At 60.0% G+C, this 107,875-nt stretch carries 129 protein-coding genes and 2 tRNA genes (1 of these 131 cut by a window edge); 67 read left to right on the top strand and 64 right to left on the bottom strand.

Features of this window, described 5'->3' with window-relative positions; translation table 11 throughout:
- From AC19YY_RS19045 to AC19YY_RS19010, 8 genes are all read left to right on the top strand, one after another.
- On the top strand, positions 1-394 hold the final stretch of the coding sequence (locus AC19YY_RS19045) for an LLM class flavin-dependent oxidoreductase (protein WP_172314832.1). It extends 758 nt beyond the left edge of the window; the window shows 394 of its 1,152 coding nt (coding positions 759-1,152); its start codon lies beyond the left edge, outside the window; its stop codon occupies positions 392-394.
- A 19-nt stretch (positions 395-413) separates the two neighbouring features.
- Positions 414-1,445, top strand: a complete 1,032-nt coding sequence (locus tag AC19YY_RS19040) for an ABC transporter substrate-binding protein (RefSeq protein ID WP_172314834.1) — start codon at positions 414-416, stop codon at positions 1,443-1,445.
- A 53-nt stretch (positions 1,446-1,498) separates the two neighbouring features.
- On the top strand, positions 1,499-2,557 hold the full coding sequence (locus AC19YY_RS19035) for an ABC transporter substrate-binding protein (protein ID WP_169955294.1): 1,059 nt from the start codon (positions 1,499-1,501) through the stop codon (positions 2,555-2,557).
- 250 nt (positions 2,558-2,807) lie between these two features.
- A complete protein-coding gene (locus AC19YY_RS19030) occupies positions 2,808-5,045 on the top strand; it encodes a TonB-dependent receptor (protein ID WP_492634561.1) in 2,238 nt (745 codons plus the stop codon).
- A gap of 152 nt (positions 5,046-5,197) precedes the next feature.
- Positions 5,198-7,660: a TonB-dependent receptor plug domain-containing protein gene (locus AC19YY_RS19025; RefSeq protein ID WP_172314838.1), complete on the top strand. Its 2,463-nt coding sequence runs from the start codon at positions 5,198-5,200 to the stop codon at positions 7,658-7,660.
- Positions 7,661-7,865: 205 nt separating this feature from the next.
- Positions 7,866-8,627: an ABC transporter permease gene (locus tag AC19YY_RS19020; RefSeq protein ID WP_169955297.1), complete on the top strand. Its 762-nt coding sequence runs from the start codon at positions 7,866-7,868 to the stop codon at positions 8,625-8,627.
- Positions 8,628-8,636: 9 nt separating this feature from the next.
- A complete protein-coding gene (locus tag AC19YY_RS19015) occupies positions 8,637-9,398 on the top strand; it encodes an ABC transporter permease (protein ID WP_170041590.1) in 762 nt (253 codons plus the stop codon).
- An 11-nt stretch (positions 9,399-9,409) separates the two neighbouring features.
- Positions 9,410-10,198 (top strand): ABC transporter ATP-binding protein, encoded by a 789-nt coding sequence (locus AC19YY_RS19010; RefSeq protein WP_170058031.1) that lies wholly within the window; start codon positions 9,410-9,412, stop codon positions 10,196-10,198.
- A gap of 2 nt (positions 10,199-10,200) precedes the next feature.
- Here the strand turns inward: AC19YY_RS19010 and AC19YY_RS19005 are convergent, their stop codons facing one another.
- On the bottom strand, positions 10,201-13,959 hold the full coding sequence (locus tag AC19YY_RS19005) for an Mcf1 protease effector domain-containing protein (RefSeq protein ID WP_500604658.1): 3,759 nt from the start codon (positions 13,957-13,959) through the stop codon (positions 10,201-10,203).
- Between the two features lie 151 nt (positions 13,960-14,110).
- Complete coding sequence (locus AC19YY_RS19000) at positions 14,111-14,578, bottom strand: GNAT family N-acetyltransferase (RefSeq protein ID WP_169955301.1); 468 nt, start codon at positions 14,576-14,578, stop codon at positions 14,111-14,113.
- Positions 14,579-14,802: 224 nt separating this feature from the next.
- Between AC19YY_RS19000 and AC19YY_RS18995 the strand changes: the two genes are divergently transcribed.
- Positions 14,803-16,053 (top strand): ribonucleotide-diphosphate reductase subunit beta, encoded by a 1,251-nt coding sequence (locus AC19YY_RS18995; protein WP_169955302.1) that lies wholly within the window; start codon positions 14,803-14,805, stop codon positions 16,051-16,053.
- A 39-nt stretch (positions 16,054-16,092) separates the two neighbouring features.
- Here AC19YY_RS18995 and AC19YY_RS18990 read toward each other — a convergent pair whose 3' ends face one another.
- Together AC19YY_RS18990 and AC19YY_RS18985 are read right to left on the bottom strand one after the other, a co-directional pair.
- A complete protein-coding gene (locus AC19YY_RS18990) occupies positions 16,093-16,392 on the bottom strand; it encodes a putative quinol monooxygenase (protein WP_169957065.1) in 300 nt (99 codons plus the stop codon).
- 83 nt (positions 16,393-16,475) lie between these two features.
- Positions 16,476-17,486 carry a zinc-binding alcohol dehydrogenase family protein gene (locus AC19YY_RS18985; protein WP_432755633.1) on the bottom strand — a complete coding sequence of 337 codons (1,011 nt, stop codon included), beginning with the start codon at positions 17,484-17,486 and terminating at the stop codon, positions 16,476-16,478.
- Between the two features lie 112 nt (positions 17,487-17,598).
- Between AC19YY_RS18985 and AC19YY_RS18980 the strand changes: the two genes are divergently transcribed.
- On the top strand, positions 17,599-18,489 hold the full coding sequence (locus tag AC19YY_RS18980; protein ID WP_170043230.1) for a LysR family transcriptional regulator: 891 nt from the start codon (positions 17,599-17,601) through the stop codon (positions 18,487-18,489).
- A 36-nt stretch (positions 18,490-18,525) separates the two neighbouring features.
- On the top strand, positions 18,526-19,014 hold the full coding sequence (locus AC19YY_RS18975; protein ID WP_500604657.1) for a DUF1289 domain-containing protein: 489 nt from the start codon (positions 18,526-18,528) through the stop codon (positions 19,012-19,014).
- Between the two features lie 144 nt (positions 19,015-19,158).
- Here the strand turns inward: AC19YY_RS18975 and mdeB are convergent, their stop codons facing one another.
- The gene (gene mdeB / locus AC19YY_RS18970) at positions 19,159-21,837 is read right to left on the bottom strand and encodes an alpha-ketoglutarate dehydrogenase (RefSeq protein WP_169957061.1); all 2,679 of its coding nucleotides are present in this window, start codon (positions 21,835-21,837) and stop codon (positions 19,159-19,161) included.
- A 192-nt stretch (positions 21,838-22,029) separates the two neighbouring features.
- Between mdeB and AC19YY_RS18965 the strand changes: the two genes are divergently transcribed.
- Both AC19YY_RS18965 and pcsA read left to right on the top strand, forming a co-directional pair.
- Positions 22,030-22,968: a class I SAM-dependent methyltransferase gene (locus AC19YY_RS18965; RefSeq protein WP_500604656.1), complete on the top strand. Its 939-nt coding sequence runs from the start codon at positions 22,030-22,032 to the stop codon at positions 22,966-22,968.
- 150 nt (positions 22,969-23,118) lie between these two features.
- The gene (gene pcsA, locus AC19YY_RS18960) at positions 23,119-23,841 is read left to right on the top strand and encodes a phosphatidylcholine synthase (protein WP_172314951.1); all 723 of its coding nucleotides are present in this window, start codon (positions 23,119-23,121) and stop codon (positions 23,839-23,841) included.
- 135 nt (positions 23,842-23,976) lie between these two features.
- On the opposite strand, the gene AC19YY_RS18955 is transcribed toward pcsA, so the two are convergent.
- Positions 23,977-24,762, bottom strand: coding sequence for a sulfite exporter TauE/SafE family protein (locus tag AC19YY_RS18955; RefSeq protein ID WP_172314953.1), 786 nt, complete (start codon positions 24,760-24,762; stop codon positions 23,977-23,979).
- Between the two features lie 203 nt (positions 24,763-24,965).
- On the opposite strand from AC19YY_RS18955, the gene AC19YY_RS18950 reads away from it, so the two are divergent.
- From AC19YY_RS18950 to AC19YY_RS18925, 6 genes are all read left to right on the top strand, one after another.
- Complete coding sequence (locus AC19YY_RS18950; protein WP_169957056.1) at positions 24,966-25,487, top strand: DUF3455 domain-containing protein; 522 nt, start codon at positions 24,966-24,968, stop codon at positions 25,485-25,487.
- A 91-nt stretch (positions 25,488-25,578) separates the two neighbouring features.
- Positions 25,579-26,118, top strand: a complete 540-nt coding sequence (locus tag AC19YY_RS18945) for a sigma-70 family RNA polymerase sigma factor (RefSeq protein ID WP_169957055.1) — start codon at positions 25,579-25,581, stop codon at positions 26,116-26,118.
- Complete coding sequence (locus AC19YY_RS18940) at positions 26,115-26,807, top strand: anti-sigma factor (protein WP_169957054.1); 693 nt, start codon at positions 26,115-26,117, stop codon at positions 26,805-26,807. Before AC19YY_RS18945 ends, AC19YY_RS18940 begins: the two co-directional genes overlap by 4 nt.
- Positions 26,808-26,891: 84 nt before the next feature.
- Positions 26,892-27,449 (top strand): UPF0149 family protein, encoded by a 558-nt coding sequence (locus AC19YY_RS18935; protein ID WP_170058026.1) that lies wholly within the window; start codon positions 26,892-26,894, stop codon positions 27,447-27,449.
- A gap of 102 nt (positions 27,450-27,551) precedes the next feature.
- Entirely contained in the window at positions 27,552-28,808 is a 1,257-nt protein-coding gene (gene aroA / locus AC19YY_RS18930) for a 3-phosphoshikimate 1-carboxyvinyltransferase (RefSeq protein ID WP_169957052.1), read from the top strand.
- A gap of 32 nt (positions 28,809-28,840) precedes the next feature.
- Positions 28,841-29,239: a hypothetical protein gene (locus AC19YY_RS18925; protein WP_169957051.1), complete on the top strand. Its 399-nt coding sequence runs from the start codon at positions 28,841-28,843 to the stop codon at positions 29,237-29,239.
- 180 nt (positions 29,240-29,419) lie between these two features.
- Here AC19YY_RS18925 and AC19YY_RS18920 read toward each other — a convergent pair whose 3' ends face one another.
- Both AC19YY_RS18920 and AC19YY_RS18915 read right to left on the bottom strand, forming a co-directional pair.
- Positions 29,420-30,103, bottom strand: a complete 684-nt coding sequence (locus tag AC19YY_RS18920) for a GNAT family N-acetyltransferase (protein ID WP_492634555.1) — start codon at positions 30,101-30,103, stop codon at positions 29,420-29,422.
- Between the two features lie 28 nt (positions 30,104-30,131).
- The gene (locus tag AC19YY_RS18915; RefSeq protein ID WP_169957049.1) at positions 30,132-31,037 is read right to left on the bottom strand and encodes a LysR substrate-binding domain-containing protein; all 906 of its coding nucleotides are present in this window, start codon (positions 31,035-31,037) and stop codon (positions 30,132-30,134) included.
- Between the two features lie 119 nt (positions 31,038-31,156).
- On the opposite strand from AC19YY_RS18915, the gene AC19YY_RS18910 reads away from it, so the two are divergent.
- The 6 genes from AC19YY_RS18910 to AC19YY_RS18885 all read left to right on the top strand — a co-directional run bounded on the left by AC19YY_RS18910 (position 31,157) and on the right by AC19YY_RS18885 (position 39,149).
- On the top strand, positions 31,157-32,377 hold the full coding sequence (locus tag AC19YY_RS18910; protein ID WP_500604655.1) for an MFS transporter: 1,221 nt from the start codon (positions 31,157-31,159) through the stop codon (positions 32,375-32,377).
- 54 nt (positions 32,378-32,431) lie between these two features.
- Positions 32,432-33,142 (top strand): FadR/GntR family transcriptional regulator, encoded by a 711-nt coding sequence (locus AC19YY_RS18905; RefSeq protein ID WP_029295107.1) that lies wholly within the window; start codon positions 32,432-32,434, stop codon positions 33,140-33,142.
- A gap of 109 nt (positions 33,143-33,251) precedes the next feature.
- Complete coding sequence (lhgD, locus tag AC19YY_RS18900; protein WP_500604654.1) at positions 33,252-34,445, top strand: L-2-hydroxyglutarate dehydrogenase; 1,194 nt, start codon at positions 33,252-33,254, stop codon at positions 34,443-34,445.
- A gap of 171 nt (positions 34,446-34,616) precedes the next feature.
- Positions 34,617-35,945 (top strand): MFS transporter, encoded by a 1,329-nt coding sequence (locus AC19YY_RS18895; RefSeq protein ID WP_090290982.1) that lies wholly within the window; start codon positions 34,617-34,619, stop codon positions 35,943-35,945.
- A gap of 80 nt (positions 35,946-36,025) precedes the next feature.
- A complete protein-coding gene (locus tag AC19YY_RS18890) occupies positions 36,026-36,877 on the top strand; it encodes a CAP domain-containing protein (protein WP_169957046.1) in 852 nt (283 codons plus the stop codon).
- 85 nt (positions 36,878-36,962) lie between these two features.
- A complete protein-coding gene (locus AC19YY_RS18885; RefSeq protein ID WP_170058020.1) occupies positions 36,963-39,149 on the top strand; it encodes a response regulator in 2,187 nt (728 codons plus the stop codon).
- A gap of 2 nt (positions 39,150-39,151) precedes the next feature.
- Here the strand turns inward: AC19YY_RS18885 and AC19YY_RS18880 are convergent, their stop codons facing one another.
- From AC19YY_RS18880 to AC19YY_RS18860, 5 genes are all read right to left on the bottom strand, one after another.
- Positions 39,152-40,279, bottom strand: a complete 1,128-nt coding sequence (locus tag AC19YY_RS18880; protein ID WP_170043221.1) for a GGDEF domain-containing protein — start codon at positions 40,277-40,279, stop codon at positions 39,152-39,154.
- 156 nt (positions 40,280-40,435) lie between these two features.
- Positions 40,436-40,996, bottom strand: coding sequence for a nucleotidyltransferase family protein (locus AC19YY_RS18875; protein ID WP_169957044.1), 561 nt, complete (start codon positions 40,994-40,996; stop codon positions 40,436-40,438).
- A gap of 53 nt (positions 40,997-41,049) precedes the next feature.
- Positions 41,050-41,529, bottom strand: a complete 480-nt coding sequence (locus AC19YY_RS18870; RefSeq protein ID WP_169957043.1) for a VOC family protein — start codon at positions 41,527-41,529, stop codon at positions 41,050-41,052.
- A gap of 55 nt (positions 41,530-41,584) precedes the next feature.
- Positions 41,585-42,796 carry an EAL domain-containing response regulator gene (locus AC19YY_RS18865; RefSeq protein ID WP_170043219.1) on the bottom strand — a complete coding sequence of 404 codons (1,212 nt, stop codon included), beginning with the start codon at positions 42,794-42,796 and terminating at the stop codon, positions 41,585-41,587.
- Positions 42,797-42,947: 151 nt separating this feature from the next.
- Positions 42,948-45,008, bottom strand: coding sequence for a TonB-dependent receptor (locus AC19YY_RS18860; protein ID WP_500604653.1), 2,061 nt, complete (start codon positions 45,006-45,008; stop codon positions 42,948-42,950).
- A 259-nt stretch (positions 45,009-45,267) separates the two neighbouring features.
- Between AC19YY_RS18860 and AC19YY_RS18855 the strand changes: the two genes are divergently transcribed.
- Together AC19YY_RS18855 and AC19YY_RS18850 are read left to right on the top strand one after the other, a co-directional pair.
- Positions 45,268-46,488: a multidrug effflux MFS transporter gene (locus AC19YY_RS18855; RefSeq protein ID WP_169957040.1), complete on the top strand. Its 1,221-nt coding sequence runs from the start codon at positions 45,268-45,270 to the stop codon at positions 46,486-46,488.
- A gap of 15 nt (positions 46,489-46,503) precedes the next feature.
- Positions 46,504-47,115 (top strand): TetR/AcrR family transcriptional regulator, encoded by a 612-nt coding sequence (locus AC19YY_RS18850; RefSeq protein WP_432755623.1) that lies wholly within the window; start codon positions 46,504-46,506, stop codon positions 47,113-47,115.
- A 185-nt stretch (positions 47,116-47,300) separates the two neighbouring features.
- Here the strand turns inward: AC19YY_RS18850 and AC19YY_RS18845 are convergent, their stop codons facing one another.
- Positions 47,301-47,654 carry a PM1101 family membrane protein gene (locus AC19YY_RS18845; RefSeq protein WP_169957038.1) on the bottom strand — a complete coding sequence of 118 codons (354 nt, stop codon included), beginning with the start codon at positions 47,652-47,654 and terminating at the stop codon, positions 47,301-47,303.
- 302 nt (positions 47,655-47,956) lie between these two features.
- Between AC19YY_RS18845 and AC19YY_RS18840 the strand changes: the two genes are divergently transcribed.
- Positions 47,957-48,043: transfer RNA gene (locus tag AC19YY_RS18840), tRNA-Leu, on the top strand.
- Between the two features lie 207 nt (positions 48,044-48,250).
- Positions 48,251-48,604, top strand: a complete 354-nt coding sequence (locus AC19YY_RS18835) for a hypothetical protein (RefSeq protein ID WP_169872220.1) — start codon at positions 48,251-48,253, stop codon at positions 48,602-48,604.
- Here AC19YY_RS18835 and AC19YY_RS18830 read toward each other — a convergent pair.
- The 7 genes from AC19YY_RS18830 to AC19YY_RS18800 form a co-directional block, all read right to left on the bottom strand.
- Positions 48,552-49,091: a lysis system i-spanin subunit Rz gene (locus tag AC19YY_RS18830; RefSeq protein WP_172314966.1), complete on the bottom strand. Its 540-nt coding sequence runs from the start codon at positions 49,089-49,091 to the stop codon at positions 48,552-48,554. The two genes, AC19YY_RS18835 and AC19YY_RS18830, sit on opposite strands and share 53 nt — an antisense overlap.
- On the bottom strand, positions 49,088-49,621 hold the full coding sequence (locus tag AC19YY_RS18825) for a glycoside hydrolase family 19 protein (RefSeq protein WP_172314968.1): 534 nt from the start codon (positions 49,619-49,621) through the stop codon (positions 49,088-49,090). Before AC19YY_RS18825 ends, AC19YY_RS18830 begins: the two co-directional genes overlap by 4 nt.
- Before the next feature lie 62 nt (positions 49,622-49,683).
- Positions 49,684-50,232: a tail fiber assembly protein gene (locus tag AC19YY_RS18820; RefSeq protein ID WP_170060775.1), complete on the bottom strand. Its 549-nt coding sequence runs from the start codon at positions 50,230-50,232 to the stop codon at positions 49,684-49,686.
- A gap of 2 nt (positions 50,233-50,234) precedes the next feature.
- Complete coding sequence (locus AC19YY_RS18815; protein WP_500604652.1) at positions 50,235-50,726, bottom strand: hypothetical protein; 492 nt, start codon at positions 50,724-50,726, stop codon at positions 50,235-50,237.
- A 22-nt stretch (positions 50,727-50,748) separates the two neighbouring features.
- Positions 50,749-51,402, bottom strand: coding sequence for a hypothetical protein (locus AC19YY_RS18810; protein ID WP_500604651.1), 654 nt, complete (start codon positions 51,400-51,402; stop codon positions 50,749-50,751).
- Positions 51,402-51,719, bottom strand: coding sequence for a hypothetical protein (locus tag AC19YY_RS18805; RefSeq protein WP_338124826.1), 318 nt, complete (start codon positions 51,717-51,719; stop codon positions 51,402-51,404). Before AC19YY_RS18805 ends, AC19YY_RS18810 begins: the two co-directional genes overlap by 1 nt.
- Before the next feature lie 8 nt (positions 51,720-51,727).
- The gene (locus tag AC19YY_RS18800; RefSeq protein ID WP_500604650.1) at positions 51,728-55,399 is read right to left on the bottom strand and encodes a TipJ family phage tail tip protein; all 3,672 of its coding nucleotides are present in this window, start codon (positions 55,397-55,399) and stop codon (positions 51,728-51,730) included.
- A gap of 179 nt (positions 55,400-55,578) precedes the next feature.
- Between AC19YY_RS18800 and AC19YY_RS18795 the strand changes: the two genes are divergently transcribed.
- Positions 55,579-55,773, top strand: a complete 195-nt coding sequence (locus tag AC19YY_RS18795; protein WP_149411886.1) for a hypothetical protein — start codon at positions 55,579-55,581, stop codon at positions 55,771-55,773.
- Between the two features lie 15 nt (positions 55,774-55,788).
- Here AC19YY_RS18795 and AC19YY_RS18790 read toward each other — a convergent pair whose 3' ends face one another.
- The 42 genes from AC19YY_RS18790 to AC19YY_RS18585 all read right to left on the bottom strand — a co-directional run bounded on the left by AC19YY_RS18790 (position 55,789) and on the right by AC19YY_RS18585 (position 82,497).
- Complete coding sequence (locus AC19YY_RS18790) at positions 55,789-55,986, bottom strand: hypothetical protein (RefSeq protein ID WP_169884052.1); 198 nt, start codon at positions 55,984-55,986, stop codon at positions 55,789-55,791.
- A gap of 37 nt (positions 55,987-56,023) precedes the next feature.
- Positions 56,024-56,635 (bottom strand): tail assembly protein, encoded by a 612-nt coding sequence (locus AC19YY_RS18785; protein WP_500604698.1) that lies wholly within the window; start codon positions 56,633-56,635, stop codon positions 56,024-56,026.
- A gap of 59 nt (positions 56,636-56,694) precedes the next feature.
- Positions 56,695-57,123 carry a hypothetical protein gene (locus AC19YY_RS18780; protein ID WP_500604649.1) on the bottom strand — a complete coding sequence of 143 codons (429 nt, stop codon included), beginning with the start codon at positions 57,121-57,123 and terminating at the stop codon, positions 56,695-56,697.
- A gap of 32 nt (positions 57,124-57,155) precedes the next feature.
- On the bottom strand, positions 57,156-57,911 hold the full coding sequence (locus AC19YY_RS18775; RefSeq protein ID WP_500604648.1) for a C40 family peptidase: 756 nt from the start codon (positions 57,909-57,911) through the stop codon (positions 57,156-57,158).
- Positions 57,912-57,950: 39 nt separating this feature from the next.
- On the bottom strand, positions 57,951-58,472 hold the full coding sequence (locus AC19YY_RS18770) for a cyclin family protein (protein WP_149411880.1): 522 nt from the start codon (positions 58,470-58,472) through the stop codon (positions 57,951-57,953).
- 359 nt (positions 58,473-58,831) lie between these two features.
- Positions 58,832-59,584, bottom strand: a complete 753-nt coding sequence (locus tag AC19YY_RS18765) for a phage minor tail protein L (protein WP_500604647.1) — start codon at positions 59,582-59,584, stop codon at positions 58,832-58,834.
- A gap of 11 nt (positions 59,585-59,595) precedes the next feature.
- Positions 59,596-59,934: a phage tail protein gene (locus AC19YY_RS18760; RefSeq protein ID WP_500604646.1), complete on the bottom strand. Its 339-nt coding sequence runs from the start codon at positions 59,932-59,934 to the stop codon at positions 59,596-59,598.
- A complete protein-coding gene (locus AC19YY_RS18755; RefSeq protein ID WP_500604645.1) occupies positions 59,934-63,422 on the bottom strand; it encodes a phage tail tape measure protein in 3,489 nt (1,162 codons plus the stop codon). Before AC19YY_RS18755 ends, AC19YY_RS18760 begins: the two co-directional genes overlap by 1 nt.
- Positions 63,423-63,432: 10 nt before the next feature.
- Positions 63,433-63,726 (bottom strand): DUF1799 domain-containing protein, encoded by a 294-nt coding sequence (locus AC19YY_RS18750; RefSeq protein WP_169872552.1) that lies wholly within the window; start codon positions 63,724-63,726, stop codon positions 63,433-63,435.
- Positions 63,727-63,743: 17 nt separating this feature from the next.
- Positions 63,744-64,133 (bottom strand): phage tail assembly chaperone, encoded by a 390-nt coding sequence (locus AC19YY_RS18745; protein ID WP_169872551.1) that lies wholly within the window; start codon positions 64,131-64,133, stop codon positions 63,744-63,746.
- A gap of 3 nt (positions 64,134-64,136) precedes the next feature.
- The gene (locus AC19YY_RS18740; protein ID WP_169872550.1) at positions 64,137-64,793 is read right to left on the bottom strand and encodes a phage tail protein; all 657 of its coding nucleotides are present in this window, start codon (positions 64,791-64,793) and stop codon (positions 64,137-64,139) included.
- A 71-nt stretch (positions 64,794-64,864) separates the two neighbouring features.
- Positions 64,865-65,281, bottom strand: coding sequence for a phage tail terminator-like protein (locus AC19YY_RS18735; RefSeq protein ID WP_172315030.1), 417 nt, complete (start codon positions 65,279-65,281; stop codon positions 64,865-64,867).
- Positions 65,278-65,706, bottom strand: coding sequence for an HK97 gp10 family phage protein (locus AC19YY_RS18730; RefSeq protein WP_172315032.1), 429 nt, complete (start codon positions 65,704-65,706; stop codon positions 65,278-65,280). The genes AC19YY_RS18735 and AC19YY_RS18730 overlap by 4 nt, the downstream gene beginning before the upstream one ends.
- Before the next feature lie 11 nt (positions 65,707-65,717).
- Positions 65,718-66,104: a hypothetical protein gene (locus AC19YY_RS18725; RefSeq protein WP_169872438.1), complete on the bottom strand. Its 387-nt coding sequence runs from the start codon at positions 66,102-66,104 to the stop codon at positions 65,718-65,720.
- Entirely contained in the window at positions 66,104-67,159 is a 1,056-nt protein-coding gene (locus tag AC19YY_RS18720) for a putative phage head morphogenesis protein (RefSeq protein ID WP_169872439.1), read from the bottom strand. Before AC19YY_RS18720 ends, AC19YY_RS18725 begins: the two co-directional genes overlap by 1 nt.
- A complete protein-coding gene (locus tag AC19YY_RS18715) occupies positions 67,156-67,677 on the bottom strand; it encodes a DnaT-like ssDNA-binding protein (RefSeq protein ID WP_169872440.1) in 522 nt (173 codons plus the stop codon). The genes AC19YY_RS18720 and AC19YY_RS18715 overlap by 4 nt, the downstream gene beginning before the upstream one ends.
- A gap of 50 nt (positions 67,678-67,727) precedes the next feature.
- Positions 67,728-68,117 carry a hypothetical protein gene (locus AC19YY_RS18710; protein WP_169872441.1) on the bottom strand — a complete coding sequence of 130 codons (390 nt, stop codon included), beginning with the start codon at positions 68,115-68,117 and terminating at the stop codon, positions 67,728-67,730.
- 10 nt (positions 68,118-68,127) lie between these two features.
- Complete coding sequence (locus AC19YY_RS18705; protein WP_169872442.1) at positions 68,128-69,087, bottom strand: DUF2184 domain-containing protein; 960 nt, start codon at positions 69,085-69,087, stop codon at positions 68,128-68,130.
- 1 nt (position 69,088) lies between these two features.
- Complete coding sequence (locus AC19YY_RS18700; protein ID WP_169872443.1) at positions 69,089-69,568, bottom strand: structural cement protein Gp24; 480 nt, start codon at positions 69,566-69,568, stop codon at positions 69,089-69,091.
- A 9-nt stretch (positions 69,569-69,577) separates the two neighbouring features.
- Positions 69,578-70,705, bottom strand: a complete 1,128-nt coding sequence (locus AC19YY_RS18695) for a DUF2213 domain-containing protein (RefSeq protein WP_169872444.1) — start codon at positions 70,703-70,705, stop codon at positions 69,578-69,580.
- On the bottom strand, positions 70,702-72,507 hold the full coding sequence (locus AC19YY_RS18690; protein WP_500604644.1) for an anti-CBASS protein Acb1 family protein: 1,806 nt from the start codon (positions 72,505-72,507) through the stop codon (positions 70,702-70,704). Before AC19YY_RS18690 ends, AC19YY_RS18695 begins: the two co-directional genes overlap by 4 nt.
- Positions 72,504-73,784 (bottom strand): terminase large subunit domain-containing protein, encoded by a 1,281-nt coding sequence (locus AC19YY_RS18685; RefSeq protein ID WP_170045029.1) that lies wholly within the window; start codon positions 73,782-73,784, stop codon positions 72,504-72,506. The genes AC19YY_RS18690 and AC19YY_RS18685 overlap by 4 nt, the downstream gene beginning before the upstream one ends.
- Positions 73,759-74,226 (bottom strand): HGGxSTG domain-containing protein, encoded by a 468-nt coding sequence (locus AC19YY_RS18680; protein ID WP_262381474.1) that lies wholly within the window; start codon positions 74,224-74,226, stop codon positions 73,759-73,761. The genes AC19YY_RS18685 and AC19YY_RS18680 overlap by 26 nt, the downstream gene beginning before the upstream one ends.
- A 308-nt stretch (positions 74,227-74,534) precedes the next feature.
- Positions 74,535-74,744, bottom strand: coding sequence for a hypothetical protein (locus tag AC19YY_RS18675; RefSeq protein WP_005785637.1), 210 nt, complete (start codon positions 74,742-74,744; stop codon positions 74,535-74,537).
- Between the two features lie 49 nt (positions 74,745-74,793).
- Positions 74,794-75,126: a phage holin, lambda family gene (locus AC19YY_RS18670; protein ID WP_154906951.1), complete on the bottom strand. Its 333-nt coding sequence runs from the start codon at positions 75,124-75,126 to the stop codon at positions 74,794-74,796.
- Between the two features lie 170 nt (positions 75,127-75,296).
- Positions 75,297-75,372, bottom strand: a tRNA-Met gene (locus AC19YY_RS18665).
- A 16-nt stretch (positions 75,373-75,388) separates the two neighbouring features.
- On the bottom strand, positions 75,389-75,553 hold the full coding sequence (locus AC19YY_RS18660) for a hypothetical protein (RefSeq protein ID WP_156796363.1): 165 nt from the start codon (positions 75,551-75,553) through the stop codon (positions 75,389-75,391).
- Between the two features lie 141 nt (positions 75,554-75,694).
- Positions 75,695-76,366, bottom strand: a complete 672-nt coding sequence (locus AC19YY_RS18655; protein ID WP_172314904.1) for a hypothetical protein — start codon at positions 76,364-76,366, stop codon at positions 75,695-75,697.
- Positions 76,363-76,947, bottom strand: a complete 585-nt coding sequence (locus tag AC19YY_RS18650; RefSeq protein ID WP_500604643.1) for a recombination protein NinG — start codon at positions 76,945-76,947, stop codon at positions 76,363-76,365. Before AC19YY_RS18650 ends, AC19YY_RS18655 begins: the two co-directional genes overlap by 4 nt.
- Entirely contained in the window at positions 76,944-77,075 is a 132-nt protein-coding gene (locus tag AC19YY_RS18645; protein WP_280089531.1) for a hypothetical protein, read from the bottom strand. The genes AC19YY_RS18650 and AC19YY_RS18645 overlap by 4 nt, the downstream gene beginning before the upstream one ends.
- 47 nt (positions 77,076-77,122) lie before the next feature.
- Positions 77,123-77,278, bottom strand: coding sequence for a hypothetical protein (locus AC19YY_RS18640; RefSeq protein WP_198834877.1), 156 nt, complete (start codon positions 77,276-77,278; stop codon positions 77,123-77,125).
- Entirely contained in the window at positions 77,278-77,694 is a 417-nt protein-coding gene (locus AC19YY_RS18635) for a recombination protein NinB (protein WP_427136180.1), read from the bottom strand. Before AC19YY_RS18635 ends, AC19YY_RS18640 begins: the two co-directional genes overlap by 1 nt.
- Positions 77,691-78,074 (bottom strand): hypothetical protein, encoded by a 384-nt coding sequence (locus AC19YY_RS18630; RefSeq protein WP_172314846.1) that lies wholly within the window; start codon positions 78,072-78,074, stop codon positions 77,691-77,693. The genes AC19YY_RS18635 and AC19YY_RS18630 overlap by 4 nt, the downstream gene beginning before the upstream one ends.
- A 232-nt stretch (positions 78,075-78,306) precedes the next feature.
- Positions 78,307-78,780, bottom strand: a complete 474-nt coding sequence (locus AC19YY_RS18625; RefSeq protein ID WP_172314901.1) for a hypothetical protein — start codon at positions 78,778-78,780, stop codon at positions 78,307-78,309.
- Entirely contained in the window at positions 78,777-79,085 is a 309-nt protein-coding gene (locus AC19YY_RS18620; RefSeq protein WP_500604642.1) for a hypothetical protein, read from the bottom strand. The genes AC19YY_RS18625 and AC19YY_RS18620 overlap by 4 nt, the downstream gene beginning before the upstream one ends.
- Entirely contained in the window at positions 79,085-79,837 is a 753-nt protein-coding gene (locus tag AC19YY_RS18615; RefSeq protein WP_172314899.1) for a replication protein P, read from the bottom strand. The genes AC19YY_RS18620 and AC19YY_RS18615 overlap by 1 nt, the downstream gene beginning before the upstream one ends.
- Positions 79,834-80,592, bottom strand: coding sequence for a phage replication initiator YdaU family protein (locus tag AC19YY_RS18610; RefSeq protein WP_172314898.1), 759 nt, complete (start codon positions 80,590-80,592; stop codon positions 79,834-79,836). Before AC19YY_RS18610 ends, AC19YY_RS18615 begins: the two co-directional genes overlap by 4 nt.
- Complete coding sequence (locus AC19YY_RS18605) at positions 80,589-80,897, bottom strand: hypothetical protein (RefSeq protein WP_172314897.1); 309 nt, start codon at positions 80,895-80,897, stop codon at positions 80,589-80,591. Before AC19YY_RS18605 ends, AC19YY_RS18610 begins: the two co-directional genes overlap by 4 nt.
- 2 nt (positions 80,898-80,899) lie before the next feature.
- Positions 80,900-81,703, bottom strand: a complete 804-nt coding sequence (locus AC19YY_RS18600; protein WP_172314896.1) for a KilA-N domain-containing protein — start codon at positions 81,701-81,703, stop codon at positions 80,900-80,902.
- An 81-nt stretch (positions 81,704-81,784) separates the two neighbouring features.
- Positions 81,785-82,030 carry a hypothetical protein gene (locus tag AC19YY_RS18595; RefSeq protein WP_057978879.1) on the bottom strand — a complete coding sequence of 82 codons (246 nt, stop codon included), beginning with the start codon at positions 82,028-82,030 and terminating at the stop codon, positions 81,785-81,787.
- Between the two features lie 18 nt (positions 82,031-82,048).
- Positions 82,049-82,258, bottom strand: a complete 210-nt coding sequence (locus AC19YY_RS18590; RefSeq protein ID WP_172314895.1) for a plasmid mobilization protein — start codon at positions 82,256-82,258, stop codon at positions 82,049-82,051.
- A gap of 29 nt (positions 82,259-82,287) precedes the next feature.
- Positions 82,288-82,497: a transcriptional regulator gene (locus AC19YY_RS18585; RefSeq protein ID WP_160049450.1), complete on the bottom strand. Its 210-nt coding sequence runs from the start codon at positions 82,495-82,497 to the stop codon at positions 82,288-82,290.
- 91 nt (positions 82,498-82,588) lie between these two features.
- Between AC19YY_RS18585 and AC19YY_RS18580 the strand changes: the two genes are divergently transcribed.
- The 17 genes from AC19YY_RS18580 (at position 82,589) to AC19YY_RS18500 (ending at position 93,614) form a co-directional block, all read left to right on the top strand.
- Positions 82,589-83,338 (top strand): XRE family transcriptional regulator, encoded by a 750-nt coding sequence (locus AC19YY_RS18580; protein ID WP_122736703.1) that lies wholly within the window; start codon positions 82,589-82,591, stop codon positions 83,336-83,338.
- Positions 83,339-83,419: 81 nt separating this feature from the next.
- Entirely contained in the window at positions 83,420-83,995 is a 576-nt protein-coding gene (locus AC19YY_RS18575) for a hypothetical protein (RefSeq protein ID WP_160049448.1), read from the top strand.
- A gap of 452 nt (positions 83,996-84,447) precedes the next feature.
- Positions 84,448-84,660 carry a hypothetical protein gene (locus AC19YY_RS18570; RefSeq protein ID WP_038440783.1) on the top strand — a complete coding sequence of 71 codons (213 nt, stop codon included), beginning with the start codon at positions 84,448-84,450 and terminating at the stop codon, positions 84,658-84,660.
- A gap of 4 nt (positions 84,661-84,664) precedes the next feature.
- Entirely contained in the window at positions 84,665-84,871 is a 207-nt protein-coding gene (locus AC19YY_RS18565) for a hypothetical protein (protein WP_038440781.1), read from the top strand.
- A gap of 414 nt (positions 84,872-85,285) precedes the next feature.
- Positions 85,286-85,723: a hypothetical protein gene (locus AC19YY_RS18560; RefSeq protein WP_369005377.1), complete on the top strand. Its 438-nt coding sequence runs from the start codon at positions 85,286-85,288 to the stop codon at positions 85,721-85,723.
- Entirely contained in the window at positions 85,720-85,911 is a 192-nt protein-coding gene (locus AC19YY_RS18555) for a hypothetical protein (RefSeq protein WP_369005376.1), read from the top strand. The genes AC19YY_RS18560 and AC19YY_RS18555 overlap by 4 nt, the downstream gene beginning before the upstream one ends.
- Positions 85,908-86,102 carry a hypothetical protein gene (locus AC19YY_RS18550; protein WP_124378401.1) on the top strand — a complete coding sequence of 65 codons (195 nt, stop codon included), beginning with the start codon at positions 85,908-85,910 and terminating at the stop codon, positions 86,100-86,102. The genes AC19YY_RS18555 and AC19YY_RS18550 overlap by 4 nt, the downstream gene beginning before the upstream one ends.
- Positions 86,103-86,270: 168 nt before the next feature.
- Positions 86,271-87,077: a phage recombination protein Bet gene (bet, locus tag AC19YY_RS18545; RefSeq protein WP_172314907.1), complete on the top strand. Its 807-nt coding sequence runs from the start codon at positions 86,271-86,273 to the stop codon at positions 87,075-87,077.
- A complete protein-coding gene (locus tag AC19YY_RS18540; RefSeq protein ID WP_172314884.1) occupies positions 87,074-88,702 on the top strand; it encodes a YqaJ viral recombinase family protein in 1,629 nt (542 codons plus the stop codon). Before bet ends, AC19YY_RS18540 begins: the two co-directional genes overlap by 4 nt.
- Complete coding sequence (locus AC19YY_RS18535; RefSeq protein ID WP_169872539.1) at positions 88,699-88,941, top strand: hypothetical protein; 243 nt, start codon at positions 88,699-88,701, stop codon at positions 88,939-88,941. Before AC19YY_RS18540 ends, AC19YY_RS18535 begins: the two co-directional genes overlap by 4 nt.
- Entirely contained in the window at positions 88,938-89,408 is a 471-nt protein-coding gene (locus AC19YY_RS18530; protein ID WP_038440764.1) for a hypothetical protein, read from the top strand. The genes AC19YY_RS18535 and AC19YY_RS18530 overlap by 4 nt, the downstream gene beginning before the upstream one ends.
- A 69-nt stretch (positions 89,409-89,477) precedes the next feature.
- Positions 89,478-89,789, top strand: a complete 312-nt coding sequence (locus tag AC19YY_RS18525) for a hypothetical protein (protein WP_169872525.1) — start codon at positions 89,478-89,480, stop codon at positions 89,787-89,789.
- Between the two features lie 51 nt (positions 89,790-89,840).
- Positions 89,841-90,434, top strand: a complete 594-nt coding sequence (locus tag AC19YY_RS18520; RefSeq protein WP_500604641.1) for a DUF1566 domain-containing protein — start codon at positions 89,841-89,843, stop codon at positions 90,432-90,434.
- A gap of 79 nt (positions 90,435-90,513) precedes the next feature.
- Positions 90,514-91,131: an Lcl C-terminal domain-containing protein gene (locus AC19YY_RS18515; protein WP_500604640.1), complete on the top strand. Its 618-nt coding sequence runs from the start codon at positions 90,514-90,516 to the stop codon at positions 91,129-91,131.
- Positions 91,132-91,210: 79 nt separating this feature from the next.
- Positions 91,211-91,831, top strand: coding sequence for an Lcl C-terminal domain-containing protein (locus AC19YY_RS18510; RefSeq protein WP_500604639.1), 621 nt, complete (start codon positions 91,211-91,213; stop codon positions 91,829-91,831).
- A 54-nt stretch (positions 91,832-91,885) separates the two neighbouring features.
- Positions 91,886-92,242 carry a four helix bundle protein gene (locus AC19YY_RS18505; RefSeq protein WP_172314878.1) on the top strand — a complete coding sequence of 119 codons (357 nt, stop codon included), beginning with the start codon at positions 91,886-91,888 and terminating at the stop codon, positions 92,240-92,242.
- A 211-nt stretch (positions 92,243-92,453) separates the two neighbouring features.
- Positions 92,454-93,614 (top strand): RNA-directed DNA polymerase, encoded by a 1,161-nt coding sequence (locus AC19YY_RS18500; protein WP_234451212.1) that lies wholly within the window; start codon positions 92,454-92,456, stop codon positions 93,612-93,614.
- Positions 93,615-93,624: 10 nt separating this feature from the next.
- Here AC19YY_RS18500 and AC19YY_RS18495 read toward each other — a convergent pair whose 3' ends face one another.
- Positions 93,625-93,852: a hypothetical protein gene (locus AC19YY_RS18495; RefSeq protein ID WP_169872528.1), complete on the bottom strand. Its 228-nt coding sequence runs from the start codon at positions 93,850-93,852 to the stop codon at positions 93,625-93,627.
- Positions 93,853-93,924: 72 nt separating this feature from the next.
- Between AC19YY_RS18495 and AC19YY_RS18490 the strand changes: the two genes are divergently transcribed.
- The 20 genes from AC19YY_RS18490 (at position 93,925) to AC19YY_RS18395 (ending at position 107,840) form a co-directional block, all read left to right on the top strand.
- Complete coding sequence (locus tag AC19YY_RS18490; RefSeq protein ID WP_169872529.1) at positions 93,925-94,362, top strand: YoqU family phage-derived protein; 438 nt, start codon at positions 93,925-93,927, stop codon at positions 94,360-94,362.
- Positions 94,359-94,670, top strand: a complete 312-nt coding sequence (locus tag AC19YY_RS18485; RefSeq protein WP_128593494.1) for a DUF4406 domain-containing protein — start codon at positions 94,359-94,361, stop codon at positions 94,668-94,670. Before AC19YY_RS18490 ends, AC19YY_RS18485 begins: the two co-directional genes overlap by 4 nt.
- Positions 94,667-95,275: a hypothetical protein gene (locus tag AC19YY_RS18480; RefSeq protein WP_169872560.1), complete on the top strand. Its 609-nt coding sequence runs from the start codon at positions 94,667-94,669 to the stop codon at positions 95,273-95,275. Before AC19YY_RS18485 ends, AC19YY_RS18480 begins: the two co-directional genes overlap by 4 nt.
- Before the next feature lie 82 nt (positions 95,276-95,357).
- A complete protein-coding gene (locus AC19YY_RS18475) occupies positions 95,358-96,041 on the top strand; it encodes a hypothetical protein (RefSeq protein WP_500604638.1) in 684 nt (227 codons plus the stop codon).
- A 49-nt stretch (positions 96,042-96,090) separates the two neighbouring features.
- Positions 96,091-96,525: a hypothetical protein gene (locus AC19YY_RS18470; RefSeq protein ID WP_169872563.1), complete on the top strand. Its 435-nt coding sequence runs from the start codon at positions 96,091-96,093 to the stop codon at positions 96,523-96,525.
- 73 nt (positions 96,526-96,598) lie between these two features.
- Positions 96,599-97,069: a hypothetical protein gene (locus tag AC19YY_RS18465; RefSeq protein WP_169872564.1), complete on the top strand. Its 471-nt coding sequence runs from the start codon at positions 96,599-96,601 to the stop codon at positions 97,067-97,069.
- A 36-nt stretch (positions 97,070-97,105) separates the two neighbouring features.
- The gene (locus AC19YY_RS18460; RefSeq protein ID WP_500604637.1) at positions 97,106-97,327 is read left to right on the top strand and encodes a hypothetical protein; all 222 of its coding nucleotides are present in this window, start codon (positions 97,106-97,108) and stop codon (positions 97,325-97,327) included.
- Positions 97,328-97,329: 2 nt separating this feature from the next.
- Positions 97,330-97,545: a DUF4224 domain-containing protein gene (locus AC19YY_RS18455; RefSeq protein WP_198849302.1), complete on the top strand. Its 216-nt coding sequence runs from the start codon at positions 97,330-97,332 to the stop codon at positions 97,543-97,545.
- On the top strand, positions 97,546-98,580 hold the full coding sequence (locus AC19YY_RS18450) for a tyrosine-type recombinase/integrase (protein WP_128593487.1): 1,035 nt from the start codon (positions 97,546-97,548) through the stop codon (positions 98,578-98,580). It abuts the gene before it with no gap.
- Between the two features lie 338 nt (positions 98,581-98,918).
- Complete coding sequence (locus AC19YY_RS18445; protein ID WP_495107137.1) at positions 98,919-100,214, top strand: integrase arm-type DNA-binding domain-containing protein; 1,296 nt, start codon at positions 98,919-98,921, stop codon at positions 100,212-100,214.
- Positions 100,215-101,036: 822 nt separating this feature from the next.
- A complete protein-coding gene (locus AC19YY_RS18440) occupies positions 101,037-101,771 on the top strand; it encodes an ATP-binding protein (RefSeq protein ID WP_500604636.1) in 735 nt (244 codons plus the stop codon).
- 114 nt (positions 101,772-101,885) lie between these two features.
- Positions 101,886-102,101, top strand: a complete 216-nt coding sequence (locus tag AC19YY_RS18435) for an AlpA family transcriptional regulator (protein WP_099170626.1) — start codon at positions 101,886-101,888, stop codon at positions 102,099-102,101.
- Positions 102,102-102,113: 12 nt separating this feature from the next.
- On the top strand, positions 102,114-102,965 hold the full coding sequence (locus AC19YY_RS18430; RefSeq protein WP_500604635.1) for a ParA family protein: 852 nt from the start codon (positions 102,114-102,116) through the stop codon (positions 102,963-102,965).
- Positions 102,955-103,152, top strand: a complete 198-nt coding sequence (locus AC19YY_RS18425) for a hypothetical protein (protein ID WP_495107133.1) — start codon at positions 102,955-102,957, stop codon at positions 103,150-103,152. Before AC19YY_RS18430 ends, AC19YY_RS18425 begins: the two co-directional genes overlap by 11 nt.
- On the top strand, positions 103,145-104,434 hold the full coding sequence (locus AC19YY_RS18420) for a ParB family protein (protein ID WP_500604634.1): 1,290 nt from the start codon (positions 103,145-103,147) through the stop codon (positions 104,432-104,434). The genes AC19YY_RS18425 and AC19YY_RS18420 overlap by 8 nt, the downstream gene beginning before the upstream one ends.
- Positions 104,431-104,991 carry a DUF2857 domain-containing protein gene (locus tag AC19YY_RS18415; RefSeq protein ID WP_500604633.1) on the top strand — a complete coding sequence of 187 codons (561 nt, stop codon included), beginning with the start codon at positions 104,431-104,433 and terminating at the stop codon, positions 104,989-104,991. Before AC19YY_RS18420 ends, AC19YY_RS18415 begins: the two co-directional genes overlap by 4 nt.
- Positions 104,992-104,994: 3 nt before the next feature.
- Complete coding sequence (locus AC19YY_RS18410; RefSeq protein ID WP_500604632.1) at positions 104,995-106,092, top strand: STY4528 family pathogenicity island replication protein; 1,098 nt, start codon at positions 104,995-104,997, stop codon at positions 106,090-106,092.
- A 145-nt stretch (positions 106,093-106,237) separates the two neighbouring features.
- On the top strand, positions 106,238-106,972 hold the full coding sequence (locus tag AC19YY_RS18405) for a PFL_4669 family integrating conjugative element protein (RefSeq protein WP_500604631.1): 735 nt from the start codon (positions 106,238-106,240) through the stop codon (positions 106,970-106,972).
- A gap of 2 nt (positions 106,973-106,974) precedes the next feature.
- Entirely contained in the window at positions 106,975-107,469 is a 495-nt protein-coding gene (locus AC19YY_RS18400; protein ID WP_500604630.1) for a DUF3158 family protein, read from the top strand.
- On the top strand, positions 107,466-107,840 hold the full coding sequence (locus AC19YY_RS18395) for a single-stranded DNA-binding protein (protein ID WP_500604629.1): 375 nt from the start codon (positions 107,466-107,468) through the stop codon (positions 107,838-107,840). Before AC19YY_RS18400 ends, AC19YY_RS18395 begins: the two co-directional genes overlap by 4 nt.
- Positions 107,841-107,875 lie beyond the last annotated feature (35 nt).

Raw genomic sequence — 107,875 nt, 5'->3', positions numbered from 1 at the left:
GACCGAAGAGCTGGCCTGGAAAGACCTGCGCCGCCAGTTCGACAAACTCGAAGGCCAGGGCAGCGCGCTCGCCAAAGGTTTCACCAACGGTTCGGATTCGGTGGGTGCGGCGCGCCAGACGGCCTATCACCAGAATGTCGACCGCTTCGACGACCTGATCATCGGCCCCAACCTCTGGGCCGGGTTTGCCAAGGCCAAGCCGGGGCCCACCGTGGGCCTGGTGGGCAGTCACGAGAACATTGCCGAGCGCCTGGTGGAGTACCGCGACGCCGGGTTCTCGACCTTTATCCTCGCCGGCAACCCGCACCTGGAAGAGGCCCTGCGCATTGGCCAGGAAGTCTTGCCGCTGGTGCATCGACAGGCCGCCACCCAACCTTTGCGCGCCAGCGCCTGACTGCTGCGGGAGACCCTGAATGAGCCAACACCTCGATACCCTCTGGTACACCCGCTGCCCGGTGCCCACCGGGCTGGGGATTGCCGTGCAAAAAGGCTGGCTGCAAGAGACCGTCGGCGCCCTGGGCGCCGAGGTGCAGTCGCTGCGCGAGTCCAATGACCAGGCCGTGCGCGAGTCGCACTTTGATCACAGCTTGCGCAACTCGGTGCGCCATGGCGGCAATATCCCGGCGATCTGGGCCCGTGCCCAGGGCCGCGAGACCCGGGTGATCGGCTTGTCCTGGGCCGATGAAGTGCAATTGATCCTGACCCGCCGGGGCAGCGGCATCCAAACGGTCAAGGACCTCAAGGGCCGCACTTTCGGCCTGCCCGACTGGTCCGGCGCGCAGATCGATTTCACCCGCGCCCAGGCCTTGCGCGGCCTGGAAAATGCCCTGTCGCTGGAAGGCTTGCAGGTCGGCGATGTGAAGCTGGTGAACTTCCGGTATGGCGGCACCTTCAGCGACAGCCCGGTGCGCAACATCGCCGGCACGCAGGTCTCTGCACCGCTGGCCGAACGCAACCTGGAGTTGATCGGCCTGCTGCGCGGCGAGGTGGATGCGATCTTCCTCAAGGGCGCCAGCGCCGCCCAGCACGCCCATGACTTTGGCCTGCACACGGTGATCGACACCGGTTCGCACCCGGACCCGCTGATCCGCAGCAACAACGGCACGCCGCGCACCCTGGCGGTGGACCTGAACCTGTTGGACAACCATCTGGATGTGGCCACCGGTATCCTCGATTCGGTATTGCGCGCCGAGCAATGGGCCCACACCCACCCGCAAGAAACACGGCGCTACCTGGCCCGGGAAACCAACAGCAGCGAATACTGGGTCACCGCCGCCTATGGCGAGGATGCCCACCTGCGGCTGCATACGGCCCTGGATGAACAGGCGATTGCCGCGCTGCAGGACTTTGTGCAGTTCCTGCACCGCTGGCGCTTTATCCCCAACAGCTTTGATGTGCGCGCCTGGATCGATGCGCGGCCCCTCAACCACCTGACATCGTTGTAGGAGCCCGGCTTGCCGGGTTCCTACAGGGCATAGGGATTTGAACGAAGACCTTTATGAGCAAACCACTCGATACTCTCTGGTACACCCACAGCCCGGTGCCCACCGGGCTTGGCATTGCGGTGCAGTCCGGGCGACTGGCCGAAGCCTTCCAGCCATTTGGCACCAATATCCAATCCCTGCGCGAGTCCACCGAGCGCGAAGTACGCGAAGCCCACTACGACCATCACCTGAAGAACTCGGTGCGCCACGGCGGCAATATCCCGGCCATCTGGGCCTATTCCAGCGGGGTCCAGACCCGTGTGCTCGGGCTGTCGTGGAGCGATGAGGTGCAGTTGATCCTGACCACCGCCGAAAGCGGCGTGAGAAGCGTGCGCGACTTGAAAAACCGGCGCTTCGGCCTGCCCAAGTGGGCCAACGTGCAGATCGACTTCACCCGCGCCCAGGCCCTGCGCGGCCTGGAAAACGCGCTCAAGCTCGAAGGCCTGAACGTGGCGGATGTGGAGTTGGTGGACTATCCCTACGGCGGCACCTACAGCGACAACCAGACCCAGTACGTGTACGGCACCCCGGCCAGCCTCGGGGTGAGCCGCTTCAGCCGGCGCAACAACGAGCTGATCGGCCTGCTGCGCGGCGATATCGATGCGATTTTCCTCAAGGGCGCCCACGCCGTACACCTGGCCAATGAGTTCGGCTTGCATGTGGTGGTCGATACCGGCTCCCACCCGGACCCGTTGATCCGCAGCAACAACGGCACGCCGCGTACGCTGACGGTAGATACCCACCTGCTGCACGAGCATTTCGATGCCAGCGTGAAGATTGTCGATACGGTATTGCGCACCGAGCAATGGGCCTGGGCCAATCCCGACGAGACCCGGCGCTTTCTCGCCCAGGAGCTGAACACCAGCGAGTACTGGGTGACGGCGGCCTATGGCGAGGATGCCCATCGGCGGCTGCGCACCACCCTGGACTCCCGCTCGATCGAGGCCTTGCAGGACTTCACCGATTTCCTGCATCGCTGGCACTTCATCCCACGGCATTTCGATGTGCGCGACTGGATCGACTTCAGCGTGCTGGAAAAAGTCATCGGCTCCACCTCCCGCGTCGCAGTCTGACCCCCTCACAACCTGTAGGAGCCGGCTTGCCGGCTCCTACAGTGTTGGCCACGCAGCACTTTCTGTGCTGCTCCAGCAGCACTGGCCACGCAGTTTTTGCTGGATCCTCGACAGCCCGGATTCGCCGCGTTTAATCACGTCCAAACAAAAACTTTTTATCCTTAAATATCAATAACATAAATACACGTATCGGGATTGGCACGATCTCTGCTCTAGCCCCTTCAAGGACACTTTTCCGGGGGAGATTTACATGCACAAACTTAATCCAATCACCAAGGGCCTGTGGCTCGCATTGCTGTTCACTGGCAGCGATCACGTGCTGGCAGCCGACACTGAAAACGAGCCGGCACTCAAGACCGTCACCGTCACCGCGCAACACCGGGAGCAGACCTTGCAAGAGGTGCCGGTGGCCGTGTCGGCGGTCCAGGGCACCAGCATCGTGGCCGACGGCGTGCGCTCGATGGGCGACATCACCACTTTCATTCCCAACGCCTCGGCGAAGAACCCCGACGGCGACGGCCGCCCACGCTGGTACATCCGCGGCCTGGGCACCGGCGACACCGGGGCGGCCACGGTGTACCCAGTGGGCATTTATGCCGATGACGTTTACCTCAACGCACCGATTGCCGGCGGCGGCCCGCTGTTTGACCTGGAGCGCATCGAGATCCTGCGCGGGCCCCAGGGCACCCTGTATGGCAAGAACACCACGGCGGGCGCGGTGAATATCATTTCGAAAAAACCCGCGTTCGACACTGACGGTTTCGGCACCATCGGCTTTGGCAGCAAGAATGAAAGGATCCTCAGCGGCGCCCTTGGCGGCGCGCTGGTGGACGAAAAACTCGCCGCGCGGATCTCGCTGTACTCCGAGGAGCGCGACGGCTTCCAGAAAAACCTGGTGGACGATCACACCTACGGCGACGTCAACAAAAAGGCCGTGCGCCTGCAGTTCCTTGCCCAGCTCAACCCGGACCTGGACGCGCTGCTGAAGATCCACAGCCGCGAGTTCAAGGGCGACGGTTCCAACGGGGCACTGACCCTGGGCCGCTACTACAACGTCGGCTACCAGCGCCCCGAAGGCCGTAATATCGCGCTCAACGTCAAGGACGATTCCAAGCTCAACCATGACGGCACGTCCCTGACCCTCAATTGGCACCTGGGCGACTACACCCTCACCTCCATCAGCGCCTATGACTACATTCGCGGCCAGTCCAGCAGCGATGCCGACTACACGCCTTATGAGGTCAACGGCACGTCCACCAGCGATAACAAATACACCCAGTATTCCCAGGAAATCCGCCTGGCCTCGCCGCAGCAGGAAACCTTGCGCTGGCTGGCCGGTGCGCACTACTTCCACGAAGACCTGGACAGCAGCGGCGGACGTTTCATTGCCCCCGGCCCGACGCCCAATGGCACCGGTTCCAACCAGATCAATGGCGCGACCGACCTGCGGGATCTCAATTACGACCACAAGACCAACAGCTACGCGCTGTTTGGCAACCTGACCTACGACTTCACCGACAACTTCACCGTGACCGGCGGCCTGCGCTGGACCCAGGAAAAGAAAGACATCGACCTGAACCTCACCCAACTGACCCGCAATACCGCCAACGGCCCGCTGGTGCCCCTGGCCGGCAGCGGCACCAATGGCAGCCGCCAGGAGAACAAGACCTGGGAAGCCTGGACCTACGATGTCACGCCCGAATACCGGATCAATGACAACGTACGAGTGTTCTTTCGCTATGCCCACGGCTTCCGTTCCGGTGGTTTCAACACCGGGCTGTCCACCAGCCTGGCGCAGTTGACCACGGTGGACCCGGAACAACTCGACGCCTATGAGTTCGGGGTCAAGTCCGAGTGGTTCAACCGCCGCCTGACCGCCAACGCGAACATTTTCTACTACGACTATTCGGATATTCAGGTCAACCTGCTGACAGTCAACAACGGCGTGCTGACCACGGCCCTGACCAATGGCGCCAAAGGCAAGGTCAAGGGCGCCGAGCTGGAACTGGAAGGCCAGCCCACCGACTCCCTGCACCTGCGGGCGGCGGTGTCGTTCCTCGATACCGAATACACCGACTTCAAGAACACCAACCCCAACACCGGCGCGGTCACCGGTGACTACAGCGGCAACAGCTTTGTGCGCTCGCCGCGCAATGTGGTGTCGGTGGGTGGCGACTACACCATCGCGCTGCAGATCGGCGGCAAGTTGGTGGCCGGGGCCGACGCCAGTTTCCGCGACAAGGAATACTTCCTCGCCGACCGCCAGAGCAGCGCCGACAAGACCCTCAGCCAACCCCACTACACCCTGGTCAATAGCCGCCTGAGCTGGTACAGCGCCGATGAAAAACTCAGCGTCACCGGCTTCGTCAACAACCTCACTGACCGCCGCTACCAGGTGCATGGCCGGCCAAACGGTGGACTGGGGCAGTACGTGATCACCTACGGCGACCCACGCACCGTGGGCGTGAGCGTGACCAGCCGTTTCTAAGCCCAAGCCCCTCTCCCAAACAACACAGACCCACTGTAGGAGCCAGGCTTGCCTGCGATAGCGTCCTTGAGCTCGCCATCGCAGGCTTGCCGGGCTCCTACAGGTGATCTGCATTGTTTGGAGGGCCAGCCTTGTTTGAAAGGAATACGTTTATGTTCCAGCACACTCCACTGGCCGGCGCCATCGCGCTGGTCCTGGGCAGCCTTGCCGTGCCCGCCATTGCCGCACCAATCCAACCCACGGCCAAGACCGACCACCTCGACACCGTGGTGGTACTGGGCACCCGCCGCAGCGACCTGACCGCCCTGCAAAGCGCCGCGCCGGTGGATGTGCTGTCCGGCGAGCAACTGCAAGAGACCGGCGCCAGCGACCTGTCTGGCGCGCTGACCGCCCTGTCGCCGTCGTTCAATTTCCCGCAGTCACCCCAGGGTGCCTTCGCCGGCTCTATCGCCCAAGGCGCATCGCTGCGCGGCCTGGCGTCGGACCAGGTGCTGGTGCTGGTCAACGGCAAGCGCCGCCACAGCAGCGCCAATATCACCCGCCAAAGCCTGGTCAATGGCCGGGGCGCAGCGGCGGTGGATTTGAGCCTGATCCCCCTGAGTGCGATCCAGCGCGTGGAGATCCTGCGTGACGGCGCGGCGGCGCAATACGGCTCGGATGCCATCGCCGGGGTGATCAATATCGTGCTCAAGGAAAACGACGACGGCGGCAACGTCGGCTACCGTTTTGGCGGCTATGACAAGGGCGATGGTATCCAGCGCAAACTCAGCGGCTGGAAAGGCTTCAGCCTGCCCAACGACGGTTTCCTGACCCTGAGCTTCGACGCCGGCAGCCAGGATCCGGCCAGCGACACCAACCCCGACAACCGGATCTTCTACCAAGGCTCCACCAGCATCAACACGCCCCGGGAACAGAACAACCGCTACCGCACCTGGCGCTGGGGCTCGGGCAATGTCTCCGACCAGTACAACTTCGTGGCCAACAGTGAGATCGGCGTCGGCGACGGCCTGACCGCCTATGGGTTTGCCACCTACGCCCACAAGAACACCGACGCCGAAGGTTTCTTCGACCCGCCGACCACCCTGCGCAGCAACTACGGCAGTACCGCGTTGCAGCGTTACCCCGACGGGCGCCTGCCGGTGACGCGCTACAGCCTGCAGGACTATGCGGTGACCGGCGGCCTGCGCTACGAGCACGAGCAACTGGGCAAGTTCGACCTGGCGCTGAACCACGGTAACAACACGCTCGAATCCACCGATCGCAATGCGATCAACCCCAGTTGGGGCACCAACAGCCCGTCGAATATTTACACCGGCCAGCGCGAAAACGAGCAGACCAACCTGACCCTGGACTGGGTGCGCGACTTCCCCACCGACCTGCTGTTCAAGCCGCTGACGCTGTCCGCCGGCCTGGCCTGGCGCAAGGAGAACTACCAACTGAGTGCCGGTGATGCGGCGGGCTGGCAGAACGGGCCGCTGTTCAACACGGTCGACCCGATCACCGGGCGCCGCATCCCTGGGTATTACTCGGGCATCACCCAGGTCGATGCCGCGTCCCTGGAGCGCAAGGTGCTGGGCGCCTATATCGATGTCGAAGGTCAGGTCACCGAGAAATTCCAGGCCGGGGTGGCGGTGCGTACCGAGCACTATTCGGACTTCGGCGACACCACCAACGGCAAGCTGTCGCTGCGCTACGACTTCACCCCACAGATCGCCGCGCGCGCCACCGCCAGCACCGGCTACCGCGCGCCGTCGCTGGTGCAGAGCGGCATGTCGTCGTTCAGCGTGCAGGTGGTGGAACAGCCGCCCGGCAGCGGCAACTATGTGGAAGTGCAGCAACGCACCCTGCGTGCCGACAGCCAGGAAGCGCGGTTGCTGGGCGGCAAGGCACTCAAGCCCGAGGAGTCCACCAACTACTCCCTGGGCCTGGTATGGCGCCCGCTGGACAACGCCTCGGTGACGGTGGATGCGTACCGGATCAATATCGACAACCGCATCACCCTCTCCGACCAACTGCCGTCTGCGGTGGTCACGCCGATTTTTGCCGGCACGCCCTACGCCAATATCCAGAGCGCGGCGTTCTACACCAACGTCGCCGATACGCGCACCGATGGCATCGAGCTGACCGGCAACTATCAGTGGAACCTGCAGCAATGGGGGCGCCTGAACCTGAGCAGCGGCTTTGCGAAGAACCGCACCACAATCACGGCGTTGCGCGACGTGGGCAATATCAAGGGGTCGCAGATTGTCGGGCGCAACACCCAGGGCCTGATCGAAGAAGGCACGCCAGAAACCAAACTGACCCTGAGCGCCAACTGGCTGTATGAGAACTGGGGCCTGACGGTTGCCCAACGCCGCTATGGCCAATGGATCAGCCGCAATGCCACCAACCCCAGCCTGGACCAGACCTACAGCCCGCAGTGGGTCACGGACGTGGACCTGTCGTACACCTTCGACAAGGGCCTGAAGGTCTCGGTAGGCGCGATCAACCTGTTCGACAGCCACCCGGACAAGGCCGATGGCGCGCAGTTGTACGGCGTGCCGATCTACTCGATCACCAGCCCAGAAGGTGCCCAGGGCGCGTTCTACTACACCAGCGTGAGTTACGACTTCTAGACGCGACTGCTGAACGGGTGTTGCCACAGCAGCACCCAACCACCATTTCCCCCTGTCGGAGCCGGCTTGCCGGCGATTGCGGCCTCATGCCCTGCGCATGGCAGAAGGGCGCCATCGCCGGCAAGCCGGGCTCCTAAAGGGTTTACGGGTTTATGGCACATGTCTTGCGATGGTGGCTGGGTACTTCGCTGAAATAAGACCTGCCATGCGCCTGAATCACTTACTGAACCCTCTTACCTGGCTGATCTCCCCCCTGGCCTTGCTGGCGGTGTGGGCATGGGTCGCGCACCTGGGGCTGTTCCCGCGCAACCTGCTGGTGCCGCCCGCGCAGGTGCTGCAGACCTTTGCCGATCTGCTGGCCAGCGGCGAGTTGCAGGAACACCTGGGCAACAGCCTGTCACGGCTGGGCATTGGCTTTGCTATCGGCTCGCTGTGTGGCCTGGGCTTTGGCGTGTTGATGGCTTTGTCGAAAACCGTCGAGGCTTATTGCGGGCCGCTGTTCCATACCCTGCGCCAGATCCCCAGCATCGCCTTGATTCCGATGTTCGTGCTGCTGTTTGGCATCGATGAAACCTTCAAGATCATCATCGTGGCCAAGACCGCGTTTTTCCCGGTGGCCCTGGCGGCCGGCGAAGGGGTCAAGGGCATCCCGCGCAGCTACTTCGAGGTCGCCGACGTGTACCGCCTGCGCTGGCCGAGCTTTGTGCGCCTGGTGGCCCTGCCCGCCGCCGCGCCGCCGATCATCACCGGCTTTCGCATCAGCCTGACCCGCGCCTGGGTGGTGCTAGTGGCCACCGAGTTGCTGGCGGCCGATAGCGGCCTGGGGCAGATGATCGAGATGGCCCGGCAGATGCTGCGCATCGACATTGTGATGGTCGGGGTGGTGGTCACCGGCGTGATCGGCTTTGCCATCGACTACCTGTTGCGCCATATCGAACAGCGCCTGTTTCGCTGGCAGACGCGCTAGGAGCCCTCTATGACGAACCTGTTGAAAAAGTCCCGCGGGCTGTTGCTCCCGCTGCTGCTGGTCCTTGCCTGGGAATACGCCTCGCACCAGGGCGCGGCCGGTGCCTATGCGTTCGTGCCGCTGTCGGCGATTGGCACGGCCTTGCTGGATATGCTCGGCAACGGCGAGTTGCTGGTCAACCTGCTGGCGAGCCTGGCGCGCACCAGCAGCGGCCTGGCCCTGGGCATTGTGTTCGGCGTGGCGTTGGGGGTGCTGATGGCGTTGTCCAGCGTGGCCAACCGCTTGATCGGGCCGCTGTTCCATAGCATTCGCCAGGTGCCGATGCTTGGCTGGATCCCGCTCATCGCCATGTGGTTCGGCAATGGCGAGTTCTCCAAGGTGCTGATCGTCAGCCTGGCCGCGTTTTACCCGATGGTGCTGAACACCTGGCAGGGCTTTACCCATGTCGAGCAGCGTTACCGCGAAGTGGGCCTGGTGCTGGTGCTGAGCCCCGTGCAGCGCTTCACCCAGGTGCTGCTGCCGGCCGCGCTGCCGAGCATCGCGACCGGCGTTTTGCACGCCCTGGCCTTTGCCTGGGTCACGACGATTGGCAGCGAGTTATTCCTGTCTTCCGCAGCGGGCCTGGGCAACTTGATGATGAATGCCGAGGCCGGCTCGCGCATGGAAGTCATCGTGCTCTGCGTGTTGTGCATCGGCCTGCTCGGCTACCTCATGACCCTGTTGTTTAACCGCCTCGTGCGCCACCTGCTGCGCTGGCGCCACCTTCGTTGAAAGGCCCTGACATGAATGCAATCGCTCACCACGCCTTACACCAGCACCTGCAAACCGGCGCCTTGCAGATTCGCGGCCTGAACAAGGCCTACCGGATCGAAGGCCGCTCGTTGCCGGTGCTGCACAATATTCACCTCGACGTGCAACCCGGCGAGTTCGTCAGCATCGTCGGCGCCAGTGGCTGCGGCAAATCCACCTTGCTGCGCCTGATTGTCGGCCTGGAGGCCGAGTACGAGGGCGATATCCTGCTCGATGGCAAACGCATCGCCGCCACCAGCCTGGAGCGCGGCATCGTGTTCCAGGACCACCGGTTGTTCCCGTGGATGACCGTCAGCCAGAACATCGCCCTGGCCCTGAAAAACCATGACCTGCCCCAGGCCGAGAAAAACCGCCAGGTGGCCGAGCACATCGCCCTGGTCAACCTCGGCGGTTTCGAGAATGCGTACCCCCATCAGTTGTCCGGCGGCATGGCGCAACGCGCCGCGATTGCCCGGGCGCTGATCAACAAGCCCAAGGTCCTGCTGCTGGACGAACCGCTCGGCGCCCTCGACGCCCTGACCCGCGTGCACCTGCAACGGGAACTGCAGCGCATCTGGGTGCAGCAGCGCTGCACGGTGCTGATGGTCACCCATGACATCGAAGAAGCACTGTACCTGGGCGACCGGGTGATTGTGATGGACGCCCATCCGGGGCGGATCAAGCACGAGATTCGTGTCGACCTGCCCCACCCACGGGATCGTGCTTCAGCGGTGCTGCAACAGCACAAGCGGCAATTGCTGGAGGAGCTGACAGGCCACTGAGGTCAGCCCGCCGCAACCTTCAGGCGCTGGATCTGTGGCGTGCCTGTGGATGATCCCGGCTTGCGCGGGTCAATGACACTCATCATCACCCCATCGCTGGTGATGAATACTGGCCGTGACTTGCCTTGGTCTTTCGGGTCATTGGAAAAGGCCCCCTTGAACTCGACGGACCGGCGTTGCTCGGCAGTGCCGCCGTCCAAGGTCACCTTCAGATCCCCCGCGGGCGTCACCTGCCAGTCCGAGATTTGGGCGTCGGTGTAGTCCAGTTGAACGGTACTGCCCTGCAGGTCTTCTATGTGAACACTGCCTGACCCCTTATTGATGATGTACGTATTGCTGCCGCCTTCAGCGACCACCCTGGCCCCCCCATTGATCACCACGACATCGGCCCCCTTGCCTGTGCGGGCAATGTCCTCGCGGCCATTGAGGGTCAGCAAATTATTCTGATCATCACCTTGAACATAACTTTCGCCGTTCTTCACCGTGGTGACATTGGAAAAGTTCTGCACACTGGCGATTTTTTTCACCCCCTCGGTGTTGGATTTTTCAGTTTTTACCGAGACGGTATGGTCTTTCAGATTAATGACATGCCCTACGTAGCTGACACGTTCTTTCTTTCCGACATCGTCGCGTGGCGAACTTAATTCTCCAGAAAAAACCAGGGTGTTACGTCCCTCGCCACCCTCCAGGGATATTTGCCTGGGACTGAAATCTTTGTTTCCCGTTTTCTCGACCTCCCGCGCCCGCTCCAGTGTCTGGCGTGCATCGGCACTCATGACCACCGTGTCATCAGCGCGCCCGCCACTGACCACCTTCTTGCCGGTACCTAGCAAGAAGACGTTGGGTTTGTTTTCCACCCCTCTTACATAATCATCACCACCACCCAGGTCCCATAACGTGGCTTTTCCATCACCCAACTCGCCTTCAACCTGTTTGACCGGTTTGCCGTTAAATGATGAATAGCTTTCATCCACGCCTACCCGGTCAGTGCCATCACGAACCGCCACCGACGGGACCTTGCCGGGTACTGGAATCAGATTCAGCAGCCAGGTGACCGGCGAAAACCAGACTCTTGGCGTCAGTGGGACTTTGCCGTCCACTTGCTTGACCTCAACCTGCGACGAGCCGTAGACCACCCGCTCGAAGGTGTTCTTTGCATCACCGCTCAGGAACGCTTTATAGCGAGCTTGACGTTGCTCATCGATTTCGTGGGTGTATTGGGTCTGCAGGTAAGGCTTGAGCACATCAAATCCAGGCTCCAGGCCCAGGAACGCCCTCACACCGGTGACGGCCTTTTGTTCGCCCGAAAGCGGCGTGACCTTATCCAGCTCTTCCACGCTGCGCACGGAGTGGTAAATCATCTGGCTCATCATGAGCGTCCCGGCCACGACCAGGCCCACCGGCCCAGCCGACGCCGCCCCCATCATGAATGCGGCGCCCAACGTTACCGAGGTCGCGGCGTTGGCCACCGCGAAAGCACCGTCAACATAATGGTCCTGGGCTTGAGCACCGCTGCTCTTACTGGCCTTTTTAAAGGAATCGACAGCACTGTAGATATCAAACGGCACGCTGACCGCCGCACCCGCCCCGGTGCCGACTTTGCCAATCAGTTGCCCAACACTCGACGCTTTAAATCCCATGATCGAAGGCGCAGCCTTATGAATGACACTTTGCCCCAACTTGTTGAGCGAAGCCCCAATCGCGTCGCCCCCGTACTGGGCAGCCACTGCACCTAAACTGATACTGCCTTGGGTCACGTCTCCATTGTGAAAAGACTCTATCGCGCTGCGCAGCCCCTGGAATGTACTGAATGCCTGGAAACCCAAGCCCGCAGCCCGCGTTTTTCCAAACTTGTCCACCCCACCTGCATCAAAGAAATTCGCAGGCATCGCTTGTTTAGTGCGAACCATCTCTTGAATCTGAGCCGAAATCTTGTGCACTTGCTGCATCTGCTTTTCGAAGTTGTCAGGCACCTTCGACACTTCGGTACTGGGGATCAGCGGTCCAGCGGACGGATCACGATGAATCGCAATTTCAAAGAACAACTTGGTTGCCTGGTCACTGAACCGGACATCACCGGAACCAGACCATGCCTTGAAGCGCGCAAAATCAATTTGCAGGTTATTGGCCAACAGCTTGCCATTCGGGTCACCTGCAGGCTGGGCAACTATCGGCTTGCCGTGGATATGGATGCCCATTTTGTAAAGATCGACGCGACTGATATCCAGGGTGCCGATACGGATCGGCGGCTGGCTGTCATCGAGGGCCTGAAGGCGCTGCACTTCCCCCGTATTGCTGATGACAGTGGGTGCAGCCATCCTGGCAAGAGGCGCCGCCCCCTGGTGTGTGGCAAACAACTGGCGATCGCGCTGCATCTCTTTGTCGATGTACGGATAACCGGGAGGTGGGGTTGCTTGGGCTAAGGTGCGCAGCAACTTTTGCTCAAGCCCCTGCATGCTGCCAATGTACGGGGAGCCGGGGTACTGTTTTATAAAGCCCTGAACGGTTTTCAATGAATCGAAGGTGGCGTGATACTGGGCCATACCTTTCTTGGCATGTATGTTGTCCACGCTTTCCAGAACATTTTGATAAACCGCAGCTTCCATACCCGCAACAGGCCTTGCATGTTTTCTAAAATCAGCCGAGGAAGGCAGGTGCGCACTATCAACTACTTTTATCGTATCAAGATCGGCCAAGGGCGCATTATATGCCAGTTGCATCCGCGTGGACGTCGGTCTAATCCCCGAGACATGCTCTGGATTAAATACGCTGAACCTGTATTTAGGATTATCCAGATCGTTGTTGTATGGCCTAATTAACTTTTTCAGATCTGGATCGGTAAAGATTTTTTTCATTCCGCTTTCAAATGCCTTGGCAGAAGAAAACCTGACCAAGCCAATATTGGGGTCGGCGTAGTAATAGGTCCGTTTACCGTCCGCTCCCGCCGTCACTCCTGCCGATAGACGATGCCCACTGGCAGAAATAATCAACGTCGTCGGGGCTGGGGCTTTGAGGAGCTGCGCTACGATTGACTTGTAAGACCCGAGCCTGTCAGTGGCCGGATCATGAGCCTTGTCGGCATACCCGGCGTACTTCTGGGCCCTGGCAATTGCAGCAAAGAATGCTTGAGATTCAGGCGTATCAGGAGAAGCCAGCGCCTGGTAAATATTGCCCAGGAAAATATCAGCCTTGCCCTCCCTTGTCGCCAAGGACAGCAGGTGCGATATGCCCGCACACTCTCCGTCGCTCGATTGGTTAATCATTGCCAGATAATAACTTTGCGGCATGGGTGTCAACTTAGTTTCTTTACCCGAAACTACGTTCGAAAACTCCATCACCCTTTCTTGTGTTTTGATAATAGTGCGCTTTTCGGCCAAGTGCTTGAGCATGCCTAATTGCTCATCGGTCACCCCGGGCTGCAATGCCATTTTATAAAACTCGAAACTACTCATCAAATCCGAATAACCAGCCGGCAGCGGCACGGACCCCGGTGAGTTATACCCTCGCATATAGGCCTCTCGGCCCTGGCTTTGTTTGACACTTTCTACTTTTGAAAAAAAATCATCTGCGCTGCCCGTCTCGCGAACAGCTGCCACCGGTACTCCCCTACGCAGGCGGCGCTTGTCTGGCACATCGTTCTGCGTCGTCAGTTGCCCCGGTGATGGTTCTCGACGTTCTTCATGGGAAGTTGGAGGGGCGGTTTGAGCGGACTGATTTTGTCTAATAAACGACAAGGTATTGGGCAGGGACGATACGTGCATAATCACTCCAGCTAACAGGTTTTGTTCATTCAATATCCTTTTATGTGAAGGGCTCCTGGAGTGATAAAACCTAGCACCAGACGCAATGCCACCCTGACAGACAAATCCGAGAGCAAACCACAAGGTATTACCAAATGCAGCGCGCCCCTCACTACAGGATGCGCGCCATCTTGATGATCTCGATAGACACCGGGCTGTTGCCACGGCTGAAGGTGCCTTCGCCAATCTTGCGAAAACCGCACGCGGCGTAGAATTTTTCGGCGGTCAGGGTCGCTTCCAGGTAGGCGCTGGTATGCCCGGCTGCGGCGATCTGCTGCAAAGCCTCGGCCAACAGGCGCTTACCCACCCCCTGCCCGGCCGCCTCGCCACGAATAAACAACTTGCTGACTTCCAGACCCTCGATCTCCACAAAGCCCTGGAGCACATCGCTGCAGGCCAGCCACAGGTTGCCGGCGGCGATGGCCGGGCGGTAAGTCTCAGGGGAGCGGCCATCAAGCCACATGGCGATCTGTTCGGCACCATAGTCGGCGGTGCACAGGTTTTCGACGGAGTTTTTATGCACCTGGAAGATGCTCTCGGCGTCGTCCTGGGTGGCTGGGCGGATCAGTAGATTTTTCATTCCTTTGAGTTTCCGAGCAGGGCCAATAAACCCAGGCGTTATAGCTGATCTTGCGCCGGGCAGCGACCGAAGACCGCACATCTTGTGCGTTGACCAGCTTTCCTACACACCATATAGTGTGCCCACACACGCAGCCGACCACTACATAGTGTGCGATGCCGGTAACTATCAAGTTTTTTGGACGGCCTCACACACCGTCAGAACAGACCAGGAAGGAGTATTTCATGCTGAGTTGGGATGAAGTCGACACCGAAGACACCGGTGCAGCCGTGATCCGTGGCGCCAACGCCGGCCACGCCACCGAAGCCAACATGGACCGCCTCGACGGTGCCGGTGCCGCCGCCGCCATCGAGGCCCGCGCCGTCACCGCCAATGACTCCGCCGCCATCGTGCGTGCCAAGGCCGCCCTGGACAAACTCGACGTCGCCGAAGGCCTCGCCGAGTTGGAAGGCGCTTCCGCCCGTGTCGCCGTTGACGAAAAACGCATGATCAACTGCCGCGCCGACCTCAACCAACTCGTGCCCTTCAAGTACGACTGGGCCTGGCAGAAGTACCTCGACGGCTGCGCCAACCACTGGATGCCGCAAGAGGTCAACATGACCGCCGACATCGCCCTGTGGAAAAACCCCGAAGGCCTGACCGACGACGAACGTCGCATCGTCATGCGCAACCTGGGTTTCTTCTCCACCGCCGATTCCCTGGTCGCCAACAACCTGGTGCTGGCCGTGTACCGCCTGATCACCAACCCGGAGTGCCGCCAGTACATCCTGCGCCAGGCCTTCGAAGAGGCGATCCACACCCACGCCTACCAGTACTGCATCGAATCGCTGGCCATGGATGAAGGCGAGATCTTCAACATGTACCACGAGATCCCGTCGGTCGCTAAAAAAGCCGCCTGGGGCCTGAAATACACGCGTTCGATCTCCGATCCGAAATTCGAGACCGGCACCGTCGATACCGACAAAGAACTGCTGCGCAACCTGGTCGCCTACTACTGCGTGCTGGAAGGCATCTTCTTCTATTGCGGCTTCACCCAGATCCTGTCCATGGGCCGCCGCAACAAAATGACCGGCGTGGCCGAGCAGTTCCAGTACATCCTGCGCGATGAGTCGATGCACCTGAACTTCGGCATCGACGTGATCAACCAGATCAAAATCGAAAACCCACACCTGTGGGACGCCGAGATGAAGGAAGAAGCGACCCAGATGATCCTGCAAGGGACCCAACTGGAGATCGAATACGCTCGCGACACCATGCCACGCGGCGTGTTGGGCATGAACGCGGCAATGATGGAGGACTACCTCAAGTTCATCGCCAACCGTCGTCTGTCGCAGATCGGCTTGAAGGAAGAATACCCAGGCACCACTAACCCGTTCCCGTGGATGAGCGAGATCATGGACTTGAAGAAAGAGAAGAACTTCTTTGAGACCCGGGTGATCGAGTATCAGACCGGTGGGGCGTTGAGCTGGGATTGATCGCAGGCCATCGCCGGCTTGCCGGCGATGGCGCACGCATCAGTTGGAGACTTGCTCAAGAAAGATCAGCTTCAGAGGTTCCAGCAGCAAGTCATCCGCCGTGGCGGCAAAGCGCTGGAAGTACGGCATCGCAAAATGCGCATCGAGGGCCGCCTGGTTCTTGAACGCTTCACGCATATAGAACGTGCCCGGCTCATCACGCAGTTCGAACAGCACGTAATCCAGGTTGCCTGGCTCGGTGCGGGTCGGCTCGACCAAGGCCAGCAGGCCGGCCTTGAGCGCTTGTTCCTGGCCCGGCTTGGCCTTGAGTACGGCGATGGATATCAGGGGTTTGCTCATGCTGGCGACTCCATTGGTAGGTTGGCTGGCGCATGCGGCGAGCATTACACACAGCGATAAGCCCAGGGCTTTGATCAGGGTGTTCATTGGAAATCCTCAAGCACAATCTTGCCCCGCGCCTGGCCGCTTTCCACCAGGGCATGGGCGCTGCGCATGTTGGCCGCGTTGATCGCACCAAAATGCGCACCGAGAGTGGTGTGCAACACGCCTTGGTCGATCAACTGCGCCACCCGGTTGAGCAGGTGGTGCTGCTGGATCATATCCGCCGTTTCAAACAGCGAGCGGGTGAACATCAGCTCCCAGTGCAAGGACAGGGATTTGAGCTTGAGCGGCATGACGTCCAGGCTGTCCGGGTCATCGATCAACCCCAGCCGCCCTTGGGGGCGCAGCACTTCGACCAATTGCGCCAGGTACTCCTCGGTATGGGTGAGGCTGGCGACATGGCTGACCCCATCGACCCCCAATGCCTGGAGCTGGGCCAGCATGGGCTGGCTATGGTCGATCACATGATGGGCGCCCATGCGCTGGACCCACTCGATGGTCTCCGGGCGCGAGGCGGTGCCGATCACGGTCATTTTGGTGAGTTGGCGGGCCAGTTGCACCAGGATCGACCCCACGCCACCACCGGCCCCGACCACCAACAGCACATCACCCTCGCCTGCGCCTTCAGTCACACCAAGGCGGTCGAACAGCAACTCCCAGGCAGTGATCGAAGTCAGCGGCAACGCAGCGGCGTGGGCCGCGTCCAGCGTGCGTGGCCGGTGGCCAACGATGCGCTCATCGACCACCTGGAATTCGCTGTAGCTGCCTGCGCGGATCAAGGAACCTGCGTAGTACACCGCATCGCCTGGCTTGAACAAGCTCACGTCGCTACCGACCTGGCGCACGATACCCGCTGCATCCCAACCGAGGATTTTCGATTCCTGGGCGTAGGTACCAGCGCGCACCTTGGTATCGATCGGGTTGACCGCCACAGCCTGCACTTCCACCAGCAGGTCCCGAGGGCCTGGCTGGGGGGCGTTGATGTTCACGTCGATCAGCGAACGTGGGTCGTCAATGGGCAGGCCATGTTCGGTAAAGGTGATTGCTTTCATGGGAACTCACGAGTGATGAGGGACGATGGCCCTCGATGGCGTGCATTTTTACCGTTCCCAGAACGAAGAAAAATCGACAAAATGCAGCAACACTTTCATTGCTGGAGTGAAAATGATCCGCATCGATGATCTCGGGCTGTTCCTGCGCAGCGCCGCCCTGGGCAGTTTCACCGCCGCTGCGGTGGAGGCCAACCTGTTGCCGGGCCAGGTCGCGGCAGCGATCAAGCGCCTGGAACGCGAGCTGGAAGTACGGCTGTTTACCCGCACCACCCGCAGCCTGCGCTTGAGCGCCGAAGGCGAACAGTACCTGCCCACCGCCCGCAGCGTGTTGGAGCAGTTGGAGCTGGGCCGCGAACGCTTGCGCGGCGATGACGCGCCGCTGCGGGGCACGTTGCAGATCGCCGCGCCGTCGGACCTGGGGCGCAACATCCTGCTGCCGATGCTCACCGAGTTCCGCCGCCTGCATCCAGAACTGACCTTGCGCTTTTTGGTGTCGGACCAGGTCACCAATCTGTTTCGCGACCCGGTGGACGTGGCCCTGCGTTATGGCTGGAACGAGGACGCCAACTACATCGCCCTGCCCCTGGCGCCCTGGAACCGCCGGGTGCTGGTGGCCTCGCCGGACTACGTGGCGCGCCACGGCGCCCCCGCGTCCACCGACGAACTGACGCACCACCCGTGCCTGCTGTACCTGCAAAACAGTCGTCTGCATGACCGCTGGGAGTTGGGCGGGCAGACCGTGCAGGTCGCCGGCCCCTTGTTCAGCGACGACGCCGATGTGGTGCGGCGCTGGGCCGTGGCCGGCGAAGGCATCGCCTACAAGACCTGGCTGGATGTGTACGCCGATGTCCAGGCGCAGCGCTTGGTGGTGCTGCTGCCAGAGATTGCCGGGGATGTGTACCCCTTGAGTTTCGCCTGCCCCCATCGCGGGCAGATGTCGCGGGCGGTCACCCAGTTGTATCAATGGTTGAACCAACAGTTCAGCGCCATGGAGCGCCCGTGAACCCTTTTGTAGTGGATTAGGAAAGACGCGGTTTTTATGTCCAATCAAACCATCAAGACGCCGTGCGTCGGCCTGTGTTCCACCGTGTATGGCGACCTGGTGTGCCGTGGCTGCAAGCGCTATCACCATGAAGTCATTCAGTGGAACGGCTACAGCGCCGAGGAAAAACAAGCGGTCTGGCTGCGCCTCGAACAGTTGCTGGTGCAGGTCATGGCCAGCAAGCTGGAGGTGTTTGATCCTGCGCGCCTGCGCCAACAGCTGGAGGAGCGCAAGATCCGCTTTATGCCGCACCAGTCGCCGTATTGCTGGGCCTATCAGTTGATTGCCCGGGGCGCACGGGTGATTTCCCGGCTGGATGCGTACGGGTTGGTGTTGCTGCCCGAGTTTCGTGAGCGGCACCTGGCGGATTTGCGTGATGCGATTGATCGGGAGTTTTTCCTGCTATCGGAGGCGCATTACCAGCGCTATATCGCGCCGGATTTTTTGCGTGATGCGTTTGGGCCCCAGTTGATAGCCACTCTCTAAAGCACACCACAAACCCTGTGTGCGGTCTTGTGTGGGAGCGGGCTTGCCCGCGATGGCGGTGGGTCAGTCACCTATGCATCAACTGACACTACGCCATCGCGGGCAAGCCCGCTCCTACAATGAGTCCTCATATACCTTGAGGTGTCAGTGGGTCCACGACGCCGCACGCTCGGTGTGCAGGCCGTAACGTTCAATCGCCTGCTGGCACACCTGCGCCTCCAGGCTGCCCTGCTCCACCAGGGCGGCCAGCGCGGCAAGCACGATGTGGTGGCGGTCCACCTCGAAGAAGTCGCGCAACGCCGCACGGGTGTCGCTGCGCCCGAAGCCATCGGTGCCCAGCACGGTGTAGCTGGAACCCAGGTAGGAACCGATCATCTGTGGCACGGCGCGTACGTAGTCCGACACTGCAACCACTGGCGCACCCTCGGGCAGGCAGGTCGCCAGGTGGCTGCGCTGCGGTTCTTGCAGCGGATGCAGGCGGTTCCAGCGCTCCACCTCGCGCGCATCGCGGGCCAGTTCGCTGAAGCTGGTCACGCTGAACACCTCGCTGGCGATCTGCCAATCGTCTGCCAGTAACTGCACGGCGGCCTGGGCCTCGCGCACCAGGGTGCCGGAACCGAGCAGGCGCACCTTGGCCCCGGCGCTGCCATCGAGGCGGTACATGCCCTTGATGATCGCCGCCTCGACGCCCTCGGGCAGGCTCGGCTGCGGGTAGTTTTCGTTCATCAGGGTCACGTAGTAGAACTCGTCCACATCGTGCTCAAGCATCTGGCGCATGCCATGGTCGAGAATCACCGCAAATTCGCCGGCGAATGCCGGGTCGTAGGCGCGGCAGTTGGGCACGGTCGCCGCCATCAGATGGCTGCTGCCGTCCTGATGCTGCAAGCCCTCGCCGCCCAAGGTGGTCCGCCCTGCCGTGGCACCGAGCAAAAAGCCCCGGGCGCGCTGGTCGGCGGCGGCCCAGATCAGGTCGCCCACGCGCTGGAAGCCGAACATCGAGTAGTAGATGTAGAACGGCAGCATGCGCAAGCCATGCACCGAGTAACTGGTAGCCGCCGCGACCCAGGAACTGATAGCACTGGCTTCGCTGATGCCTTCCTCAAGGATCTGCCCGTCGGTGGCTTCGCGATAGCTGAGGATCGAGCCGATGTCCTCGGGCTCGTAGCGCTGGCCGACGCTGGAGTAGATGCCGATCTGCTTGAACAGGTTGGCCATGCCGAAGGTGCGGGCCTCGTCGGCGACAATCGGCACGATCCGCGGGCCCAGGGCCTTGTCCTTGAGCAAATTGCTGAGCATGCGCACAAAGGCCATGGTGGTGGACATTTCCTTGCCTTCGGCCTGGGTCGCGAAGCCGCCGTAGCCACTCACCGGCGGCACAGGCACCGGCTCGGCGTGCTGGCTGCGGCTGGGCACATAGCCGCCGAGGGCGGCGCGGCGCTGGTGCAGGTAGCGCATCTCTGCGCTGTCGGCGGCGGGTTTGTAGAAGCTCAGGGATTCGGTCTGCTCGTCGCTCAGGGGCAGCTGGAAGCGGTTGCGAAAGGCGATCAGCGCGTCGCGGTCGAGTTTTTTCTGTTGGTGGGTGGTCATCTTGCCCTGCCCGGCTTCGCCCATGCCAAAGCCTTTCTTGGTCTGGGCCAGGATCACCGTGGGGCGCCCCTTGACCCGCCGCGCGGCGTGATAGGCCGCATGGATTTTCAGCATGTCGTGGCCGCCGCGCTTGAGACGGTCGATCTGCTCGTCGCTCAAGCCGGCCACCAGTTTGGCCAGGGACTCACTCTGGCCGAAGAAGTGCTCGCGGTTATAGGCACCGTCCTTGGCGGCAAAGGTCTGGAACTGCCCGTCCACGGTCTGGGACAAGGTGCGCACCAACGCACCGTCTTCATCCTTGGCCAGCAAGGCGTCCCAGTCCGAACCCCACACCAGCTTGATCACGTTCCAGCCAGCACCGGCAAACAGCGCCTCCAGTTCGTCAATGATCCGCCCATTGCCACGCACCGGGCCATCGAGGCGCTGCAGGTTGCAGTTGACCACCCAGGTCAGGTTGTCCAGGCCTTCGCGGGCCGCCAGGGTCAGGGCCGACATGCTTTCCGGCTCATCCATCTCGCCGTCGCCGAACACGCCCCAAACGTGGCGGTCGGTGGTGTCCTGCAAGCCACGATGGTGCAGGTAACGCATAAAGCGCGCCTGGAAAATCGAACTGATCGGGCCAATGCCCATGGAACCGGTGGGGAACTGCCAGAAGTCCGGCATCAACCACGGGTGCGGATAGCTGGACAGGCCACGGGCACCGGCCTTGACGGCGCCCAGCTCCTGGCGATAGTGGGCCAGGTCCTGCTCGCTCAAGCGGCCTTCAAGAAACGCCCGCGCGTAAATACCAGGCGCGGAATGCGGCTGGTAGAACACCAGGTCGCCGCCGACGTTGTCGTGGCGCGCACGGAAAAAATGGTTGAAGCCCACCTCGAACAGGTCCGCCGCGCTGGCATAGCTGGCGATATGGCCACCCAATTCGCCATAGGCCTGGTTGGCGCGCACCACCATGGCCAGGGCGTTCCAGCGCACCAGCGAGGCCAGGCGCTCTTCGGTGGCCAGGTCGCCGGGAAAGTGCGGCTGCTGGGCAACGCTGATGCTGTTGATGTAGGGCGTGCCATGGCGCGGCTTCCAGCCGATGGCCGGGGTGTTGCCGGCGTCGGCCAGCATATCGAGGATCTCCCGCGCACGTTCGGGGCCGGCGTGGCGCACCAGGGAGTCCAGGGCATCGCGCCACTCGGTGAGCTCTTGCTGGTCAATGGCTGTTTGATTGACTGTCTTTACGAAACCGTTCATGGGCACCTCCGAGCTGTTTTTTCCAGTTTATGTCTGCCCAAAAGGATTTTTTGACTGTTCTGGCCAGGTGGCGCGGCGATTTGCAGCACAAAACGCTTAAACACAGCTGATTAAAAGCACGTTGTGCTCCAACCACCTGAAACACCGCAATTGTGTTTAAAATGCCGCCCGTTTAATGATCGACGCTGCCCGATGACCCCAGACGCCCTCGCCCTGCTCCATTCCCATTTGCTCGAAGCCCTGCGCGACGTGCCCACAGAAACCCGGCGCCTGTTCCACGGCCGGGGCCGCTGCTGGCCGGGCCTGGAACAATTGACCGTGGATTGGTTGCAAGGCGTGGTGCTGGTCTCGTTGTTCAAGGAGCCAGAGCCTGCGCAGTTGCAAGCCTTGCAACACCAGTTGCGTGAGCTGTGCGAAAGCTGCGAATGGCAACAGGCCGGCGCCCACACCCTGGCCCTGCAACATCGCTACCTGCCGCAAAGCACCACCGAATGGTTGTGGGGGCAGATGGTCGACGAATTGACCATCACCGAAGGCGGCCTGCGTTATCGCATCGACCTGGGCAAAAAGCAGAACAGCGGGCTGTTTCTGGATATGCGCTACGGGCGCAACTGGGTGCGCGAGCACGCCCATGGCCTGCGGGTATTGAACCTGTTTGCCTACACCTGCGGGTTTTCCGTGGCCGCCATCGAGGGCGGCGCCGAGCATGTGGTCAACCTGGATATGGCCCGTGGCGCCCTGAGCCGGGGTCGCGACAACCACCGGCTCAATGGCCATGACCTGGGCAAGGTGAGTTTCCTGGGGCACGACTTGTTCAAGTCCTGGGCCAAGGTCACCGGCAACGGCCCCTACGACCTGGTGATCATCGATCCGCCGTCCTTCCAGAAAGGCAGCTTCCTGCTGACCAAGGATTACCAGCGCGTACTACGCCGCCTGCCGGACCTGCTGACGCCCCAAGGCACGGTACTGGCCTGCATGAATGACCCGGCGCTGGGCGAAGATTTCCTCATCGAGGGCGTCACCCGCGAAGCACCGGGGCTGCGCTTTGAGCAGCGCCTGGCAAACCCGCCGGAATTTCCTGATATCGATCCGCAAAGTGGCTTGAAGGCCCTGGTGTTCCGTCAGGGCTGATGCCGAATCCGTCAACGCTTGCTACCCTAGACCTAACGCCGTGGTGGTGAACCTTATCCCCACCTTCCCGGTCGATACTTGCATCCCTTGGCCAGATTCGACGCTAACTCGCCGTCGGCTGCCCTGTTTCACCTTTTGGAGAACGCCCCTGTGATATCGACCCTGCATGTAGCCAGACTCAAAGCCTGGGGCGCCCATGGTTTTACCGCCACCGGCGTGGTGCTGGCCTTCCTCGCGACGCTGGCGCTGCTGGAGAACCAGCCCAAGGCCTGCCTGCTGTGGCTGGGCCTGGCGTTGATCGTGGATGGCGTGGACGGGTCGCTGGCGCGGCGGGTCAATGTGCAGACTGTGCTGCCAAGCTTCGATGGCTCGGTGCTCGACCTGGTGATCGATTACCTGACGTATGTGTTTATCCCGGCGCTGTTCATCTACCGCTATATCGACCTGCCGGACTTCACCCACCTGTTCACCGTCTCGGTGATCCTGGTGTCATCGCTGTTCTGCTTCTGCAACGTCAATATGAAGAGCAAGGACAACTACTTCCAAGGCTTCCCGGCGGCCTGGAACGTGGTGGCGCTGTGTGTCTACATCATCGATCCGGACGGCTGGATCACCCTGGCCACGGTGATCGGCCTGGCGCTGCTGACAGTCACGCCGATGAAGTTCCTGCACCCGTTCCGGGTCAAGCGCTTTATGCCGATCAATATTGCGGTGACCACGGTGTGGCTGCTGTGCAGCCTGTTGCTGGTGATCGACCGGCCGTACACCAACACGTTGACCATGGGCCTGTGGTTGTTGATGTCGGCGTACTTCCTGGGGATTTGTATCTGGCGCACGGCAGTGGAGTGGTTGGATAAATCGCGTAAGGCATGATGTGCGGCGCCATCGCCGGCAAGCCGGCTCCTACAAAAGCACAATCCCTTGTAGGAGTTGGCTTGCCAGCGATAATCCTCAACGATAACGCTCGGTACCTGACACCCTGCGATCGATAACAGAGTGTGGGCAGGGTCAGAACGCCAGCTTGAAACCAATCAACCCCAGCATCACCGCCAGGCACGGGCGCAGCAGTTCGTCCGGCACCCGGCCTGACATGTGGCTGCCAACGTAGATCCCCGGCAGCGACCCCATCAGCAAGAACCCCAACAAATGCCAGTCCATGTTGCCCATGCTCGCGTGCCCTAGGCCGGCGACCAGGGTCAGCGGGACTGCGTGGGCGATTTCGGTGCCCACCAGGCGTTTGGTGGCCAGGAACGGGTACAGGATAAACAGCGCCACGGTGCCCAGGGCGCCGGCACCGATGGACGTCAGGGCGACCATGGTGCCGAGGATCGCACCGGTGAATACCGTCAGCCCGTTGAGATTGCGCGGGCTCATATGGTAGTGGTCGCCTGCATGGTGCTGGGCAAAGGCCAAGAGTTTTTTCTTGAACAGAATCGCCAGGGCCGTCAGCAACAGCACCACACCCAGGGCTTGCTTGATCACCTCGTTCATCGCGCTCGGATCGGTGTGCAGGCTCTTGAGGAACCACAACGTCAGCAACACCGCCGGCACGCTGCCCAGGGTCAGCCAGCCGGTGATGGTCCAGTCGATATTCCTGTTCTTGCCATGCACCAGCACCCCGCCGGACTTGGTGATGGCTGCATACAGCAGGTCGGTGCCCACGGCCGTGGCCGGGTTGATGCCAAACCACAACAGGATCGGAGTCATCAGCGACCCACCCCCGACGCCGGTCATACCGACGATAAAACCAACGATCAGGCCTGCAACTACAAAACCAAAATTACCCACATCCATTACAACTACCTGCGGCCTTATAAAATTCTGGCGGCAGCATAGCGATTTTTCTTATAACGACTTATATCAATACGATCTGACTTTATTCCTTTTTCAGCTCACAGATTTATTTGTCGCGCCGTGCATCCAGTCAGCCGCGCCATGAGTAGTACAGGAAGTAGCCCTTGCGCTGCTTTGCTGTTCACCCTTATGGAGAGACACCAATGAACACTAAACCGCTGCTCTGCCTGACCTGCCTGCTTATCGCCGCCCCAACAGCCTTTGCCCAGGCCACCCTGCCCGACAGCATCAAAGTGCCGGATGGCCACAAGGTGACCATGCAAACCACGGGTGTCGGCGAAATCACCTACGAATGCCGCGACAAGGCCAACGCTGCCGGCCAGACCGAATGGGTGTTCGTCGGCCCCAAGGCAGTACTCAATGATCGTAGCGGCAAGCAGGTGGGTACCTACTTCGGCCCGCCCGCCACCTGGCAGGCCCAGGACGGTTCGAAAGTCACCGGCACGCAACTGGCCGTAGCGCCGTCCAGCGCGGGCAACCTGCCCTATCAACTGGTCAAGGCCAACCCCGCCGAAGGCAAGGGTGCAATGAGCGGTGTCAGCTATATCCAGCGCGTGGCACTCAAAGGTGGCGTGGCGCCGAGCGCCGAATGCAGCACCGCCAACAAGGGCAAGCAGGAAGTGGTGAAGTACCAGGCGGACTACATCTTCTGGGCGGCCAAATAATGCGCCTGGCAAAAAAACTCGTCTAAGCTGCTGCGCTAGCACCCCGGCCATTCGCGGCCGGGGATTGACCCTGAAAAGGCGGCCCCAGTCCTTGCCCGAACCTCTCTTTGACTATGAAGCCTGCCTGTTGGCCTGCGCCCGCGGCGAACAGCACGCCTTGCGTCAGTTGTACGAACAGGATTGCGCCCGGCTGCTCGGCGTGGCCAAGCGCATTGCGCGGGATACGGCGCTGGCGGAGGACATCGTGCATGAGGCGTTTATCAACATCTGGAACGGCGCCGGCGGCTTCGACCCGCGCCGGGGTTCGGCCCGTGGCTGGGTGTATAGCGTGACCCGGCATATGGCGCTCAACGTCATGCGTAAAACGGGCCGTGAAGTCGCGCTCAGCGACGAGCATGAACACACACTGGTGGCTGAATCCAGCGCCGCGCATTTCGAATACCGCGCCCGTAGCGCCAAGGTTTACCAGTGCCTGGAACACCTGGAGCCGTCGCGCCGCAGTTGTATCTTGCATGCGTATGTCGACGGCCTGTCCCACAGTGAAATCGCACAGAAACTGGGCACCCCGCTGGGGACTGTCAAAGCCTGGATCAAACGCAGCCTCGCGGCATTGCGTGAGTGCATGGCATGACTCCCGACGAATTGGACGAACTGGCCAGCGAATACGTGCTGGGCACCCTGGCAGCCGAGCAACGCCTGCACGTGCAGCAACGGCTGGAGCACGATGGGCCCTTGCGGGCAGCGGTGGATGCCTGGGAACAGCGCCTGTTGCCGCTGACCGAACTGGCCGCGCCGGTGGCGCCGTCGCCCTACCTGTGGCGGCGCATTGAGCGCAGCCTGGGCCATCGCGCGGTGGGCGATACGCCGTCGGTGCCGTGGTGGAACCTGCTGGCGCTGTGGCGTGGCCTGGCCGGTGCTGGCTTGTTGGCCAGCCTGGTCCTGGCCGCGCTGCTGCTGGCCCGCCCCGCTGCCGTCAACCCTACCGCCTACGTGGTGGTGCTGATGGCCCCGCAAAGCCAGGCGCCCGGCTGGGTGGTCCAGGCCAGCGACAGTCAGCAAATCCAACTGATCCCCCTGGGCGTGATGGAAATACCGGCAGACAAGGCACTGGAATTCTGGACCAAGGGTGAGGACTGGCAAGCCCCGGTTTCCCTGGGGCTGGTCAAGCCGGGGCAGAGCCTGTCGATCCCATTGGACAAACTGCCACCGCTGGCGCCGAACCAGTTGTTCGAGATGACTCTGGAAGGCCCCAATGGCTCGCCGACCGGTAAGCCGACCGGGCCGATCCAGGCGATTGGCCGCGCGGTGAAGGTGATCTAGCACTGGATTAAAACGCCGACTCGCGCCATCCTCCGCGTTTTACGCCGCCTTAACTGCGGCGCTTGACGCTCAAAGGATATGTTCATGCACGACCAAGCCCTCGCCCCTGCCGATTTCGACTTCATCGAAGACATTCTGCTCAAGTACGGCGACGACAACTCGGTGTTGAACCTGGCCGAGCTCGATGGTTACTTCACCGCCCTGGTGTCCGGCCCGGCACCGGTGGAGGTTGCCATCTGGTTCCCGGCCATCTGGGGAGGCCAGATCCCGGCATGGGAAAGCAAGGAAGAGCTGGGGCAGTTCATCGACCTGTGCACCCGCCATCTCAATAGCATTGCTCTGCAGTTGGCCACCGATGCCGAGGGTTTCCAGGCGCGTTTTGAACAAACCGAACACCAGAGCCTGCCGTTGACCCTCGCGGAAGAATGGTGCTTTGGCTATATCCGTGGCGCCGCGATCAGCGAATGGCCGCCCCTGCCGAGCGAACAGGCGGCACAGTTGGAAGCCATCTCCTGGTGCGCCGAGCAGGACAACTTCGAATTGCCGGCCGACCTGGATGTCCCGGCCCACCAACAACACGTCGCGCGCATCGAACCGGCCGCCAGGGCCTTGCATGCCTATTGGTTGAGCCAGCGCGGTTAAACCTGCGCCACGATTTGACCCTGCCGTGCCGGATGGTCGATTATTCGTCTCCGCCAGCCGGCCACTCCCAGCCACCGCGCCTTGAATCAGGAGCCTTGTACCTTGAGTTCGCAGAAAACCGTGACCGTGACACCGCCCAACTTTCCATTGCACGGCAAGGTAGCGCCTCCCGGCTCCAAATCCATCACCAACCGCGCCCTGCTGCTGGCGGCCTTGGCCAAGGGCACCAGCCGCCTGAGCGGCGCGCTGAAAAGCGACGATACCCGGCATATGTCCGTGGCCTTGCGCCAGATGGGCGTGACCATTGATGAGCCGGATGACGTGACCTTTGTCGTCACCGGCCACGGCAAGCTACAACTGCCGGCGCAACCGTTGTTCCTTGGCAACGCCGGCACCGCGATGCGCTTTCTCACAGCCGCCGTGGCGACCGTGGACGGCAGCGTGGTACTGGATGGCGACGCGTACATGCAAAAGCGTCCTATCGGCCCGCTGCTGGCGACCCTGAACCAGAACGGCATCCAGGTACAAAGCCCCACCGGCTGCCCGCCCGTGACCGTGCATGGTCGCGGCAAGGTGCAGGCCAAGCGCTTCGAGATCGATGGCGGCCTGTCCAGCCAGTACGTGTCGGCGCTGTTGATGCTCGCGGCCTGCGGCGAGGCCCCGATCGAGGTGGCCCTGACCGGCAAGGACATCGGCGCCCGTGGTTATGTCGACCTGACCCTCGATTGCATGCGCGCGTTTGGCGCCCAGGTGGAAGTGGTCAACGACAGCACCTGGCGCGTGGCCCCGACCGGCTACACCGCCAATGATTACCTGATCGAACCCGACGCTTCTGCCGCCACCTATCTGTGGGCCGCCGAAGTGCTGACCGGCGGCAGCATCGACCTGGGCGTCGCCGCACAGGATTTCACCCAGCCCGACGCCAAGGCCCAGGCCGTGATCGCCCAGTTCCCGCAGATGCCGGCCACGGTGGTCGGCTCGCAGATGCAGGACGCCATCCCGACCCTGGCGGTGCTGGCGGCGTTCAACAATACGCCGGTGCGCTTCACCGAACTGGCCAACCTGCGGGTCAAGGAGTGCGACCGCGTCCAGGCGCTGCATGACGGCCTCAACGAAATTCGCCCGGGCCTGGCGACCATCATCGGTGACGACTTACTGGTCGCCAGCGATCCGGCGTTGGCCGGCACTGCGTGCACCGCGCTGATCGACACCCACGCCGACCACCGCATCGCCATGTGCTTTGCGCTGGCGGGGCTGAAAGTCTCGGGCATCAAGATTCAGGACCCGGACTGCGTGGGCAAGACCTATCCTGAGTACTGGAACGCCCTGGGCAGCCTGGGCGTGCAACTGACCTACTGAGCCGTCAACACCAGCGTGGGGAGGGAGTGATCATGACAATTCGCCAGCCCTGCCCACCTGCTGTATGTGACTGCGAGCGCGAGCAACTGCTCGAGGCGCCCGGCACCGACCAGCGCATCCTGCAACTGACCCGCCAGGAAGAAAAAAAGCTGCTCGAACGCCTGGAAAACCTGCAAAGCCTGGCCGACCTGGAACGCATGCAACAGCTGATGCACCAGCAACTGGGCATCCGCGTGCACATCGCCCCAGGGCATACCGAAGTCAAAAGCATGCGCGGGATCCAGATCGTCATCGACGAACTGCCGGGCCTGTGTCGCAAGACCCGGCAGTCGATTCCGGCAGCAATCCGCAAAGGGATGGAGAAGCGGCCGGAGATTGCCTATCGGCTGCTGGATGCCCACGACCTTTTCCGCGACACCCCAACCCTGTAATGCCATTCAGTTAAGCGAACGCAATGCTCAAAGCAGCGCAGATCAAATGTGGGAGCGGGCTTGCCCGCGATAGCGGAGTGTCAGTCGACAGATATACCGACTGACATGACGCCATCGCGGGCAAGCCCGCTCCCACAGGGGATCTGCGCTTAACTGAACGACATTACGGCTTGCCGTCTCCTACAGGGCGGAGCGGGTTTGCACGAACAGTTGGGCCTTGCGGGTCATCTGGTCAAAATGCCGGTCACGCTGTTTCTCGGCATCGATCATCGCGCGCTTGCCGTGTTTGTGTAGCAGGTAGGTGTGGATTTGCCGCACCTCCAGCGAACTGTAGATCGACGCCACATCCAACACGCCCATCAGGCCATCGGTGCTGTAGTCGCGGGTGTTCATCAACACCTGGGTGCCACGCACGCCGCGCACCTGGAATCCCATGGCTTCGAACGCCGGGACTTTTTCCACCGCGCAGGTCAATTCGCCATGGGGGTAGCGGCCGAGCATCTCGTCCATCATCGCCCGCGCCACGCCCTGGCGGCGGTGGCTGGCATGCACGGCCATATAGGCCACACCGCAGGCCTCGGGATCGTCCTTGACCGGCAGGTACAGCAAGAAGCCGATGACCTTGGCCGGATCCTGCTCATCCATCGCGACGATCAGCTCGACCGCAATGCCCTTGGCCCCGCCCACCGCTTCCAGGTACAGGTGCACTTCGTAGCCGATTGCATACTGGTAGACGTTGTACAGCAGGTTGCTCGGCGGGATGGCGACCATGCTGATATCAGTCAGGTAGTCGACCACCATCTGCAGGATCTGGCTGTTGACGGGCTCGGGGCATGGGCTGGCGTAGTGGGTAAGGGTGAACATCGAATTCCTGTTTCCTGGTCTTTCGCAATCAAGGCAGCGGGGATTGTACCTGTTCTGCGCCACACACCTCGCGCAAACAGCCGCGCAACCAACGATGCGCGAGGTCGGCATCCAGGCGTGGGTGCCAGAGCATCGCCACGCTGAACTCAGGGACTTGCACCGGCAGGGCAAAACTGCACAGGCCATCGCGCAGGCCGCGGGTATAGCGCTCGGGAACGCTGGCGATCAGGTCGGTCCTTTGCGCCAGGGCCACGGCCGTGGAGAACCCGGTGACGATGGTCGCCACGTCCCGCGTGAGGTGCAAGGCCTCAAGGGCATCGTCAATCTGCCCACGCTCGCGCCCGCGCCGCGACACATAGATATGCCGGCCGGCGGCGTAGCGCGCGGTGGTGATGGGGCCCTGGCTCAGTGGGTGGCCGGCGCGTACCACGCCGATAAAACGGTCGCGAAACAGCAACTGGGTCAGCACTTCCGGGTTGGCCGTGCTATCGACCACACCGGTTTCCAGGTCCACCCCACTGTCGCGCAGCGCTGCACCGGGCTTGTGCACAAAGTGCAGGCGCACCCCGGGTGCCTGTTCGGCGACACGGGCGATCAGCGCCGGGCCGAAACTTTCGACAAAACCTTCGCTGGTGCGCAGCACAAAGGTGCGCACCAGGCCCTTGAGGTCCAGGACCTGCAGCGGCCGCAACAGCGCTTGGGCATCTTGCACCAGTTGGCTGACCTGCTCGCGCAGTTGCAGGGCGCGTGGTGTCGGTACCAGGCCGCGGCCGGCGCGCACCAACAAGGGGTCGCCGGTGGTTTGGCGCAGCCGCGCCAACGCGCGGCTCATGGCCGAGGGGCTCAGGCCCAGGCGCTGGGCGGCACGGGCGACGCTGCCTTCGGTGAGCAGTACGTCCAGGGTAATCAGCAGGTTGAAGTCAGGCAGCGACACGGCGGCAATCCTCATCAGGCGTTTGACGCATGTATAGAGTGCAACCGATGCGTCTTCCGCCATGTTAGGCGACGCCGTAGATTGCGGGCAACGGCCACGGTGCAGCACGAGGACATCCCATGACATCCCCTTCCCCACGCGGCGCACTCGCCGGTTTGTCGCTGTGCATGTTGTTGGCCTCGCTGGGCACCAGCATTGCCAATGTCGGCCTGCCCCAGATGGCCGAGGCCTTTGCTGCAACCTTTGCCGCGGTGCAGTGGGTGGTGCTGAGCTACTTGCTGGCGACCACTGTCGTGCTGGTAGGCGTCGGCCGTATGGGCGACCGCTTCGGCCATCGCCGCCTGCTGCTGGCGGGCCTGCTGGTGTTCGCCGTGGCCTGTGCCCTGTGCAGTACCGCGCCGTCCCTGGGCATGTTGGTCGCGGCGCGGGCACTGCAAGGGTTTGGCGCGGCGATCATGCTGGCAATGACCATGGCTCTGGTCGCGGCCACCGTCCCCAAAGAGCAGACCGGGCGCGTCATGGGGTTGCTGGGGACCCTGTCGGCGGTAGGCACCGGCCTGGGGCCGGCCATTGGTGGCGTGCTGATTGCCGCGTCTGGCTGGCGCGCGCTGTTTCTAGTGATGCTGCCGTTGGCCGCCCTCGCTTGTGTGCTGGTAAGAGGCACACCGGCCGATAGCGATCCACAAGCCTCGGGCGCTGGCCGCTTCAGTGTATTCGCGACACTCCATGACCGCGCCCTGGGCACCGGGCTTGGCATGAGTACGCTGGTGGCGGCGGTGATGATGACCACCCTGGTCGCCGGGCCGTTTTACCTGAGCCATGGCCTCGGACTCGACCCCGCGCAAATGGGCCTGGCCATGGCCGTCGGCCCCTGTAGCGCGGCGCTGGCGGGTGTACCGGCCGGGCGCCTGACCGACCGCTGCGGCAGCTACGCCACCACACTGGGTGGCCTGCTGTGCATGCTGGCCGGCTGCCTGGTGCTGGCGTTGATGCCCCTGGACGCCGCCGGTTACATCGGCGCGCTGGTGATCCTCACCCTGGGCTACGCGCAATTCCAGGCGGCCAACAACACGGCGGTGATGAGCAATGTGTCGGCGGGTCGACGCGGGGTGATTGCAGGCTGGCTGAACCTGTCGCGCAATCTGGGCCTGATAATCGGCGCGTGGGCACTGGGTGCAGTGTTTGCCTGGGGCACGGGCGATATCCATTCTGCCCTGCCACCAGAGGTTGGCCAGGGCTTGCACATGGCCTTCGGGGTGGCCTCGGGGCTGGTCGCGCTGGCGCTGCTGTTGGCCTTCACGCGCCGGGTAAAAACGCTGCAAGCCAGCACAGCGCCTTGACAAGGGAAAATCGTAACGGCTATTGTCTGACAACCTGATTACCTAGGTTTTGCCATGCTTGAGCTCCAGCGTCCAGATTCCCTCGTCGTGCGTGTTGTCAGCGCCATACGGGCCGAGATTGACTCCGGACAACTGGCGCCCGAGTCGCGCCTGCCTACCGAGCAGCAGTTGGCGGAACAGCTGAATGTCAGCCGTTCGGTGGTGCGCGAGGCGATTGCCCAGCTCAAGGCCGATGGTGTACTGACCGCCCGGCGTGGCCTGGGCTCGTTTATTTCGCAGACCCCGGCCGGCACGGTGTTCCGCTTTCCGGAAAAGAACGGCCGGCGCCCTGACCTCGCGCAAATGTTCGAGGTGCGCCTGTGGATCGAAACCCAGGCGGCCTCCATTGCTGCCCAACGCCGCGACGCGGGCGACCTGCAACGCATGAAACGCGCCTTGCAGGAAATGCACGACAAGCGCGCCGACTTTGAAGCTGCAGCGCTGGCCGACGTGGAGTTTCACCGGGCCATCGCCGACGCCAGCAAAAACGAATACTTCGTCGCCTTCCACGACTTTTTGCGCAGCCAGTTGGCCAGCGCGCGCAAGACCGCCTGGGAAAACTCCGCCTCGCGCTTTGCCAGCGGCTCGGCCGATGCCACCCAGGAACACCAGGCGCTGTACCAGGCCATCGTCGACGCCGATCCCCAAGGCGCCGCCGCGGCCGCCGAAGCGCATTTGCGCGCGGCCGCCAAGCGCCTGCAACTGGAGCTGCCCGCTACCCACTGATCGACCCAAGACCGATAAAGCGTGCCTGCGGGCGCGCCGTTTTTTTAACAAAAACATTAGTCTGACAACCTGATAAGCAGACTGAAATGTACTGATTTAGGTAGCCCACATGATTTATGACTTTTGCATCATCGGCGGCGGCATTGTCGGCCTGGCCACCGCGATGGAGCTGCTCAAGCGCCAGCCCAACGCGTCCCTGGTGATCCTGGAAAAGGAAGCGTTGCTGGCCAAGCACCAGACCGGCCACAACAGCGGCGTGATCCATGCCGGCATCTATTACGCGCCGGGCAGCCTCAAGGCCGACCTGTGCAAGCGCGGCGCCGAGGCCACCAAACAGTTCTGCCGCGAACATGGGATCAAGTTCGAGGTGTGCGGCAAGTTGCTGGTGGCCTCCACCGCCCTGGAAGTGCAGCGCATGGAAGCACTCTATGCGCGCTCGCAACTCAACGGGATGAAGGTCGAGCGCCTCGACGCCGAGCAGTTGCGCGCCCGCGAGCCGAACATTGTCGGCCTGGGCGGGTTGTTTTTGGATGCCACCGGGATTGTCGACTACCGCCAGGTCTGCGAAACCATGGCCGGGGTGATTCGCCGCAATGGCGGTGAGATCTGCCTGGAAAAAACCGTGACTGCGATTGCCGAAGACAGCGACAAAGTCACCGTCAGCACCCTCGACGGTGCCTGGCAGGCGCGGCACCTGGTGGTGTGCGCCGGCCTGCAATCGGACCGCCTGGCAACCCTGGCCGGGATCGATATCGACCACCAGATCATCCCGTTCCGGGGCGAGTATTTCCGCTTGCCCGCGTCAAAGAACAACATCGTCAACCACTTGATCTACCCGATCCCCGATCCGGAACTGCCGTTTCTGGGGGTGCACCTGACCCGCATGATCGATGGCAGCGTCACCGTCGGCCCCAATGCCGTGCTGGGCCTGGGCCGGGAGAACTACAAGAAGTTCTCCGTCAACTGGAAGGATGTGGCCGAGTACGCGCGCTTCCCCGGGTTCTGGAAAACCATCTGGCAGAACCTCGGCTCGGGCAGCGTGGAAATGAAGAATTCGTTGTTCAAATCCGGCTACCTGGAGCAATGCCGCAAGTATTGCCCGTCCCTGGAACTCGACGACCTGCTGCCCTACGAAGCCGGGATCCGCGCCCAGGCGGTGATGCGCGACGGCAGCCTGGTGCACGATTTCCTGTTCGCCCAGACGCCGCGCATGTTGCATGTGTGTAACGCGCCCTCACCGGCAGCCACCTCTGCCATTCCGATTGGCGAAATGATCGCCGACCGCATGTTCCGCCCCAACTAAATACCCCTGTAGGAGCTGTCTCGCCCCGCGAGGCTGCGATAGCGGCGGCACAGGCAACCAATATATCGCCTGAGCCACCGCCATCGCAGCCTCGCCAAGGCTCGACAGCTCCCACATTTGAGCGCGTTCGCAACACCCTAATAAATATAATGACTGAGAAGGAAGTACAGCATGACGGCAAAAGCCCACAACCCCGCCACGGTGGAAACCCCGGCACAAACCAAGAAACGCCTGCGCAAGGTCGCTGCCGCCACGATCTTCGGTTCGATGCTGGAGTGGTACGACTTCTACCTCTACGCAACCATGGCGGCGATTGTCTTTTCGAAGATCTTCTTTGATAACAGCGACCCGAAGACCGCGACCCTGATGGCGTTCTCCACCTTCGCCATCGGCTTCATCGCCCGCCCTTTCGGCGGCATTCTGTTCGGCTACCTGGGTGACAAGTTCGGCCGTAAACATGTGCTGGTGTTGACCTTCTGCATGATGGGCGTGTGCACCACGCTGATCGGCCTGATCCCCAGCTACGCCTCGATTGGTATCTGGGCGCCGATCATTCTGGTGTTTATCCGTATCATCCAGGGCCTGGGTGCCGGCGCCGAGTTGTCGGGCGCGGCAGTCACGTCCTACGAGCATGCGTCAGAAGGCAAGCGCGGCAGCCAGGGTGCCTGGCCGGCGCTGGGCTTGAACCTGGGCCTGCTGCTGTCATCGCTGACCGTGTACCTGCTGACCATCAATGGCAATGAGTTCCTGCTGGCCGGCGGCTGGCGCATCCCGTTTATCTGCAGCATCGCCCTGGTGGGCGTGGGCCTGTGGGTACGTAACAGTATCCCGGAAACCCCGGAGTTCAAGGAGCTGAGCAAGGAGCCGGCCAAGGCCAAGGTCTCGCCGCTCAAGGCACTGTTCAAGAACGACCTCAAGGGCCTGGCGGTGGTGTTCTTCGTGGCAATTGGCTACAACGCCCTCAGCTACATCTTCAAGACCTTTTCCCTGGCCTACCTCACCCAGTTCAAGGGTGTGGATGTGCACGTCACTTCGCTGTCGGTGACCATCGCCAGCCTGGTGGCGATTGTCGCTGTGCCGTGCTTCGGCTGGCTGTGTGACAAGTGGAGCAGCAAGTCGGTACTGGTGCTGGGCGGCGTGCTGTCGCTGCTGTTCGCCTACCCGTTCCTGGCGCTGCTGAACACCGGGGAAAGCCTGATGATCTACCTGGCCATCGGGATCGGCACCGGGATCCTCGCCCCCATGATGTTCGCGCCACAGGGCTCGTTCCTCAGCCGCCAGTTCCCGACCCAGACCCGCTCTTCAGGCTTCGGTACCGGGCGTGAAATCGGTACGGCCATCGCCGGTGGCCTGGCGCCGCTGGGTGCCTTGTCGATGGTGGCCGCCTCGACCACACACTCGACGGATGGCGTGGTGATCATCCTCGCCATCGCCTCGGTGCTGGTGGTGGTGTTTGCCCTGTGTGACCAGGGCCGCAAGCACTCGGCATTCAAGAACTAGGGGCAAAATGTTGTCCAAGGGGTGCATCTGCGCCCCTTGATCGCGCATCATGGGCACTTTCATGCTCAAGGGAAACGTCCATGCGCGTTCTGTCATTGATGATGGGTGTTACCACGCTGGCCGCCAGTCTGGCGTTTTGCGCCACGGCGTCGGCGAGCGAAGAGAGTCAATTGATCGACTCGATCAACCAGTACCGCAGCCAATTGCAGCGCTGCGCCGACCAGGGTTCCCAAGAGTTGCCGCCGCTGGCGGTCGACCCGCGCCTGGTACTGCCGGTCAATAATGTCGGCGATTTGCAGCAGGACCTGGCCCAGGCGGCCTACCCGATGGTGAATGTGCAAGCGATCAGCCTGTCCGGCCCGCGCGATGCGCAATCGGCGATGAAAGCGGTGCGCGAGAGTTTCTGCCGGGTAGTGCTGGACCCGCAATTCGTCGATATCGGCGTCAGCAACAATGGCCAGGACTGGCGCATTGTCCTCGCCCGCCCGCTGTTGAGCCGGGGCCTGGCCAGTTCCCAGGAAGCCGGCCCGCAGTTGCTGGAGATGGTCAACGCCGCCCGCAAGCAACCGCGCCAATGTGGCGAGAAGGCCTTCGCGGCCACCACCCCGCTGGCCTGGAACGCGCAACTGGCGAGCGCCGCCGACAGTCATGCACGCAACATGGCCAACCATAACTTCTTCGACCACCTGGACCGTGACGGCCGAACCCCCGGCGACCGCGCGGAACTGGCCGGTTATGCCGCCCAGCAGATCGGCGAAAATATTGCCGCTGGCCTTGATACGCCGCGCAAAGTGGTCGATGGCTGGCTCGCCAGCCCCGGGCATTGCGCCAACCTGATGAACCCGCAATTTCGCGAATTGGGCGCGGCCTATGGGCTGGATCCAAAAAGCGACGCAGGAATTTACTGGACCGCGCTGCTAGGCGTGCAGTAGCGCTGAACTGCCGGGCATTGCCCGGGTCTGTTGTTTGATATTGCGGTGCCATATCGCAGCGTGGGACGAACTAGGTGTTGAGTAGATGACAGACTGGCTACAAGGCTGCGGTGAAATGGCCGAACGGGTTCGCCGCCATGACTGGGCCAGCACCCCTCTGGGGCCAATGGACCAATGGCCGGATGTGCTCAAGACCACCGTGTCACTGAGCCTTGCTTCGCATTTTCCCCAGGCGGTGGTCTGGGGGCCGGGTTTGGTTACCCTGTACAACGACGCGTTCCTGCCGATCCTCGGTAACAAGCCCGACGCACTGGGCCAGCCCTTCAGTACCATCTGGCAGGAAGCCTGGAGCCAGATCAGCCCGATCGCCGACGCCGCATTTGCCGGGCACGCTACGTTTATCGAAGATTTCCCGCTGATCATCGAGCGCGGTGACGCACCGGAACAGGCCTATTTCACCTTTTGCTACAGCCCGATCCGCGATGCCGGCGGCACGGTCGTGGGCATTCTCGATACCGTCACCGAAACCACCAACTCCGTGTTCATGGCCCGCCGCCTCGCCGTGCTGGATGCAATCAGCAATGGGGTGGCCAATGCCACCGATCCGGCGGCGATCATGGCCGCCACCACACGGATCCTGGCGACCCACCTGAACCTGTCCAACTGCGCTTATGCAGACATGGAGGCCGATGAAGACGGCTTTACCATCCGCGACAACTGGGCCGCAGAAGGCTCGCCGAGCATCGTCGGAAATTACCGCCTGGCCGACTTCGGCCAATTGGCGGTCGAGCGCCTGCAGGCCGGCGAGCCGTTGATCATCAACGACAACCTGACGGAACTGACGCCCGAGGAAGCCGCGACCTTCCAGGCCATTGGCGTGACGGCGACCATTTGCATGCCCTTGATCAAGTCCGGGCGCTTGACCGCGCTGATGGCCATTCACGACCGCATCCCGCGCCGCTGGTCTTCCTACGACCTGGCGCTGCTGGGTGAAGTCACCGAACGCTCCTGGGCCCATATCGAACGGGTGCGGGCCGATGCCATCGTTCGCGAGGGCTTGTCGGCGCTGGCCGATTTGAATGCGACCCTGGAGCAGCGGGTGGTGGAACGCACCACTCTGCTTAACCAGACTGAGGCGGCGTTGCGTCAGTCGCAAAAGCTGGAAGCCATTGGCCAGTTGACCGGTGGTGTGGCCCACGACTTCAACAACCTGCTGACGATCATTCGCTCCTCGGTCGACTTCCTGCGCATGCCCAACCTGCCCGAAGAACGCCGCCAGCGTTATATGAGTGCCGTGACCGATACCGTAGAGCGTGCCAGCAAGCTGACCAGCCAATTGCTCGCCTTTGCCCGGCGCCAACCGCTGAACCCGCAAGTGTTCAATGTCGGCGTGCGCGTAAAGAACATCGGCGACATGTTGGAGACGGTCACCGGCGCGCGGATCCATGTCAGCGTCGAACTGCCTGAACTGGCCTGTTATGTCTGCGCGGACTCCAGCCAGTTTGAAACCGCCCTGATCAACATCGCCCTCAACGCCCGGGACGCTATGGACGGCCAGGGCACGCTAGTGCTGCGCCTGGAAAGAGACCAGCCGCTGCCGTGCATACGCGGGCATGGCGGCTCGAGCAAAGCCTTTGTCGCGATCTCCCTGGCGGACACCGGCAGCGGGATTGCCGGGGCGACCTTTGAACGCATCTTCGAGCCGTTCTTCACCACCAAGGAGGTTGGCAAAGGTACCGGGCTTGGGTTGTCGCAGGTATTCGGGTTCGCCAAGCAATCGGGAGGCAACGTCGATGTCGCCAGTGTGCTCGGCAAAGGCACCGTGTTTACCTTGTACCTGCCGCAGGTGGAGCCCGAAGCGATCCACGACTGCACCCTCCAGCCCCCCCTGGAACTGGACCCGGACGCCGTGCGCCGGCGCATCCTGATCGTGGAAGACAACCTGGAAGTGGGCCGCTTCGCCAACCAGATCCTGCAGGACCTGGGCTACCAGACGGTGTGGGCCACCCATGCCGAAGAAGCCCTGGAGATGATCGGCCCGGATGCCCGGGCGTTCGACGGGGTGTTTTCCGACGTGGTGATGCCAGGCATGGGCGGCGTGGCGTTGGCCAGGGAATTGCGCCGGCGCCGGCCCGAGCTGCCGGTGATCCTCACCTCCGGTTACAGCGAAGAGCTGGCCAAGTCCGGCTATGACGGCTTTGAGTTCCTGGCCAAGCCCTACTCCGCCGACCAGATTTCACGAGTGCTGGCCAGGGCGATGGGCAAGGATTGAGGCTAGGACGCGACCGCCACCTGGTTGCGCCCCATGGCCTTGGCGCGGTACAGGGCCTTGTCGGCGCTGTTCAGTAAATGCTGCAAGTCGTCACCCACGGCATGGGTCGAGGCCACGCCCAGGCTCGCGGTCAGGTCCAGCCCAGGGTCGGTAGTCAGGCCCGCAATGGCCAGGATCAGTTGCTCGCCGATCTCCCGGGCCACTTCCAGGGTGGTGTCTGGCAACAACACCGCAAACTCCTCGCCCCCCAGGCGCCCGTACACGTCAGCCTGGCGGAACGACGCCCTGATCACCTGGCCAATCTGCCGTAACACCCGGTCTCCGGCCTGGTGGCCGTAGGTATCGTTGATCGTCTTGAAGTGATCCATATCCAGCATCAGCGCGCTCAGTGGCTGGTGCGTACGCTTGCATTGGTCATACAGCACCTGGGCCTGCTCGAAAAACGCCCGGCGGTTCATCAGCCCGGTGAGTTCGTCGGTCTGGGCGGCGCGCATTGAAATACTGTGGGCCCGCTCTATTTCGCGGGTCAAGCGAAACGCCGTCTCCAGCGCCTGCGACAACTTGCGCGAGGCGCCCACGACAAATGACGAGAACACCAGCACCGCGACCGCCATGCCCGTCTGCATCTTGGACGGTTGAAGCAGCAGCCACAGGGTACAGGGCAACAACACCAGGGCCATGGACACTATGGTCATGTACCGATAGGCCGAGTAGCACGACACCGCGCTGACCGACATGCCCACGGCAAAGAGCATGACCAGCGCCTGGGTCAACCGGTCATCGGCGGGCATCACCGCAAAGGCGCCCAGCCCCCAGATTCCAGCCGACAGCACCAGGGTGAGCCAATAATGCCGCTCCCAACGTTGCGGCGTGCGCTCATTTTTGGGGCTGCGAAAATACTGGAGGAACATCGACAAACGCAGCAGCGACGAGCCGGCCAGCAATGCCAGCCAGCCGATCATCAGGCGCGGTTCAAGCCGGTCCCAGCACAGCCAGCACAGCATGCCAGCGGCCAGATAGCTGCCAAAAACCGCAGAAAAGGATTGGCGAAACAGCTGATGCAAGCGGTCGGTACGCACCTGCTCTTCGATAAACAAATCCTGGTCCTGCTCACGCCCAAGGCCATTCATTTGATTCGCCTGATCCCTAGTGCTGCGACAAAATGGCATTGTGGCACCCTGCCAGCACGCAGAACAGCAAAATCACCTGCCTGTGTCGCGGCAAACACCGGTGTTAAAGCCTTTGGATTATCACCATCACTGGCAAGCCAGGTTTCGCAGTTTAGTCTATGGGGCCTCAATCCTGAGCCATGGCCAACGAGCCTGATAGCTCTTGGCCTTGTGCTCGAACAGCTCTGGCTGCGGGGTGATGGGGTTGAGTCGAAGTATTCCCTGCCCGATGTCGGCCAGGCCGTAGGGCGCATAGATTTCGCCAGTGTCCACGGCCAAGGCGATACAGGTGCCCGCCACCAGGTAGCGATCCACCCCGCCACGGGCTGTGTGCAACTGCGGGTAAGGCATGCCGAACCGCTGTGGATACCACAGGTGCACGCGCGCCTGGTTCCTCACTTCAATGTTCGCATCCAGGTCGCGCAAGAGTTCGCTGGCGCGCTCAATCACCTCATTCTCGGCTTCCCAGGACATATCGGTGTCAAAGTAGAACACGTCGTAATCCTTCACCCCCCAATCGGGGCTGAGCCCGGCCTGATGATTCCATACCGACTGGAACAGGCAACCCGCCGTCAACAGGCATTGGTCCAGGCCAAGGGCTGGCAGACGCGCGGTCAATTGAGCGTTGATGGGGTTGGCCATCGCCAGCTCGACCAGCCTCTGGGCCGTCAGTTTCATCTGCATTCCCTTGCCGTTCCTGTATTGAAAACGCACGTTATACCAGGGTTTCATCAACCCTTGAGCGCCGCCTCGATGCCCGCGATGTCGATTTTCACCATGCCCATCATTGCACCGAATGCACGCTTGGCCGCCGCGGGGTCGGGATGGATGATCGCCGCCATGAGCATGCGCGGGGTGATTTGCCAGGAAAGGCCCCACTTGTCGCGGCACCAGCCACAGGCAACTTCCTCGCCGCCATTGCCGACAATCGCCTGCCACAGGCGATCCGTCTCAGCCTGGTCGTCAGTGGCAACTTGGAATGAAAACGCCTGGTTGTGCTGGACACCCGATCCGCCATTGAGGCCCAGGCATGGGATGCCCATGACGGTGAACTCCACGGTCAGCACATCGCCCTGCTTGCCCGCGGGATAGTCGCCCGGCGCCTTGTGTACGGCCTCGACTGTGCTGTCCGGGAATGTGGCGGCGTAGAACCTGGCAGCCTCCAGTGCGGCGCCGTCAAACCAGAGGCAGATGGTGTTTTTATGGGGCATCTGGAGTCTCCAAAAAGGAAAGTGAGCCCTTGAGTCTAGCCCCTGTTTCCCAACATCAGCGCGTGCTGCGTGACGCCGACCTCATCTCCAGCCACGAGAGCGCACGCGCGGCGCTCATGGGCCGCGCGCAGAGATAGCCCTGGCCCTGATGGCAACCCAACTTGAGCAAGCGTTGGCGCTGGCTTTCGTGCTCTACGCCTTCGACCACGACCGCCATATCCAGCGCTTCAGCCAAGGCCAGGGTGCTGCTGATCACCGCACGGTTACGAGGGCTGCGGTCAAGGTCGCGAACGAAGCGCGCATCGAGCTTGATTTCGGTGAACGGTAACTGGCACAGGCGCTCCAGTGAGGAGTAGCCGATACCAAAGTCATCGATGGACAGGCCGGCCCCCATCATCCGCAGGCGGATCAAGGTTTCGAGCACCCTGGGAGAGACTTCCAGCAGGCCACTTTCGGTGATTTCGAAAGTCAGGCGCGACGCAGGTATGGCGTAGCACTCCAGCGCCTTGCACAGCTGTGGCAACAGTGACTCGTTAGACAGTTGCTCGGCCTCCAGATTAAACGCCAGGGACAGCACGTGCCCTTGTGCCTGCGCCGTTTGCACAAAGGCCAACGCCTGTTCCAGCAGGGCAAAAAACAAAGGGTCCATCAGCCCGAACTGGCTGACCTGCGGCAGGAAATCCGCCGGGCATAGCACGCCGTACTGCGGATGCTCCCAGCGCGCGAGCACTTCAAGGCTGCCGACTTCACCGCTCGCCAAATTGAACTTGGGTTGAAAGAACGCCTTGAGCTCATGCCCTGCAATGGCCTGTTCCAGGCCGGCCTGGCTGGCGAGCGTGTGGCGTGCCTTCTGAGCGGCATGCCCGGGGGCGACAGTGGTTTCCAGGTATCGGCTTAACAGCGGGGTGATCGCCCCTGCGCGCACTGGCACATCGACATACCCGAGGACGCTGACCCCCAGCATGCCGACCATACGGTCGATGGCGTCTTGCAGGTCGGGGGCAAGCACGCTGCAAATGATGAGCGACTTGACCCGGCGGGTACGGCTGAGCAATTCGAGCGTAGTGAGCCCCTGCATGCCCGCCTCGTCCAAGGCACAGAGCACGATATCCACCGGTCCTGCGTGGTCCAGCAACTGCAGCGCAGCCTTCACGTCGGCCACGCCCTCCACGCTGTCACAGCCGGCGTCCTTGAAGGCCTGAATGGCAACGAGCTGCTTGAAGGGGTGCTCTTCGAGGACCAGAACACGAATCGGTAGAAAGGACATGACACATCACAGATGAGATAGAAGTGCGCTCATTCTCACGACATCTCCTACCGACGTATTTAGGAAAGCTCTTAAATGGAAAGCGAAAAATCCATGGTTTGAAAACGCCGCCAATCAACTGTGGGAGTTGACTGGCCAGCGAATCATTACCCTACAGGTCGTAGCGCAACGCCAGGCCCACTGTGCGCGGTGCGCCCACATCGACGATATCGCCGCTGCGGTTGTTGGTGATGTATTCCTTGTCGAAGGCGTTTTTCACGAAGCCGGAGACCGCGACATTCTTGGTGACTTTGTACTCGGTGTTGAAGTTGACCAGCCAGTAGTTGTCGCTGCGGCGCTCGCCCGTGACTTTGCCTGCAGTATCGAACTCATACTCCGACGGCGCGGTGCTCTGGTACACCAGGTCGGTGTTCAGGGTCAGGCGCTCGTTCCAGCGGTAGAGGCCGCCCAGGGACAATTTGTACTTGGGCGAATAGAGGAAGTCCTCGCCGCTCATATCGCGGCCATCACCGGTCACGAAGTCCTTGTACTTGCCTGCGGTGATCGAGCCACCGGCAGTCAGGGTCAACTGCGCGCCAAGGTCTTTCTCGACAAACACTTCCAGGCCCTTGATATCGCTGCTGCCGGCGTTGAACACCTGGACGAAGTCGGTGTTGCGCTCGAGCACGCTGACCTGCTGGTCTTTCCAGTCGGTGTAGTACAGGTTGGCACGGGTCCGCAGGGTTTTGTCGAAGAACGAGCCACGGTAGGACAGCTCGTAGTTGGTGGTGTATTCCGGGTCGTAGCCTTCGTGGCCGCCACCGGCACGCACGTTGACGCCACCACCGCGATAGCCTTTTTGCACCATCACGCCAAGGTACTGGTTAGCGGCCAGTTCGTAATCGAGCCCCAGTTTCGGCAGGAGCGCATCAAACGACTTGCTGACCTTGCCAGGGCTAGAGAAATCGTCCTGTTTGATGTGGGTGTCGTTGGTTTCGTGGTCGTAGCGCAGGCCGGTGATCAAGGTCCACTGCGGGGCGAATGTCCAGTTGATTTCACCGAACACAGCCTTGCTTTCAATGGTGGTCTCGCCCTTGGCGGTGCCGAACAGGACGTTGTTGAACAACAGGCGGTCGTGGAAGTTGTTGGTGTTGTGGCCGTAGTAGGCACCGACAAAACTCTTGAGCGTGTCGCCGCTGTAGTTCAGGCGCAGTTCCTGGCTGAACAGGTCGCCATCCTGGGTGCGCAACACCACTTGGTTGGCGTCGGCGGACTGGTCGAAATCCAGGCGCGCGTCATAGTCGGAACGGGTATTGGCGGTCAGGCTGGTCAGCGACCAGTTGTCGTCCAGGCGGTAGTCCACCTTGGCGCTGAGCGTGTCCTGCGCGAGCTTGTCATAGGCCTTGGTGTTGGACGTCATCTTGTAATAACGGATCTTGTCGTTCTGGCGCATTGCCGAGTTGTCACCCTTGCGGCTTTCGCCATGGGCGTAGGTCAGCAGCACATCCAGATCGTCGTTGGGCAGGATCAGCAGCTTGCCCCGGGCATTGGCGGTACGGTTAGGGTTGGCGTCGTCATGCAGGGCGACGTTGTCGATGTAGCCATCGCCCTCCTGGTAATCCACGGCAATGCGCCCGGCGATCTTGTCATCGACCAGCGCGCCGCCACCGGCCACCGCTGCACCGCGCTCGCCATAGGTGCCCATGTTGGTGCGCGCGGAAAAACTCGGTTCGAAGGTCGGGTTGCGGGTCTGGATCACCACCGCGCCGGCCAGCGAGTTACGGCCCTGGGTGGTGGATTGCGGGCCGAGGAACACTTCGACCTGGTCGACGTCCCACAGCGGCATCGGGCTGAGGGTCAGGGCGCGGTTCGGTTGCACGGCGCCGTCGACGAATACCGACACCGCACCGTTGAGCGTGGCCGGGCCCTGGTCGTCGAAACCGGAGACGGGCACGCCGCGAATCCCCCAGTTTTCATTGCCGGACTGGTTGTACACACCTGGCGTACGCGCAAACACATCCACCAGGTCACGGTCGTGCTTTTCACGCAGTTGCTGGTCGGTCACCACCACCACGCTGGACTGGGTCTGCTCCAGGCTACGGTTGATCTTTTCACCGGTGACGGTGATCGGCGCAATCTCCAGAGCACTCGCAGGTTCTGCGGCCCACGCAGCGTTGCACAGGCAGATCGCCGAACCCACTGCCACCGCCATTGTCGTTTTGTTGAAATTCACGCCCTGCTCCCCTACGCCTGTTTTTGTTTTTTCTGATGCCCAGAACGCTGTTTGTGCCCAGCGGGCGCGAGTCTAATCCAATCTTGAATTTAAAGAAATACAATTGATAACGACTCTCATTCACTTGCATCGATCACGTTGTATCGGTACCGATACTCACGGATTCATGGCGCCTCTGCCCTGTTGACCGATCTAAAAGGTGCCGTTAACATCCGCACAACCTACCGACCGGTAGGATGTTTTAGTATCTGGAGTCTGTATGAATTCGCAACCCACCCCCGGGGTTCCCCTGAGGCTGGCTATCGGCCTGGGACTGATCGGCGCCCTCGGCCCGTCGGCTGTCGATATGTACTTGTCGAGCCTGCCCGAAATTGCCCGCGAGTATCAGAGCAGCTTCGCCAGCGTGCAGTTGACCCTGACGTTCTTCCTCCTGGCCATGGGCGCTGGCCAGTTGATCTTCGGGCCCATCGTCGACGCCTACGGACGCCGCCGGCCCCTGCTGGCCGGCCTTGTGGTGTTTACCCTGTGCTCGTTGGGTGCGGCGTGGGCGCCGACCCTTGAAACCTTGATCGCCCTGCGCTTCGTCCAGGGACTTGGCAGCGCACTGACGCTGGTGGTGATCATGAGCATGGTGCGGGACGTCAGCGAAGGCGTAGCCGCGACCAAGCTCTTTGCATTGCTGATGACCATCGAAGGGGTTGCGCCGATCTTCGCCCCGGCACTGGGCGGGGTGATCGACACCCACTACGGTTGGCGTGCGGTGATGCTGGTACTCGCCGCCTTTGGCCTGGCAGTGCTGGGCAACAGTTGGCTGTCGCTGCCGGAAACCCTGCCCGCCAGCCACCGGGAACCGCTGCGCCTGGGCGCCGCATGCCGGACGTACCTGACGATTGCCAGGGACCGGCACTTCCTGCGCCCGACCCTCGCCGTGGCCGCGGTGTTCTTCTTTCTGTTTGCCTACATCGGCGGCGCAACCCTGGTCTACCAACAGACCTACGGCCTGAGCCCGCAAGCCTTTGGCATGCTGTTCGGCGTGACCGGCGTAGCCATCCTGATCGGGGCGATGAGCGCCGGGAAGCTGGTCAGCCGCCTGGGCTTGAACCGTCTGTCGATGATCGGCGTGACGTGCATGGCCGCAGGTTCGGCAATTGCGGTGGTTTGCACCCTGACCACCCTGGGCCTGCCCGGTATAGTGGCAGGCATGGCCATCGCCCTGTTTGGCCTGGGCATCGCCGAATCCACGCTGATGTCGCTGGTCATGTCTTCGCAAAAGCGCGCGCTGGGCTCAACTGCCGCACTGCTGGGCGCGTTCCAACTGTCGATCTCCGCCAGTGCAACGCCACTGTCGGCATTGGCCCTGAACCATGGACCGGTGGCCTGGGCCACGCTGCTGTTGGCCAGTGCGTTGCTGACCTGCCTACTGACAACGCTCAGCCTCCCTCGGGGTGCAGGCGCAGCCTATGACCTGACCGGGCACTGATTGAGGAACCCCACCATGACATCCAACACCCTGACCTCGGCCGCCGAACGCATCGCGTACCTGGCGCTGGACCAATTTGCCGAGCATGGTTACGACGCGGCCTCGCTGAATGACATCGCCGTACGCGCGGGCATCAAGAAGGCCTCGCTGTACGCCCACTTTGCCAGCAAGGACGCGCTCTACGGGGTCGTGCTCGAACTTGCCTTGCAGGCCGAGCGCGACTACGTGCAAAGCCAGTTTGCAAAAAACGCCCGTTCGATCAAGGCCCCCGGCGAGGTCTACATCGACAACCTGCAGCGCCGCTACAGCGCCCATGCATCCCTGCGGTTCTTGTTGAGGGCCGCGTTTTACCCACCGGCGCCGCTGAGGGGCGTGGTCATGTCCGGATTCAATGACTATATGGCCATGATCCGCAGCCACTTCCAGCAGGGGCTACTCAAAGCCTATCCGGCCGTAGACGAACAGACCGGGGAAGTACTGGCGCAGGCCTACCTGGTGATGATCGACAGCCTGCATGTAGAGCTGACCTACGGTGATGCACAGGCCTACTCGCGCCGACTGGAGGCGCTGCAACGGTTGTCACGGGCGGTGGGTTACGCTGAGATTATTCGTCGGTTGCGTGAGTAAGTATCTGATAGGGCTTGGCGAACATCTCGCACAAGCCCCCTCGGTTTACTTGTTCACCTGCCTGTCTCGTTCAATGCGTATCGAATGACACTGGGGACACAACAACCCCAACCGCACCGCACGAGTGAAACGGTGCTCACACTTCTTGCAACGGAAGAAGTACGGAGGGCCGTCGATAAAACCACTCATGACTGTTTCTTTTTAAGGACCATTTTTCCCTTCTCAAAGGAGATCTCCTCGTAGCCTTTGAACAGGGCGATGATCAGACCCAGGCCAAGAGACGCCGCAGCAATAATGGCTGCTATCTCAAGTCCCGTCAGTGCCGCGATAGGTGCCGCCGCCGCCATCGATAGCCCACCGGTAAAAGGCACAGCCGCCAGTGCGGCAGTCAACAACCCAACGGTGATCGTTCCCGCTACCGCAATCTTCTTGGACGACTTGAGCTTGTCTGCAAGCTCACCTTGGACAGTGATCTGCTCGTAACCGGCATTCTTGGCAGATTCAAGTTCCGTTTTGGTTCTCACCGTGATGACGCGCATGTCACTACCCTACTCGATTGATCTAAACGTAGATGATCGCACAATGCCATGCGCTAAACAGCTGCTACAACGCCTGCGCGATGCCAGCCTTGAAAGTGCGCCAGGGCGTCGCATGCCCCTCCAGGGAAAATGTAGATCACTGATATAGCGGGCTTTTTTTCAAAGCTGACACGCCCGATCGAGCAGAAAAAGAGCACATGCAAACTTGCGCCAAGGTGCCTGGATCTATATATTCCCTAGCCTGCTGCACCGCTCAAGCGCTTTGTTCGACAAAGCCTATTGAGTTGCTTCATCGCGCTGCCGCCCGAATGGCGAAACTGGTAGACGCATGGGACTTAAAATCCCCCGCTCGTAAGGGCGTCCCGGTTCGATTCCGGGTTCGGGCACCATACATATCAAGGGCTTGCATGATGAACTTCATGCAGGCCTTTATCTTTTCTGTTCCGCAATTTTATAAGCTGTTCCGCAATTATCCTTTCCCCGGCGTCCTGCCGACCGAACACCAAACCAAAATCCCCTACAGCTCGTCGCCTCACATCGCACAACCTGCAAACCTCGATTACTGTATACGCATACAGTACTCGGATTGACCAACCATGAACATCGATGAAGACACCTGCGAGTGGCTGGGATGCCCCACGCCTCTCGAAATGCACAAGCACCACTGCTCTCTGCTGGAAGATGAGATCAGCACCCTCTACCACCAGCTGCGCAAGGCCCGGGCGAATGTGCATGGCCTGGTCCAACTGAGTGACGATCTGGCCACCGGAAAAGCTCAGGCAGAGGAATCGCTCAGGAAGGCGCTCGAAGAAATAGCCAGACTCCAAGAGGAAACAACGGTGCTAGGGACCAAGGTGCGCAGCTTGTCGCTTGTTTCCAGCCAGTGCGACTACCTGTTCAGGGAGAACCAGCGTCTGCTGCAGGAGCGGAAGCAGGAGCAATTGCCCTGACATACGCCTGGCAAGCCCGCAGCGCGATCAGTCCTTGGTCGCCGGCATCGGTGATGGCGACAATTCGTTGAGCATGCGCTGGGTCAAGTTGGGCTCGACGGGATGCATGAACCACGCCGACGGCGCCGGGGGCGGTAGGCACGTTGCAGCCACTGGCTGAATCCGTGGCGTCGAGAAGGACTGACAGCCGCACATCAGCAGTAGCAAGGCGGTCACGCAGCAGTGCCTGGTTGCGTTGAGCATCGGAAAGTTCTCGGGTGTGTTGTTGGTCGGAGGTGGCCAGCGTCTTCTCCAGGCCCAGGCGCCTGTCCTGCTCGTCGCGCACTTGCTTGATGGCCACCGCGCTGATCCTGTCCAGCTCGCCCTGGTGCAGGCCGGCCTGCTCGGCCAACCTCTTGCCCATGCGCCAGTCCTGAACCTGCCAAGTGCCGCCGGCGCTGATCGCCATCGCCAGCAGGATTACGGCCAGGATCTGCCCGGGCGTCATGCGAGCACCTTCTGCGCCTGGACGTAAAGCCGCTGGCGATCCTCAAGGCCATTGACCCCTCCATTGACCCGGCGGGTGATCTTCACGAACTCACCCTTATCTGCCAGGGTGTTCAGGCCTTTCGTCGACCAGAACCAAGCCGCCGACATTGCAGCGTGCTGCGGCTGCTCCAGTAGCTCAGGCTGATTGATCAGGTCCAGGCCCAAGGCCTCACCGCACGCCGCGTAATTGGCCCGGCCAGTGATCTGGATAAGCCCCCGGCCACGGTACTTTGAGCCATCCCCTTTAACGGTGTTGCCCAGGTCAGCACGGCCTTCATATCCGGCCTGCTGCGCCGTGGGGCCCCAGATCTCCCGCACATAGCGCAACTGGCCCGACTCATGCCCGACCTGGGCGATGAACGCCGCAATGCGAGCAATGGTGACAATTCCGTATTTGCTCATGGCCGTGTTCAGCACAGGAACAAAAACGCCGGCTTGGCGGCCGGCGTTCGGGAGAATCCGCAGCAACTGCTGCTCGGTGATTGGCATAGCTCTCTCCTGGCAAAAATAAACCCGCTCAATGGCGGGTGTGGTCGACTACGGCGCCGATGCTACGGCGCGGCGGGCCAATCAATAGCGAGCGGGTAGCCTTCCTGATCAGGCACGCGGTTCAGGGCCACGCGGTATTTCTTCCAGGCCTTGAGGGTCGCCAACTCTGCCTCGGTCCCTTCATCGATATCGACGGCGTCCTGAAGTGGCGCGATTGCGTAATCCGCCTCGGCTCGCAAGTGCGCGATCTGGGTTTGTGCAGCCACCACAGGATCAAGCTCCGGCGACGGCAGCTCTTCCTGCGGGGGAATATCCGGCACCAGGATGTGCAGCGTGATCATGACCTTCAGATCGTACGGCTCGCCCTCTTTGGTCACGGTGACCGTGAGCAGGTCGTCCTCAAACGAGATGTTCACCTCGGCGGGATTGTCCGAGGGGTGAAGCCCGTAACCCCATCCCTGATCGAGCGGCGGGAATGGGACCATTCCCTGGGTGCCGGCGACACAATATACGCCCACGCCCTTGCGATAACAGGTCACATCCGCCCCGCCGAGCGAGGCGAAATCGAACTTTTCGCCCGCGCCAGTAACGTTTATTGCTGCTCTTGCCATGTTCAGATCGCCCTTAGTGTATTGTCGGCCATGCGGATGGTGTTGCCGGTGTGGTAAACACGCACCCAGGGGAGAAACCCGTGGTAGGCAGAGCGGAACAGAAGTTGGTTGTCGCCGTTGTAAACCATCAACTGGGCGCCTACACGACCTCCCCGCCTCAGGTTTATGCCGGTTGCATTGATCGATTCTCCGGTACCGCCTGGATACCCCGCATTTCCGGCAATGAATGCTCCGCCGAAATTGTCGTATGCATCATTCCAGTCGGTGATCAGAACGCTATCTGCCCCAACCCCAAAGTCTCCAGTTTTTAGCGCCCTCCCTGGCGTGGTATCGGCATTGCCCACGGTCAAGGTCGCACCTGCAGCAGTGCCCAGGCCAGCGGCAACCGCATACAGCTCTTGCGTCATATCATTAATCTTAGTGTTCGCAGAGCGCGTAGTATCGCCCCCTGCACCGTTCGGCAATGCGCCGAGGTTAATTTCCTGTCTGGCCATGAGTGGGTTCTCTTGATCTAATTTAAGAAGTTGGCTTCGCAAAGACTACCGAGATGTACTGCGCGGTCGGCAGGTCTACTCCAGTAGCCTGAATCACTAGCCTGTTCCCGCCGTAATCCCAGACCGCTTGGACTACGCCCTGCCTTGATACCGTGCCCGCCATGTCCATGGCGATATTGTTTAAAAGCATGTAGTCGCCAGTGTTTAGCGGTGAAAAAGCGGACCAGCTATATCTGTAAACTCCTGGCTGCGTTTGCTCTGCCCCGAGGTAGTTCCACGCGGATATGGTGCGCGTAAATTGCGCACACGGCGTGCCGCTATCAAAAATAATCTTCGAGGTCGCATCCCACAGCCGCAGGCCGTAATCAGCTATTGGCGCGGATTTGAATGCGGCGATAAACCACTTCCCACTGGAGTGACTTCCTTTCAGCGTGTTGAACCTGAAGGCGTGCCAATTCCCTGCGCTGCCTTGAACTAGACAGGATGCGAAGTAGTCATCTTGGTCCGGCCTAACAAACACAAGCGGGGGTTCATCAGTTGTAATTACACTTGAAAAGGCAATACCTATGCCCCCGCTGCCTGCCCATGTGCCGCTATCAAGAATTACAAGTCTTGAAAATTCAGAGTCAAGAGTTACGACGTTGTCATTGTTTGTAAATGTGAGGCCGTACGACATTACTTGTACCTCATTACCAGGAGTCTTTGGGTGGTTATCCCGGTAGGGCCTGTTGTGGCAGCTGGACTACCGAAGAAGACTCGGACATATCCCTCGTAGACATACGGAATAAACGCAATAGCGTCTATCCCTTGCCCGGACGTGCTATACGGGGAAATTGGAATACATACGCAAGAATCTTTTGTTGGGGTGACTCCCGATATAGGTATATCAACAAATCGCCCCGCCGTTTTTGGTACGAGCGCCGAATATATAACCCTGACAGTAAAGGATGTTTCATCCAGCTGGAGGGCTCCGTCAGCCCCCCATATCCGCATACCGAAACTCATTCCGATAGGTCTCCTAGCTGTACCCTTTTTTGTCCAGCGGCGTCGTATACACGCAAAGATCTGTTGGTCATGGTCATCCGTCCTTGCCCTGGAACAGATCCGTTGATTTCAAAAACACCGGTCTTGCTCAGTCGCCATCCAGCCGAACCCGCAACATAGTCATCAGACTGGATGTAAGCCCCGACTTTTGCATTGGTGATCGTGCCATCCTGGATAAACGCGGCTTTAATGAACGTCTGACCGCCCGTTACAGCAAACGGAATTGTGCCGCCCTGCCCAATGGCGAACATGTCCGCGTCGATAATGAACTTGGACTGTAAGCCGCCAGGGCCGTTTTCTAGACCGAGCCCCACACCGGCCCATTTGTATTCACCTGTAGCCGAGGTGTACTGCAGACGCACCGACCAACCTAACGAGACTTTGCCGTCGATTGTTTGGATGGCCTGAGTGTTTTGCGCAATCGAAGCATTGGCCCCGTTGAGATTGGTTTCTACGGTCGTAATTTGCTGGCCAAGCACCCCATCTGCCGCTACCCGAGCCGCCGTTTCCGTTTGTATAGCGGTAGAGTTGCCCCCAACTTGCGCGCCAAGAGTAGTGATTTGCTGAGCCAGGGCAGTGTCGGCAGAGACTCGCGCCGTGGTCTCGGTTGATATCGCGGCAGTGTTGGCGTTTACCGAGGCTTCAACCAAGTCAGTGCGCTTGCTTTGAGCGTAATCACCCTCGGCAATCGCAGACCATACGGACCACACGCCCGCGCTGACAGTGTTGTCGCCTGCATTGGTAGCCGTGTCGCCTGCATAGGTTGGATTGACCTGAGCGTAAACCCCATCAACCTTTTCAGATGTTGCAACCAGCTTGCCATCCACCTCGGCGATATCCAGGGTGTTCTGGTGAACCTCGCCCGCAAGCGCATTGGCCTCTTCAAGAGTTGAACCGATGTCCTTCCACGGGGCTGTCGGAGGAGCGATCCCCACAGCTACAGGCCCTTCTGCCTGATAAATCCGCTGTCCTTGGCGGACCATATCGCCTTTAACGTAGGGCTTCTCAGGGTCGTATGCCAGAGCGTCGGCGAAGTCTTGAACAGCCTGATCGATCCTCGCGTTGACGGATCCGGGGCCACTACCGTCGATCAAGTCGATTCGGTCGTTGAGCTCTTTGCTGATAGCGCTCTCGCCAACTTTCCCTTTGATCTGCTCAAGAATCGGTCCGGCATCAGAACTGGCCTGGCCCATCACGCCATTACCGATCGGATAGAGCGGCCCCACGTTGCCGGTACGATCCACCAGGCGCGCCCAGAAGAACAGGGTTGCACCAGCCAGCAGCGATTGCATGCGGTAGTCAGCCTGCGGATATGCCAGGTCGGCCAGCTTGGTCGATGCGCCCAGGTCGTTCGCAGGGCCATACCAAATCTCGGTACGCTGGGTATCCTCTGCACCTGGTGGAAAACCCAACTTGATGCTGATCCCGAACAGCTCGCTGGTTGTGGTCAGGAACGCCACTGCCGGCGGCAGGCCAACCTTGCCTTCCAGGTTGGTCAGGTTTGAACTTTTCCAGATCGACGAGATTTCGAAGGCGCTCACCGAGCGCACGCGGGCGATGTACGCGCCCGAATAAATTCCGGTGATATCGACGCTGGTCGAACCGGTGCGCTGCACTTTGATCCAGTTGCCGCTGTCCTTGCGCCACTCCACGTCATACGCGACCGCGCCAGAAACGGCGGGCCAGGAGATGTTCATGGTGCTGATGGCAAGGCCCTGGTCCACGGAGTAATTCGACGTAATGTCGACGCTCGCCGGCGCCGGAACGACGGTGATTGGCACAACGCTGATCGGCCGTTCTTCCAGGCGCGCGCCAGTGTCGATGTGATCGAACTTGCTCGGGTCGTACTGGACAGCCGATATCTCAAACACGCCGGGCTCCGGCCGAGCCACGCTGACCACTCGGTACAGCGGGATGGCCAGATCATCGGCATCTAGCGCCCACACCAGTTCAGGTTCAGGCACCACGGAGTAAGCAACGGTCACGGTGATCTGCCGGCCGCTGACCAGTTGCACGGTCCGCCCTTCGCACTTGCCGTCGGGCAGGTTAAGGATCAGGCGATCGCCTGGCTTGGCCTGGGTGTCGCGATCCAGCTTGATGACCTTTCCGTTCACCGCCGAGATGCGCCCGCCCACCGGCCGACCGGCCAGCAGTTCATCAGCGATCGGGATCACGTAGCCAGGCAGCGGAATGCGCCCGTCGAGGCCGACCTTGAAGGTAACGGCCCGGTCCTTGGAGTTGGTGAGCAACGCCCACTTCCCGCGGCGCTGAGCCTCGGATTCACGGGTGCAACCGATTGCACTGATTTCGAGCGGGTTGTCGCCGTAACGCCGCTGCAGCTTCTGGTCGGTCACCGCCGTGACGTCAGTGTCGTAGTTGTTCAGCGGGTTGTCGTAGCTGATGAGCGCACGGGTGTAGCGGGTGCGCTCCGACGCGCTCGAGTAAGTGAACTTGCCATCGATGACGTTCGCCCGGGTGTAGGCGAAGTCGAAGTCGGTGGCGCGCGGCATATCTGCCAACGTGAATACCTGACCCTGGGCCCAGTAGGTCATGCCTCGGTAGATCGCCGAGATATCGCGCAGCAGTGACCAGGCATCAGCTTTACTCTGCAGGTTCAAGTTGCAGATGAAGCGCGGCTCCTGGCCACCCTTTCCGTCCGGCACCAGTTGGTCGCAGTATTGCGAGATCCGGTACAGCTCCCACTTGTCCACCATCCACGGCTTGATGCGACGGCCCAGGCCGAAACGATCGGCGGTAGTGATGTCGTAGGTCATCCAGACAGGGTTGTCGGTCCAGGCCTGCTTGAAGGTGCCGTCCCAAACGCCACTGTACGAGCGCGACACAGGGTCGTAGTTGCTCGGCACCTGCATTTTTTTCAGCTTGGTCTCGACCGTCACGGCCGGGATGCTACGGAACTGCTCGGCGGAAAACTCGATGTAGAGCAGCGCCGTGTTTGGGTAGCGGATCTTCGCGTCGATCACCTCGGTAAATCCGGCGATCTGCATGGTGTCCGAGATTTTGTTGTTGTTCTGGTTTGGTGTGATGCGAGTGATGCGCATCAGCCAGCCGGTCGTAGCTTTGGGTAAATCGATACGGCGGGTACGCTCGTAAACGCTGGTGGTCTTGCCATCGACAGCCTCGCTCAGCACCGACTGATAGGCGCCCCCATCAGTGGCCAGCTCAACCTTGTATTCAATCCGGTACCCGTTGATGTTGCCCCCGGCATCAACAGACTGGAGCGCCGGCCAGGCAAAACGCACGCGCACGGCCGAAAGCTGGGTATTGGTGATCGCCCGAACCCACGGTGTGCCGCTGCGCAGTTCGGTACTGATGGTGGTTTCGTTCTCGATCGAGGGGATGCCCTGGATATAGGTCTGATCCACCGCCCCGGTGCGCCACTCCCACTTCACGTTCGGGAAGTTCATGTTGCCCTGGGGGTCTTGCAGGGGGGTGTTGTCGAGGTAGATGTCGCGCGCGGTGGGCGTACCTTCGAACTCACCCTCCCCGATGGCGATCAGCATCTTGGCGATAGCGACCGAGCGCAGGCTGTCGGGGGCTTCCGTTGGCGTTTTTGGTTTCTCTTCGCCGCCCTTGGCACCGTGGATGTCGATTTTGCGTGCTGCGCCCATGCTTTCCTCCAGGCAATAAAAAACCGCCTCGTGGACGGTATGGGTATCTGTACAGCGTGGATGAAACTCCAGTAGCGCCATTGGATGCCGGAGTAGTAGCGTTGCGCCTCCAACGAACTGCCGCAGTCCGTTGACCGCAAGCCCATGGACTGGGGCGTAAATGAAACAGGAGGTTAATTTTGAACGATGAAAAAGCCTGGGCGGATCTCGGCAGGCACCTGCAAAGCATCGCCGACAAAACGCCAAGCGGAAAACTCCCTCACGAACTGTACGATGTGACTCAATCGTTCAAGATCGTGCTCAACAATCTTGAGCAGCGCGTGAAGAAGTTAGAGCAGGCGCTGCGGACAGCCAATATCGACATTCCGCAGTAAATGGCGCGACCAGGTCTAGGCCTGGTCAACCTTGAAGTAAATCTGAGTCTCATCTGTGGCACCGATCACGCCTTGATGGCAAACCATGTCGATTGCACCAGCGTCGAAGACCGTCTCGTCTCCATATTTATTGCGCAGGGCCGCGATCAGCTCATCCTTGGTGAGTGAAAAGCGCTCGGTGCGGAAATGCGTAACTTTGATAACTTTGGTCATTTGTGTCTCCTGCGGCAATGCCGCTGATTTAGTTGGGTTACATCTGGTCTTCGGCGTAGATCGCAGCACTGATGATTGCACCGCCTACGCGGCGCTTTCCGTAGCAAAGCGGCACAGGGTTGCCGGATGCAGTGGTGTTCTTGGCGCTGCCGAAGGCGTAGCTGGGGGTGTTTTCTGGTGCCGCGCTGGTCTTCAGGCCGCCTGCCTGGGGGCTGAGCATCTGGATCGCGCCGCCCAGCGCAAGAGAAGCGCCCATCATCATCATTCCAGAAGTAAACGGTGTGGCAGTACCGCCAGAGGCATAAGTCAATACCGCCCCTACCGCTAGCAAAACAACACCCACGACTGTTTGAAGCACGCCACCACGCTTACTCCCGCAGATAACCGGAGCAATACGAATATCTCCAGTTCCGCCGTAGCTAAGCTCTTTTTCTTCGAGATTCTTGCTTCCGCGAAATATAGCGAACTCGATGCCTCTCGATTTTGCATTTGAGATGAATCGCTCAAAACCAGGAATCTGGACACAAAGAGCTTTAATTGCTTCGGCGGGCGACCTGACGGAAATTCGGAAAGAACGCCCGAACTGGCGGAGTTGCCCATACAATAAGATTGTCGTCATAGGCTGATATTCGATAGCGAGTGCGGCCATTACTTTTCTCCAGATAATAAAAAACCACCCGAAGGTGGTCTGCATGCCTGATCTAGCGATCACATGGATGTTGGCCTGATATCGAGGCCGACTTGGGTGTCGCCGCCTATCCTGAATTTTTTAACGCTTCCGTCCTGAACAATTGTTGATTGTTCCTTTCTCAAGCTGCCCCAGCCGCACGTTCCTCCACTGCGCTCATCGCCAGACAGCCCAATCAGGTGCTCTCCGGCAGGCACGTACAAGCGAACCACCTCTCCAGTATCGATGCGCGCTGAAAACTTACCATCGACCAATACCCCTACGTAGCACGCACCACCTACAAATCCCGTATCTCGCGTGACGATAACCGTACCGTGCGGTCCTGATGGCTTTTTCGAGAATGCCAAAACCCTATCAGCCGGTACAGGTTTGGCCTTGTCCGCCGATACTTGAGATGTCGAGCACCCCGCCAGCATCGCCACCGCTGCAGCCGCTATCAAAATCCGCATGATCGATCCTCGTCCTTAAAGTGGCGACTGTATCACCGAGCGTCACGATGACGAAGAATCAGGCGCGCCCTGTCATGCCAGGGGCCGCCGAAGACGATAATTTCCGAAGGCCTGCCATAAAGGTGGTGCAGCAGGAACGGGCCATGACCGAGCACACCTGAATCCTCACCAGGCAGCGACGGATCGGTGCCAAGGTATATACCTGCGTGGTTCGGGTGAGCTGCCCGGCCGACCTGCATAACGATCATGTCGCCGCGCTGCGGCCGGTCGACGCGCACGAAGCCGGCCGCCTCGTAGTGTTTTTCGTACAGGCTGGCGCTCTCCGCACGCTCCCACCAGCCATCAGTGCGCTGGAAGGCTTCGAATTCCAGGCCCCACTCGCGCTGGTACCAGTCAGCGCAGACCTGCCAACAGTCCCAGGCGCCGTGCACGAACGGGCGTTTGAGCAGCGGCGTGCTGCCCGCTGGCGTGATAGTGCGCAGGTCACCCTCAGGCCAACTCAGGATGTGCCAGGGCAAGGCTGTGGCCTCGCACATTGCCAAGTCATGCGGTGACGGCCTGCTGGTGGCGTCCGGGTGTGAGTGAACGATGCCGATCACCTCGCCGAGGTCTTCCGCCGCGGCGTAATCCTCGGGATCGAGCCGGAACTCTTCGCTCGGCTCCGTGGCGATGTTCCTGCACGGGAAGTACTTCTGCGCCCGCCCAACGGACAGCAACAGGCCGCAGCACTCGCGGGGATACTCCGCTGCCGCGTGCTCCTGGATGGCGGTGATGATGTGTTTTCGCATTATTTGCGCCCACTAAAAAGGGCGCCGTAGCGCCATTGGTTAAGCTGATAATTTTCTGGATCGAGGAGGTGCCAGTAGCGCACCACCAACAACTCCAGACTTCACCCTGTTGCGCATCGTCGCCTGCGTCACGCCGGCGATCTTCGCCCACTCAACTAGAGTTCTCTCTTCGCCATCGATAAACAGCGTTGCGTTATGTGCGCGAACTGGCTTTGAGGCAGCCTCATCAGGCGTCATTCCGGCATTGAGGCGGTTGTAGAACGTTGATTCTTTTATGCCGGCCTCACGCCAAACACTAGCGATATGCCTCTGACTACCAAGGCGCGTGACAATGGCATTATTCCGCTTGTGCTCGCCCTGGCCGAGCGCATCAGTCCATCGGCAGTTTCCTGGCTCGTAATCGCCATTCTCATCAAGCCGGTCGATGCTCTGGCCTTTTGCCTTCGGCCCCATACCTGCAACGAAACCAGCCAAGTCTCGCCATTCATCACAGACTTGAATGCCCCGGCCTCCATAATCCTTGAAATCTTTGGAGTTGGAGTTGTAGCAGCGATCAATCATCGCCTTCCATGTGCCGTAGGCGGAGTGCCTATGTAGCCCGTGGGTGGTGTGTGTTTCCTTTACGCGCATCCTCATGAAGCAGCCGCAAGACACCTGCACGCCACATACGAGCGCAGATCTTTGGACGACTCGAGAATTGCCGCATACACACTGGCAGTTCCAAAGACTGACCCTATAGGGCCTATCATTTGGCGCTTCGCTGATCACCGTGAGCCTGCCGAACTGCAAGCCCACCAAATTTTTTGGGTATTTCATCTTCAAATCACACCCCTAAAGCGTGAGACCTAACTGGATAGGAGTGGCAGGTCGGTTAGGTGCCGACTTTTCGGGTTGCATGCCCTAGCCACAAGGATATTCTACTACGATCTGGGCACGAGGCTCACTGCAGGAAATCCCCCGAATCCCAATTCTTCGTTCTCGCCGAAGCGCAGCTTGCAGGACGATAGGCAACCCTTGCATTGATCCTGGGCGGGATCTGTCGTTGGGTTGTCCTCGTCGTCAAACATCGCTGGGCCGGTATAGCCGCAGTCCGGCCCGCGATAACCGTTGGTCATAGCCCAGTGGCAGAAGGTCGTCATCTGTCGACCAGGCAGCCCGTGGTTATCGATCTCGCCCGGGGAAGACAGCTCCCAGACCACGGCCTCGCCGTCCTCGCTGGTTTTCTGGTCGATGTACCAGATCTCCAGCGCTTCCTGAGTTGGGTCAGCAGTTGGGTTTCCCTCGGGGAAGTTCGCTGCATCCAAGTACTTGGCCAGCGTCTCGCGAACCGTCAGCTTGAACTTCAGCAGGTCCTCGAAGGCGAGACAAAGCGCGGTGACCCGCCCGCTCACGTTTCCGGCAGAAAATGTCGGTCGAGAGGCGGTACCATCGCTGCTCGAAGAAATACCCTCAATCTGCACCGGCCAGGCCGCGTACTCTTCGCCCTGCCACCAAATCGACTTGGCCGGGAGCTCCTCATCGGAATGCTCGTAGGCCAGCAGTTCTTCGGGTGTGTGCGGAATAGCGTGCCCGTGAAAGCGCAGGTAATCCGCGCCGTACTCGGTTCCGTCAATTTCAAACAGGCGAATCTCGCCGCCGGGCTCCAGTTTCTGGATGTCCGTGATCAGTGCCATGGGCGGTTATCTCAGGGATGAAAGGTTTGCTGGAAGGTTGCAGTGATGGCGTAGACGTGGCCGCCGCGGTGCACGGGCTTGTAGCCGTTACACTTGTAGAGGCCCAGATCCCCAAGGGGAGGCGTCCAGAGAAACGCCTTTGCCCCCTTGTGCCGATCAAGGAACGCCTTGATTAACAGAACCCGGGGCTTGGCGCCGGTGAAGGTGAGCGGCCAGGACTGAGACTGGTTGTTGAAGCCGTCCTCGACCGACTGCTCGTACCCGTCTCCGAACTGCTTGGTGCGGACGCGCTGGGCGACACCCCCTTCCGCGCCCTTCTCCGTCTCCCAGATGAATCGTTCGATTGCCATCAGCGCCCCTTGATTGCTTTGTTGATGACGCCGCCTTGGCGCATGTCCTTCGTCCGCAGCTCCTGGTACTTCTGCTCGACGAACGTTGCCAGCTCTTTGCCGAATAGGTCGTAGCCAGGATCGTCAGAAGAGGACGACGCGTTGCCGTCACCATCGATGTGCACCTCGACGTTGATCTGAGTTGCACCCGCCCCGCCACCACCCATGGCCATAACACCCAGCTTCCCGCTGGAGGTTCTGGTCAGCGGCATAATTGCCTCTTCTCCTGCCTCTCCCATGACGCCAGTCTTGCCATTGGCCATACCGAAGGCCGTTGGCTTACTGACAATGGAGTTGGTGAACGCACCGCCGTCGGCGAACATCTGCACACCGCTCGACCACGCGCCGCCCTTGGCTTGCGGGAAGTAGGTGCTGGAGTATCCGGCAGATGATGCCCCGAGGTTTGACGACGTGGCACCCGCAGACCCGGCGGCCATGCCATTGCCTCCACCAGCAGCGCTACCACCGAAGTAGCTCGCTGCTGCGCCAACCAGGCTACCCAGCAAAGCCGAACTGGCCTGGCGGGTAGCGATACGCGCCATGTCCGCCAGTATCGACTTGGTGAAGTCCGCAAAGGAAAGCTTCCCAGTCATGGCGAAGTTGACGATTGAATCCTCCATCGAGCTGAACGCGTTGCCGAACAGGCTCTTGGTCTGCCCTGCGATGTTTTGCGCCGAATCCAGGTAGTTGGCCCAGGCCGATGTAGCGCCCTTCGTCCAATCGCCCTGAGCGGCCTCCACATCCGCGTAGTTTTGCCGGATCTGGTCGGTCGCCTTCTTGTTCGCATCGGCGAGCGCCTGCGATTTTCGGGTGAACTCTTCGTCCGACATATTGCGCGATGGATCGGAGCGCTGGTTTTCCAGATCCAGCGACTGCTGAGCAAACCGATCTTGCTGGCCGTTCAGCTCCCCGTTGAGTGCGTTCTGGCGATCACCCTGGCCTACGCCCAGTACGGCGCGTTGCCCGGCTAACTCCAAGGCCCGCTGTTGCTGCCCCAGCGCCTGCACGTACGAACTGATCGCCCGCTCCTGCTTGGCGAGTCGCCCGGACTCGTTGGTCGCCAAAACTTCAAGCTGGCTATCGGCATCCTTCTGCGCTTTGACCATCCCTGCGCGCGCGTCAGCGATCTTCTGGTCCAGCTGGATGCTTTGCGCGGCTGTAGTGGTCTTCTTGCCCTGTGCAGCTTCAAGGGCCGCAATCTCAGCTTCGTAGCCGGCGGTGACTTCATCCTTTTCGGCGCGGATCAAAACTGCACGCTGTGTCGCATAATCAGCTTGCGAAATCAGCCCGGCCTTCTGCGCGGCGTCCAACTGCTTCTGGGTGTTGGCGTATTCGTCCTGAATACCCTTGAGCGCGTTCTGCGCATCGTTGTACGCCGTGAGGTCTACAGCGCCGGCCGAAGCAATTTTCGGATCCTTGTTCTTGTCCTTGATGTTCTGGAGGGTTTTGGCGACATAGTCGGCCTGGACCTTTGGGTCATCAGGGTTCGCTTTTTTCAGCACCTCGACGTCGCGCAAATACGCCTTGGTCAGCTTGTCTCGCTTCTCGGCGTTGCTGAGCGTTGAGTCGCTGATTTGCTTGAGGCGCTGTTCGGCATCAATGCCTTCTTTCTGGATGCGATTACGCTCACCCAGATAGCTATTGCGGGCCTTATCGGCGTCTCGTTGCAGCTCGAGAAAGCCGATCTGAGCCTGAATGTCCGCTCTTTCTTTCGGACTGACAGCGCCGGCGTTCATCCGGGCGCCGCCGACATCGAAGGCATTCGATCCGGTCAACTTGGCTCGCAGGTCTTCAATCTGCTCATCAAGCGTCTTGTCACGACCGACGGTGTTGAGCCCGTCAAGCGCGCCAGCAGCAGCGTCCTTCACCCCCTTCCAGGCTTTCTGCCACAGGCCCAAGTTATCGGTAACCTGCTTGGATCGATCCTGGACGGTGTCCGCATAAGCCTTCGTCAATAGATCGGCTGCGCCTACTGTGTCGCCCTGTTCCTTCAGCGCAACAATCTGCGCATACACGGAGGCAGTGAGGAAGTTGTACTGGTCATTCAGTTCCTTAGCGGCCGCAACAGGGTCCTTCGCAATTTTGACGAACTCAGCAATGGTTGCGTCGACGGACTTGCCCGTTGCGTCCTCCATGGCCGCTGCGGCCTCGGCGATAATGCCGAAACTCTCGCCCGCCACCACCCCGCTACCCGCCAGCTTGGCGAGTGAGGCGGCAGCCTCGCCCGTGGTGCCATTCGTAGCGCTGACTTGGCGGGCCAGGCTTGCGAGCTGATCGGCCGAGGTGCCCGCGTAGTTCCCGGTGAGGATCAATGCCTTGTTGAACTCATCAGCCTCCTGACTACCCTTGTTGTATCCATAAATCAGAGTGCCGATGACGGCTGCCACAGCCGCCACCGCGGCGACCATTCCAAGGATGCTCATGGAGGCGCCGGTTACTGCCGGTGGGAGTGCGCCATATGCCTTCTTGGCGTTCTCCGCAGCTTCTGCTGCCGTGTTCGAGCTTTCCGCCAGGTCCGACAGGCTCTCGCTTGCCTCGCCCGCATTCTCGGCGGTATCTTTCGCCCCTGAGGCGATACCTGCGAGGGATTCCCCCAGCACAGCAGCACCGGCGCCACCAGAAAACAACGACCGGAACTTGTCTTTCAGGGCGTCCATCGTCGGGCCAATGCCGCCGAAGGAGTCCTTGATCTGGCCGCCCTGCTGGATCAGAACCATCAACGGGTTCTGACCGCCCGCCAGGCTGGTGAAGATGTCCGTGAACTGCGCAGGTAATTGCCGAAGCGCCGCCTGCGTCTGCCCCGAACTGATACCGGTTTTCCGAAGCCCCTCATCGAATTCGCCCAGCTTCTGCCGGGACGCGTCGATACGTGTCGAGTACTCGCGGAAGGTGTCGGCATCAATGACGCCGGCGGCCTTGTACTTCTGCAACTGGGCCTGCTGCTGATCGAGCTTGTCGAGCGCGGCCATTGTTGGGTTGAGCTTGCCGAGCAGCTCCTGCAGGCCCTCGGCCTGAACGCCGGTAGCCGCTGCGGCCTTCTTGGTTGCCTCGGCCTGACGATCAGTCGAGCCGACAAGCGCATCCGATTCAGCCTGCAAACGCCGCTGAAGCGCTGCCAGGCTGCTTACCGAGGATCCCGACGACTCAATAGCGGAAGCGTTGGTGTTCACGCTGGTGGTAAGGCGCTGGTAATACTCGCTCGACTCCAGGGAGGCCTTTGCCGTTGCCAGAAGGCGGGCTTTGGCCTCGTCGAGCGTCTCGGAAAGCTTGCGCTCGGACGTCGATAGATCCGCCGTCGCAGTCGCCGCCTTGTCGAAGCCGGCAGACACACCATCAGCCGCTTTCTCAGCCTTGGCGCCGGCCTGTGCGAGATTCTCCAGATCAGAGGTGGCCTTGACCGCTTCGCTCGAATCTACGGCAAGGCCTAACTGCGCGATTGTGCCCGACATGAGTGCTCCATTACTTCGATTCGCTCATGACGAGCAGGGCTTCGGCCTCCATCACCTGAAGGTCAGGAAAAATCTCAGCGATTTGTTTTTTCTTGATGCCGAGGTAGTCGGCTACGTCGCGGATGGCCGTGTAATCGAGTCCAGTTGCGCCGCACGCCCCTGTACGCCATTGCGTGGACAGAGCATTGAAGAGGCAGAAGGCCGGCCAGTTCTCGGCCAGCACTTCGCACACCTTTTCCGGAATGTCTGTCAACGACAAACCGAAAGCCGCCAGATCTGCCTCTGACGGCCCCTGCTCGTACATTTGGCGGGCGACGCTGGTCAGTTTCCCAGGCGGACCGAGGAAAATGCTTTTTGATAGGCCTCGACGATGGCGTCGCCGGCGCCGGCGGAGGTTTCGACCAGAGCGCGGATAGACTCAGAGCTCAGCTTGTCATCGAACCCCCAGCCGGAGACCAGTTGGCTGACTTGCTCCACCTGGCGCTCGATGTGGGAGTCGGTGATATCCACCAGCGTGAGGTCGTCGCCTTTGGCCCTAAGCCGCTCTTGATCTTCCTTAACGCTCTCCTGCCAACCCGCGAACAGCGCCGCCAATTCCTTGCGGTTCCGGTACTTGAACTCAAAAGGCACCTGGATCACTGCGCCGCCGACACGCGGAATATCTACGACTGCTTTGAACGTGGGGTTCTGGGCGATTTTGAACTTGGCCATGGGTTACACCACCGCTGCGTAGCGGGCTGGACGACCGGTCAGTGCAATGCTGATAACGCGAGTCATCAAGTTGTTACGCGACATGGTCGGAGTCGACGTGATCGACACGTATCCGTTGTAAACGATGCTGCTGCCGCCCGGCAGGTTCAGGCGCAGAACACGGGGCTGCTTGTCATCGTCCGCAGCTTCGCAGACATCGACATAGGGCTTGGAAGGATCGTCGGCGACCGTGATGGAAAGCGTGATCGGGTTCTTGGTGGTCGGCATCTGCCGATCATCATCGTCAGCCATGAAACCGTAAGTCAGGAACTGCTGATCGCCGCCGGTGGAGTTCAGTTCGGTGATCTGCGAGATCTCGGTGAACGAGGTCACTTCGCGCGCAGAGCCGACGCCTGAGCCTGCTGGGTATTGCTGCACGTTGGTGGTGCTCACTCCGCCCAGTGCGAAAGTGCCGCTGGCAATGTCCGCCACCCGAACAGCGCGACCGTCGAGACGGGTCCAGCCGGAGTTCACGGCGATGATGTCACCTTCGGCCAGGCCATGCGCCAAAGCTGAGGCCACCGCCGGGTTCGCGTTGCTCAGCGCGGTGAACGGGATTGCCGTACCGTAAGCGGAAGCAATTTCGAACGTTGCGCCGTTGGGCATTTGAATGCCAGCCATTGGTATTTCCTCTTTGCAGATATGAAAAAACCCGCTCAATGGCGGGTTCTTGGTTTGCCCAACGGGCGAATTCAGTTGGTGTCGGCTCGGTACTGGAACGAGGCAGGCACGGTGTAGGTGGTGCCGTCCGTGATGCCAGGCCCGGGCCCGACCGGAGTCAGCACAATGGCGACAAGTCCGGCGCGCGGGATGCGAAGGTTTACGGGAAGCAGAGCGGCCAGTTCGTCGACGATGCCGCTGGCCTCAGTCCGGTACTTGCCGGAAGGCGCAACGATATTCACCTGGAACACACCTACGTACAGGTGGTGGTCGCCGCCAAGCGTGTTACTGGCGGTTACCGCAGGAAGCGTGAAGGCACGCAGGTATGTCTCGCCGGAAGCCGGCGTGTAGGTCTCGTTCTCGACCACCACCTTCAGTGGCTTCGATCGAGCCTTGGCCCAGGCCAGCAGGCGCGACTCAAAAGCCGCTGAAATGATGTTGTGGCTCATACCTGGTTATTCCTGATGGCTTCTTCGACGATCTGCTGGAAGCGTGCGAGCGTGATTTGCACCATGCCTGCGGGCGCCTTTTTCTGTGAGTGCCCATATTCCAGTGGAATTGCGTACACCAGATTGTTGACGATGTAGGCGACCTTCCCGGCCTCAAGCCTGCTGACTCCGGCCACCAGGGCCGCAATAGTCTCGTGCCCGGACTTGTCGAAAGTGTCGATGCTCTGATTCGAAGGGGCGCCCACGGTGAACTGCCAGTTGCCCTTAAATCGTCCGGTGTCCACCGGTGACAGGCGGATGACCGAAGTGCCGATCTCGATCACCACCTCGCGGAACACGTCATCGATGGCTTCCTTTGTCTGCTCAGCGAATGCCGCCAGGCTCTCGGCAAAACTGCCTTTCTGGCCGCCGTAGCGGCTGGTCATGTGATTGGCCATTACTTGCGCACCTGCAGCTCGAAGCCAACCGCCAGGCCGGCGTAGTTCCATGGGCCGACGGCAATCACGGTGTAGGTGGTCCCGTCGAACTTGATACGGTCGTTGCTCAGTGGGATCGGCATATCCGCCCCAGTAAGCTGCACCGGCGACACCAGCAACTTGACGTCGCCACGCACGATCAGTGTGCCGTCGATGTACTTGTTGTCGTATTCCTCTCGGAAGCCGGAGCCGTTCACGACCAGTTCGCTGGGTGCAGGTGGTGCATCCGGGTCGTATTCGCCCAGTGTCTCGCGGCGCAGGACCAGTTCCAGCCCCTTCCCGCCCTTGCTGCGCGGCGCAAGCATCCGAGTGGCCAGGGCCTTTGAGCGGTCATAGATATCTGGCATCACTTGCGCCTTATTTTGTAGATGGCCGAGCATCTGCAGTTGGCACGTTCACTCCAACCAGCCCCCAGACTGGTGTCGCCCGGGTAACGAAGCAGGGCTCCGGTAGGACTCTGGAACGGCTGATCCTTCTGCACCTCTTGCCCGCCCATAACCGAATGGGTGTGGCGGACCTTCTTGTCGCCTCGGTCGCGCCACGTCTTCGTCACTGAGTCACGATCCAAGCCCTGAGCAATCAGCTGCTCGTAAACCTGGTCACGGCCTGCGCCGAAGGACTCCAGCGCCTCGGCCTTGGAAAGCATCTCGGCATATGTCTTCATCAGACGATCAGCATACCGACCAGCGATCTTGTCCACGTCAGCCTGAGCAACGGGTGTACCTGCCTTGATGGCGCGGTTCACGATCCCGTCGAAACGGCGGTCCCGGCGCTTGCGCTGCAAGTACTTGCGCATCTCGTCGGGATTGCCGCCCAACAGCTGGGATCTGGCATTCAGCACGTACTGCGCATAGTTGCCAGGCAGTCCGATAACTCCGCCAGAACGAGCCCCGGTCTGGGCGCTCTTCCGGCCGACCAGATCAAGCGCTGCCTGTCTGGGGGTGCGCACCATTGGTGTGGCGCTTACCTCAACCTGTGCAGCAGCAGGCTGCGCACTGGGCCAACCCACAATGCGGCGTCGACTGCCCATGACTTCGCGAACAGCGGCACGCACATCAATAGCGGCGTTCGCCCGGATCTCTTCTGCCTTGGCCGATACCCACTTCTCAGCCGCAGGCTGTCGGGCGTCAAACTCGAACCGCCCGAGGTCGCGTGGAATGACGATCGCCTTTACCTCAAACTTGGCGCCGGCGATGAATACCGACCTGGCCAACTCAAGGAATGCGGACAGCGCACCAAGGCTGAGCAGCGCAACCAGGCCATCCTCATCCTCTTCAGAGATCAGGCGCTCGACTTCTGCAATTGTTGCTGCGCTGACCACCGTCTTGACCTGATCCAGATAGGCCCGCTGCATCGCAGGCTCCATTCCTTCGATGGCCTGGATGATCTGCGCCGGGGTCATACCACAAACACCGCAGGCAGCGTGTAGCGGGCTACCAGCACAGGGGCAATCATTTCGTCGATGATGCTGATCACCGGGCGGACAGAACCGGCGGCGTCCGCACCCACCGATACGGCGAACTCAGTTTCCAGCGGCCCGACCTTCTCACGCTTGACCATTGAGGCTGACACGAAGTCAGGGCTGAGGCTGCCAGGGCTGACCAGCTCACGAAGACCGGCTTCGTACGTTGCTTGCTCGACCTCGATCGGCACTTGGTCCGCTGGGATCGGGTGACCTTCATAGTCATAAGCGCCTGTGCGCGGCCACTCCCTGGCTTGCCCTCTGCCCTCAGTCTTCACGCCGGGGAACAATGACTGCCACACGCCAGAATCCAGAAGCTTCCGGTAGCGACCGTCGATGTAGACCGATGCCCGGATCAGCGCGGCCTGCTTCGCCACTTCATCGCCAGCCCAGGCGGTATTCGCGCGCGCAGCGTGATAGGCGTCGGCAGCTGCGACGGTTCCGTAAAAGTCTGGCATCGGGATATCTCGAATAAGTGGAGCGTCAAGCGCTCCGGTTTTGCGGGGTGTTACGCCTTGGCGGCGTCCAATGCGGCCTGCAGGGCTTCCAGATTCGCTTCCTTGTCGAACTCGACATTCAACGCGGCCAGCTCGTCCATGACCTTCTGCTTTTCAGCAGCGGCCTCGGCCTCCTCCAGCTTCTTGCGCAAGGTTTCGACTTTGCTGTTGCCAGCGGCATCGATGCCCAGCGCCTTCAGCTTCGCGAGCAGGTCGGCTTTTTCATCGGACGCAGACGCCTCGACCACCTCAAAGCTGAGCACGTCAATGGTCTTGAGTTGGTCGAGTTCAGCCTCGGTCAGGCTGAGTTCACGACTTACACCAATACCGATCAGCTTGATCGCGCCCAAGGCCCATACACCGCGTGGGCAAGGCCCGCTGTTGGTGACTTTCACTTTCATGACAACCCCCTTATGCAGGCTCGGACACGCCGTCCATGTACGCCATGGCGCCTGGCAGGCGAACTTCAACACCGCCGGTGCGCGCGATGATGCCGGTCTCGAAGCCCATGATGGTCTTCTGATGAACCGGCAGCACCATGCGAGGCATTGGCAGGTGGAAGCGGATAACGTCCAACGCCTTGCGGTAGGCCACGATACGACCGCCGCCGCCTGCGCCTGCACGAGAGAGCGAGTCGGCAGTTGTGATGCTCAGCGGTCGACCGGTGCGTGCGGTGTACACGTTGGAGGTACGGAAGCGCTCCAAGATGGTTGGGCTGTTCGCCTCGGTGCCAACAAAGACGGTGGCAATGTAATCCATCACCTCCAACGGAAGGGCCAGGGTGTCGGCCAATTCGACGTTGTTCGAAGCCTGCGGCACCAGCTTGAGCAGGCCATTCAGGTCGATCAGGATCTGTTGCGGGGTTTTATTCGCGAACAGAGTCGAGCTGCCGGTGCCGGTGGCCGCGGCGGTGATGGTCTGCACGTTGGACTGGTTGACAAAGCCACGCCAGTTTTTCTCGGTGCTGCCAGTAGTTGCGATGTCGTAGAGCAGGCGCTCGGTGGAGCGACTTGCCGACATGGCTTTCAGGTCGTTCAGGTTGCGGCCATACAGGGAAGCCTGATTCACTTCTTCCAGGTTCCACTCCCAGCCGGAGCCGATCATGGCGTAGTCGTGCGAGCCTTCACCGAAGGAAACCTGATTGAACGGCATATCGTTCGCGGCGCCGGACAGGAACTTGGCTTCGCCCGCAAGCTGCATGCTGTAGAACTGGGTGCCGATCGCCCACTGGTTGCCTTCGGTGACGACGGGCATCAGGTCTCGGTACGAGTACTCCGGGTAACGGGCCTCGTAGATGGCGGTTTCGATGTTGCGGCCCTGAGCCACAACGAATGGCAACGCTGCTTGAGCGTCCGCGAATGCTTGCGGCATGTTATGCGCTCCGGTTTTTGATGGAGATTTCGACGATGTCGTCAGCGGCACCAGTGGTGTCGAAGAAAACATTGGCGAATGGGCCAACGATGCCGGTGCCGGCGGCGTTGGTGTATTTGTTGGTGGCGGTGATGTAGTAAACGGGATCGCCGTCGACAACTGGCGCACCGACCTGGACGTACATCTGGCCGCGCTCACGGATGGCAGCGGTGAAGTACTGCGGGTAGCCGTCGACCAGAGTCGAGCCAGCTGCTGCGGCTGGAACAGCCGGGTTGAGTTTGGCAATACCGACAAACTTTCCGCCGGCAGCAAATGGAATCACGCCATGGTCGCCAGCACCTCGCATCACTGGCTCGCCGAAGCGAACGCCGGCAGCGTTTTCGATGGTGCGGCTGATGTCATTCTTGATCTCTTCGTTCGCCGAGGCGCCATGCAGGCCCTTGGCTGGACGATCAGAGTAAATCGTTTGATAAGCGGCCATGATGGCTCCTTACTTGGCTGGCTGAGTGGAGTTGAAGTCGGCCAGCATCTTGGCGCGGGCAACATCAGCAGGGTTTTCGCCTGGCTTGCCGTCCTGCTGAATCATGTGTTTGCGGAACGGGTCGCCGGCCGGGTCTTTCGAAGCGTCTTCGACCAGGATCTCGAAGCGCGCATCGATGTAGGCGTCAGCCTTACCGGCCACGGCCGCATCACCCAGCTTGGCGATGACCACGGCCTTGCGGATCTCGGCGTCGGTCTTGCCGGTGTAGTCGGCGTCGGCGATGGTTTTGGCCTTGGTGAGCAGGTCGGCACGGGCAGTGACGCGCTTGTCGATGTCGGCATCGCTGATCACAGCTGCTTTCAGCTTGGTGATCTCATCGTCCTTCTTGGCCAGTTCACCATCCTTCAGCGCGATTGCAGTAGCGTGCGCGTCGGTCAGGGTCTTGGTGGCGGTGGCAGCATCGGCAAGCTTGGTGTTCAGCTTCTCGATGGCCTGGGCGCCTTGCTCGGTGACATCAATGGAGATGCCATCGACAAGGAGTTTTCGCAGTGCATCAGCCATGTCATGGCCTCCTTTGGGGGTGTCTGGTTTGTGGTCACCGATGCGAAGATCGATGCCGCCTCGAGCTCGATGCTCAAGGCTGAGGTGATTCATTTTCATGGGGCCCAGGTAACAGTCGTACTGCTCGCCATCGCCGGTTACACCATCCTGGAATACGACTTCGGCGCCGTAGCCCATGGAGAGCTCACGCTTTCCTGACTCGTAGTCAGCAATGGCCTTGGCATCCATCAGCACCAACGGCACCTTGACGAACTGCCCGTCGCGCACCACTTCGCCACCGGTTTGGCCGATCGCGACGTCCTTCCAGTTCTTCGAGTTGACGCCATCGCCACCCGGGTGGCCGTTGGTCATGGGCCGATATGCGTAGGAGTGCATGGCGTCAGCGTGGAATACCGCGCTTTCGGGCCGGTAGACCCGCACGATTGGCTTATCACGCAGGCCGTGTTCGTTGTCCGGGTCAATCTCGGTGCCCAGGTAGTCCTGAATGCCGGTGCGTGCGACTCGGGCTTCGGCCACCAGGTATCCGTCCTCGGTACGCCGTACACCCGTGACTGGCACAGAGTCGGTGAAGATCATGGGGCGAGCTCCTCGAAGATCTCAGGGCCCAGCTCAATCGCGCCCCGGTAGGGCTCGACCTTGTCGATATCGACGGTGCCGGGTTCGTAAGTGAAGGTGATGTGCGGCTGATAGTCCGGCCAATCCCATGAGGCACCGGCTTCGACAATGGTTACGTGCCGCCAGGCCAGCTCGGAGCTATTGAACAGCAGCACCACCGCGCCTTCGCCGAACTTGTCGATCAGCCGTGCGCCACCAGGTGCAATCTTGAGCTCGCCCTTGCCATCGCCCGACCATGACTCGCCGACCTTCATCCAATCGACCAGGTTGCGGCTGTAGGCGACGGTGACATGCAGATCCTCAACCGGGACCGTGGATTCAAACCCCTGCGACTTGGCCCAGGCGATGATGTCGGCGCCGTTGGTGACCTTGCGGGACACGTACAGCGTGCGCGGCGCGGCATCGGACAGGCCTTTCTTGTCCGCCACAGGATCCCCTTCACTTACCGGAAGATCGTCATCACCTGCTCCACCCTCTTCGTCCGGAAGCTCAGCCCCGAACTGGTCGATGGCCGCTTCCAGCCCAGGCATCACGCTCAGTTCCACCAGCAGGTTCACCGAGGCAGCAGAAAGGGCGTCCTCGGGAAACAGGGCCGAATCCTTCAGCGCCTTGATGGTGTCCGCCGTGGTCTTGCCGATGTCAGCCCGCTCTTTGGCAGTGGCCTGCCACAGCGGCGCCCATGAGTAGTGGATCTCACTGGGCCGACTGCCCAGAGCCGAACGGATCAGGCACTCATCCAGCACGCTCATGGCTGGCTTGATCTCCAGCTTCTGGCGTGATGCGACGTTGTCGTAGTAGTTGCGGGTGTTCTCTTCGCCATTCGCGCCCAGGCCGGTGGAGGACTGGCCGAACATGCGAGTGCCGGGGATATCGAACGCGCCGGACACGCCCTGCTCTGTCTTGGCAATCACCTCAGGCAAATTGCCGAAGCTGGCCGACTTGGAGCTGTGCGTCTCGGCGCCGTCGAGGATTAGTGTGCCGTTGATACCCTTGGCGGTAGCGGCCAGGCGCAGGCGCTCCAACAGCAAGCGCTCGTAATTCTTGTCCTGCATGCTCGACATCAGGTTCGGGATGTTGATGACGTCGATCTTGGCCTCGTAGACCAGGCTGACCACGTTGGCCACTGTCTCGTCGTAGTGACGCACTGCGGGCATAGCGGCCAGAAGCACAGAGTCGCCCCAGCCGAAACCGGTGCCCACCGCCAACTCAGGGTCGGGGTGAGCAGCGCCGATGAAGATCACCAGGCGCGACGGGTGGATCTCAACCACGCTACCAGGCAGGCGGTAGGCTTTTGGCTTTCCAAAGCGCGGGCTCTGCGGGTCTTGCTCGATCTCGGTTGCGCTCAGCTGCCGGCGGGTCATGACAGTGAGGTACTTCACGCCTCCCTGCTTTACTCGCTCAGGGTTGAGCTCGGACGCCGTATCGCGCTCACCGGTGCCGATGAACACAGCAGCACCACCGAACAGGCGGGCCTTCAATAGGGCCTCAAGTATCTTGCACTTGACGTTGAGGCGGTCCTCTTCGGCCTCGATCAGCTCAATCTGGTCCTTGTCGGCCTGCCAGTTGCGCCAGTTGCGGCACGCGTCCACCGCTGGGATGGTCACGCCCTTCTGCGCAGTCCAAGAGCCACGGAAGGCGTTCAGCAGCTGCTGGTCGTCCATCTCCGGCACGGCATAGTGCGAGTGGGAGGCCTTGTCGCGCGCAGTACCCAGTCCTGCGACCAGGTTCTGCAGGCTGTCTTTCAGGTAGCTGAATGCGCTCATGAGTTGCTCACGTTTGCGAGTGTGTAGCTGCCCGCAATCGGGAAGCGCTGGACAATGAAGTAGCCGAGTGCGTCGACCGGGTCTTCAGTGCCGTCCTTGTTGGGTTGGCCGTGCTCGTCATAGGCCTGCTGCTCCAGCACCTGGGTGGTGACCGGGCAGTTATCGGTGTTCACCAGGTAGCGGCGCTTATGGTCGATATTCAGGAACATGGCATTCACTGCCAGCACCCGATCGCGCACCATGGGGTTGGATGGGTTAACCATCACCATGAAGCCGGCGGCGCGGAGCAGGCTGTGGTCCGACTCGCTGCCGTTGACGCTCTTGCGGTTCTTGCCGCTGGCGTCCGGATAGACCGTGATGCTGTGCCCGGGGAAGCGGCGCTTCAGCTCGACGATCATTGCCGGCGTGTCGAATAGGCTGGTTGCCTCTTCCAGCAGCATGGGCAGTCCGTCACGGATGACATGGATCGTCGCGGCCATCCGGTTGATGTTGAAGTCCATGCCGATGTGCAACTGCTCGCCTGGGCGAATTGTTGCGTCGGTGTGGTTCTGCTTGCGGCAGAAGCTTGGATACACGCTGCCCGACGTCAGGTTGACGAACAAGCCATCAATGTAAGCGTCCACCAGGTTCGCCGGGTAGGACTCGCGCAGCGACTTGATGTAATCCTTCGGCAGGTTCTTTGCGTTCTGCCGCGTCGAGGCGTGCACGATGCCGTACAGCGGGCGCTGGCTGGGATTCGATGCAAGCTCCTTGACGAACTTGCGATACACCCAGTTGAAGCCCTCCGGCGTCGTGGTGACGTCAATGGTGTTCATGTCGCGGCCAGGCCAAACCGTGGACATCCGCGCAATGATCTTCTTCCATGCGCTGTCGGCCTTCTTGATCGGCATGCAGTCGATCTCATCGACCAGCGCATGCGCGATGTTGAAGCCAACGATGCGGTGCGGGTGTTCCATGCTCTTGCAGACGATCGTGGACAGACACCGCCCGCGGTTGTCACGCAGGTACACGCGCTTCTTGCTCGGCACGATATCGGCGAACAGGCCAAACGCCTCAGCAACCACCGGCATGGTGTCGTAGAAGATGTCGGCGATCTGCGGGTAAGTCGGCGCGAAGTAGCCCTGGGGTATGCCAGGGTTCTCCAGCGCATTGATACAAAGCCGCACGCACCCCACGAAAGTCTTACCGCTACGGTAGCCGCCGACGAACGCTGAAAACTTCTTGGGGTGGCTGATGAACTCGAACTGGGGCCTATTCAGCTTCAGGGTCGCTTGCATCTTCTACCCCGATGATTACTTGCTTGGGCTCGGGCAGGCCCTTGTTCGGGTCTTCCAGTTCGCGGCGCAGCTTCTCGTTGGTGAGGCGCTTGCTGATCAATTCCTCCTTGGTCTTGGTCAGTGACTCGATGCGACCAAGGTATCTATCGGCCAACAGGTCATGACCCTCACCAGAGGCGAGTAACACGCGCCCCAGCAGGACCTTTGTCAGCCTGAGTTCGTCGTCGATCTGATCGAGTTGTGCGCCATTGAAGTCAGCCTGCTCTTCCTCTGTCAGGAATTGGCTATAAATCGATCCAGGCCTAGCAGCGTTCTTGTTACCTCGCTGATCCTTTGGCCCGGTACTCTTGCCGCCATGTAGCTTGCAGCGAGAGGAACCCGGTATCGCGTGACGCTTGCATGGTTCCCCGTTGCCGCGCTTGGATGCGCCGCATAGGGCCATAGTCAGCCTCATTCATGGGGTTGGTTTTCGCAGAACGATTCATTCAATGCATTCGAACGTCATTCAATGATCATTCGATTCTGTTTTACCTCACCAGCCGCCGACCATCTTGGCCCCTACCGCCATACCGGCGATGAACACCAGTACGACCATCAGCGAACCACGGCTCGGTGCCATCGATGCCACTGGTTGGCGCATGGGTGGCGGCTCTGGAGGCCTGACCGACTGGCATCCACCACACACTGGAATGCGCTGGTCCGTGATCAACGACACTCCGCACCCAGTGCACGCGGCGCACCTGGTGGGAGTCATGGCGCAACCTCATACTGGAATGCCCGATCAGCAGGCATGGCCGTCACAAACCGGCACCGGTGAGCGTCGAACTCTTCCCGCGTCGCAATGGTGCGCTCATACCGGGAGTTGGTCTTGCCGGTAAACCGCTCACGATGAACGACCACTCCCTTACGCAGGAACTCGACCTCAGCCGATCCCAAGAGCTTGGTTACGATTACTTTCATGTGACCTGTCTCGCGCCACGATTTGGCGCATTCGAAAACGTGGCGCGGATTACTCAGCCTTACGGCCTGGCAGCTTGAAGTCGGTAACTCGGTCAGCAATGGACCTGATCTTCTCCACACCTAAGAAGCCAACCCATCCACCGACGAAGGTTGCCATGCTCTGGGGAAGCTGGAAGAACTCAAGCCCGCTAATGATGGTAAGGGCCAATCCACCACAGATAGCGCCCTCCACGATCATCTGACGCCGGGTACCCCCACCGTAGGTGATTCGCAGAACAGCCATCGCACAGGACAACGCAGCCGCATAGAGGATTGGCGAATGCTGGCTCAACCACGCAAGCGCTATCGCCCAGGTGTCTGGTTTGTCTGGCATGTTGGACATCTCGGTTCCTCCCCGTCAGGGAGTTAGGGATACGACAGGCCATGACCTGCGGAATTGAATCGGCTCACACGGCACTCCCAGCTCGGAGCAATGGGTGTGGTGGAGCCGAAAACGAGAAGGCCCCGATCAATGCCGAGGCCTCAATAGGCCCTCAATGAGAACCTTTGAATTGGTTGCGAGGGATGGATTCGAACCATCGACCTTCGGGATATGAGCCCGACGAGCTGACCGCTGCTCTACCACGCAAAAATCAGGGGGACGACTACAGGTTCTTTTTGTGGATGCGCCAGCCCATGGCGACACCAGGATGCAGGTATTCGCCGGTCTGCGGATGGCGCGAAAAGTTTGTCTCGCCAACCTGTCGCGCAACTGCTTCCCAGGCCGTACGGGCGCGCTCCAGCGTGTTGATTCTGGTCTTCAGCTTCATGCGCACCTACCGGCAGTAGAATTCAGGCAATAAAAAACCCGGCGCAGTGGCCGGGTTTGTTTGTCGCTTGCATCACCTACATGCGCAAGTACGACAGGATGGGCATATAATCGGCGAACCGGCAGGCCCTGTCAAGGCCCTCTAAGCTGCATCCTGGTCATCGAAGAAGACGCCCTCCTTGGTCAGGATCTCGCCAGCTTCGAGAAGCGCCTCATTGACCAGCTTATCCAGGCCCTTGAAGATCTTCCGGCGCCAGTCTCGCCGGGTGCGCTCCGGTGTGCCGTCCAGATCCCAGGTGTTCATGTCGTAGTTATGGGCCGGCAAGATGATCACCCCTTCGCACGGAGCCTCCTGGCGCTGCTTCAGCTTGGTGTTGATCGCCTTCTGCGCCTTGGCTACCGCTGCCTTCCTCCAGGCGGGAGCATCATCATCAATCTCTAGCAACACCTTCCCGGCGGGCGCACGCTCGGCTCCGCCCAACTGCGGATAGGCCCAAGCCGTGACTGCCTTGGTCAGGAACAGGCGCGGCGCTGGCGACGAGACGTGCGAAACGATCCGGCCAATGGCATCCACCTTCGAGGCCATGTGCGTCGAGTAGCAGGCATTCAGGGCCATCCAGTGTTTCGGCGCGAGGCAAGAGTGAAGCCGACCAAACACCCAGCAATCAGTGAGGAAGGCCGCCTCCTTACCCACGATCTCGCCCTTCAGCTTGTTGGCCTGGACCTTTGGCGTGTAGTCGCAACCGCCGGCGCTGTTGATCGTCTCGGACGCCAACGCACGGATCACTGCGGAAATAACGTCTCGATAGATCATGCTGCCTGCCCCCTCTTGAGTTCTCTGGTCTTTGCCCGGTATTCGGCGGTCATCGCCTTTAGTTGCTCGATGGTGTACTTCTTGGCCTCATGAGGGCCTTCAAGCCATGCCACCTTTTCCTCGCCAATTCTCTGTAGGAGCGAGATTCGGTAATTGATGAGGTTCCCCGAGAGGTGGTTATTACACGGGGCGCACTGTTTCCAGGCATTGAGCGGCTCAAACCTCAGCTCTGGGCTCGCTCCCACAGTGCGGTAATGGCCCGCGTGATACTGGCCTTCGTGGTGGCGGCCGCAACTCACGCATGGCAGTGCCGCATCACGAGCGCGAACCCATGCGTTGAATGCGTGCTGGGTGTCTTTGAGGTGGTCCGCCCTGCTCTTCAGCTTCTCCTTGCGGACCTTGATGTCCTTGCGCTCAATGTCGGCCAGGGCCTTGCGGGCTTTCGGCGCGTGCCTCGGCCCGTCGATCAGTGCGCAGGCTGGACTGCACACCGCCTGGCCCATCCGCGAAGGCACGAATGAGGCCCTGCACGCAGCAACGCGGCACTTCTTCGGCTTGGCTGGCTTCCGTTCGATGGTCATACAGCCTCCTTGGCCGTCTGCCGGTTGTTACCGAACAATGGCGCCTGACCCTGGGCCAGCTTCCAGTCGAACTTCTCCTTGCAGCCTGTGGCGCACTGTCGAAGGTTCAGGCTTGGCATATTGCTCATTGGCTCGCCGCAGTCAGTGCAAGGCTTTCCGTATCCGTTGTCGTGGCTCATAGCGCCTTCCTCGCTTCCCGCTCTACTTCGGCCTTACGGTCGCGGCGCTTGCGTTCGAAGTCTTCTACTGCGCGCTTGCGTCGGTGATCGAGCACCACACCAATGACCAGAGCCAAGGCAATCAGGACTCCGTAAATGTCTGCGTAATCCATCAGTACCTACCTCCCCAGTTGTCCTTTTGCGTCCACCGCACCTGGTGCTCGGCGCCGAAGCAATGAACCCACTCGATCAACTCGCCGCACTGCTTCACGGTGAGCTTGCTGGTGCGTTCGTAGATGACGTCGAAGCCGTTGCCGTCTACCGCTGGGATCATCTGCGGCTGGTCGCCCGACTCGCGCAGCCAGGCAGCCGTCAGCAGGCGCTTCCAGATCAGGACGTCCCACTTTTTACCGGCGTGCTCAACCTGGGCCGCGATATCGGCCAGGGCCGCGTGCAGGGCCTTGTTCTGCTCCCCGCTGCGGTCCACTTCGGTGATGGCCAGCTTCTTGGGTTTTGCGAGATCCAGGCCGGCGATGTAGCCCATTGCCTTGTTGCGGTCTGATTCGTTGCGGATCTGGAGGCTAGTCATGACTGCTCTCCCTGGCCCAGGTCGGCAAGAGCATCGCGCGCATCTGCGGCCTCGCCATCCATGTTCCCGTCTGCGTGCCACATGGCATCTTCTGCAGCTTTCAATGCCTTGCGCAGGCCCTCAATCGTTTCGCACTGCCGATCTACCTGGCCCTTCCACATGTCGCGGTTACGCTCAAGACGTTCGTTCTCAGCCTTCAGCTCAGCCTTCACCCGCTCGTAGGCTTCGTAGCCGGTGCGTAGGCCGGCGACTTCGGCCTTGAGCGCTTCAACCTCCTGCCACAAGCGGTCTGCAAGTGGGTCATGCCAGCCTGGCATCTTCTGCAAGCTGCGCATGTGCACAGCGAGCTCGGTAGATGATTGCTCTCTGACGTAGGTCATGGCTTCACCTCAAACAGCTCAGGATGTAGTTGGCGTGCTGGACCTGCCATCCAGGGGCGCCGAATGACTACGTGGAATCTCCACGCCCAAATCGATAAGTGATTCGCCCCTCGGCTACGCATAAAGCTCCTGCATGCCTGATAGCGCCATGGCAGGAAGGTGACCTTCAGAAGGCAAGACTTCGGCAGGGCCTTGTGCTTGACCGTTGCGTCGTGTGGCATCGAATGAATGTTCATGACTTCACCTTCAGGCCTGCGGCTTCGATGGCCGATTGTTGAGCCTTGATCAGTTCCGCAGCCTGAATACCAATCGAGAGTGCCTGAGGATTTTTTTCATCCTGCTCAAGCATCTTCGCGATGTGGAATGCATCCTCCGGGGAGATCGGCCCCGCAAGTTCGGTGCCCATGTAGTGATCAATCTCTTCGCTGGCGCCGTATTCGGTCAGCGTGTAATCGAGCAGGCGCCCGCAGGTTTCGCAGTGACAGCAGCCGTCATTTTCTTGCTGCCATCCGCCATCGACGTATTCAGCACGCCCTGCTGCGACCTCTGCTTCCGCGCATGACCGGCAGTAGGACGGACCCTGGTCAGCGTCAGCACCACCAATCCAGTGAGGGAATGGAACATCCAAGGAGTTTGCGTGAGCGTTCAGAACCAGCAGCGCCGCGCCCGACAGGTCCTGCGTCTTCTCTTCTACGAATTCGCTCATGTCCGCTTCTCCCCTGCTTCCGCGATCAATGCCATGCGCTCCACGCGCTCCGATTCGTCTTTGCGGACGGCCCGAACCATCGTGAAGATGCAGTAGCCGAGGCAGATGGCGATGGGCGCGAACAGAATCCAGCCGTTGTAAATCCAGGCCTTGCACCACTCGAAGGTGCCAATGGTTGTTCCCTCGTAGATCCATGGGCCAATCCAGATAGTGTTCAGCGGCCCCCAAATCACGAAACAGAAAACCAGCATTGCGAGCCCTGCAACAGCGCATCGAATACCCGCTTTGTCGATGTGATCCTTCATCAGAATTTCCCCTCTACGCGCTGTGCTTCGCGCTTGATATTCATTTTTGCCAGCAGCAGTTCACGGGCTGACTTGCCGTCTGCCGGGATGCCTTGCTGAAGGATTCGTGCCTGGGTTTGTTGGTCGGCCAGGTCGTTGGCCATCTCAAAGGCCGTCTTCTGGCTGTCGTGGCCGATGCCTGTCAGGATCTTGCCGTCGAGCGGCTGGCCTTCCTGGGCGCGGCGGATCACCACGGCGTAGTTGTGATCGAAGCGCTGGCGAAGGCCCTTGTCTTCCTGCTTGGCTGAGCGCAGGTCGAAGATTCCGGTCTCGTTGGCAGCAACGCGCACACCTTCATGGCTGTAGACGCCCATCAATGCCTCCACCCATGCGTCAGCGCTTGCTGGCAGACCGAACGCCTCAGGGCCAGGCGTGCACCAGCCTATGAACTGGCCGACGCTTGGGGCGAACGGTGAGCCGCTTTTCCGGCATTGCTCTATTCCATAGCGGATCTGCTCCAGCGAGCGGATGCCGGCGGCCATGAAGCCCATTGTCCAGTTGCGCATCGCTGCGGCCTTGGCCTTGTCGTCCGGCCAAGCTTGCTTGTGCGCCGGAAAGATGGCCTGCAACTGCCGAAACAGGCGCTCGACCACTTCGCCTGTGGCGTCATCCACTACGCCCAGTTGGGTTCCTGGCTGCACCGGGGCCTGATAAGGGGCGGCGGTGGCCAGGGCTCGCGCTGCACCTGGGATCATCTGAGTGACGTTCTTCATAGGTCATCACTCGTATCGGTGCGCCACGACTGATCGTAGAAGTCCGGACCGTTGCCGACGGTCCGGCCGCCGGCCGTAACCTTCTCCGGGAACAGCCCGGTCCAGCCATTGCTGATGGACTGGTTGATCACGGCGTCAGCGTCGTGGTGGCCTGCCAGGGTCTTGGCTTGCTTGGCGCAGGTGGTGGCGGTCAGTGGTTTCTTGATCTCGCGACGGTGCTGGCACCATTCAGCCCAGGTTGATTCGCTGACATTGAAAGGCCGTGCAATCAGAGGATCAAACTTCGCAGCCTTGCTGCGCGAGGGTGCTTTAGCGCCCGAAGGTTTCTTATCCTTTAATCCAGTAGGAGAATCCTTTATTAAGTAGTGGTCGGTTTCCCGACTAGACGGTCCACCGTCTATACGGTCCACCGAATGTTCGGAAACCTGTAGGTTCGGTTCGTAATGGACGATGATCCGCTTGCCCAGCATCTTGCCGGTGTTTTCCTCGCGGGTTATCTCGTGACTCAGCAAGCCCAAAACCTTGAGTGCGCTCATCGCCTTCCAATAGCGGTCACGGCCAATGGAGAACCGATCTTGCAGGTATGAGGCGATCACCTTCCAATCGCTTGAGCGGGTCTGCAGGTAGATCCAGATGGCGAGAGCGTCGGGATTGACGATCATCGCCACAACGTCGTTGCTGACTGAGCTGTATGGCGCCTGTTTGGCGTACAGGATGGTAGGCGTGGCCTTTTGCACGTTGACGGGCTTGGTCATTGCAGGGTCTCCCATTGCGGGAAGCGGCTACCCTGGAGGATCTTGTTGATAGCGGACTCGCGGATAGACTGAGGGTCCACACCGGCAAGTCGGCGGATAAGCACCTTGGATGCCAGCACGGCTGTTATCAGCTCGAATAGAGCATCGCCAGTGCAGCCTTCGCACTTCGACTCTTCAGGGTCCAGATAGACGCTCAGGGAGAATTCGCTTTTGTCCCAGGCCATATAGGCGAGCTGGTCATTGGTGAACTGTTCCATGTAGGCGTCGTCAATCATCGTCGCCTGGATTTTTGGTTCGTCTTTCATGGTCAGAACTCCAGGCGCTTGATTTCGGAGAGAAGATCCCGGCTATGGCGCTGGATGTAGATCTGGCTGAGCTTCTGCTTGCGGGATTCGAAGTCCATGCCTACATCGATCAGAGACGCGTTGACGCGCTGCAAGTGTTCAATGCACCGAATCTCGCAAGGCGTTAGGTGGTCACGGATCGAATCTGTAGGGCTGATGCAATGCGCCGCCCGGTACACCTTGGAAGGCATGCCCAGGGCGATACGGTTGATCAGGTCGAACTCATTGCTGAAGTGGTAGTGCTTGATTTCTTTGCCGGCGGCGAGGCGCCCGTGCTTGATGGCGTCGGTCAGAGCTGGAGCTTCGAGGCGGGCTCGCTCGCGAGACATGGCCCGATCAACCCCTTCACGGATGTTGTTGGCCGCAGATCGCTTAACCGACTGAAAAGTGCGATATACGTCAACCTCAAAAGCTGGCTCGATCCAGGCCGCATAGCGGATAGCGATCAGCTCATCGGCGAAGGTTCCGCCAGCGCGCCCTGGCCGCTTCACACAAACTGCTATTTTCGTAGCAGTTTCGAGAGCCCCAATAAAAGCGGATACCGACTCAGATTTTAGGAAGTTACCAGGGCGCTGGCTTTCTGTAGCCTTACCGCTTTCCATTGCCGACCGGTGAAGATCGTTCAAGGAGTAACGACCTTCCTCGTCACGACGGATTATCACGGCCCCGATATTTACCTCATTAATGCGCGCCACGTTTTCAGAGATAACGAATCGTGGCGCGGAATGGATAGAGGCGGTGTTGACATTAATCTGCTGAGTGCGCATTATTCGCTCCAGAACTGATTTGAAATTGCTGCACGAAAAGCCACCATTGCCCGGTGGCTTTTTTGTGCGTCCGATTTACTGCTAAGGGTCAATTGGTTCATCAGCCCCTCCTTTTTCGGCCCTTTCGAGGCCCTTTTTGTGTTCAACCAGAGAAAGCAGAGGCGCTTTGCGCTTCATCTGCTCCATCTGGGCCTGGATCGCGAGTGATCTACCTGCACGCAGGTACTCTTTCGTCGCGTGTTCAAGGCTCCATCCGAGCTCGACACTTAACTGTCTAACCTCGTCCTGAGCCCCTTCTTCCAGGAGGTCGAAGGTTCTTTCAGGCATAGGTCCTCCATAGGGCTCTTAAGCTGATTTATCCTGTGCACAGGCATTCATCTCTCGTATCAGCTGGGCGGCACCTAAGCGGCGTGCAACCATTGAAAGCTCATGGATATAAGTAGCGAGCTGCATGCCCGCCTGCTTTGCTTCCATGCGCAGGTAGCGCAAGTCTTCGGGGGTGAATCGCGCCTTGATAACGGCGCTGCGTTTGTGGGATGGGTCGTCGTATGCCATTGGTGAGGCTCCTTGGTTGTTCGAAAGGGTTAAGCGGCTTGTTGAGGGATGCTCGGACGGAGATCGCGCGCCTTGATGGCGCCGTTGGTTACGATTTCCGCACGCATGGCCACTTCGGCGGCGCATCCGTGGAGACCCCGAACCCATCCGCTCACGGTCCCCTGTTTCACACCGAGAGCTGCTGCCGTGGCGTTTTGCGAGCCGAAATGCTCGACCAGCTTGTTAAAGGAATTGTTCATGATTCTCCGCCCATATAAAGGGATGCCTTTATCATATGGCAAAGGTATACCTTTTTGCAACTTCAAAGGACAACCTTTAAATTCACCCGCTATGGAACTCAAAGAACGACTCAAATACGCACGCAAGAAAGCTGGCCTTACTCAGGTCGAATTGGCCGAGCGCGCCGGGATTAAACAGGCATCTGTTTCAGAGATTGAGCGAGGGCTTACTAGGTCTAGCGGGCATCTTGTGAAGCTTGCTCAGATTTGTGGCGTAGACCCTGTTTGGCTATCCGAGGGAACCCGGTTTCCTGGCAGCCAATGGGGCGCCGTGATGTCGGAGCCTCAGCCGATGCTGGAGCCGCCAGAGCTGCTCTCCAACGCGACGATGATTGGGCCTATTGACGTCTGGGATGACGACACCCCTCTGGACGATGACGAGGTGGAACTACCTTTTCTCAAGGAAGTGGAGCTTTCGGCCGGATCTGGTCGCACCGCCGTTCAAAAGTCCAGTACTAGAAAGCTTCGCTTTGGCAAGGTGACCCTGCGCAACCAGGGTGTGCAGCCTGACCAGGCGGTGTGCGTGACTGTTCATGGCAATAGCATGGAGCCCGTGCTGCCAGATGGAAGCACTGTCGGCGTTGATTTGTCCTCGACAACAGTGAAGGACGGCAAGATGTATGCCGTAAATCATGATGGTGAGCTACGCGTAAAAACCCTTTACCGCATACCTGGTGGCGGAATAAGGATGCGCAGCTTCAATATCGACGAGCACAAGGACGAAGAGTACACAGCGCAAGAACTCGCCGAAAAAGGCATCGTGGTGCTGGGTAAGGTCTTCTGGTCTTCAGTTCTCTACTGATCTATGGCATAGCGCCATCGTAAGAGTGGCCGGCCCTTTGTCATGATGATAACGTTCCTTCCTAACCAATGGAGGGAACCAATGAAATCAAAATTCTTACTTATTCTATTTTCTGCTCTGGCGATCTCGCCTGCTTTTGCCGCTAAGAAGCCGGCGGCACAAACCTGGACCAAGGAGCCTGATAGTTTCATGGGTTTACGCTTCGATCAAAAGGTTGAAGATGCGCTCCCGCTATGCCCTCGGGGCACGGTTATCAGCAAGCAGATTTGCCACGACGCACCCTATACGAATCTCTACTCGGTACGTGGAGGGCCAGAGATTGGGTTTGGATACACGCTATCAGTTTTTTCTGGCGGGCCTGGAGTTGAGTCTTTCTACCTGACCACCAACAGCGACAACTTCTCAAAACTCGCAGATCTTTTCACCAGCAAGTACGGCGCGCCGATGGATTCCTCAAGCGAGACCGTGAAAACAAAGGCAGGGGCCTCTTTCACCAACGAGACCCTGTCCTGGCGTGGAAAAAAGGTCAGCATTACGCTGCAGAAGTTCTCGGGCGATATCAACACCTCTGCCGCGACCATAAGCGACATCGATGCTGCCGCCAAAAAGGCGGCTGAGCGAGAGTCGAAAGCCAGCAGCAACGCCAACAAACTTTAAAGCATCATGCAACCGGCCCGCCTCTCGCGGGCTTTTTTTTCGCCTGAACAAAAAATAAAGGCAAACCTGTTGACTCGAAATAAAGGCTACCCTATATTTGACTCCATCGAGTCACCCAACAGGGACTCGCCAGGGCCTACCAAGACCCGCCGCAACACAGGCAGCGATGCCAGGCAGACGCCGAACGCTCTTTAACAACTTGACGTGACCCAACGACGTACCGGCAACCCCGGTGGTGAGAAAGCTAAACCGTCGTCCATGCAGCCTCTGGTAGCTGCCGTACTCCCTCATGTGAGTACGCGAAACCACGCTTCCAAACCGGAACAGCATCGAACACGAAATGTGCGACGCCGGTGAGAGACGACTCGGAAGTGTTGCGTGGTGGAGAAAACAGATTTCCTCGATGACCTTGGCGACAGGGTCATCCGGGAAATCATTGAAAGGGGAAAGGAATGAATATCTCAGTTTTGAATTTCGACGCCGGCAAGATCGACGTCAACCCGACTAGTCGCACGTTTATGGCTGTCTCGGCATTCGATGCAGACGGCGCAACGGTGCTGGAAAACTTCGAAGTTGAGCAAGTCGTCAATCACTTTGGTGTTGAGGCGCTGCTTGACGAAATCGGCGAGCAGGTAGTTCGCCGCCACTTTGGTATTGAGGGATAAGCAAATGGCGCGTTTCTATATCGACAGCAGCCTGAGCAACGGTAAACGCCTCGACTGGCTCGTAGCACCTGACAAGGGCGACACCGCCGACAGCATCGTCATCGAGGTTCGCCGAGCGGCGATGAAGAAGTTCGGCGACGGTGTCTGGTTCAACCGCTGGACGCACAGAGTGGAGAGCAATGGCTTCGTCACTGTGCAAATGCATGCATAACCGATTTCACTGGCTGGCCTTCTGATCAGGGCCAGATGGGAAATCATAGGTGGCCACTGCCTTCCCAGTGAGCGAACGTTAGGAGTGATCGCCATGAAGTAGATCAACGATTCACCTGCGTGGCGTAGCAAGCCTGAAGGCTTCGCCCAACACCCTAACAGGCAGCGGAAAGCAGGGTCGTCGATGTCACCGCGCATCATCCGAAAGGTAGGCCCAACCCAAATGACGAAGAACACCGCAGGCGAGTCCGAGGGCATAGCTGGCCAGACTCGACACATCCCGGGCAGTGCCGGGCGCCTGCACCCTTCCCCGCCTCTATTACGTCAGCACTCCTCCCCCGCGCCCATCGGCAACCAGCGGGAGGCATGAGTGTTGACGAATACAGGTGAACAACCCGCCACCTTGGAGGCGACCATGAACGCAGCATTGAATATTGGCCAGGAGCGTTACGACGCTCAGTTGCCTCCAGAGGTCAGCGAGAGCGACGAGGTGACTGACTGGCTTGAGCATTCGGCGGAGCGCCTGGTGTGCGGCGTCGACATCAAGTGGAAGCGCCGCTACGGCCAGCCGCAGGTCGTGACGTTCGAACGGTTCTGCACGGTCCTGCAGGGTCACCTAAACCAGCGCCAGATCGACGGCCTGGACCAGCGTGATTCGTTTGCCCGCCTGCTGCTGTCGGCAATGCTCGGCAGCCAGAGCGATGCCCGGTCACACGCCGCAGACCTGCTGGGCCAGCAGCGGCCCATTGAAGCGGTCGAGAAGATCGCTGTGGCGCTGCTGAGACCGTATGCCGAAGACGCTGTAGCGGCGGAACGGGAAGAGCGCGAAGACGACGTGGATGCCGATGTATGAGCCCGCACATCCTGATCGATGAGGCGCTTGAGGCCCTGGAGCACCCCGCCAGCGAGCCCGGCGCCCAAGCGGTCGTGGCGCGGATGATCACGAGCATGCTCACCGGCGACGCAATCACCGTCGAAGAATTCAACCACTACTGCCAGCGCCTGCTGAAAATCACCAGGCACCGCAAGGAGGCCGCATGACCACCGCACCGGTTAAATCACTGATCGACGAGCAACTCGACGACGTTGAGTCGAAACTGATCATGCTGGGTTTCGGCCTTCCCTTCAATGAAGTGATCGGCCAGCCGCGTGAGCGTGCCGTGGCCACGCTGCCCAAGCGCCTTGCGGCAACCATGAAGGGCGGGCGCATCGCGGTGAGGGTTAGGCCTTGACCACCCACCAGCGCACCCGGCATCTACTCATCTGGCGCGGCTCCCTCTCCGCCATCGCCCTCTGCACCTTCCTGATGTTCCTCAGCGCCCTCGCTGATCGAATCACTCAATAACCAACACCTTCAATGGCTGCGAGCATCGCGGCAAGGATTCCCCATGTCCGCAGTAATGAAGCAGGACGACAACACGCCTGCGATGTCGGAGGCCGCGCTCGTTGAAGTGCTGAGCAGCAGCCTCTACCCCGGCGCAGAAAAAAACTCAGTCGTGATGGTGTTGGCTTACTGCCAGGCCGCCCACCTGGACCCGATGTTGAAGCCGGTGCACATCGTTCCTATCTGGAACTCGAAGACGAAAAAAATGCAGGACACGGTGATGCCTGGTATCGGCCTGTATCGCATCCAGGCGGCGCGCACCGGCCAGTATGCAGGGATCAGCGAGCCGGAATATGGCCCTCCAGTAACTGCGAAGCTGAGCGGCGTAGAAGTCACGTATCCCGAATGGTGCCGCGTGACGGTCAAGCGCCAGATGAGCAACGGGCTGGTTGCTGAATACACGGCCAACGAGCGCTGGCTCGAAAACTACGCGACATCGAGCAAGGACACTGCGGCGCCTAACGCCATGTGGAAGCGCCGGGCATTTGCCCAGCTCGCCAAATGCGCCGAGGCCCAGGCTTTGCGCAAAGCTTTCCCTGAAGTTGGATCGGCGCCAACGGCAGACGAGATGGAAGGCAAGGCGTTCGAGGAGCCGGCGCGCGATGTCAGCACACGACAGCAAGTCCAGCCTGAACCGGAAGCGCTGCCCACCTACTCCGACGACCTGTTGACCGAGAACATCGCGAAGTGGCAGCCCTTAATCGACTCGAATCGCACCAGCCCCGAACACCTCATTGCGACAATCAGCAGCAAGTACACGCTGAGCCCGGCGCAGATTGAAAAAATCACCAACCTCAAAGCCCTCGATGGAGATGCAGCATGAAAATTCACAACGTAGCTCAAGGCTCCGCCGAGTGGCTTGCCCTTCGCGCCCAGTTCCGCACCGCCTCCGAAGCCCCAGTAATGATGGGAGCCTCGAAGTACCAAACCCGGACCGATCTGCTAGTTGCCAAGAAAACCGGCATCACGCCCGATGTCACGCCATCTCAGCAGTTTATCTTCGACAAAGGCCACGCTACTGAAGCCCTGGCCCGCCCACTGACTGAGGCGTTGATCGGCGAAGAGCTGTATCCGATCGTTGCGACCGAGGGCAACCTGCTGGCCTCCATGGACGGCGCCACGATGCTCGGCGAGACCCTGTTCGAGCACAAACTGTGGAATGAGTCGGTCGTGGCCCAGGTGAAAGCCGGCGAACTGGCTCCGCATTACTACTGGCAGCTTGAGCAGCAACTGCTGGTGAGCGGCGCCGAGCGGGTAATCTTTGTTTGTTCGGATGGCACCCCGGAGAACTTCGTGCACATGGAATACCGGCCCGTCGCCGGTCGCGCGACCCAGTTGGTCGAAGGCTGGAAACAGTTCGAGGCAGACCTGGCCAACTTCGAGATGGCCGGGGCTCCTTCAATCGTCGTCGGCAAGGCACCTGATGAGCTGCCAGCCCTGCGCATCGAGCTGACCGGCATGGTTACCGCCAGCAACCTGAAGGTGTTTGAAGATTCGGCGCTGGCCGTCATCGACTCGGTGAAAACCACCCTCTCCACCGACCAGGACTTCGCCGACGCCAAGAAGGCGGTCAAGTGGTGCGGTGATGTTGAAGAGGCGGTCGCGGCCGCCAAGAAGCAGGCCTTGTCGCAGACCCAGAGCATCGACGAACTGTTTTCGTCGCTGGATCGCATCAGCGCTCATGCCCGCGAGACCCGCCTGAAGGTCGACAAGCTGGTGAAAGCTCAAGAGCTGCTGGTGAAGACCGCCATCAAGCAAAAGGCGGAACTCGCCCTGGCGGACCACATCGCCGCAATCAACAAGACCCTCGGCAAAGTCACGCTGCCTCATGTTGTTTCGGACTTCGCCGGCGCCATGAAGAACAAGCGCACCATCGCGAGCCTCCAGGATGCTGTTGATACCGAACTGGCCCGGGCAAAGATCGATGCAAGCCAGGCAGCGGACAGTATTCGCTTAAACCTGACCAGTCTGGCGGAGCTCGCAGTTGATCACGCGTTCCTGTTCAGCGAAGTGCAACAACTGGTGACCAAGGCCAACGATGACCTAGTGACGCTGATCAAATTCCGTATCTCGGAACACCAGACGGCGGAGAAGGAAAAGGCCGACGCGAAACGCATCGCCGAAGAGCAAGAAGCCCAGCGCCTAGCTGCCATCAAGCCAGAGCCAGTTGTGGAGAAAGTGGCGACACCTGAGCCTGTCCGCACCGCTCCGGTACAGGCAGCGGCACCCGTTGGACAGACCACAAAGACTGTGGCGAGCCATACCGTCGAGCAGGGAACGCTGCAGGCCAACGTGACTGACTTCGAGGCCATGGTGAAAGCCGTGGTTTATGGTCAGGCGCCGATCACCGTCCTTCTGGTCAACTGGGAAGCGCTCGACGCGATGGTCGCAGCGCAGGGATCAGCCTTCAGCATGGCCGGGGTGACACTCAGCAAGGCGGCAGCATGATCAGCAATCTCAGATCAGATATCGAGTTCCGGCGCGAGAAGGCGCTGGAGCTTTCCAGCCAGGTCCATCAGCACTTGGCAGCGGGTGGTAAATACACCATCGGTAAAAGCCCGTCGATCAATCCAGACCCAGCTAAGCGGTCGGAAAAGATCGACCCCGACACCATCCTCAAGCGCCGCAAGCCGCCCATCACTCGGGCCGAGCGTGAGGCGCTGCGCAAACTCGCGGAGGCATTATGAGCAAGCGCAAGGCGCATAACCTGCAGGCGCGAATCGCGCGGTCGTGCCGCTCGCTGCTGGCCGCTAACCACGTCGCAGTGGTCAACATCGACCCCAGCGGGCGCCAGGGCATGATCAACTACAAATCGCTGAAGAACATCGCGCCGGGAAAGATTGGCCAGGCCGTCTGCGGTATCCCCCACCGATGGACGATCTACCTCAGCGCGCTCTGCATCGACACCCGCGGCGACCGCTACAGCAAGTCAGTGGAGGTTGCGCCCGATGGCGTCTACCTCTCCGACCACCTGGAAGACGTGATTGAGCATTGCTACATGAAGCTGCGCGCTGAGGCCAATAAAAGCCAGATGGTGGCTTCGGGCTGGATCGCCATACCCGAATCGATTTCGCTGGATGAGGCGCACGCCGCGCGGATCTTTGAAGCCGTCGGCGCCTGGCATCAGGTAAAGGTCGATTCATGCGCCGCATAGCCCGCACCCAGCAACGCAAACGTCAAACCTGGCTCGCACTGCCGGCCAGCGGAATAGAAGAGGTAGGCCATGGCTGCCGCGCAGAAAGAACGATCGGCAAAGACTGCGGCGAGGCGAAAGACTCGCGGCGAGGAAGAATTGCGACTCCACACCATGGCCGGCACCCGCCAGGCCTTAGCTGACCTGATGGCCTGGCACGGCATCGAGGAACAAGGCGAGGCTATGACGCTGATGATTCACCACCTGCACGGCCTGGGCCCGGCGGGATCAGCTCAGTTTCTCGCGACGCCGCGACACACAATAACCATCAGCGAAAACGTGTCGGCGAAACTTCAACTCGCCTACAACCGCGAATCGATACGCATCTGTCATGACGAATAACCAAAAAAGCCGATCCCCGCGCCGGGCTTGGCTCCATCCTGAGGAATACCCATGAAGCCCGAAATGATCACCCTGATGCACGGCGACGCGTCTATCAAGATGCCCGCGTCGTCCCTGGCAAAACTGGCCATGGCCAGCGTGTTCGCTCAGGTGCTGCCGCCGGCAGCGAATGTTCAGCCTCTAGTATCGACCGTCGCACCTGCCGTCGGCGAGTACTGGCCCGGCCAAGGCGGCATCAACGCTGGCTACGTCGCTGCCCGTGGCGATGTTCCTGCCCACTACCTGATCTTAGGCGCCAAAGACCTGGGCGAGTTCAAGTGGGGTCGCTATCAAGAAGAGTCTGCAGCCACCAGCAAGTGGGACGGCAAGGCCAACACTGAGGCACTGATCGCTGCAGGTGGTCACCCAGCAGCCGAAGCGGCGCGGGCGCACACCGCTGACGGCCATTCTGACTTCGACCTGCCAGCAGCCACCCAGCTGCATCAGGCTTGGGCGCACGACTTGATCGCCAAGGGTGCCTACTGGTCGAGCTCGCAGCGCTCAGCCTACGACGCATTCACCACGTACTTCGCTGTTGGCTATCAGCTCGACTCCGACAAGAGCAACGAGCGCCGTGTCCGCCCCGTCCGCAGATTCTTTATTTAATCCTTCATCCATTCGTTCTTGATCCGGCACACCAAGGCGCACAGCGCCTTTTTTGTTGCCTTCGAAAAGAGGAAGCACCATGTCCGCAGTTGAGAAAGCAGCACCAGCAGTAACCATCCCGGCAATCGGCCAGGCCTACGGCGGCGGCTTCGTCACCGGCATTACCCGCGAACCAGCCACCGGCAAGCGTTTCCTGAACATCACCGCCGGCGCCGAGCATGAACTGGTCGGCAAGTGGGGCGAGTACGGCGTCAAGATCGAAGGTGCCGACAGCTTCACCGACAGCCTGGCCAACACCCAGGCCATGGCGGCGGCGGGCAGCGAGCTTGCAGCGAAGGCGCTGGCCCTGAGCATTGGTGGTCACAACGACTGGGCGATCCCGGCGCGCGATGTGCAGGAGCTGCAATACCGCCACTTCAAGCCGACCACCGAAGAGAACTGGGAGAGCTCGCGCAACGGTGACAACCCGCACAGCGAGCCGGTAGGTCAGCTGTACAGCGCTGAAGACCCGCTGCAAACCGTCCATGTCGCATTCCAGGAGGGAGGCCCCGAAGCCTTCCGCGACACCTGGTACTGGTCAAGCTCGCAGCGCTCAGCCTACTACGCATTCTACATGTACTTCGATGATGGCAATCAGGACATCAACGACAAGGACTACGAGCTCCGTGTCCGCCCCGTCCGCAGATTCTTTATTTAATCCTTCATCCATTCGTTCTTGATCCGGCACACCAAGGCGCACAGCGCCTTTTTTGTTGCCTTCGAAAAGAGGAAGCACCATGTCCGCAGTTGAGAAAGCAGCACCAGCAGTAACCATCCCGGCAATCGGCCAGGCCTACGGCGGCGGCTTCGTCACCGGCATTACCCGCGAACCAGCCACCGGCAAGCGTTTCCTGAACATCACCGCCGGCGCCGAGCATGAACTGGTCGGCAAGTGGGGCGAGTACGGCGTCAAGATCGAAGGTGCCGACAGCTTCACCGACAGCCTGGCCAACACCCAGGCCATGGCGGCGGCGGGCAGCGAGCTTGCAGCGAAGGCGCTGGCCCTGAGCATTGGTGGTCACAACGACTGGGCGATCCCGGCGCGCGATGTGCAGGAGCTGCAATACCGCCACTTCAAGCCGACCACCGAAGAGAACTGGGAGAGCTCGCGCAACGGTGACAACCCGCACAGCGAGCCGGTAGGTCAGCTGTACAGCGCTGAAGACCCGCTGCAAACCGTCCATGTCGCATTCCAGGAGGGAGGCCCCGAAGCCTTCCGCGACACCTGGTACTGGTCAAGCTCGCAGCGCTCAGCCCACTACGCATTCTACATGTACTTCGGTGATGGCGATCAGTTCAGCGACGTCAAGCACTACGAGCTCCGTGTCCGCCCCGTCCGCAGCGAGCTTATTGATTAATTCGCTTATTTAATCCGGCCGCTTGCGGCCGGTTGCTCTTGGAGAGCGAGCCAAATGGCAATGCATACGGAACTTGCGATCTACAAGGCTTCAATGGGGCTGCTGCACATGGCCACAACGATGACCCGGAACATCCCCCGCGACCTGAAGCAGTCACTCGGCAAGCGAGTGATCGACGAATGCATCGAAGTGCTGATGCTGATTGCCCGCGCCAATGCCACCCAGGACAAGCGGCCACACCTCACCCTGCTGGTCGAGAAGGTGCAGGTAGTCGAGTTCCTGATGCGGCTCTTCAAAGACAACCGCTTTATCAGCATCCCGCAACACGCCCAGGCAATTGAGGTAACGGCCTCAATAGGCAAGCAAGCAAACGCCTGGAAACGCTCCACCACCACCGCGCCCGCTACCTGAAGGTTACGGCTTTCTGGTCTGTGCGAATTGAATCTGGTCGTGCCGCTGACCTTTGGGTCACCGCCATGCGCACAAGAGATACCGCCGGTCTAAAGCGTCCGGGCAGGTCTTGCGCAGTTTCCTTGCTGATCGGCTATGCCTTCGGCTCGGCGACGTAGATAGCACGATAGGTCGCAGCGCTCAGCCAACAACGCATTCAACATGAACTTCGATGATGGCAATCAGAACAACAACGACAAGAACAACGAGCTCCGTGTCCGCCCCGTCCGCAGATTCGACTTTGGGCCCCTACCCGTTTCAGGATTTGGTCCAGGCCTATTACGACTGCCGGCGCACCAAGCGCAGCAGCGACAGCGCGCTGGCTTTCGAGATCGACCTGGAGCGGAACCTGATCCAGCTGCACGACGACCTGATTGCCGGCACATACCGGCCAGGCCGATCTATCTGTTTCGTGGTCACCCGACCGAAAGCCCGGGAAGTCTGGGCAGCAGCCTTTCGGGACCGCGTCGTCCACCACCTGCTGTACAACCATGTGGCACCGCGCTTCTACGCCAGCTTCATAGCGGACAGTTGTGCATGCATCCCAGGGCGCGGCACACTGTACGCCGCCACACGGCTTGAGTCGAAGATCCGCAGCGCCTCGCAGAACTGGTCGAAACCGATCTTCTACCTCAAGTGCGACCTGGCAAACTTCTTCGTGGCCATCGACAAGGCAGTTCTGCGCAAGCAACTGGAGGCCAGAATCACCGACCCCTGGTGGCTGGCCCTGGCCACACAGATCCTCATGCACGACCCGCGTGAAGACTACGAGACCCGCAGCCCGGCCCACCTGTTCAATCGGGTGCCGCAGCACAAGCGCCTGGTTGCGCAGCCCGCTCACCTCGGCCTGCCGATCGGCAACCTGTCGTCGCAGTTCTTCGCGAACGTCTACCTCGACGCCCTGGACCAGTTCGCCAAGCACCAGCTGCGGGCCAAGCACTACATCCGGTACGTCGATGACTTCGTGTTCCTGCATGAGTCACCGCAGCAACTCAACCAGTGGCTGGTCGAGGTTGAAGCGTTCCTGCCCAGGCTCGGCGCTAAGCTGAACCCCACGAAGACGATCCTGCAGCCCGTGGATCGCGGCGTCGACTTCGTTGGTCACGTCATCAAGCCCTGGCGACGAACAACCCGCAAGCGATCCCTAGCCCAGGCACTGAAGCGCACCGCCGCAGCGCCCGCCGAGGATCTGCGCGAGACCGCCAACAGTTACTTCGGCCTGCTCAGCCAAGCCAGCCACAGCCAGAAGGATCGCGCCGCCCTGGCGAATGTCGTGCTAAAGCGCGGCAACACGGTCAACTCAGCACTGACCAAGACTTACCAGAAGGGTTGATTTTGGTCACTCATCGCCCAGCAATCAGCTTGGCTCCAAGTTCTCGGCCGGCGACCTGCGCCAGGCCGCGGTCAACATAGGTTCGGTCACCCGCAACAACCGGCACCACCACTTCACTACCGCGTTTCACCTCGACGTTGATACGCCAGGTCTCCCGGCCTTCCTCGTCCTTGACGCACTCCATGTAGTTCCAAACCTGAAAGCCTTCGATCTCATCGTAAATATCGTGCTTGGTCATGGTCCTGCCCATTTAGAGGAAGGCGCCATCGTAGCACCACACCGCCCGGGCATGGCCCGGCAAGGACTCCCCATGCCTACAGAAAACAAAACCATCGGCCAGCAGCGCCTGGACCGGATCATCGCTGCGAATGAATTCCTCAGGGTGATCGCCAACTGCGGCCGGTGCTTCTTTCGTAACCAGGGCGCTGGGCACGATGCATACCTCGCTCTCAATGGCCGCCGCAACATCGTCTGGCTGTTCGATGACTACACCGGGGCCCGCATCAACGTTACGAGAGAAGGCCCGTGGGATGGCTTCTCGCACGGCGGCACACTGAAGAGCCTGGCTGGGTCTATCGGTGCGTTCGTACTCACTGGCAAGACGATGCGATACGGGTATTTCCAACCCGTGATGGATAACGGTTTCGAGAATCCGTGGGGCTATGGCGACGACATATTGATTGTTCGCGATGAAGGCGTGCGCCTTGGCTTGATCCGCAAGCCGGAAGAGCAAAAGGAGGCAGCATGAAGCGCATCTACCTCAGCGGCCCCATGACCGGTCTGCCCGGCCTCAACTTCGCCGCCTTCCACGCCATGACCACCAACCTGCGCGCCGGCGGCCACACCGTCACCAACCCCGCCGAGATCAACCCAGATGGCGGCACCTGGAACGACTGCATGCGCCGCGACATTGCAGCCCTGATGGACTGCGACACCGTGGCCACCCTGCCCGGCTGGCAAGAATCGAAGGGCGCCCAGCTCGAAGTCCTGATTGCCCAGCACCTCGGCATGACGGTTGTGAATGCCCATGATCTGGTAACGAGGGAGGCTGTATGACCACCAACCAAACGATTAGCTTCCCGCGAGAGCTGAGCGATGAGCTGGGCGAGCTGATCGCCGAGAAGGCCAGGGTCTGTGGTGGCGGTGCGTTCGATATCTGGGAGGCGATCTGCGAGCAATTCGGAACGTCTGACTTACGGCCGCGCGGAAACCCGGAAGGCAAGCGCGAATATTTTGAAAAGTGGGTAATGGCAACCAAGCACCCCGTGTTCGGCTTTCTGGATGGCCGGTCCCTGGCTCGCAGCGACGACCGCACTGGTTATGCCGACGAGTATGTGCAGGGCCTGTGGGTTGCTTATCTGGAGTTCGGCGCCGAGCAGCCCGCGCCGGTAGCGGTGGTTCCCGATGGCTACTGCATCATGCCCCGCCAACTTACCGCTGAGAATGGCGCCAAAGCCTTGCTGCTCGGCGAGTTCAAGCTGCTGGTCACCAAAGAATGCCCTGAGTGCTGCGAGCTTGAAGAGCCAGTCGAAGGCTGCTCAATATGCGACGGTGAAGGCGAGTACGGGCAGAAACACACCATCCCGTGGGATCAGATCAAATTCATCTACAGCAAGGCCGTATCGGGCCTGGCCATGAAGGCTGAGTCAGCCAAAACCTGATAGGAGTACATCCGTACTCCACCCGCAAAACCTCTAACCCCTTCACCTTCAAAGTCAGCCGCTATAGCGGCAAGGACGACTCATGTCTCAAGTAAAGGAACGGCCAATCCTGTTCTCGACGCCGATGGTGCGCGCCATCCTGGAAGGCCGGAAGACGGTAACGCGCCGGGCACTCAAGATGCCTCATGGCTTTTGGGAGACCTCTGCCGCCGGCGAACTGGTGCCTATTCCTGCCAACTGCCCACACGGCAAGCCCGGCGACCGGCTCTGGGTGCGCGAGAGCCACACCCAGGTTTTCGAAGTGGATATCCCGCAAGGCAGGTATGCCGGCCCCATCGGCACCGCGGGAAGTCCGGCGCGGCCTGACTGGAAAAGCCGGTACGTGTACCGGGCAGATGGCGACATGCCGAACGTCCAGTGGCACCACGTCGGTGACAGTCAGCCTGTGCGCTGGACACCGAGCATCCATATGCCTCGCCTGGCATGCCGCATCCTGCTGGAGATCACCGACGTGCGCGTCGAGCGGTTGCAGGACGGCGAAGGCGAGACAGCCTTCGAAAGCCGCTACATCGCCGAAGGCATCAACCGAATCCACCAGGGTGACGGTGATTACGCTTTCCACCCATTCAAATCTGAACCGGGCCCAGGCAACTGGACTGACCCTTTCGACGCCTGGCGCGAACTGTGGGTGTCGATCAACGGCGCCGAGTCGTGGAATGCCAACCCGTGGGTATGGGTGGTCGAGTTCAAGCGGGTGACGCCATGATCGCCACCCTCCGGTTCGCCTACGTCTTCATCTACAAGGGGCCTAGGCCATGAGTCTGCCGTACGAGAATGCAACCAGCGGCGACAAGGCATTCGCCGAAATCCAGAAGATCCTGGGCCGCTTCGGCTGCGACAACTACGGGATCATGCACAAGGCCAAGGAGCAGATCACTCTGGTGCAGTTCGAACACCGCGGCCGCACGGTGCAGTTGCCCGGGCATTGGGGCGGCTATGCCAGCGCCTGGCTTCGCGAGCATCCACACAGCAGCCGCATGCGCTCGACACCCGACGAACACCGGCAGAAGGCAGCAGACATTGCACAGATCGCCGTCAGCTCAATGCTTCGCGACTGGGTCAAGGCCCAGGTCACCGCCGTCGAGTGCCAGCTCATGACCTTCGAAGAGGTGTTCATGCCTCACATGCTGCTGCCCGACGGGCGCCGAATGGTTGAAGCCGCGCAGAAGATGTTGCCGCCGGCGCAATAACCCCAATCCCCCTACATGCCTGCCGGTGAGCGGCGGGCGAGGTATTCGAATGCCTGCAAATTGTGAATACAGCATGACCCGAAGTGACGCAACGGACCTCGCAGGCATTGCTCAGTTCGACCTGGCGATGCGACGAGAGGCGCTGACCAGCTACCTACAGCGAAATGGTTCGCAGCGCCTGGTTGAGTTCATGGCGCAACTGATTGGCATGGCAAACTCGGTCGCAGAGAACTGTTCCGAGATGAGTGACCAGGTGTTGATCGAGGAGTGCGGCGTGCACCCCGACAAGTTCACCAGCGTGAACCTGCCTACCATCATCGGCGCCTGTCAGGGCGTAATGATCGCCAGCAAGTGCGACCCGGCGGGCGCGTGCCACGGGTGCGCTTACCGCCTTGGCTCTATAGCCAACCAGTCGCCCATCACCACGTGCGATGCGGAGTTCATGGCGCACGACCAGAAAGGCTTTATGTGTCACGCGCACCTCGACGAACAAGGCGAACCCACCAAGGTCTGCGTCGGCCACGCCAGAGCAGCGAAACCCTAACCCACCTTCTGCCGTCCAGCGCGGCAAGGACACCCCATGTACGCAACGAAACTCACCCTGCTCATCACGGCCATCGTGTTGTACGTGGCGGGGTCCACCTTCTGGTTTTTCTGGCAGGTGCCGGAGCTGCTCTCCATCGGTACCGATCAACCCCTGATCGCAGCATTCGCCGGCTCCGTCGCCTGGATGCTGCTCACCTTCGGTTTCATCATCCACATCATCAAGACAGCGCGGCCTACAGCGGGCGGCGGGAGGTAGGCATGGACGACATTCAGTTTCTATCGCATGAAGATGTCTGTGAGCTCACAGGCGCCAAGACAAAAGCCGGGCAGATACTTGTCCTGTCCCGAAATGGCATTCGCCACACCATCAAACGCAATGGCTGGCCATGCGTGATCTCCGCATCACTACTAGTTGCAAAACATGACCGGCAGCCTGAGAAAGTCGAATGGCAGCCTCGGAGGGGAATTCAATAAATGGCAAGACGACCCACTAACCCCGGCAGCATTCCCCGGTTGAGAAAGCGACTGCGCCCCGGGGGAAGGGTTTATTACTACTACGACGCTGGTGATAAGCCGCGCCGGGAGATCGCTCTAGGATCTGACTACGGTGCCGCAATTGTTGAGTATGCCCGACTTGAAAAGAGCCGGGCCGCCAATGCAATCGTCGCCCAGGTGCTGACATTTGAGTACGTAGCGAACAAATACATGGATGAAGTGGTACCGACAAAGTCCATGGCCACCCAAAAAGACAACATTCGCGAGCTGAAGCAACTGCTGGTCTTCTTCAATGACCCGCCCGGGCCGTTAGAAGCAATCGAGCCGAAGCATGTTGTTCAGTACCTCCGCTATCGGTCGAAAACGGCAAAGGTGCGAGCCAATCGGGAAAAGGCTCTACTCAGCGCAATCTGGAACTTCGCGCGCCAGAGCGGCTATACGTCACTCGCAAACCCTTGTGCTGGCATCAAAGGGAACAAGGAGACCGGCCGGGACACCTACGTCGAAGACGAGATGCTCGCTGCGGTGTACCTGCATGCGGACCAACCACTCAAGGATGCACTAGATCTGTTCTACCTCACCGCCCAGCGCATTGGCGACACACTGAAGATGGACGAGCGCGACTTACTCGATGGTCAGTTGCTCATCAAGCAGGGAAAGACCAGTGCGAAGCGCAGGATAGAGGTTGTTGGTGAGCTGAAGGTGGTCATTGACCGTATTCTTGAAAGGAAAAAGGGGCACAAGATTCGATCAACCAAGCTCGTTGTAATGGACAACGGCCAGGCGATGACGGCGAGCATGCTCAGAGGAAGATTTGACGCGGCAAGGTTGAAGGCCGGGATTGAAAAGTCTGCGTTTCAGATGCGCGACCTGCGCGCAAAAGCTGCAACGGACAAGGAGGAATCGACAGGCAGCATCCGTGATGCACGAGACCAACTCGGGCATACAACTGTCGGAATGACAGAGCAATATATTCGGCGCCGCAAGGGCCTGAAAGTGCTTCCAACCAAGTGAAAATCCGTTCCGCAATTAATTTGGCACCCTTGAAAACAAAGGCCTTCAAGGCCTCGTTCTCCAAACAATTGCGGACCGGATACGACGATAACGTATTGATTTGTATAGCTTTGAATGCGGACTTAAAATCCCCCGCTCGTAAGGGCGTCCCGGTTCGATTCCGGGTTCGGGCACCATCTCTAGTTCCACTGACAGCCAGTAAAGTCCATGGAACCCTTTAAAACCCGCCACTTGGCGGGTTTTTTCGTTTATGGCGTTCCGTCGGTTTCCAAGTGATTCCGGCATTTTTAAGGGTAAGATTTGGGGTACAGGTCAGTTCGACAATAGGTAGTACCCTTATGTCGCGCACTACAACTCCTCTATCTGACGCAGCTTGTCGCACAGCCAAACCGCGAGACCGCGCCTATAAACTTTTCGATGGAGAAGGTCTCTATCTCTTAGTGCAAGCCAACGGTAGGAAAGGTTGGCGCATGCGATACGTCAAACCTGATGGCAAGGAAGGCCTTACATCTTTCGGCAATTATCCTGTTGTCAGCCTGACAGATGCACGAGCCAAGCGTTTGGAGCTCAAACGCCTGCTGACGCAAGGTATCGACCCCATTGAAAATAAGCGCAGCGTCAAAAAAGAAGCTGAGGTGAAAAGCCGAACCTTTGAAGATGTTGCACTGAATTGGCATCGAGATATGTCGCCCAGGTGGACCCCAGGCCATTCAAAAAACGTTTTACGCCGCCTTCAAACCTACGTCTTTCCACATATCGGGGCGCAGCCGATCGTTGAGCTGGACACCCACGATCTCCTCCAACCTTTGGAAACAATCAAGCAAAAGGGATCAATTGACGTTGCGTTGAGGGTAAAAAACTACCTGCTGAATATTATGCGAGAAGCCAAGCGCAGCCGCCTGATTAGCGTTAACCCCGCGTACGATCTCGAAGGCTCGATCAAACCGCGACGCGTGACTCATCGCCCTGCACTGCCTTTGTCACGTTTACCCGAACTGTTGGAGCGCATCGACAGCTATAAAGGCCGCACACTCACTCGCCTGGCCGTTATGCTCTCACTGCATCTATTCGTTCGCTCCAGCGAACTGCGCTTTGCCCGTTGGAGCGAGTTCGATCTCAAGGGGGCTGTCTGGGAAATCCCCGATACGAGGCCTGCCCTTGAAGGCGTCAGCTTTTCAACTCGGGGTACAAAAATGGAGGGCGACATCCATTTAGTACCGTTATCCTCCCAAGCAATTGCACTACTCAAACGAATCCAGGTTATTACGGGTGGGTACGACCTGGTGTTCGCTGGCAACGCCAACCCCCGTAAGCCCTTATCAGAAAATACCGTCAACAAAGCACTTCGAACAATGGGTTACGACACGCAATCCGAAATTTGCGGGCATGGGTTCCGCACAATGGCTTGCAGTGCGTTGGTCGAGTCTGGGATGTGGTCAGTCACTGCGATTGAGCGGCAAATGAGCCATAAAGAGCGAAACAATGTGCGGGCGGCTTACATTCATAAGGCTGAATTTATTGAAGAGCGTAGGCTAATCATGAATTGGTGGAGTGAGTATTTAGAGGCAAACCGGGACGAGGGGGTTACCCCTCATGATTTCGCCAACCGGTCCCGAGAATCGACTGCTATATAGATAAACTAGGGGTTCAGAACCGAACTTCAGGTATAAATTTCTCGACCTGATCTTACATCCTTCTTTAAACAGAGCGGGGCTACCGAGTTTGATGGTTGTGCAAGCCATCGCCAATCCAAGAGGAGTAGCCCCGCATGAGCGTTGCAAATCAACCGATTGTTAAAAACAAGCTGGGCTTGTTGAACCTGGCCGAGGAACTCGGCAACGTTTCCTAGGCCTGTAAATCATGGGCGTTTCGAGAGACACCTCCTGTCGCTACCAAGAAGCCACAACTCAAAATGCCATGGCGCCCTAGTCAAAAACCAAGTTATTTACTGGATCGCCAGCAAGGTAAACGCCACCCCAGCGGCCATAAAATTTGATTGCCTACACCCAAACTTAAACATCGATGTATATATGCTAGATGACTGGTAGGAGTTAGCCCACAACAAACTGGGCGGCAGCGCTGCAGGTCATCTCGCCTAATTCAACACCTGATCAACTACCCAAACCTGAGCCTCTCCTGCTAAGCGCCCTCTATTCCTGCGCAGCGTCCAAAAAACATAGACAAAAATGTAACTATTAGTATCAGTAGCATTTTACCCGCAAACCCTAATGGCAGGCATGTAAACTCAGTACTCCAGCCATCGCGCATGGGGAAAACTTGAATGTAAGTGTCAAACCACTTTCAAGTTGATTGCAATTGCTCCCCCGAATCGACTCTATTTCATTGGATCATGTCAGCGACGGCTACCGGTATATGCCATCGCATTCCTATCACCCCGATAGCCGCCCAACCAAGGAACCCATTGATGACTTCACCACTCATGCGAGATATCGATCATGCGACAGCTACCTACTTCGTTGATAAAAGCCTACTACCACCCGATTGAGGCAGCGATCCGCTGGAGTAATCTGCATCACTTTGAAACCTCAATCCTGGACCAACTAGGCAAGCGTCTACGCCCGATGCAGGACGATTTTCCACGCTGGCCGAAACTGTATTTGAACAGTGAGCGTATTTACTGCGCCCTTTGCAATGGCGATCTACCCTTCGGAAAAAACGGCGTCATCTGCCAGGACATGACTCTGCTTGATGATCCAGACCTGAGCATCTGTGAGCCGCATCTGAAAGCCTGGATGCAACGCGACTACCCGGAAGAAAAACCTAACTTTCTATACGGCCCAGCGGAACGCCGCGGCCTTAGCTGGGCGGCGTTGCAGGAGATGTCAGCCAACCATGCTGCGCTGAAAGTGCAGCTTGATATGTGTGCACAGAAAGCTTCGCAATTACGAGAGCGTAACACCCTGCTAAAACGCGACCTGGCGGAATTCCAGCGCTTGTTGCCAACCGATGAGGACCTCAGTGATCGCGGTCGCTCAGCATTGTTAAACATTATCGGTGGCCTACTTACAGCCCTGCGCGGCATATCGCCCGGTGGCCAGCGATACAGCCAGTTCGACAGCGACGTGGCAATCATTCAAACGGTCATTTCCTACCATGGCGGACGGGTTGGGATCACCGAACGTACGATGCAAAAGCACTTCGCCGCTGCTCGCCGCAGCCTGAGCACTTAAGCCCCCTACATCGCACCGCAACTGCGGTCGTATACCCCGCAGTTGCGGTAGCCGTCGACAGAGATGGGCTATTGAATACCGATCACCCCAAACAAGCCTTCGGGAGTGATCACCATGACTGAGAACGCCTCCATAGACCTCCACGCCGAGCACCGTGTATTACGTCGGGTGGAAGTCGAGCACAAAACCGGCCTTAAGCGCGCTCATCTGTATGCATTGATGCGCGCTGGGCGTTTTCCCAAAAGCATTTCGCTCGGCACACGGGCAGTGGGCTGGGATTCGCTGGAAATCGAACAATGGATCGCTGAACGCCGTGCCGAGCGCGGCTGAAGGGAGACGACTATGCGAGTTGTATCCCTGATAGAGACCAAGGGCGGCGTCGGTAAAACCACCACGGCGGCAAACGTAGGCGGCTTTGTCGCCGATGCCGGGTTGCGCGTGCTGCTGCTGGATTTGGATGTACAGCCCACGCTGTCCAGCTACTTCGAGTTAAATAAACTGGCATCCGCCGGCAGCTACGAGTTGTTGGCGTTTAATGAGCGTGACCTTGAGCAACTGGTTTCGCACACCACCATCCCCAACCTGGATCTGATTGCCTCCAACGATGATCAAGGCCATTTGGGCACCCTACTGCTGCAAACGCCCGATAGCCGATTGCGCCTGCGCAATCTGTTGCCCATGTTTCAGCAACACTACGACCTGCTCTTGATCGACACACCAGGCACGCGCAGTGTGCTGCTGGAGATGGCCGTAATTGCCTCAGACCTGGTGGTGTCACCGGTCACTCCGGAGATTCTGGCCGCGCGTGAATTTCGCCGGGGTACGCTGCAGTTACTTCAAGATATCCCCCTCTATCGCAATTTGGGTATTCAACCACCGCCCCTGCATCTGTTGATCAACCGCGTGCATCCTGTCTCCACCGATGCGCGGCAAATCCAGCAGGCACTGCGCCAGGTATTTGGCTGCGTCCGTGGAGTTCATGTGCTGTGTACTACCATCCCAGCGATCACTGCCTACCCTTGTGCCGCCACCCATCAATTACCAGTCCATCGATTTGAACGCCGCAAGCCCTCCCGACGAGTCGCCCCTGCGGGGCTGGAGACCATGCGCGCATTGGCCTGCGAACTCTTCCCGGACTGGACAGAGCGCTTTGCCAAGGTCAACGGGAGCGGAGCGCGCCAACATGATCGATAGTCGTGTACCGAGACGATTGCGGCGCCTGATTGTTCTGGCGCTGCAAGAAGGCTGGCGGGTCGAGATCAGTCCTGACGTGCAGCTGACTTTGCGCAAACCGGGTTTCACGCCGATTCAGACCGGCCCTCGTGCCAACGATACCCGAGTGCTGCAGCGCTCAAACGGCGATGAGCCCGATAATGGCTAAATCACCCACCAGTGATGTGGCCGCCCATCTGCTCGCCGCATCGTTCAACCGCCGCGAGCAGAATACTTGTGCTCCGCTGGTGGATACCCCAATGCAGGTGAACCTGGAACAATTACGCCCGTATCAATTGAACCCACGCCGCGCGCTGAACCCTCAGCATCAGGCAATCAAGGCCTCAATCCGCCAGCGCGGCCTGGATCAGCCACCGAATATCACCCGCCGTCCCGGCGAAGAACACTTCATCATCCGCAACGGCGGCAACACTCGCCTGGCGATCCTGAACGAGCTTTGGCAGGAAACCGGCGACGAACGTTTCCACCGTTTTTTGTGCCTATTTCGTCCCTGGACCGCACGCGGCGAGATTCTTGCCCTAACTGGCCACCTGGCCGAGAACGATCTGCGCAGCGGCCTCACCTATATTGAGCGCAGACAGGCGGTCGAGCAGGCGCGTCAGTTGTACGAGCAAGAGTATGGAAAGCCTTTGAATCAACGCGAATTGGCTGAGCGCTTAAGTGAAGACGGCTACCCAGTGGATCAGCCCACGATCAGCCGCATGGGCGATACCCTGACCTTCCTACTGCCGGCCATTCCCGAGGCGCTTTACAGTGGGCTGGGGCGCCCTCAGATCCGAAAGTTGCTGAGCCTGCGCAAAGCCGCGCAACGGACCTGGCAACGTCATGTGCCCGATGCTGAAGCAGACTTCAGCGCACTGTTTCAGCAGAGCCTGGCGCGCTGTGACGCCGAGACAAAGCAATTTTCGATACCGCGCGTACGCGACGAACTGCTCGGTGATCTGGCTCAACAACTGACGCTGGACTACGGTGAATTGGCTCTGGATATTGGCGAGTCAGAAATACGCCGTGAAGTGTTGGGCCAATTGCTGGAGCCGGAAGTCCCACTCCCGCTAGCAGAGCGCGGTCCAGCATCAGGGCCGCTTACCGCACCGCCCGACCACGCCAAACCATCTACCGCCGAGCAACTGCGCACACGCATTGCCGAACTAGCGCGAAGCCTAGTTGATCAGCCTACAGAGGTACGCCTACAGCCTGAATACCTGGGTTTTCTCTGTTTCTGCACCAATGAACACGAACTCCCAGCACCTCAGAAAGCGTTGATAGCGCTGCTGCTGTCACTGACTGGGCAATCGCCAAACACCCGCCTAGGGCCACTGCTTTGCGGCACCGCACACAGTGAGCCGGAACTGGACGACCCTGCATTTTCCCGGCTAATCCGCCTGATCAAACTGGCTCGCCAACTCCCTCACAGCGGTGAATCACAATGAACACACCTCAACCGTTAAACCAGGCCGTGATTACCCAGATCCTGCATGACTTGCGCAACGGTCAACTACGCCGCGGCTTGGCGATGGGTTTTACCGAGCAACAACTGGGCGCACTCAAACGCCCCGAGCTGCTCAGCGTACTGGCTAATGCGCCCGTTTTCTGGTGCACCGTGAAGGTCAACGCCGCGATGGTACAAAGGGTTCTCAGCCAGGCCAACGCGGTGAAGGAAGAAGTCAACACCATCGACCGTCTGCTGCGCGCCGGCGCCAGCACCGAGATGATGAGCTTGTATCACGGCCTGACTCATCAGGAGGTTGCCATGCGCCGTGATGTACTGGGTCTGCCCAAGCGCCGCGGACGACACCCGGCACTGGACGAGGCGCAAGACACCGAGCTGTGGAAGCGCTGGAAGCCGCAGTTGGATGCACGCCAGATCGATGTGAACGATGAACCGAAAATGCTCGAACTGGCCCTGGACGTTGCCGAAGACATGGCACTCCCCTTATCGGTGGTTTGGGCAATGATTCAGGACTGGATCAAACAGCGCTTGGTCTGAGCCATGGCTCATCCTCCGCTGCACTGTGATGATTTTGTCTACAGTGGCCAACTGCACGACAGTGTGCCCCGCGCTCTGTTGCTGGATCGGCGCCTTTCTCCACTGGAGCGCAATGCCTGGCAAGTCATTCGCCTGCTGCTCAACGGGGAGGGCATAACCTCCATGCCTACTTACGAGCATCTGCGTCCCTATCTGGCAACCTCTCCCTGCGCCCTACAGGCGTCCACCGAAACCGTCGCACGTGCACTCACCGTGCTGCGTTTATGTCGCTGGCTGAGCCTGGCGCGACGTCGACGCCCCGAAGGCAATGGGCGCTGGCAAGGCAATCTTTATGTACTGCACCAAACGCCACTGACACCCAATGAAGCCCTACGCCTGGATGGCGAGTATCTGGAATTGCTCAGCCAATCACTGACCCATGCCAGCAAGGCCGTCCAGCGCGTTGCCTATGACGCCCTCCAGGCACTGGCCGAAGATCCTCTGCTCACCACTCAACCATTGCCCGAACACCTGAAACGGCTCGCTGAGTGGCTGGAAAATACCACCGGGATTACGGTTTCACCATGCCCAATCATCACAGACTTTAGCGCTGCATCTACTTCGGAATCCGAAGGCCGCCCTACTTCGGATTCCGAAATCAACCCACCTGCTTCGGCTTCCGAAGTAGGTCGCCAGCCCAGTAAATCCGCCAGCCTTCGGAATCCGAAGCAGGGCCCTAGTACTGTATTAAGTATTAGTAAAAGCTTTTGTATACCACGCGCGCGAAAATCGAATGCGCCCCACCTGCCGACCGGTTTCGCTCAACTGCGCCCGGAGGAACAAAGCGCAGCGTTGGCCACCTTGCAGCGAATAGCACCCGACCTGCGTCAGGCGGTGCTGAACGAATGGCAGGTACGTTGCGAAACCGGCGACGTGCAACGGCCGGCCAATTACCTGTTCGGCATTCTGCAAAAAGCCCTGCGCGGGGACTTTCATCCGTGGGCAGCACAATCGTTCCAACCGGCAGCGCCAACAACCGCGACACCCGAGCAGCAGGAAGCGCAACGCACCCTCGCACACCAGCATCTGGCGCAACTGCGCAAACTACTCAAGATCCGCTGATCGCACCTAACCGATTTATGTCACTGACATAAATCCACGGCGGCTCGCCAACAAACCGGGATACGCCACCTACCCATTGTGCAAAGACAGCGCCTAACCAACCCGTCAGCCTGAAACCTCAACTTGCCCTTGAGCCCTTTTGCCCATGGCCACGATCGAAGATGCCCCGCTTGGCAGCCCGCGCAGCCAAATGCGCCTGACCTTGCATACACTTCATGCGATCCGTCTGTGGAACGGCCGACTGCCGTCCGCTGACGCACCACGCATCCGCGGCCTGAATGATTTCGTCACCCTGGTCAACCGCGTCTACCGTGACGCCACACGCGACGATCCCTACGCCGACGCCCTGTTACTGCGTTTTGAAGCCAAGCTCGACAGCACCCGCACTGCCCTGCTCAACCTCCACGCACAACTCAACGCCGCCATGGCCCAGGCCCCCGCGGCCTTCAGCTTGGGTGACAACCTGAACGTAGAACCGGTCCAACTGCCAGTCACTTTCAACGCCCCACTGGGGTTTCTGGCGCTCTACCTGCTGGCTGACTACGACGAATTGGCCCGTCGCGCACTGCTGGCTCAGCACACTGCCCTGATCGACCCACCCACCCTCGAATACTGGCTGGACGAGGGTGCCCACTGCTTGCGCAGCCTGTTCAGCCTGATCCAGACCTATCGTACCAGTGGTGCCTGTCGCGATGACTTCGCGGCCAACAATGCCAAAGCGCAACGGGCTCGCGAGCAGTTTGGTGAACTGCCGCAGAACATCCTCGATGGCAGCCTGCGTGCCAGACATGCGCCTGCCATTCGACAGAGTGAGCCAACCACTCTCAACAGTGCTGGGCCAACCAGCAACAACACCCACGGACTGCCCGAGGACTCTTGACCATGCCCACACCGATTGCAGACGAGGTCACCATCCTGCTGGAACAGGCCACCTCCCTAAAGGGCCTTTTAAGGGCTTTTAAAGGTAAGGGGGAATTGACCACGCTGGTCGATAGCTGCATCGCACTGCGCGACGAACTGATCCATCAGACTCTGCCACAGAAAGTAGCGTGTGCTCGCGTCTCGCCACTGCACCTGCTGCCGGTGCAATTGAGCAGCCAGAGCACCGGCGCAGGCACCACGTTTCTGCGTTGGCGTCGCGTCGACCGTACCGCCATGGGCGTGGCGCAATGGCAGGCCCTGCTACTGGCGCCGAGTACACCGGATGCGCTAGTGCCAACGCTGTATCGACTGGAGCAGCAACGGGTGTTGCTCAACGCACAGATCAGCCTGACTCACGCCCTGATGCACCTGGCACGCACGACGACCGACAAATTGACCTTGGCTGAGCGCACCTATGAACAACGCCTGCAATCCATCAGTAAGGAGGTCGTATGAGCACCTACTTTGTCGGCGAGGGGAATATCGGTACTGCACCGGAATACCGTGAGTTCCCACGGGACAATGCCGAACCGCGGCGATTGTTGCGGCTTAACGTTTACTTCGACAACCCGGTATTGATTAAGGACGGTTATGAGGATCGCGGTGGGTTTTGGGCGCCCGTGGAGCTGTGGCATTCCGAAGCGGAACAATGGCAGGCGCTGTATCAGAAAGGCATGCGTGTGCTGGTCGATGGCCGCACTGTGCGCGAGGAGTGGGAGGATCGAGAGGAGAATCGTATGCGTCCGGCCAAGTCATCTACCCAGCCCCGCAAAGCCAAGACATGGTGTGCACTTAAATTTAAGTGGGCACCAGTTCTAGCCTTTTAAGCGGGTATTTCATGCAGCCACAACGCCGTTCTTAC

It is taken from the genome of Pseudomonas sp. MF09156, from assembly GCF_059862305.1.
This window is presented reverse-complemented; position numbering and strand designations above follow the sequence as displayed.

Excerpts from the sequence above, each read along its gene's own strand:
- AC19YY_RS18490 (WP_169872529.1), top strand. The coding sequence starts at position 93,925 with ATGCCTACAGAAAACAAAACCATCGGCCAGCAGCGCCTGGACCGGATC.
- AC19YY_RS18995 (WP_169955302.1), top strand. The coding sequence starts at position 14,803 with ATGCTGAGTTGGGATGAAGTCGACACCGAAGACACCGGTGCAGCCGTG.
- AC19YY_RS18755 (WP_500604645.1), bottom strand. The coding sequence starts at position 63,422 with ATGTCGGGCACAATCGCGCAGTTAGGCCTTGCCGTAGATTCGAGCGAA.
- AC19YY_RS18575 (WP_160049448.1), top strand. The coding sequence starts at position 83,420 with ATGAAATCAAAATTCTTACTTATTCTATTTTCTGCTCTGGCGATCTCG.
- AC19YY_RS18950 (WP_169957056.1), top strand. The coding sequence starts at position 24,966 with ATGAACACTAAACCGCTGCTCTGCCTGACCTGCCTGCTTATCGCCGCC.
- AC19YY_RS18645 (WP_280089531.1), bottom strand. The coding sequence starts at position 77,075 with ATGAGCAATATGCCAAGCCTGAACCTTCGACAGTGCGCCACAGGCTGC.
- AC19YY_RS18585 (WP_160049450.1), bottom strand. The coding sequence starts at position 82,497 with ATGAACAATTCCTTTAACAAGCTGGTCGAGCATTTCGGCTCGCAAAAC.
- AC19YY_RS18510 (WP_500604639.1), top strand. The coding sequence starts at position 91,211 with ATGTCCGCAGTTGAGAAAGCAGCACCAGCAGTAACCATCCCGGCAATC.
- AC19YY_RS18450 (WP_128593487.1), top strand. The coding sequence starts at position 97,546 with ATGGCAAGACGACCCACTAACCCCGGCAGCATTCCCCGGTTGAGAAAG.
- AC19YY_RS18865 (WP_170043219.1), bottom strand. The coding sequence starts at position 42,796 with ATGTCCTTTCTACCGATTCGTGTTCTGGTCCTCGAAGAGCACCCCTTC.
- AC19YY_RS18505 (WP_172314878.1), top strand. The coding sequence starts at position 91,886 with ATGGCAATGCATACGGAACTTGCGATCTACAAGGCTTCAATGGGGCTG.
- AC19YY_RS18990 (WP_169957065.1), bottom strand. The coding sequence starts at position 16,392 with ATGAGCAAACCCCTGATATCCATCGCCGTACTCAAGGCCAAGCCGGGC.
- AC19YY_RS18710 (WP_169872441.1), bottom strand. The coding sequence starts at position 68,117 with ATGAAAGTGAAAGTCACCAACAGCGGGCCTTGCCCACGCGGTGTATGG.
- AC19YY_RS18980 (WP_170043230.1), top strand. The coding sequence starts at position 17,599 with ATGATCCGCATCGATGATCTCGGGCTGTTCCTGCGCAGCGCCGCCCTG.
- AC19YY_RS18430 (WP_500604635.1), top strand. The coding sequence starts at position 102,114 with ATGCGAGTTGTATCCCTGATAGAGACCAAGGGCGGCGTCGGTAAAACC.
- AC19YY_RS18770 (WP_149411880.1), bottom strand. The coding sequence starts at position 58,472 with ATGATTGATCGCTGCTACAACTCCAACTCCAAAGATTTCAAGGATTAT.
- AC19YY_RS18405 (WP_500604631.1), top strand. The coding sequence starts at position 106,238 with ATGGCCACGATCGAAGATGCCCCGCTTGGCAGCCCGCGCAGCCAAATG.
- AC19YY_RS18850 (WP_432755623.1), top strand. The coding sequence starts at position 46,504 with ATGACATCCAACACCCTGACCTCGGCCGCCGAACGCATCGCGTACCTG.
- AC19YY_RS18805 (WP_338124826.1), bottom strand. The coding sequence starts at position 51,719 with ATGCGGATATGGGGGGCTGACGGAGCCCTCCAGCTGGATGAAACATCC.
- AC19YY_RS18700 (WP_169872443.1), bottom strand. The coding sequence starts at position 69,568 with ATGGCCGCTTATCAAACGATTTACTCTGATCGTCCAGCCAAGGGCCTG.
- AC19YY_RS18655 (WP_172314904.1), bottom strand. The coding sequence starts at position 76,366 with ATGATCTATCGAGACGTTATTTCCGCAGTGATCCGTGCGTTGGCGTCC.
- AC19YY_RS19040 (WP_172314834.1), top strand. The coding sequence starts at position 414 with ATGAGCCAACACCTCGATACCCTCTGGTACACCCGCTGCCCGGTGCCC.
- AC19YY_RS18680 (WP_262381474.1), bottom strand. The coding sequence starts at position 74,226 with ATGGCCCTATGCGGCGCATCCAAGCGCGGCAACGGGGAACCATGCAAG.
- AC19YY_RS18920 (WP_492634555.1), bottom strand. The coding sequence starts at position 30,103 with ATGTTCACCCTTACCCACTACGCCAGCCCATGCCCCGAGCCCGTCAAC.
- AC19YY_RS18445 (WP_495107137.1), top strand. The coding sequence starts at position 98,919 with ATGTCGCGCACTACAACTCCTCTATCTGACGCAGCTTGTCGCACAGCC.
- AC19YY_RS18845 (WP_169957038.1), bottom strand. The coding sequence starts at position 47,654 with ATGCGCGTCATCACGGTGAGAACCAAAACGGAACTTGAATCTGCCAAG.
- AC19YY_RS18570 (WP_038440783.1), top strand. The coding sequence starts at position 84,448 with ATGAATATCTCAGTTTTGAATTTCGACGCCGGCAAGATCGACGTCAAC.
- AC19YY_RS18705 (WP_169872442.1), bottom strand. The coding sequence starts at position 69,087 with ATGCCGCAAGCATTCGCGGACGCTCAAGCAGCGTTGCCATTCGTTGTG.
- AC19YY_RS18985 (WP_432755633.1), bottom strand. The coding sequence starts at position 17,486 with ATGAAAGCAATCACCTTTACCGAACATGGCCTGCCCATTGACGACCCA.
- AC19YY_RS18395 (WP_500604629.1), top strand. The coding sequence starts at position 107,466 with ATGAGCACCTACTTTGTCGGCGAGGGGAATATCGGTACTGCACCGGAA.
- AC19YY_RS18475 (WP_500604638.1), top strand. The coding sequence starts at position 95,358 with ATGTCTCAAGTAAAGGAACGGCCAATCCTGTTCTCGACGCCGATGGTG.
- AC19YY_RS18885 (WP_170058020.1), top strand. The coding sequence starts at position 36,963 with ATGACAGACTGGCTACAAGGCTGCGGTGAAATGGCCGAACGGGTTCGC.
- AC19YY_RS18555 (WP_369005376.1), top strand. The coding sequence starts at position 85,720 with ATGAGCCCGCACATCCTGATCGATGAGGCGCTTGAGGCCCTGGAGCAC.
- AC19YY_RS18910 (WP_500604655.1), top strand. The coding sequence starts at position 31,157 with ATGACATCCCCTTCCCCACGCGGCGCACTCGCCGGTTTGTCGCTGTGC.
- AC19YY_RS18890 (WP_169957046.1), top strand. The coding sequence starts at position 36,026 with ATGCGCGTTCTGTCATTGATGATGGGTGTTACCACGCTGGCCGCCAGT.
- mdeB (WP_169957061.1), bottom strand. The coding sequence starts at position 21,837 with ATGAACGGTTTCGTAAAGACAGTCAATCAAACAGCCATTGACCAGCAA.
- AC19YY_RS18625 (WP_172314901.1), bottom strand. The coding sequence starts at position 78,780 with ATGAGCGAATTCGTAGAAGAGAAGACGCAGGACCTGTCGGGCGCGGCG.
- AC19YY_RS18515 (WP_500604640.1), top strand. The coding sequence starts at position 90,514 with ATGTCCGCAGTTGAGAAAGCAGCACCAGCAGTAACCATCCCGGCAATC.
- AC19YY_RS18875 (WP_169957044.1), bottom strand. The coding sequence starts at position 40,996 with ATGAAACTGACGGCCCAGAGGCTGGTCGAGCTGGCGATGGCCAACCCC.
- AC19YY_RS19025 (WP_172314838.1), top strand. The coding sequence starts at position 5,198 with ATGTTCCAGCACACTCCACTGGCCGGCGCCATCGCGCTGGTCCTGGGC.
- AC19YY_RS18895 (WP_090290982.1), top strand. The coding sequence starts at position 34,617 with ATGACGGCAAAAGCCCACAACCCCGCCACGGTGGAAACCCCGGCACAA.
- AC19YY_RS18535 (WP_169872539.1), top strand. The coding sequence starts at position 88,699 with ATGATCAGCAATCTCAGATCAGATATCGAGTTCCGGCGCGAGAAGGCG.
- AC19YY_RS18660 (WP_156796363.1), bottom strand. The coding sequence starts at position 75,553 with ATGAAGCTGAAGACCAGAATCAACACGCTGGAGCGCGCCCGTACGGCC.
- AC19YY_RS18440 (WP_500604636.1), top strand. The coding sequence starts at position 101,037 with ATGCGACAGCTACCTACTTCGTTGATAAAAGCCTACTACCACCCGATT.
- AC19YY_RS18580 (WP_122736703.1), top strand. The coding sequence starts at position 82,589 with ATGGAACTCAAAGAACGACTCAAATACGCACGCAAGAAAGCTGGCCTT.
- AC19YY_RS18730 (WP_172315032.1), bottom strand. The coding sequence starts at position 65,706 with ATGACCAGCCGCTACGGCGGCCAGAAAGGCAGTTTTGCCGAGAGCCTG.
- AC19YY_RS18610 (WP_172314898.1), bottom strand. The coding sequence starts at position 80,592 with ATGACCAAGCCCGTCAACGTGCAAAAGGCCACGCCTACCATCCTGTAC.
- AC19YY_RS18500 (WP_234451212.1), top strand. The coding sequence starts at position 92,454 with ATGATGGCAATCAGAACAACAACGACAAGAACAACGAGCTCCGTGTCC.
- AC19YY_RS18550 (WP_124378401.1), top strand. The coding sequence starts at position 85,908 with ATGACCACCGCACCGGTTAAATCACTGATCGACGAGCAACTCGACGAC.
- AC19YY_RS18630 (WP_172314846.1), bottom strand. The coding sequence starts at position 78,074 with ATGACCTACGTCAGAGAGCAATCATCTACCGAGCTCGCTGTGCACATG.
- AC19YY_RS18470 (WP_169872563.1), top strand. The coding sequence starts at position 96,091 with ATGAGTCTGCCGTACGAGAATGCAACCAGCGGCGACAAGGCATTCGCC.
- AC19YY_RS19010 (WP_170058031.1), top strand. The coding sequence starts at position 9,410 with ATGAATGCAATCGCTCACCACGCCTTACACCAGCACCTGCAAACCGGC.
- AC19YY_RS18690 (WP_500604644.1), bottom strand. The coding sequence starts at position 72,507 with ATGAGCGCATTCAGCTACCTGAAAGACAGCCTGCAGAACCTGGTCGCA.
- AC19YY_RS18640 (WP_198834877.1), bottom strand. The coding sequence starts at position 77,278 with ATGGATTACGCAGACATTTACGGAGTCCTGATTGCCTTGGCTCTGGTC.
- AC19YY_RS18525 (WP_169872525.1), top strand. The coding sequence starts at position 89,478 with ATGGCTGCCGCGCAGAAAGAACGATCGGCAAAGACTGCGGCGAGGCGA.
- AC19YY_RS18415 (WP_500604633.1), top strand. The coding sequence starts at position 104,431 with ATGAACACACCTCAACCGTTAAACCAGGCCGTGATTACCCAGATCCTG.
- AC19YY_RS18830 (WP_172314966.1), bottom strand. The coding sequence starts at position 49,091 with ATGACGCCCGGGCAGATCCTGGCCGTAATCCTGCTGGCGATGGCGATC.
- AC19YY_RS18820 (WP_170060775.1), bottom strand. The coding sequence starts at position 50,232 with ATGGCAAGAGCAGCAATAAACGTTACTGGCGCGGGCGAAAAGTTCGAT.
- AC19YY_RS18810 (WP_500604651.1), bottom strand. The coding sequence starts at position 51,402 with ATGTCGTACGGCCTCACATTTACAAACAATGACAACGTCGTAACTCTT.
- AC19YY_RS18400 (WP_500604630.1), top strand. The coding sequence starts at position 106,975 with ATGCCCACACCGATTGCAGACGAGGTCACCATCCTGCTGGAACAGGCC.
- AC19YY_RS19020 (WP_169955297.1), top strand. The coding sequence starts at position 7,866 with ATGCGCCTGAATCACTTACTGAACCCTCTTACCTGGCTGATCTCCCCC.
- AC19YY_RS18740 (WP_169872550.1), bottom strand. The coding sequence starts at position 64,793 with ATGGCTGGCATTCAAATGCCCAACGGCGCAACGTTCGAAATTGCTTCC.
- lhgD (WP_500604654.1), top strand. The coding sequence starts at position 33,252 with ATGATTTATGACTTTTGCATCATCGGCGGCGGCATTGTCGGCCTGGCC.
- AC19YY_RS18825 (WP_172314968.1), bottom strand. The coding sequence starts at position 49,621 with ATGCCAATCACCGAGCAGCAGTTGCTGCGGATTCTCCCGAACGCCGGC.
- AC19YY_RS18410 (WP_500604632.1), top strand. The coding sequence starts at position 104,995 with ATGGCTCATCCTCCGCTGCACTGTGATGATTTTGTCTACAGTGGCCAA.
- AC19YY_RS18905 (WP_029295107.1), top strand. The coding sequence starts at position 32,432 with ATGCTTGAGCTCCAGCGTCCAGATTCCCTCGTCGTGCGTGTTGTCAGC.
- AC19YY_RS18800 (WP_500604650.1), bottom strand. The coding sequence starts at position 55,399 with ATGGGCGCAGCACGCAAAATCGACATCCACGGTGCCAAGGGCGGCGAA.
- AC19YY_RS18420 (WP_500604634.1), top strand. The coding sequence starts at position 103,145 with ATGGCTAAATCACCCACCAGTGATGTGGCCGCCCATCTGCTCGCCGCA.
- AC19YY_RS18465 (WP_169872564.1), top strand. The coding sequence starts at position 96,599 with ATGACCCGAAGTGACGCAACGGACCTCGCAGGCATTGCTCAGTTCGAC.
- AC19YY_RS18735 (WP_172315030.1), bottom strand. The coding sequence starts at position 65,281 with ATGAGCCACAACATCATTTCAGCGGCTTTTGAGTCGCGCCTGCTGGCC.
- AC19YY_RS18695 (WP_169872444.1), bottom strand. The coding sequence starts at position 70,705 with ATGATCTTCACCGACTCTGTGCCAGTCACGGGTGTACGGCGTACCGAG.
- AC19YY_RS19030 (WP_492634561.1), top strand. The coding sequence starts at position 2,808 with ATGCACAAACTTAATCCAATCACCAAGGGCCTGTGGCTCGCATTGCTG.
- AC19YY_RS18880 (WP_170043221.1), bottom strand. The coding sequence starts at position 40,279 with ATGAATGGCCTTGGGCGTGAGCAGGACCAGGATTTGTTTATCGAAGAG.
- AC19YY_RS18670 (WP_154906951.1), bottom strand. The coding sequence starts at position 75,126 with ATGTCCAACATGCCAGACAAACCAGACACCTGGGCGATAGCGCTTGCG.
- AC19YY_RS18635 (WP_427136180.1), bottom strand. The coding sequence starts at position 77,694 with ATGACTAGCCTCCAGATCCGCAACGAATCAGACCGCAACAAGGCAATG.
- AC19YY_RS18745 (WP_169872551.1), bottom strand. The coding sequence starts at position 64,133 with ATGGCCAAGTTCAAAATCGCCCAGAACCCCACGTTCAAAGCAGTCGTA.
- AC19YY_RS18685 (WP_170045029.1), bottom strand. The coding sequence starts at position 73,784 with ATGCAAGCGACCCTGAAGCTGAATAGGCCCCAGTTCGAGTTCATCAGC.
- AC19YY_RS18925 (WP_169957051.1), top strand. The coding sequence starts at position 28,841 with ATGACAATTCGCCAGCCCTGCCCACCTGCTGTATGTGACTGCGAGCGC.
- AC19YY_RS18530 (WP_038440764.1), top strand. The coding sequence starts at position 88,938 with ATGAGCAAGCGCAAGGCGCATAACCTGCAGGCGCGAATCGCGCGGTCG.
- AC19YY_RS18965 (WP_500604656.1), top strand. The coding sequence starts at position 22,030 with ATGACCCCAGACGCCCTCGCCCTGCTCCATTCCCATTTGCTCGAAGCC.
- AC19YY_RS18760 (WP_500604646.1), bottom strand. The coding sequence starts at position 59,934 with ATGGCAATCGAACGATTCATCTGGGAGACGGAGAAGGGCGCGGAAGGG.
- AC19YY_RS18425 (WP_495107133.1), top strand. The coding sequence starts at position 102,955 with ATGATCGATAGTCGTGTACCGAGACGATTGCGGCGCCTGATTGTTCTG.
- AC19YY_RS18780 (WP_500604649.1), bottom strand. The coding sequence starts at position 57,123 with ATGCGGATTTTGATAGCGGCTGCAGCGGTGGCGATGCTGGCGGGGTGC.
- AC19YY_RS18725 (WP_169872438.1), bottom strand. The coding sequence starts at position 66,104 with ATGCCAGATATCTATGACCGCTCAAAGGCCCTGGCCACTCGGATGCTT.
- AC19YY_RS18650 (WP_500604643.1), bottom strand. The coding sequence starts at position 76,947 with ATGACCATCGAACGGAAGCCAGCCAAGCCGAAGAAGTGCCGCGTTGCT.
- AC19YY_RS18615 (WP_172314899.1), bottom strand. The coding sequence starts at position 79,837 with ATGAAGAACGTCACTCAGATGATCCCAGGTGCAGCGCGAGCCCTGGCC.
- AC19YY_RS18455 (WP_198849302.1), top strand. The coding sequence starts at position 97,330 with ATGGACGACATTCAGTTTCTATCGCATGAAGATGTCTGTGAGCTCACA.
- bet (WP_172314907.1), top strand. The coding sequence starts at position 86,271 with ATGAAGCAGGACGACAACACGCCTGCGATGTCGGAGGCCGCGCTCGTT.
- AC19YY_RS18790 (WP_169884052.1), bottom strand. The coding sequence starts at position 55,986 with ATGACCAAAGTTATCAAAGTTACGCATTTCCGCACCGAGCGCTTTTCA.
- AC19YY_RS18600 (WP_172314896.1), bottom strand. The coding sequence starts at position 81,703 with ATGCGCACTCAGCAGATTAATGTCAACACCGCCTCTATCCATTCCGCG.
- AC19YY_RS18590 (WP_172314895.1), bottom strand. The coding sequence starts at position 82,258 with ATGGCATACGACGACCCATCCCACAAACGCAGCGCCGTTATCAAGGCG.
- AC19YY_RS18785 (WP_500604698.1), bottom strand. The coding sequence starts at position 56,635 with ATGGCCGCACTCGCTATCGAATATCAGCCTATGACGACAATCTTATTG.
- AC19YY_RS18720 (WP_169872439.1), bottom strand. The coding sequence starts at position 67,159 with ATGACCCCGGCGCAGATCATCCAGGCCATCGAAGGAATGGAGCCTGCG.
- AC19YY_RS18520 (WP_500604641.1), top strand. The coding sequence starts at position 89,841 with ATGAAGCCCGAAATGATCACCCTGATGCACGGCGACGCGTCTATCAAG.
- AC19YY_RS18955 (WP_172314953.1), bottom strand. The coding sequence starts at position 24,762 with ATGGATGTGGGTAATTTTGGTTTTGTAGTTGCAGGCCTGATCGTTGGT.
- AC19YY_RS19005 (WP_500604658.1), bottom strand. The coding sequence starts at position 13,959 with ATGCACGTATCGTCCCTGCCCAATACCTTGTCGTTTATTAGACAAAAT.
- AC19YY_RS18675 (WP_005785637.1), bottom strand. The coding sequence starts at position 74,744 with ATGAAAGTAATCGTAACCAAGCTCTTGGGATCGGCTGAGGTCGAGTTC.
- AC19YY_RS18715 (WP_169872440.1), bottom strand. The coding sequence starts at position 67,677 with ATGCCAGACTTTTACGGAACCGTCGCAGCTGCCGACGCCTATCACGCT.
- AC19YY_RS18870 (WP_169957043.1), bottom strand. The coding sequence starts at position 41,529 with ATGCCCCATAAAAACACCATCTGCCTCTGGTTTGACGGCGCCGCACTG.
- AC19YY_RS18775 (WP_500604648.1), bottom strand. The coding sequence starts at position 57,911 with ATGCGAAAACACATCATCACCGCCATCCAGGAGCACGCGGCAGCGGAG.
- AC19YY_RS19015 (WP_170041590.1), top strand. The coding sequence starts at position 8,637 with ATGACGAACCTGTTGAAAAAGTCCCGCGGGCTGTTGCTCCCGCTGCTG.
- AC19YY_RS18495 (WP_169872528.1), bottom strand. The coding sequence starts at position 93,852 with ATGACCAAGCACGATATTTACGATGAGATCGAAGGCTTTCAGGTTTGG.
- AC19YY_RS18480 (WP_169872560.1), top strand. The coding sequence starts at position 94,667 with ATGACCACCAACCAAACGATTAGCTTCCCGCGAGAGCTGAGCGATGAG.
- AC19YY_RS18750 (WP_169872552.1), bottom strand. The coding sequence starts at position 63,726 with ATGTACGAGCAGGGGCCGTCAGAGGCAGATCTGGCGGCTTTCGGTTTG.
- AC19YY_RS18940 (WP_169957054.1), top strand. The coding sequence starts at position 26,115 with ATGACTCCCGACGAATTGGACGAACTGGCCAGCGAATACGTGCTGGGC.
- AC19YY_RS18765 (WP_500604647.1), bottom strand. The coding sequence starts at position 59,584 with ATGGCACTGATCACGGACATCCAGAAACTGGAGCCCGGCGGCGAGATT.
- AC19YY_RS19035 (WP_169955294.1), top strand. The coding sequence starts at position 1,499 with ATGAGCAAACCACTCGATACTCTCTGGTACACCCACAGCCCGGTGCCC.
- AC19YY_RS18595 (WP_057978879.1), bottom strand. The coding sequence starts at position 82,030 with ATGCCTGAAAGAACCTTCGACCTCCTGGAAGAAGGGGCTCAGGACGAG.
- AC19YY_RS18815 (WP_500604652.1), bottom strand. The coding sequence starts at position 50,726 with ATGGCCAGACAGGAAATTAACCTCGGCGCATTGCCGAACGGTGCAGGG.
- AC19YY_RS18835 (WP_169872220.1), top strand. The coding sequence starts at position 48,251 with ATGAACATCGATGAAGACACCTGCGAGTGGCTGGGATGCCCCACGCCT.
- AC19YY_RS18460 (WP_500604637.1), top strand. The coding sequence starts at position 97,106 with ATGTACGCAACGAAACTCACCCTGCTCATCACGGCCATCGTGTTGTAC.
- AC19YY_RS18435 (WP_099170626.1), top strand. The coding sequence starts at position 101,886 with ATGACTGAGAACGCCTCCATAGACCTCCACGCCGAGCACCGTGTATTA.
- AC19YY_RS18855 (WP_169957040.1), top strand. The coding sequence starts at position 45,268 with ATGAATTCGCAACCCACCCCCGGGGTTCCCCTGAGGCTGGCTATCGGC.
- AC19YY_RS18605 (WP_172314897.1), bottom strand. The coding sequence starts at position 80,897 with ATGAAAGACGAACCAAAAATCCAGGCGACGATGATTGACGACGCCTAC.
- AC19YY_RS18540 (WP_172314884.1), top strand. The coding sequence starts at position 87,074 with ATGAAAATTCACAACGTAGCTCAAGGCTCCGCCGAGTGGCTTGCCCTT.
- AC19YY_RS18560 (WP_369005377.1), top strand. The coding sequence starts at position 85,286 with ATGAACGCAGCATTGAATATTGGCCAGGAGCGTTACGACGCTCAGTTG.
- AC19YY_RS18620 (WP_500604642.1), bottom strand. The coding sequence starts at position 79,085 with ATGAAGGATCACATCGACAAAGCGGGTATTCGATGCGCTGTTGCAGGG.
- AC19YY_RS18975 (WP_500604657.1), top strand. The coding sequence starts at position 18,526 with ATGTCCAATCAAACCATCAAGACGCCGTGCGTCGGCCTGTGTTCCACC.
- AC19YY_RS18485 (WP_128593494.1), top strand. The coding sequence starts at position 94,359 with ATGAAGCGCATCTACCTCAGCGGCCCCATGACCGGTCTGCCCGGCCTC.
- AC19YY_RS18935 (WP_170058026.1), top strand. The coding sequence starts at position 26,892 with ATGCACGACCAAGCCCTCGCCCCTGCCGATTTCGACTTCATCGAAGAC.
- AC19YY_RS18565 (WP_038440781.1), top strand. The coding sequence starts at position 84,665 with ATGGCGCGTTTCTATATCGACAGCAGCCTGAGCAACGGTAAACGCCTC.
- AC19YY_RS19000 (WP_169955301.1), bottom strand. The coding sequence starts at position 14,578 with ATGAAAAATCTACTGATCCGCCCAGCCACCCAGGACGACGCCGAGAGC.